At 74.1% G+C, this 114,449-nt stretch carries 99 protein-coding genes and 1 pseudogene (1 of these 100 running past the window's edge); 70 read left to right on the forward strand and 30 right to left on the reverse strand.

What is annotated here, in order from left to right; translation table 11 throughout:
- Both ACWDRR_RS05860 and ACWDRR_RS05865 read right to left on the reverse strand, forming a co-directional pair.
- The coding region (locus ACWDRR_RS05860; RefSeq protein ID WP_449770935.1) for a choice-of-anchor A family protein at positions 1-1,335 on the reverse strand (1,335 nt) is incomplete at its 3' end.
- Between the two features lie 149 nt (positions 1,336-1,484).
- A complete protein-coding gene (locus tag ACWDRR_RS05865; protein WP_449770936.1) occupies positions 1,485-2,276 on the reverse strand; it encodes a TetR/AcrR family transcriptional regulator C-terminal domain-containing protein in 792 nt (263 codons plus the stop codon).
- Positions 2,277-2,368: 92 nt separating this feature from the next.
- Here ACWDRR_RS05865 and ACWDRR_RS05870 point away from each other — a divergent pair, with 92 nt between their 5' ends.
- The 5 genes from ACWDRR_RS05870 to ACWDRR_RS05890 all read left to right on the forward strand — a co-directional run bounded on the left by ACWDRR_RS05870 (position 2,369) and on the right by ACWDRR_RS05890 (position 7,135).
- Entirely contained in the window at positions 2,369-3,223 is an 855-nt protein-coding gene (locus ACWDRR_RS05870; RefSeq protein ID WP_449770937.1) for a siderophore-interacting protein, read from the forward strand.
- A 414-nt stretch (positions 3,224-3,637) separates the two neighbouring features.
- Positions 3,638-3,901: a Clp protease N-terminal domain-containing protein gene (locus tag ACWDRR_RS05875; RefSeq protein ID WP_449770938.1), complete on the forward strand. Its 264-nt coding sequence runs from the start codon at positions 3,638-3,640 to the stop codon at positions 3,899-3,901.
- An 86-nt stretch (positions 3,902-3,987) separates the two neighbouring features.
- On the forward strand, positions 3,988-4,422 hold the full coding sequence (locus ACWDRR_RS05880) for a hypothetical protein (RefSeq protein ID WP_449770939.1): 435 nt from the start codon (positions 3,988-3,990) through the stop codon (positions 4,420-4,422).
- A 164-nt stretch (positions 4,423-4,586) separates the two neighbouring features.
- A complete protein-coding gene (locus ACWDRR_RS05885) occupies positions 4,587-5,909 on the forward strand; it encodes an aminotransferase class V-fold PLP-dependent enzyme (protein ID WP_449770940.1) in 1,323 nt (440 codons plus the stop codon).
- 221 nt (positions 5,910-6,130) lie between these two features.
- On the forward strand, positions 6,131-7,135 hold the full coding sequence (locus tag ACWDRR_RS05890; RefSeq protein ID WP_449770941.1) for an alpha/beta fold hydrolase: 1,005 nt from the start codon (positions 6,131-6,133) through the stop codon (positions 7,133-7,135).
- A gap of 25 nt (positions 7,136-7,160) precedes the next feature.
- Here ACWDRR_RS05890 and ACWDRR_RS05895 read toward each other — a convergent pair whose 3' ends face one another.
- Positions 7,161-8,645: a VWA domain-containing protein gene (locus tag ACWDRR_RS05895; protein WP_449770942.1), complete on the reverse strand. Its 1,485-nt coding sequence runs from the start codon at positions 8,643-8,645 to the stop codon at positions 7,161-7,163.
- Positions 8,646-8,716: 71 nt separating this feature from the next.
- Complete coding sequence (locus ACWDRR_RS05900; protein WP_449770943.1) at positions 8,717-9,589, reverse strand: AAA family ATPase; 873 nt, start codon at positions 9,587-9,589, stop codon at positions 8,717-8,719.
- Between the two features lie 431 nt (positions 9,590-10,020).
- On the opposite strand from ACWDRR_RS05900, the gene ACWDRR_RS05905 reads away from it, so the two are divergent.
- The 4 genes from ACWDRR_RS05905 to ACWDRR_RS05920 all read left to right on the forward strand — a co-directional run bounded on the left by ACWDRR_RS05905 (position 10,021) and on the right by ACWDRR_RS05920 (position 15,812).
- Positions 10,021-13,308: an ALF repeat-containing protein gene (locus ACWDRR_RS05905; protein ID WP_449770944.1), complete on the forward strand. Its 3,288-nt coding sequence runs from the start codon at positions 10,021-10,023 to the stop codon at positions 13,306-13,308.
- Between the two features lie 108 nt (positions 13,309-13,416).
- Complete coding sequence (locus tag ACWDRR_RS05910; RefSeq protein ID WP_449770945.1) at positions 13,417-13,803, forward strand: hypothetical protein; 387 nt, start codon at positions 13,417-13,419, stop codon at positions 13,801-13,803.
- Between the two features lie 253 nt (positions 13,804-14,056).
- Entirely contained in the window at positions 14,057-14,593 is a 537-nt protein-coding gene (locus ACWDRR_RS05915) for a hypothetical protein (protein ID WP_449770946.1), read from the forward strand.
- A gap of 73 nt (positions 14,594-14,666) precedes the next feature.
- Complete coding sequence (locus ACWDRR_RS05920) at positions 14,667-15,812, forward strand: trypsin-like serine protease (RefSeq protein WP_449770947.1); 1,146 nt, start codon at positions 14,667-14,669, stop codon at positions 15,810-15,812.
- A gap of 204 nt (positions 15,813-16,016) precedes the next feature.
- Here ACWDRR_RS05920 and ACWDRR_RS05925 read toward each other — a convergent pair whose 3' ends face one another.
- Positions 16,017-16,688 (reverse strand): Tat pathway signal sequence domain protein, encoded by a 672-nt coding sequence (locus tag ACWDRR_RS05925; RefSeq protein WP_449770948.1) that lies wholly within the window; start codon positions 16,686-16,688, stop codon positions 16,017-16,019.
- A 390-nt stretch (positions 16,689-17,078) separates the two neighbouring features.
- Here ACWDRR_RS05925 and ACWDRR_RS05930 point away from each other — a divergent pair, with 390 nt between their 5' ends.
- From ACWDRR_RS05930 to ACWDRR_RS05940, 3 genes are all read left to right on the forward strand, one after another.
- Positions 17,079-17,870 (forward strand): TetR/AcrR family transcriptional regulator, encoded by a 792-nt coding sequence (locus ACWDRR_RS05930; protein WP_449770949.1) that lies wholly within the window; start codon positions 17,079-17,081, stop codon positions 17,868-17,870.
- Between the two features lie 138 nt (positions 17,871-18,008).
- Positions 18,009-18,656, forward strand: a complete 648-nt coding sequence (locus ACWDRR_RS05935; protein WP_449770950.1) for a DUF6230 family protein — start codon at positions 18,009-18,011, stop codon at positions 18,654-18,656.
- Between the two features lie 182 nt (positions 18,657-18,838).
- On the forward strand, positions 18,839-19,264 hold the full coding sequence (locus ACWDRR_RS05940) for a DUF6114 domain-containing protein (RefSeq protein WP_449771042.1): 426 nt from the start codon (positions 18,839-18,841) through the stop codon (positions 19,262-19,264).
- 167 nt (positions 19,265-19,431) lie between these two features.
- On the opposite strand, the gene ACWDRR_RS05945 is transcribed toward ACWDRR_RS05940, so the two are convergent.
- Entirely contained in the window at positions 19,432-20,592 is a 1,161-nt protein-coding gene (locus ACWDRR_RS05945) for an NAD(P)-dependent alcohol dehydrogenase (RefSeq protein WP_449770951.1), read from the reverse strand.
- A gap of 262 nt (positions 20,593-20,854) precedes the next feature.
- Between ACWDRR_RS05945 and ACWDRR_RS05950 the strand changes: the two genes are divergently transcribed.
- From ACWDRR_RS05950 to ACWDRR_RS05960, 3 genes are all read left to right on the forward strand, one after another.
- Positions 20,855-21,796, forward strand: coding sequence for an RNA-guided endonuclease InsQ/TnpB family protein (locus ACWDRR_RS05950; protein ID WP_449770952.1), 942 nt, complete (start codon positions 20,855-20,857; stop codon positions 21,794-21,796).
- A 27-nt stretch (positions 21,797-21,823) separates the two neighbouring features.
- A complete protein-coding gene (locus tag ACWDRR_RS05955) occupies positions 21,824-22,729 on the forward strand; it encodes a helix-turn-helix domain-containing protein (protein ID WP_449770953.1) in 906 nt (301 codons plus the stop codon).
- Positions 22,730-22,912: 183 nt separating this feature from the next.
- Positions 22,913-24,169: a globin domain-containing protein gene (locus ACWDRR_RS05960; RefSeq protein WP_449770954.1), complete on the forward strand. Its 1,257-nt coding sequence runs from the start codon at positions 22,913-22,915 to the stop codon at positions 24,167-24,169.
- Positions 24,170-24,182: 13 nt separating this feature from the next.
- Here ACWDRR_RS05960 and ACWDRR_RS05965 read toward each other — a convergent pair whose 3' ends face one another.
- The gene (locus ACWDRR_RS05965; RefSeq protein ID WP_449770955.1) at positions 24,183-25,604 is read right to left on the reverse strand and encodes a selenium-binding protein SBP56-related protein; all 1,422 of its coding nucleotides are present in this window, start codon (positions 25,602-25,604) and stop codon (positions 24,183-24,185) included.
- A gap of 266 nt (positions 25,605-25,870) precedes the next feature.
- Between ACWDRR_RS05965 and ACWDRR_RS05970 the strand changes: the two genes are divergently transcribed.
- The 3 genes from ACWDRR_RS05970 to ACWDRR_RS05980 all read left to right on the forward strand — a co-directional run bounded on the left by ACWDRR_RS05970 (position 25,871) and on the right by ACWDRR_RS05980 (position 28,680).
- The gene (locus tag ACWDRR_RS05970) at positions 25,871-26,827 is read left to right on the forward strand and encodes an alpha/beta hydrolase (protein ID WP_449770956.1); all 957 of its coding nucleotides are present in this window, start codon (positions 25,871-25,873) and stop codon (positions 26,825-26,827) included.
- A 71-nt stretch (positions 26,828-26,898) separates the two neighbouring features.
- The gene (locus ACWDRR_RS05975; RefSeq protein ID WP_449770957.1) at positions 26,899-27,693 is read left to right on the forward strand and encodes a spermidine synthase; all 795 of its coding nucleotides are present in this window, start codon (positions 26,899-26,901) and stop codon (positions 27,691-27,693) included.
- A 150-nt stretch (positions 27,694-27,843) separates the two neighbouring features.
- The gene (locus ACWDRR_RS05980; RefSeq protein WP_449770958.1) at positions 27,844-28,680 is read left to right on the forward strand and encodes a class I SAM-dependent methyltransferase; all 837 of its coding nucleotides are present in this window, start codon (positions 27,844-27,846) and stop codon (positions 28,678-28,680) included.
- Here ACWDRR_RS05980 and ACWDRR_RS05985 read toward each other — a convergent pair.
- The 3 genes from ACWDRR_RS05985 to ACWDRR_RS05995 all read right to left on the reverse strand — a co-directional run bounded on the left by ACWDRR_RS05985 (position 28,640) and on the right by ACWDRR_RS05995 (position 33,346).
- Complete coding sequence (locus tag ACWDRR_RS05985; protein WP_449770959.1) at positions 28,640-28,822, reverse strand: hypothetical protein; 183 nt, start codon at positions 28,820-28,822, stop codon at positions 28,640-28,642. The genes ACWDRR_RS05980 and ACWDRR_RS05985 overlap by 41 nt on opposite strands.
- 114 nt (positions 28,823-28,936) lie before the next feature.
- Entirely contained in the window at positions 28,937-31,435 is a 2,499-nt protein-coding gene (locus ACWDRR_RS05990) for an RICIN domain-containing protein (protein WP_449770960.1), read from the reverse strand.
- A 570-nt stretch (positions 31,436-32,005) separates the two neighbouring features.
- Positions 32,006-33,346: an ROK family protein gene (locus ACWDRR_RS05995; RefSeq protein ID WP_449770961.1), complete on the reverse strand. Its 1,341-nt coding sequence runs from the start codon at positions 33,344-33,346 to the stop codon at positions 32,006-32,008.
- A gap of 319 nt (positions 33,347-33,665) precedes the next feature.
- Here ACWDRR_RS05995 and ACWDRR_RS06000 point away from each other — a divergent pair, with 319 nt between their 5' ends.
- The 10 genes from ACWDRR_RS06000 (at position 33,666) to ACWDRR_RS06045 (ending at position 45,368) form a co-directional block, all read left to right on the forward strand.
- The gene (locus tag ACWDRR_RS06000; RefSeq protein WP_449770962.1) at positions 33,666-34,967 is read left to right on the forward strand and encodes an extracellular solute-binding protein; all 1,302 of its coding nucleotides are present in this window, start codon (positions 33,666-33,668) and stop codon (positions 34,965-34,967) included.
- A gap of 2 nt (positions 34,968-34,969) precedes the next feature.
- Complete coding sequence (locus ACWDRR_RS06005) at positions 34,970-35,953, forward strand: carbohydrate ABC transporter permease (RefSeq protein ID WP_449770963.1); 984 nt, start codon at positions 34,970-34,972, stop codon at positions 35,951-35,953.
- Entirely contained in the window at positions 35,950-36,792 is an 843-nt protein-coding gene (locus tag ACWDRR_RS06010) for a carbohydrate ABC transporter permease (protein WP_449770964.1), read from the forward strand. Before ACWDRR_RS06005 ends, ACWDRR_RS06010 begins: the two co-directional genes overlap by 4 nt.
- Positions 36,793-36,826: 34 nt before the next feature.
- A complete protein-coding gene (locus tag ACWDRR_RS06015; protein WP_449770965.1) occupies positions 36,827-38,785 on the forward strand; it encodes a DUF5107 domain-containing protein in 1,959 nt (652 codons plus the stop codon).
- Positions 38,786-39,249: 464 nt separating this feature from the next.
- A complete protein-coding gene (locus tag ACWDRR_RS06020) occupies positions 39,250-40,512 on the forward strand; it encodes an esterase/lipase family protein (protein ID WP_449770966.1) in 1,263 nt (420 codons plus the stop codon).
- A 10-nt stretch (positions 40,513-40,522) separates the two neighbouring features.
- Positions 40,523-41,596 carry an alpha/beta fold hydrolase gene (locus ACWDRR_RS06025; RefSeq protein WP_449770967.1) on the forward strand — a complete coding sequence of 358 codons (1,074 nt, stop codon included), beginning with the start codon at positions 40,523-40,525 and terminating at the stop codon, positions 41,594-41,596.
- Between the two features lie 176 nt (positions 41,597-41,772).
- Positions 41,773-42,612, forward strand: a complete 840-nt coding sequence (locus tag ACWDRR_RS06030) for a hypothetical protein (RefSeq protein ID WP_449770968.1) — start codon at positions 41,773-41,775, stop codon at positions 42,610-42,612.
- A 249-nt stretch (positions 42,613-42,861) separates the two neighbouring features.
- Positions 42,862-43,533 carry a DedA family protein gene (locus tag ACWDRR_RS06035; protein ID WP_449770969.1) on the forward strand — a complete coding sequence of 224 codons (672 nt, stop codon included), beginning with the start codon at positions 42,862-42,864 and terminating at the stop codon, positions 43,531-43,533.
- A 94-nt stretch (positions 43,534-43,627) separates the two neighbouring features.
- Positions 43,628-44,296 (forward strand): O-methyltransferase, encoded by a 669-nt coding sequence (locus ACWDRR_RS06040; RefSeq protein WP_449770970.1) that lies wholly within the window; start codon positions 43,628-43,630, stop codon positions 44,294-44,296.
- A 172-nt stretch (positions 44,297-44,468) separates the two neighbouring features.
- Positions 44,469-45,368 carry a Gfo/Idh/MocA family protein gene (locus tag ACWDRR_RS06045; protein WP_449770971.1) on the forward strand — a complete coding sequence of 300 codons (900 nt, stop codon included), beginning with the start codon at positions 44,469-44,471 and terminating at the stop codon, positions 45,366-45,368.
- A gap of 27 nt (positions 45,369-45,395) precedes the next feature.
- Here the strand turns inward: ACWDRR_RS06045 and ACWDRR_RS06050 are convergent, their stop codons facing one another.
- The 3 genes from ACWDRR_RS06050 to ACWDRR_RS06060 all read right to left on the reverse strand — a co-directional run bounded on the left by ACWDRR_RS06050 (position 45,396) and on the right by ACWDRR_RS06060 (position 46,291).
- Complete coding sequence (locus ACWDRR_RS06050; protein WP_449770972.1) at positions 45,396-45,776, reverse strand: hypothetical protein; 381 nt, start codon at positions 45,774-45,776, stop codon at positions 45,396-45,398.
- Between the two features lie 177 nt (positions 45,777-45,953).
- A complete protein-coding gene (locus tag ACWDRR_RS06055; protein WP_449770973.1) occupies positions 45,954-46,091 on the reverse strand; it encodes a hypothetical protein in 138 nt (45 codons plus the stop codon).
- Entirely contained in the window at positions 46,088-46,291 is a 204-nt protein-coding gene (locus ACWDRR_RS06060) for a hypothetical protein (RefSeq protein ID WP_449770974.1), read from the reverse strand. Before ACWDRR_RS06060 ends, ACWDRR_RS06055 begins: the two co-directional genes overlap by 4 nt.
- A 15-nt stretch (positions 46,292-46,306) precedes the next feature.
- Between ACWDRR_RS06060 and ACWDRR_RS06065 the strand changes: the two genes are divergently transcribed.
- The 3 genes from ACWDRR_RS06065 (at position 46,307) to ACWDRR_RS06075 (ending at position 49,281) form a co-directional block, all read left to right on the forward strand.
- The gene (locus ACWDRR_RS06065; protein ID WP_449770975.1) at positions 46,307-48,019 is read left to right on the forward strand and encodes an RHS repeat-associated core domain-containing protein; all 1,713 of its coding nucleotides are present in this window, start codon (positions 46,307-46,309) and stop codon (positions 48,017-48,019) included.
- A 177-nt stretch (positions 48,020-48,196) separates the two neighbouring features.
- Positions 48,197-48,730 carry a YrhB domain-containing protein gene (locus ACWDRR_RS06070; RefSeq protein ID WP_449770976.1) on the forward strand — a complete coding sequence of 178 codons (534 nt, stop codon included), beginning with the start codon at positions 48,197-48,199 and terminating at the stop codon, positions 48,728-48,730.
- 71 nt (positions 48,731-48,801) lie between these two features.
- Complete coding sequence (locus ACWDRR_RS06075; protein WP_449770977.1) at positions 48,802-49,281, forward strand: GNAT family N-acetyltransferase; 480 nt, start codon at positions 48,802-48,804, stop codon at positions 49,279-49,281.
- 30 nt (positions 49,282-49,311) lie between these two features.
- Here ACWDRR_RS06075 and ACWDRR_RS06080 read toward each other — a convergent pair whose 3' ends face one another.
- Positions 49,312-50,403 (reverse strand): hypothetical protein, encoded by a 1,092-nt coding sequence (locus ACWDRR_RS06080; protein ID WP_449770978.1) that lies wholly within the window; start codon positions 50,401-50,403, stop codon positions 49,312-49,314.
- A gap of 99 nt (positions 50,404-50,502) precedes the next feature.
- Here ACWDRR_RS06080 and ACWDRR_RS06085 point away from each other — a divergent pair, with 99 nt between their 5' ends.
- The 3 genes from ACWDRR_RS06085 (at position 50,503) to ACWDRR_RS06095 (ending at position 54,206) form a co-directional block, all read left to right on the forward strand.
- Positions 50,503-51,531, forward strand: a complete 1,029-nt coding sequence (locus tag ACWDRR_RS06085) for a phosphotransferase family protein (protein ID WP_449770979.1) — start codon at positions 50,503-50,505, stop codon at positions 51,529-51,531.
- A complete protein-coding gene (locus tag ACWDRR_RS06090; protein WP_449770980.1) occupies positions 51,531-52,772 on the forward strand; it encodes an acyl-CoA dehydrogenase family protein in 1,242 nt (413 codons plus the stop codon). Before ACWDRR_RS06085 ends, ACWDRR_RS06090 begins: the two co-directional genes overlap by 1 nt.
- A 144-nt stretch (positions 52,773-52,916) precedes the next feature.
- A complete protein-coding gene (locus ACWDRR_RS06095; RefSeq protein WP_449770981.1) occupies positions 52,917-54,206 on the forward strand; it encodes an alpha/beta hydrolase family protein in 1,290 nt (429 codons plus the stop codon).
- A 19-nt stretch (positions 54,207-54,225) separates the two neighbouring features.
- Here the strand turns inward: ACWDRR_RS06095 and ACWDRR_RS06100 are convergent, their stop codons facing one another.
- Complete coding sequence (locus tag ACWDRR_RS06100) at positions 54,226-54,639, reverse strand: winged helix-turn-helix transcriptional regulator (RefSeq protein ID WP_449770982.1); 414 nt, start codon at positions 54,637-54,639, stop codon at positions 54,226-54,228.
- 95 nt (positions 54,640-54,734) lie between these two features.
- Here ACWDRR_RS06100 and ACWDRR_RS06105 point away from each other — a divergent pair, with 95 nt between their 5' ends.
- The gene (locus ACWDRR_RS06105) at positions 54,735-55,604 is read left to right on the forward strand and encodes an NAD(P)H-binding protein (protein WP_449771043.1); all 870 of its coding nucleotides are present in this window, start codon (positions 54,735-54,737) and stop codon (positions 55,602-55,604) included.
- 19 nt (positions 55,605-55,623) lie between these two features.
- Here ACWDRR_RS06105 and ACWDRR_RS06110 read toward each other — a convergent pair whose 3' ends face one another.
- From ACWDRR_RS06110 to ACWDRR_RS06120, 3 genes are read right to left on the reverse strand one after another with little or no spacing between them, the layout of a single operon-like run.
- Positions 55,624-56,595, reverse strand: a complete 972-nt coding sequence (locus ACWDRR_RS06110; protein ID WP_449770983.1) for an NADPH:quinone oxidoreductase family protein — start codon at positions 56,593-56,595, stop codon at positions 55,624-55,626.
- Positions 56,592-57,398, reverse strand: coding sequence for an SDR family NAD(P)-dependent oxidoreductase (locus ACWDRR_RS06115; RefSeq protein ID WP_449770984.1), 807 nt, complete (start codon positions 57,396-57,398; stop codon positions 56,592-56,594). The genes ACWDRR_RS06110 and ACWDRR_RS06115 overlap by 4 nt, the downstream gene beginning before the upstream one ends.
- Positions 57,399-57,403: 5 nt before the next feature.
- Positions 57,404-58,162, reverse strand: a complete 759-nt coding sequence (locus ACWDRR_RS06120; RefSeq protein ID WP_449770985.1) for an SDR family oxidoreductase — start codon at positions 58,160-58,162, stop codon at positions 57,404-57,406.
- Between the two features lie 195 nt (positions 58,163-58,357).
- On the opposite strand from ACWDRR_RS06120, the gene ACWDRR_RS06125 reads away from it, so the two are divergent.
- Entirely contained in the window at positions 58,358-58,990 is a 633-nt protein-coding gene (locus ACWDRR_RS06125) for a TetR/AcrR family transcriptional regulator (RefSeq protein ID WP_449770986.1), read from the forward strand.
- Positions 58,991-58,999: 9 nt separating this feature from the next.
- Here the strand turns inward: ACWDRR_RS06125 and ACWDRR_RS06130 are convergent, their stop codons facing one another.
- Positions 59,000-59,845: a class I SAM-dependent methyltransferase gene (locus ACWDRR_RS06130; protein ID WP_449770987.1), complete on the reverse strand. Its 846-nt coding sequence runs from the start codon at positions 59,843-59,845 to the stop codon at positions 59,000-59,002.
- A gap of 285 nt (positions 59,846-60,130) precedes the next feature.
- Between ACWDRR_RS06130 and ACWDRR_RS06135 the strand changes: the two genes are divergently transcribed.
- The 5 genes and pseudogenes from ACWDRR_RS06135 (at position 60,131) to ACWDRR_RS06155 (ending at position 65,236) form a co-directional block, all read left to right on the forward strand.
- Positions 60,131-61,519: a hypothetical protein gene (locus tag ACWDRR_RS06135; protein ID WP_449770988.1), complete on the forward strand. Its 1,389-nt coding sequence runs from the start codon at positions 60,131-60,133 to the stop codon at positions 61,517-61,519.
- 149 nt (positions 61,520-61,668) lie between these two features.
- Positions 61,669-62,658, forward strand: a pseudogene (locus ACWDRR_RS06140) (vWA domain-containing protein); the annotation flags it as partial.
- Positions 62,659-62,914: 256 nt separating this feature from the next.
- Positions 62,915-63,328, forward strand: coding sequence for a hypothetical protein (locus ACWDRR_RS06145; RefSeq protein ID WP_449770989.1), 414 nt, complete (start codon positions 62,915-62,917; stop codon positions 63,326-63,328).
- Positions 63,329-63,414: 86 nt separating this feature from the next.
- The gene (locus tag ACWDRR_RS06150) at positions 63,415-63,633 is read left to right on the forward strand and encodes a hypothetical protein (protein ID WP_449770990.1); all 219 of its coding nucleotides are present in this window, start codon (positions 63,415-63,417) and stop codon (positions 63,631-63,633) included.
- Positions 63,634-63,787: 154 nt separating this feature from the next.
- A complete protein-coding gene (locus tag ACWDRR_RS06155; protein ID WP_449770991.1) occupies positions 63,788-65,236 on the forward strand; it encodes a WGR domain-containing protein in 1,449 nt (482 codons plus the stop codon).
- A 36-nt stretch (positions 65,237-65,272) separates the two neighbouring features.
- Here ACWDRR_RS06155 and ACWDRR_RS06160 read toward each other — a convergent pair whose 3' ends face one another.
- From ACWDRR_RS06160 to ACWDRR_RS06170, 3 genes are all read right to left on the reverse strand, one after another.
- Positions 65,273-66,055 carry an anti-sigma factor family protein gene (locus tag ACWDRR_RS06160; RefSeq protein WP_449770992.1) on the reverse strand — a complete coding sequence of 261 codons (783 nt, stop codon included), beginning with the start codon at positions 66,053-66,055 and terminating at the stop codon, positions 65,273-65,275.
- On the reverse strand, positions 66,052-66,633 hold the full coding sequence (locus ACWDRR_RS06165; protein WP_449770993.1) for a sigma-70 family RNA polymerase sigma factor: 582 nt from the start codon (positions 66,631-66,633) through the stop codon (positions 66,052-66,054). The genes ACWDRR_RS06160 and ACWDRR_RS06165 overlap by 4 nt, the downstream gene beginning before the upstream one ends.
- Before the next feature lie 108 nt (positions 66,634-66,741).
- Positions 66,742-67,347 carry a hypothetical protein gene (locus ACWDRR_RS06170; RefSeq protein WP_449770994.1) on the reverse strand — a complete coding sequence of 202 codons (606 nt, stop codon included), beginning with the start codon at positions 67,345-67,347 and terminating at the stop codon, positions 66,742-66,744.
- 262 nt (positions 67,348-67,609) lie between these two features.
- Between ACWDRR_RS06170 and ACWDRR_RS06175 the strand changes: the two genes are divergently transcribed.
- Positions 67,610-67,885, forward strand: a complete 276-nt coding sequence (locus ACWDRR_RS06175; protein WP_449770995.1) for an alpha/beta fold hydrolase — start codon at positions 67,610-67,612, stop codon at positions 67,883-67,885.
- 143 nt (positions 67,886-68,028) lie between these two features.
- Here the strand turns inward: ACWDRR_RS06175 and ACWDRR_RS06180 are convergent, their stop codons facing one another.
- A complete protein-coding gene (locus ACWDRR_RS06180) occupies positions 68,029-68,301 on the reverse strand; it encodes a hypothetical protein (RefSeq protein ID WP_449770996.1) in 273 nt (90 codons plus the stop codon).
- A 183-nt stretch (positions 68,302-68,484) separates the two neighbouring features.
- Complete coding sequence (locus ACWDRR_RS06185; RefSeq protein ID WP_449770997.1) at positions 68,485-68,853, reverse strand: PRC-barrel domain-containing protein; 369 nt, start codon at positions 68,851-68,853, stop codon at positions 68,485-68,487.
- Between the two features lie 240 nt (positions 68,854-69,093).
- Between ACWDRR_RS06185 and ACWDRR_RS06190 the strand changes: the two genes are divergently transcribed.
- From ACWDRR_RS06190 to ACWDRR_RS06270, 17 genes are all read left to right on the forward strand, one after another.
- Positions 69,094-70,755 (forward strand): phage tail sheath family protein, encoded by a 1,662-nt coding sequence (locus tag ACWDRR_RS06190; protein WP_449770998.1) that lies wholly within the window; start codon positions 69,094-69,096, stop codon positions 70,753-70,755.
- Between the two features lie 62 nt (positions 70,756-70,817).
- A complete protein-coding gene (locus tag ACWDRR_RS06195) occupies positions 70,818-71,342 on the forward strand; it encodes a phage tail protein (RefSeq protein ID WP_387894643.1) in 525 nt (174 codons plus the stop codon).
- A gap of 2 nt (positions 71,343-71,344) precedes the next feature.
- Positions 71,345-72,163 carry a hypothetical protein gene (locus ACWDRR_RS06200; RefSeq protein WP_449770999.1) on the forward strand — a complete coding sequence of 273 codons (819 nt, stop codon included), beginning with the start codon at positions 71,345-71,347 and terminating at the stop codon, positions 72,161-72,163.
- A gap of 823 nt (positions 72,164-72,986) precedes the next feature.
- Positions 72,987-74,225 carry a DUF4255 domain-containing protein gene (locus ACWDRR_RS06205; protein ID WP_449771000.1) on the forward strand — a complete coding sequence of 413 codons (1,239 nt, stop codon included), beginning with the start codon at positions 72,987-72,989 and terminating at the stop codon, positions 74,223-74,225.
- Complete coding sequence (locus tag ACWDRR_RS06210; RefSeq protein ID WP_449771001.1) at positions 74,225-76,336, forward strand: ATP-binding protein; 2,112 nt, start codon at positions 74,225-74,227, stop codon at positions 76,334-76,336. The genes ACWDRR_RS06205 and ACWDRR_RS06210 overlap by 1 nt, the downstream gene beginning before the upstream one ends.
- Entirely contained in the window at positions 76,333-76,593 is a 261-nt protein-coding gene (locus ACWDRR_RS06215; protein ID WP_449771002.1) for a hypothetical protein, read from the forward strand. The genes ACWDRR_RS06210 and ACWDRR_RS06215 overlap by 4 nt, the downstream gene beginning before the upstream one ends.
- The gene (locus tag ACWDRR_RS06220; RefSeq protein WP_449771003.1) at positions 76,590-79,739 is read left to right on the forward strand and encodes an eCIS core domain-containing protein; all 3,150 of its coding nucleotides are present in this window, start codon (positions 76,590-76,592) and stop codon (positions 79,737-79,739) included. The genes ACWDRR_RS06215 and ACWDRR_RS06220 overlap by 4 nt, the downstream gene beginning before the upstream one ends.
- 40 nt (positions 79,740-79,779) lie before the next feature.
- Positions 79,780-80,412, forward strand: a complete 633-nt coding sequence (locus tag ACWDRR_RS06225; RefSeq protein WP_449771004.1) for a hypothetical protein — start codon at positions 79,780-79,782, stop codon at positions 80,410-80,412.
- A gap of 191 nt (positions 80,413-80,603) precedes the next feature.
- A complete protein-coding gene (locus ACWDRR_RS06230; RefSeq protein ID WP_449771005.1) occupies positions 80,604-80,939 on the forward strand; it encodes a hypothetical protein in 336 nt (111 codons plus the stop codon).
- A complete protein-coding gene (locus ACWDRR_RS06235) occupies positions 80,932-82,053 on the forward strand; it encodes a hypothetical protein (protein WP_449771006.1) in 1,122 nt (373 codons plus the stop codon). Before ACWDRR_RS06230 ends, ACWDRR_RS06235 begins: the two co-directional genes overlap by 8 nt.
- Complete coding sequence (locus tag ACWDRR_RS06240; RefSeq protein ID WP_449771007.1) at positions 82,050-82,580, forward strand: phage baseplate assembly protein V; 531 nt, start codon at positions 82,050-82,052, stop codon at positions 82,578-82,580. The genes ACWDRR_RS06235 and ACWDRR_RS06240 overlap by 4 nt, the downstream gene beginning before the upstream one ends.
- An 8-nt stretch (positions 82,581-82,588) precedes the next feature.
- On the forward strand, positions 82,589-82,927 hold the full coding sequence (locus tag ACWDRR_RS06245) for a hypothetical protein (RefSeq protein ID WP_449771008.1): 339 nt from the start codon (positions 82,589-82,591) through the stop codon (positions 82,925-82,927).
- A 13-nt stretch (positions 82,928-82,940) separates the two neighbouring features.
- Positions 82,941-83,303, forward strand: a complete 363-nt coding sequence (locus ACWDRR_RS06250) for a GPW/gp25 family protein (RefSeq protein ID WP_380576725.1) — start codon at positions 82,941-82,943, stop codon at positions 83,301-83,303.
- Complete coding sequence (locus ACWDRR_RS06255; RefSeq protein ID WP_449771009.1) at positions 83,300-86,305, forward strand: putative baseplate assembly protein; 3,006 nt, start codon at positions 83,300-83,302, stop codon at positions 86,303-86,305. Before ACWDRR_RS06250 ends, ACWDRR_RS06255 begins: the two co-directional genes overlap by 4 nt.
- Positions 86,302-89,733, forward strand: coding sequence for a putative baseplate assembly protein (locus ACWDRR_RS06260; RefSeq protein WP_449771010.1), 3,432 nt, complete (start codon positions 86,302-86,304; stop codon positions 89,731-89,733). Before ACWDRR_RS06255 ends, ACWDRR_RS06260 begins: the two co-directional genes overlap by 4 nt.
- Positions 89,730-91,946 carry a hypothetical protein gene (locus ACWDRR_RS06265; protein ID WP_449771011.1) on the forward strand — a complete coding sequence of 739 codons (2,217 nt, stop codon included), beginning with the start codon at positions 89,730-89,732 and terminating at the stop codon, positions 91,944-91,946. Before ACWDRR_RS06260 ends, ACWDRR_RS06265 begins: the two co-directional genes overlap by 4 nt.
- 141 nt (positions 91,947-92,087) lie before the next feature.
- Positions 92,088-93,518, forward strand: coding sequence for a DUF6519 domain-containing protein (locus ACWDRR_RS06270; protein WP_449771012.1), 1,431 nt, complete (start codon positions 92,088-92,090; stop codon positions 93,516-93,518).
- On the opposite strand, the gene ACWDRR_RS06275 is transcribed toward ACWDRR_RS06270, so the two are convergent.
- The 3 genes from ACWDRR_RS06275 to ACWDRR_RS06285 all read right to left on the reverse strand — a co-directional run bounded on the left by ACWDRR_RS06275 (position 93,483) and on the right by ACWDRR_RS06285 (position 98,340).
- Positions 93,483-94,280 carry an AfsR/SARP family transcriptional regulator gene (locus tag ACWDRR_RS06275; RefSeq protein ID WP_449771013.1) on the reverse strand — a complete coding sequence of 266 codons (798 nt, stop codon included), beginning with the start codon at positions 94,278-94,280 and terminating at the stop codon, positions 93,483-93,485. The two genes, ACWDRR_RS06270 and ACWDRR_RS06275, sit on opposite strands and share 36 nt — an antisense overlap.
- Before the next feature lie 236 nt (positions 94,281-94,516).
- The gene (locus ACWDRR_RS06280) at positions 94,517-96,985 is read right to left on the reverse strand and encodes a PKD domain-containing protein (RefSeq protein ID WP_449771014.1); all 2,469 of its coding nucleotides are present in this window, start codon (positions 96,983-96,985) and stop codon (positions 94,517-94,519) included.
- A 446-nt stretch (positions 96,986-97,431) separates the two neighbouring features.
- The gene (locus ACWDRR_RS06285; protein WP_449771015.1) at positions 97,432-98,340 is read right to left on the reverse strand and encodes a lysozyme; all 909 of its coding nucleotides are present in this window, start codon (positions 98,338-98,340) and stop codon (positions 97,432-97,434) included.
- A 331-nt stretch (positions 98,341-98,671) separates the two neighbouring features.
- Here ACWDRR_RS06285 and ACWDRR_RS06290 point away from each other — a divergent pair, with 331 nt between their 5' ends.
- The 4 genes from ACWDRR_RS06290 to ACWDRR_RS06305 all read left to right on the forward strand — a co-directional run bounded on the left by ACWDRR_RS06290 (position 98,672) and on the right by ACWDRR_RS06305 (position 105,223).
- Complete coding sequence (locus tag ACWDRR_RS06290) at positions 98,672-100,087, forward strand: phytoene desaturase family protein (RefSeq protein ID WP_449771016.1); 1,416 nt, start codon at positions 98,672-98,674, stop codon at positions 100,085-100,087.
- Positions 100,088-100,291: 204 nt separating this feature from the next.
- Positions 100,292-100,864, forward strand: coding sequence for a GNAT family N-acetyltransferase (locus tag ACWDRR_RS06295; protein WP_449771044.1), 573 nt, complete (start codon positions 100,292-100,294; stop codon positions 100,862-100,864).
- A gap of 179 nt (positions 100,865-101,043) precedes the next feature.
- Positions 101,044-102,840 (forward strand): glycosyltransferase family 2 protein, encoded by a 1,797-nt coding sequence (locus ACWDRR_RS06300; RefSeq protein ID WP_449771017.1) that lies wholly within the window; start codon positions 101,044-101,046, stop codon positions 102,838-102,840.
- Positions 102,841-103,087: 247 nt separating this feature from the next.
- Positions 103,088-105,223, forward strand: a complete 2,136-nt coding sequence (locus ACWDRR_RS06305) for an acyltransferase family protein (protein WP_449771018.1) — start codon at positions 103,088-103,090, stop codon at positions 105,221-105,223.
- Between the two features lie 83 nt (positions 105,224-105,306).
- Here ACWDRR_RS06305 and ACWDRR_RS06310 read toward each other — a convergent pair whose 3' ends face one another.
- The gene (locus ACWDRR_RS06310; RefSeq protein WP_449771019.1) at positions 105,307-105,996 is read right to left on the reverse strand and encodes a hypothetical protein; all 690 of its coding nucleotides are present in this window, start codon (positions 105,994-105,996) and stop codon (positions 105,307-105,309) included.
- A gap of 377 nt (positions 105,997-106,373) precedes the next feature.
- On the opposite strand from ACWDRR_RS06310, the gene ACWDRR_RS06315 reads away from it, so the two are divergent.
- From ACWDRR_RS06315 to ACWDRR_RS06330, 4 genes are all read left to right on the forward strand, one after another.
- Positions 106,374-106,604, forward strand: a complete 231-nt coding sequence (locus ACWDRR_RS06315) for a hypothetical protein (RefSeq protein WP_449771020.1) — start codon at positions 106,374-106,376, stop codon at positions 106,602-106,604.
- Positions 106,605-106,989: 385 nt separating this feature from the next.
- Entirely contained in the window at positions 106,990-107,607 is a 618-nt protein-coding gene (locus ACWDRR_RS06320) for a class I SAM-dependent methyltransferase (RefSeq protein WP_449771021.1), read from the forward strand.
- Complete coding sequence (locus ACWDRR_RS06325) at positions 107,604-108,230, forward strand: hypothetical protein (RefSeq protein ID WP_449771022.1); 627 nt, start codon at positions 107,604-107,606, stop codon at positions 108,228-108,230. The genes ACWDRR_RS06320 and ACWDRR_RS06325 overlap by 4 nt, the downstream gene beginning before the upstream one ends.
- A gap of 15 nt (positions 108,231-108,245) precedes the next feature.
- Positions 108,246-108,629 carry a VOC family protein gene (locus ACWDRR_RS06330; protein WP_449771023.1) on the forward strand — a complete coding sequence of 128 codons (384 nt, stop codon included), beginning with the start codon at positions 108,246-108,248 and terminating at the stop codon, positions 108,627-108,629.
- Between the two features lie 352 nt (positions 108,630-108,981).
- On the opposite strand, the gene ACWDRR_RS06335 is transcribed toward ACWDRR_RS06330, so the two are convergent.
- Positions 108,982-110,169, reverse strand: coding sequence for an SDR family oxidoreductase (locus ACWDRR_RS06335; RefSeq protein ID WP_449771024.1), 1,188 nt, complete (start codon positions 110,167-110,169; stop codon positions 108,982-108,984).
- Between the two features lie 366 nt (positions 110,170-110,535).
- The gene (locus tag ACWDRR_RS06340) at positions 110,536-111,117 is read right to left on the reverse strand and encodes a TetR/AcrR family transcriptional regulator (protein WP_449771025.1); all 582 of its coding nucleotides are present in this window, start codon (positions 111,115-111,117) and stop codon (positions 110,536-110,538) included.
- A 245-nt stretch (positions 111,118-111,362) separates the two neighbouring features.
- Between ACWDRR_RS06340 and ACWDRR_RS06345 the strand changes: the two genes are divergently transcribed.
- From ACWDRR_RS06345 to ACWDRR_RS06355, 3 genes are all read left to right on the forward strand, one after another.
- Complete coding sequence (locus ACWDRR_RS06345) at positions 111,363-111,761, forward strand: hypothetical protein (RefSeq protein ID WP_449771026.1); 399 nt, start codon at positions 111,363-111,365, stop codon at positions 111,759-111,761.
- A gap of 133 nt (positions 111,762-111,894) precedes the next feature.
- Positions 111,895-113,982: a glycerophosphodiester phosphodiesterase gene (locus ACWDRR_RS06350; RefSeq protein ID WP_449771027.1), complete on the forward strand. Its 2,088-nt coding sequence runs from the start codon at positions 111,895-111,897 to the stop codon at positions 113,980-113,982.
- Between the two features lie 160 nt (positions 113,983-114,142).
- Positions 114,143-114,449 carry the beginning of a D-2-hydroxyacid dehydrogenase family protein gene (locus tag ACWDRR_RS06355; RefSeq protein ID WP_449771028.1) on the forward strand. The gene runs 653 nt beyond the window's last position, so the window shows 307 of its 960 coding nt (coding positions 1-307); the start codon lies at positions 114,143-114,145; the stop codon falls past the right edge of the window.

The following is a 114,449-nucleotide window of genomic DNA, read 5'->3' on the forward strand; positions in this document are numbered from 1 at the left end:
GTAGCCGGTGGGTGGGGTGGTTTCGCGCCAGTAGTAGGTGCCGGTTTCGACGGTGCGTCGGCAGATGCCGTCGGCGGGGGTGGTGCAGGTGGTGCCGACCTGGGTGTCGGGGTTGGCGCCGCTGGTCTGGAGGCCGGCGACGTTGTTGGTCTCCTGCCAGAGTTCGAAGACGGCGCCCGCCAGTGCCGTGCCGGTGGTGGCGTCGGTCTTCAGCACCCGGACCTCGCCCGTGACCGGCGGGGTGGTGCAGGCGGGGAGGTCGCCGTTGAACGGGTAGGAGTGGAACTCCTGGCCGCCGCCCCCGACCGGGAGGCTGGTGTGGGTGAGCGAGCCGGTGGTGAAGAACCGGCCGTTGATCCCCGCGAGGGTGACGGTGGTCAGCGAGGCCTGCCGGCCGATCAGGAAGCTGCCCTGGAACTGGCCGGTGCCGGCCAGGGTGACGGTGGTGGCGTCGGGGAAGTTCCACAGCAGGTGGTCGCGGTAGCCGTTGAGCGGGTCGTCGGTGTCGTTGATGCCGCCGCTGAAGGTGTTCAGGGTCCGGGTGGTGCCGAGGACGTTGACCAGGATCGTGGCGCCCGAGGGGATGTTGGCGAAGACGATGCCCTGCTGGCCGCCGGTCGGCCCGGTGAGGTCGAAGTCGGCGTTGAACACCTGGAGGGCCGAGCTGCCGTCACCGGTGAACAGGGTCTGTCCGCCCTGGTTCACCGCGGTGCCGGTCGGGGTGCGGAGGGCGCCGCCGACGCGGGCGTAGCAGTCGGACGCGGCGGTGAGCTGGTCGCGCAGACCGCTGTACGGCTGCACGGCGTTGGGGTCGGTGACCGACGTCCCGGTCACGGTGCCGGTGACCGCACCGGCGTGCCGGACCACGCCGCCCTCGGCGACCAGGCTCTGGCCGGTGGCGATGGTGACGCCGCCGCCGGTGGTGAGGAAGTCCGCGCCGTCCGGCGGGGGGACCCGGGAGCCGACGCCGGCGATGCCGACGTTGTAGATGGAGCTGACCCCGGCCTCCTTGGCCTGGGTGAAGCTGTCGAGGACGACCACGCGGCCCTCGGCCTCGGCCGCGCGACCGGTGACCAGGAACTCGTTGCCGACGAAGACGTTGATGCCGTTGTCCCGGCCGGCGAACGGACCGTTGTTGATCGAGCTCGGGTACGGGTTCGGGCAGCTGCCGGGGACGCACGGCCCGAGGCCGCCGGGCAGCGGCGCGGCCACGGCCGAGACCGCCCCGGGGCCGAGGGCGAGGACCGGGACGAGGGCCGAGATGACGGTACAGGGGAGGGCCAGGGCGCCGGCCCGTCGGCGGACGCGGGTGAGCAGTCGGTTGAAGGAAGCCATAGTCGAAGCGTCCGGCAGCTTGTGCGAATCGGGTCACCGGTGAACTGCTCGCCTACGCTGATCGGTGACCGGGCGTACCCGCTCAGACCAACCGTCACCTGGGCAGCGGACAGTGGCGACCGCGCCCGCCGCCCCGGGCGCCGCGGACCCTACGGCCGCCCCGGCCGGGCGACCGCCGCCTCGACGCCGTCCAGCAGGACGGCGAGGCCGGTGCGGAAGGCCTCCCGGGTCTGCGCCTCCAGGTAGCCGTCCCCGGCCTCGGGGGCGGCGCCGCCGCTCTCCAGGGCGGTCAGCAGCGGGAAGCGCTCGGCGAAGTCGGGTGCGAGTTCGGCGAGTTGGGCGGACCGGGCATACCACCAGTCCTCGTCGGCGACGCCGGTGTCGGCCGCCGCGGCGCGGGCCTCGGCGGCAGTCCGGGCCATCCCGCGGACCAGCTGCCAGAGGGCCGCGACCACGCCGCGGAGCAGCCGTGGCTCCAGCCCCGCGCCGTCCAGGATCCGCAGCACCGCCTCCATCGCGCCCAGCTCGGCCGGGCCCAGGACCGGCCGGGCCTGGGAGATCTGCAGCACCCACGGGTGGCGCAGGTAGCAGGTGAAGGCCTCCTCGGCCCATGCGGTGACGGCGGTCCGCCAGCCCTCGGCGGGGTCGTGGCCGGTGGGCAGCTCGGCGAGCACCCGATCGTGCATCAGGTCGAGCAGCTCGGCCTTGCCCGGCACGTACGTGTACAGCGCCATCGCGGTGCGGCCCAGCCGCTCGCCGACCGCGCGCATCGACAGCGCGGCCATCCCCTCGGCGTCGGCGACCGCGATCCCGGCCGTGACGATTGCGTCCACGCTCAGGGCGGGCTTGGGGCCGCTGCGCCCGGTGCGCGGCTCCTCCGGCCCGCGCCAGAGCAGGGACATCGAGCGGCGGGCATCGCCCTGGCCGGCGAAGACGGTCACGGGAGCAACTCCTTATGGCGTAAAGTATCCTCGAAGAGGTAATTCCTTATGGCGTAAGGTTATCAGTGGAGCCGAAACCGGAGGGTCCGACGGTGGCATTGCCCGTCACATACATCCAGGTCATCGCGGTCGAGCGGGTCACACCGCGGACGGCCCGCATCACCTTCGAGGCCGAGCGGCTCGACGAGAGCGTCGGCCGCACCCCCGACCAGCAGGTCAAACTCTGCTTCCCCCGGCCCGGTCAGGCGGAGCCCGTCCTGCCCGGTGGCGGCGACGACCCGATGGGCTGGTACCAGGCCTACCTGGCCGTCCCGGAGGACGAGCGGCCGTGGATGCGCAGCTTCACCGTCCGCCGCCGGCGGCCCGGCGGCCGGGTGCTGGAGATCGACTTCGTGCTGCACGGCGACCGCGGCCCGGCGAGCACCTGGGCGGACCGCGCCCGGCCGGGGGACCGGCTCGGCATGGTCGGCCCCTCCGAGCTCTACGCCCGGCCGGTCCCGCTCGCCGCCGCCGTCGCCGGGGCCGACTGGGTCCTGCTGGCCGGGGACGAGACGGCGCTGCCCGCGATCGCCACGCTGCTGGAGGCGCTGCCCGCCGGCACCCGGGCGGTCGCCTTCCTGGAGGTGGCCGACGCGGCGGAGCGGCAGTCGCTGGCCACCCGGGCCGACCTCGCCGTGCACTGGCTGTACCGCGACGGCGCCGCCCCCGGCGGTCCGCTGACCGAGGCCGTCCGCGCCGCCGAGCTGCCCGGCGGTACGCCCTTCGCCTGGCTGGCCGGTGAGGCCTCGGCCGTCCGGGCGCTCCGGCGTCACCTGGTGGGGGAGCGCGGGCTGGCCAAGGCGTCGGTCGAGTTCGGCGGGTACTGGCGCCACCGGCTCACCCAGGACGACGCGCCCACCGCCGAGGACCTCGCCGACGCACGGGAGAAGCTCGCCGGGGCGGGGTGAGCGCGGCGGGGCGACGGGGGCCGGGATGCGCCGGAGCAGGGCCGTGTCGGAGCGGCCGGGAATCCCGTGGGCTGCGATCCGTTCGAGTGGCACCGGGGGCTGCCGCGCCGGTGAGCGGGGTGATTCCGCTACGAACAGCGGGAACGCCGTCGCGCCGCCGACCAGCTCGGAAGAATGCGCGTACTTCCTCGACGCACCACTTTGGTCAGCCTTGCTCGATCTGCCCAACAACCCACCTTTACAAGACTCTTGAGTGATCTCATGCCGACTTGGCACGGCCTGCGACTGCGGGTACGGGTATTCGGCCAGCCTGGCGAGAAGAGATCTCTTCCGTGATTTCCGGATTTCTTACTACGATGCGCCGAGTCGGGCCCCACCACCCCGGTGGTCCCACGTACGAGGTATCGAGGCGCCATGGCGGACGACCACGTACCAACGGCTACACCGCGCTATCTCGCGATTCTCGACGAAGCCGGCCGGATCGCATCCGAACTCGGGCACGGATACGTCGGAGTCGAGCACCTCTTCCTGGCGACCCTGAGAGACCCGCAGGCGGTTCCCACTCAGGTCCTGACGGAGTTCGTCCCGCCGGAGCAGGTGACGGCCGCCCTCCATGACCTCCTGTCCTCGCCCGGCTACAACACGCCGACCCGGAACGTGGTGTTCCCGGCCGAGTAGTCGGCGGCGAACTGGCGGGCACGACCACCGGGCCTGCGTGCGGCAACGCCTCACGCACGTCAACCGCTCATCGGGAAAGGACAATCGTGTCAGCATCTCGATCCATCCGCTCCGCTCTGACGGCCGTCGCGCTGGCCGTGGTGGCCCTGTTCGCCGTCCAGGGGGTCGCCGCCGCGGCGACCCCCGGAGCCCCGTCGGCGAAAGCCGCCGCCGCGCAGGCGCCAGTGTCCGGTCCGCAGGCCCAGGAAGGCATCGCGACCCCGCTCGGGACATCCTGGTGCCGGCTGGGCTGGGCGATCTACGAGTGCTCCTCCATGCCGGAGTGCACCCCGGCCAAGGACGGCAAGACCTACCGGGACCGCTACGGCAACCTCTGGCGCTGCGGCCTCTTCGACGGTTACTGGGCCTGGGACGCCCAGCAGGGCTGCATCGCACCCGCCGAGATCGCGTCGGGCTGGGCCCAGCCGGGCCTGACGCCTGCCCGTTCGGCGGCGCCCGCGCGCGAGTTGCTGCTCTGCTGAGCCGGGCGGCACCGTAGCGGACCGCGCCGGTACCGAGCGGGGCGGTCCGCGGTGCAACCGGGTTCCGGTACACACCGCAGTCCGGGGCGCGTCGGCACGGCAGGCCGACGCGCCCCGGACGGACCCGACCACACACCCCGGCCACGCGATCACGTGCAGGAGACATGAAACCGCTCATCGACCGCCGACGGCTCGTCCTCTCCGGGCTCGTGGGCGGAGCCCTGGCCCCGCTCGCCGAGGTCCGCGCGTCCGCCGCGAGTCCGGTACCGCCCGAGGCCTCCGGCCCACCCCGCGGCTTCGTGCCGGGCGACTGGAACTCCGTCCGTGACCAGTTCCGGCTCTCCCGCACCTACGCACAGTTCGCGGCCTTCACGTTCGCCGCCCACCCGGCCGGCGTGCGCGACGCCGTCGCGACGCATCGGACCAAACTGGACGAGGATCCGAGCCGCTACCACCGGGAGAACGCGGACCGCGAGCGGGCCGCGCGCACGGCCGCCGCAGCCTACCTGGGCGTCCGCCCCCTGGAGGTGGCGCTGACCGACAGCACCACCATGGGGCTCGCGATCCTCTATCAGGGGCTGCGACTCGGGCCCGGGGACGAGATCCTCACCACTCGGCACGACTTCCACTCCACCTACGAGGCACTACGCCAGCGCGCCCTGCTGACCGGCACCGCAGTGCGCCGGGTGAGCCTCTACGACGACCCGGCCGGCGTCTCGGCCGACCAGTTGACGGGACGCCTGCTGGCGGCCGTGACCCCGCGCACCAGGGTCCTCGCGCTGACCTGGGTCCACTCCGGCACCGGCGTCATGCTCCCGATCCGGATGATCACCGACGCGGTGGCCGGGATCAACGCCCGTCGGGACGCGGCCGATCGCATCGTCGTATGCGTCGACGGGGTCCACGGCCTCGGCGCGGCCGGCACCGTTGTGGCGGACCTGGGCTGCGACTTCTTCGCCGCCGGCACCCACAAGTGGCTGTACGGGCCGCGCGGCACGGGCGTCCTCTGGGGGCGCGAGGACGCCTGGCCCCTCGTCCAGCCGATCATCCCGAGCTTCGGCTGGATGCGCGAGGACCCGCCGCCGGTCGTCGACCCCGGTTTGATGGCCACCCCGGGCGGCTTCCACGCCTTCGAGCACCGCTGGGCCCTCCCGGAGGCGTTCGCCTTCCACACCGCCATCGGCCGGGACCGGATCGCGGACCGAATCCGCACCCAGGCCCGGCAGCTCAAGGACGGACTGGCCGCGATCCCCGGCGTCCACGTCGCCACACCCCGCGACGACGCACTCTCCTGCGGCATCGTCTGCTTCTCCGTCACGGACCGGGAGCCCTGGCACGTGGTCGCGCGTCTGGAGTCTGACCACCGCATACTCGCCGACGTCACCCCGTACGGCGGCGCCCTGGTTCGCCTCGGCCCCAGCCTGGTGACCAACCCGCAGGAAGTGGACAGGGCTGTCCACGCGGTGGCGGCGATCGCCCGCCACTGAGCCGACCACCCCGCCGTAGCCCCGAGGAGCCGCCCACGCCAACCGCACTGGGTGCTCTGTCGTCATGGCCGGGCGTCCTGAAGGCCGGGCTCCGGCCCGTTGGCCGGGTGGGAATCCCGTGGTTCCCGGGTTGTTCCGCTGGGCAGGGTGGACAGCGACCGGTCGGACGTCATCCGTCCGGTGGTGGACCGGGAACGGCATGAGGAGCAGGGGTGGGCGACGTGACCAGGCAGACCGGCGAGGCGTTCGGCGACATCGGGCACCGCGACATCGAGGTGAACGGGGTCCGGCTCCACCTGGCCGAGCAGGGGGAGGGCCCGCTGGTCCTGCTGCTGCACGGCTTCCCGGAGAGCTGGTACTCCTGGCGGCACCAGTTCGCGCCGCTGGCCGCGGCCGGCTACCGGGTGGTCGCCCCCGACCAGCGCGGCTACGCCCGCAGTGAGCAGCCGTCGGCCGTCGACGCCTACACCCTGCTCCACCTGGTCGGTGACGTCACGGCCCTGATCGGCGCGCTCGGCGGCGGGCCGGCGGTGGTGGTCGGTCACGACTGGGGTGCGCCGGTCGCCTGGTCGACCGCGGCCCTGCGGCCCGACCTGGTGCGCGGTGTCGCCGGGCTGAGCGTCCCGCCGCTGCCGGTCTCCGGGCTGCCGCCGCTGGCGCAGTCCCGGGAGCGGTTCGGCGAGGGCTTCTACCAGAACTACTTCCAGCAGCCCGGGGTCGCCGACGCCGAACTCGCCCGGGATCCGCACTCCACCTTCCGCCGCGTCCTGTTCAGCGGCTCCGGCGACCGCCCCGGCGCGGACTCGCCGAGGGCCTGGGTGGTGCCGGAGGGGCAGACGCTGCTGGACACCGTCCCCGACCCGGAGAAGCTGCCCGACTGGCTCACCGAGGACGACATCGCGGCCTTCGCGGCCGACTACGCCGGGCACGGCGAGCGCGCCTTCACCGGTCCGCTCAACTGGTACCGCAACATCGACCGCAACAACGAGCTGCTCACCGCCTTCGCCGGGCGCGGCATCGAGGTGCCCGCGCTCTATGTGGCGGGGGACCGGGACATGGTGACGGCGCTGGTGGGGCCGGACGCGCTGCGCCTGCTGCTGGAGCAGCTCACGCCCAGGCTGCACCGGCACGTCACCCTCCCCGGCGCGGGCCACTGGACGCAGCAGGAGCGGCCGGCCGAGGTCAACGCCGCCCTGCTGGACTTCCTGCGCCGGCTGGACGACTGATCCCCGCAGGTCATTTGACGGTGCGTCAGATCGGCAGCAGCCGGGTGATCAGCTCGCCCAGCCGGCGGGCGTTGCGGCAGGAGTGCATCTCCACCACCTCCGCGTACGCGGGCGCGGCCGAGTCGCCCTCGCCCCACAGCGAGGGCTGCTCCGGATTGAGCCAGTACACCCGCCGTGCCCGCCCCGCGATCCGGTGCAGGGCGGGCAGGTTGGGGTCGCGGTGGTTGTTCCGGGCGTCCCCGAGGATCAGCACGCTGGTGCGCGGGCCGACCGCGTCCAGATGGTGTTCGGCGAACTCTCCGAGTGCGGAGCCGTAGTCGCTGTTGCCGTGATGGCCCATCACCCTGGCCTCGGTGAGGATGCGCCGGGCCAGCGTGGCCGGGTCGGCGCCGCGGCCGGCCAGTAGCTCGGTGACCTCCGCGGTGCGGTTGACGAAGGCGAACACCCGGACCTTGCTGAACTGCTCGTTCATCGCCCGGACCAGCAGCATGGTGAAGTCGGCGAAGCCGGCCACCGAGCCGGAGATGTCGCAGAGCAGCACGATCTCCGGCCGGACGGGCCGGCGCAGCCGGTGGGCTGGGCGCAGCGGGACGCCCCCGGTGGACAGCGAGCGGCGCAGGGTGCGGCGCAGGTCGATCTGCCCCCGGGCCGCCCGCCGCCGCCGGGCGGCCAGCCGGGTGGCCAGCTTCCGGGCCAACGGGTGGACGGTGCGGCGCAGTTCGGCGAGCTGGTCGCGGCCGGCGGCGAGGAAGTCGATCCGGTCCGCGCTGGGGGCGACGGCACGCTCGGCGATCCGCTCGGTGCCGCGCACCTCGGCCACCCGGCGGCGGGCCTCGGTGCCGACCATGGCGCGGAAGTCCTGGATGCGGCGGCGGATCTCGTCGGCGAGGAGGCGGTCGGAGACGTCGGACGGGGCGTCCGGGGCCGGGCCGGCGCGCAGCGCCGCCAGCACGCGGGCCAGCAGGGTCTCCGGCGCGAGCCGGCCGAGCGTCTGGTGGGCGGACCAGCCGTCCGAGCCGGGCGTCGAGCCGGCGCCGTACCGGCCGAACGCGGCCACCGCCTCGCCGGCCAGCCGGGCCTGGGCGGCCCGGTCGTCGGCGGCCAGGGCGGCGGCGAGGCGTTCGCGCAGGCTCTCGCGGACGGGGTCGGTGAGGTCGCGGAGGGCGTTCCCGGCCGCGGCCCGGGCGTCGTCGGCCTGCTCCGGGCGGTCCGGCGAGGAGCCGCCCCGCGCCGCCTCCGGAGTGCCGACGCCGAGCGGGAAGTACAGGTCGAAGGTGGCGTCGTAGACGGCGCGTTGCCCTTCGGAGCGGAGCAGCGCGGCGGCCAGGCCGGCCCGCAGCTGCTCCCGGTCGGTGAGGCCCAGGAGGTCGAGCACGGCCGCCGCGTCGACGGTCTCGGCCGGCCCGGCCCGCAGTCCGTGGCCGCGCAGCGCCCGGACCAGCCCGGTCAGCCGGGCCGCGAGGTCGGCGGGCGGGGCAGGCGTGGCGGGCGTGGCGGGCAGGGCGGGCATGGCGGGCGGGGCAGGGGCGGCGGATCCACCGGTTCCGGCCGGGCCGGCCGCTGCGGGGGAGCGGCGGTCCGTCATGCCGCGGTGAGCTTCTGAGCGGCCTTCAGGATGTCGTCCTGGTGCTTGAGGATCACGCCGAGGGTGTCGCGGACCACCGCCTCGTCCAGGGTGTCCGCGCCGAGTGCCAGCAGCGTGCGGGCCCAGTCGATGGTCTCGGCCACCGACGGCGCCTTGCGCAGGCCCATCGTCCGCAGCGCGCCGACCACCCGGACCAGCGAATCGGCCAGCGTCGCGTCCAGACCGGGGACCTTGAGCCGGACGATCCGGCGTTCCAGCTCGGCGTCCGGGTAGTCGAGGTGGAGGAAGAGGCAGCGCCGGCGCAGCGCTTCGGAGAGCTCGCGGGTGGCGTTGGAGGTGAGCAGGACGAAGGGCCGCCGGGTCGCGGTGATGGTGCCCAGCTCCGGCACCGTGACCTGGAAGTCGCTGAGCACCTCCAGCAGCAGCGCCTCGACCTCGACGTCGGCCTTGTCCATCTCGTCGATCAGCAGCACGGTCGGCTCGTCCCCGCGGATGGCGGTCAGCAGCGGCCGGGTGAGCAGGAACTCCTCGCCGAAGATGTCGGTGCGGGCCTGGTCCCAGCCTTCGTCCCGGCCGGCGGTGATCCGCAGTAGCTGCTTGGCGTGGTTCCACTCGTAGAGCGCGCGGGCCTCGTCGATGCCCTCGTAGCACTGCAGCCGGACCAGCCGGGCCCGGTTGATCTCGGCCACGGCCTTGGCGAGTTCGGTCTTGCCCACCCCGGCCGGGCCCTCGACGAGCAGCGGTTTGCCCAGCCGGTCGGCCAGGAAGACGGTGGTGGCCACCGCGGTGGAGGCCAGGTAGCCGGTTTCGGCCAGCTGGGCGGCGGCGTCCGCCGCCGACTCGAAGAACCCCGTGCCGTCGCCGCCCATGTGCCCCACTCCCGTCGGTCCGTCCGTGCCGAGCAGCACCCTACCGGCCGGTCACTTCGCTGTCCCGGCCCTGCGGGGGGCGCCCGGCCGGACCCCGGGGAGTGCGGGGCGCGACCCCGGAGTCGACGGCGCGTCATGGAAGGTTTCAACGGTGCTTCGTACGCTCCGTGAATGGTCCGTGACCGAATCAGACGACGGAATCCAGCCAGCCGGTAGGTATTCGGACGAACTGAAGTGGGAGATCAAATTCCGCTTTATTCGAACTAGGATCCTCGCGGTGCCATGACAACTGTTGCGGCACGAAGGGGCCTTGACGGCCCGGGGGAACGTGAGGGGATATGACCTACACGACATCAGGGGCGGGGGCGTCACAGCGACGGCGCCTTCGTGCCAGGGTTTCAGCGCTCACCGCGCTGGCGCTGGCAGCAACCATGGCCGGTACGACGATCGCCCAGGCGCTGCCGGCCGAGGCCGGCCCGGCGCCACTGCCCGCCGACGCGAGGGGCCGGGTCGTCGAGGCCTGGGAGCTCGGCGGCACGGCGACCAAGGACGCGGCCGAGAAGGCCCTGCTCGGTTCCGATGCCGACATCACCAACTTCCTGGCCAGGACGCTGGACCGCGCCTCGGCCGAGGACGAGCGCTTCACCATCCTGAAGATGCTCAGTTCGACCGGCCAGGGCGTGCGCGACGCCGCCTCCAAGGCCCTGAGCGGCACGGACGCGGACGTGCACGCGTTCATGCTGTCCGGCTGGCAGAACCCGATGAACGACGACCGCCGGGTCGCGGTCCTGGGCATCATCAACAACGGCGACGCCGGTGTCCGGTCGGCCGGGACCAAGGCGCTCAACGACGGCTCCGCCAAGGCGCTCGACGACTTCCTGACCACCGGTCGGGCCCGGGCCCAGGCGGAGGACGACCGCGTCACCGTCCTCACCATGCTCGGTCAGAACCCCGGCCCCGAGTTCGTCAAGCAGGCCAACCGCGCACTCAGCGGGACGCCCGACGACCTCAGCGCCTTCCTGGAGACCGGCCAGTACCTGGCCCGCACCCGGGACCAGGAGACGCTGTCGATCTCCCAGCTCGCCCAGGCCGCCGCCGAGGCGGGCAAGCGGGCCAAGGTCGAGACCGACGCCGCCAAGGAGGCGGGCGCCCGCGCCGAGAAGGCCGCCGCGGAGGCCAAGAAGGCCGCCCAGACCGCCGCCTCGGAGGCCGCCGCCGCCAAGGACGACGTCGAGAAGGCGGGCGCCGCGGCCAACCGCGCCGCCCAGGCCGCCGAGGGCGCGGCCGCTGCCGCGCGCACCGCGATCGACGCCTCGAACGCGGCGGTGTCCGCCGCCCGTACGGCCGCCAACGCCGCCCGCTCGGCGGCCTCGGCCGCCGCCGCGGCCGGTCAGGCCGCCGCCCGCGCCTACAACGCCGCGGCCTCCGCCGCCGGCAACGCCGCCGAGGCCGGTGCCGCTCGCGCGGCCGCCCAGACGGCGCGTGACGCCGCCCGCGGCGCCCGGGACGCGGCCTCCGCCGCCTCGCAGGCCGCCGAGGCCAGTGCCCAGGCGGGCCGGTCCGGTTCGGCCGCCGCCCGCGCGGCCCGTGACGCGGCCTCCGCCGCCGAGGCCAGCGCGGCGGCCAGCAGTTCGGCCGGCGCGGCGAGCACCCAGGCCGCCCGGGCCCGGGCCTCCGCGGACGCCGCCCGCAGCGCGGCCAACTCGGCCACCGCCGCCGCCGGCCGGGCGGAGAGCCTGGCCGCCTCGGCGGCCTCGGCCGCCAACGAGGCGAACGTGCGGGCCAACAGCGCCGCCGACCACGCCGAGAAGGCCGCGAAGGCGGCCGAGGACGCGGCCAACGCCGCGGGCCAGGCCCAGGACTGGGCCAACCTGGCGACCGCCCACGCCAACGCCGCGATCGCGGCGGCCAAGACCGCCACCGACGCGGTGACGCAGGCCCAGAGCATCGAGAAGCTGGCCCGCGAGGCCGAGGCGGCGAAGCTGGAGGCCGACAAGCAGCAGGGCATCGAGGAGGCCGCCGCCCTCACCAGGGCGGAGCAGTCCGACCAGGCCCGCGCCTCCAAGGCGCAGACCGAGGCCGGCACGGTGGACGCCGAGACCAAGGACCTGGTCCAGAAGGCCGCCACGGTGACGGACGTCGCGGCCGCGGCCGGCTTCGGCCGCAAGGCCGCGGTCAACCTGCTGAAGGCCTCCGGCTCCTGGACCCGGGACGCCGCGCAGAGCGCGCTGTCGGGCACCGACCAGGCCGTGGTGGCCTGGGCGAAGTCCGACTACCCGCGCAGCCTGCGGCTGGACGACCGTGACAAGATCGTCTACGTGGCCTCGATCGCCGACTCCAAGGTGTCGGCCGCCGCGCAGAAGACCCTGGAGAGCACCGACCCGACGGCGGTGGAGAAGTTCCTCACCGGCGGCGCGCTGGACGTGCAGGCCGAGGACTTCCGGGTCCAGATCCTCACCCTGATGAACGCCGGCGGCACCGCCGTCAAGCGCGAGGGCACGGCCGCGTTGAACGACGGCAGCGTGAAGGCGCTGGCGGGCTTCCTCACCCAGCGCTACGAGAACGCCGTGGCCGAGGACGACCGGGTGGCCGTCCTGACGGCGGTCAACAACGGTGGCCCGAACGTGAAGGCCGCCGGTACGGTCGCGCTGGCCGGCCCGGCCTGGATGCAGCACGACTTCGTGACCACCGTCCAGTACAAGGCGGCCCAGCTGGACCAGGACACCGACACCCACGTGTCCTCCATCCTGACCATGATCGCCAACGCGGCGAAGGAGGCGGCCACCGCGAACCAGAACGCCCAGCTGGCGTTCGAGGTCGCGGCCAACGCCCGCAGCGCCGCGCAGGAGGCACGGGACTGGGCGGACAAGGCCGCGGCCTCGGCCAAGGAGGCCGACGGGTACAAGGCCGACGCCCGGGCCAAGGCCGACGCGGCCAACGCCTCGGCCGCGGCCGCCGCCACCTCGGCGCAGAAGGCCAAGGACGCCGCGGCGACCGCCCAGACGGCCAACCGCCAGGCCAACTACTCGGCCAACCAGGCGAGCGCGTCCGCGAAGCAGGCCCTCGGCTCGGCGGCGAGCGCGCAGTCCTCGGCCGCCCAGGCGGCCGCGAGCGCGAGTGCGGCGGGCAAGGACGCCGCCGCCGCCTCCCAGGCGGCCAGCGAGGCGCACTCCATCGCCGCCCAGAAGCGGGAGCAGGAGCAGGCCGCCGCGGCTGCCGCTGCCGCCGCCCGGGCGAAGGCGAACGAGACCAACCACGTGAACCCGGCCAACACCACGGCCAACGACGCGGTGCCCAACCCGGCGACCCCGGCCGCGAACGGCGCGCCGGGCACCGACCCCAAGCAGGGCGCGCACGACTTCGCCCTGCTGGCCGGGCACGTGAGCACCGTGACGGGCTTCCTCGCGGTCGGGTTCTCGCTCTTCCCGCCCACCGCACCGCTCGGGGCGTTCTTCGGCGGGGTCTCCCTGGTGACCGGTGTGGTCAGCGCGGCCGTCTACGGTTGGGCCGACAACTGGAGCGGCCAGAACTTCAAGAACGCCTGCGCGGGTGTCGCGCTCTCGCTCATCGGCGCGGGCGCCGGCAAGGCGATCAAGGAGCTCGACAAGATCGGTGCCGTGGCCGAGACCGGTGTGAAGGCGGCGCGGTCCGTCGCGTCCAAGGCGGCCGAGGCGGGGCACAACATCGTCTCGCCGATCGTCGGACTCTTCACCTGGTGAGCTGATCCGGTCCGCGGCACCGGCCGCGGACCGGATCGTCCGTGATTTCGAGCAAGGACCGCGGGGCCCGGGTCCGTCCGGGCCCCGCGGTCGGGGCAGGGGATGGGCATGCAACCTTTCGGGCTCGGTGTGGTGGCGTGGTGGCTGATCGCGGTGCTGGTGACGGCGACCTTCCTGGTGTTGCTGGTGCCGTGGATGCCCACCCGGTCGTTGAAGATCCAGGCGTCCGTGACGCCCGTCGCCATGGCGCTCTTCGGCTGGCTGGCCCACCTGGCGAAGCACTACTCGCCCGCGGCCGTACTGGCGATGTACTCGCTCACGGTCCTGGTGTTCCCGGTCGGCATGATGGGGCACCGCAAGGAGACGGCGCGGCGGTTGCTGGACCGGGAGCAGAACGGCGCGACGGCGGAGAACGAGCCGCCGCGCGCGATGACCGTCCAGATGTGCATCGCCGCGACGGTGCTCGGGGGTCTGGCGGTGTGGATCACCTTGTAGTCCCGGCCCCGGGCGGTGGCGTCCGGTCCTGGCGTCCCTTTCCACGCATTAACAAGTCGTATGCGAAGTGTGAATACGGTGTGGCGGTCGAGGGGAATCGGATCTTCCGAAGATCCATCCGCTCGTGATAGCAATGGTGCCGGTCGGAGTGCGCGGGGGGTCGAAAGCATCGCCCGACCTGGGTTCATGCGCACGCCGTGCCCGCATTCCAGAGTGAATTGCAGTAATTGACGGCACATAGGGGGCCACCATCATGAGTTCCATCACCAGGCTGTTCACCGTCGGCGCGGTTGCGGGCGCGGTCGCGCTCTCCGGCGTCGTCGTCGCCGGCGCCGCCACGGCCGCCCCGGCCGGTTCGGCCGTCACGGCTGTCACGGCCGCCGACGACACCCCGCCGCCGCCGGCCGTCGAGGACTTCGCCTACCCGGGCGCCGACCAGATCTTCAAGGACCGCGGCATCAAGCTCACCCGCGGCGACGGCCACATCGTCCTGGTGGCCTGTGGCACCCCCGGTCTGATGGAGGTGAACGCCCGCGGCATGCAGGACATCGACAAGGTCGGCGGCGGCCGCTTCTGCTTCAAGACCACCGGCACCACCGGTTACCTCAGCCTGGAACTGCCCTCGGTCTACGGCGTCAGCACCAACGACTACGCGGCCCACCTGACCATGGCGGCCGGCACCGACAGCAAGACCTACGACCTGCCGAAGAACGCCTGGACCGGTGTCGGTGAGATCGGCGACCCGCAGCACCGCCCGTTCACCCTGCTGGAGATCACCACCACCAAGTGACGGTTCCGCCGCCACCCCAGCTCTGCTGACAGGGAGTCACATCGTGTTTCGCACACGTCCACGAGCCGCGTGGATGACCGGCCTGCTGGCCTCCGCCGCGGTCGTCGGTGGCCTGCTGACCGGAGGAACGGCCAACGCCGTCGTCGGCGACACCGTGCCGAACGGGACCTACGGCTTCACCACCAAGCTCGACATCGGCGACGGCAAGCGCGCCTGCACCGGCGCACTCGTGGACCCGTACTGGGTGCTCACCGCGAGCAGCTGCTTCGCCGACGACCCGGCGCAGCCGCTGGCCCTGGCGGCCGGCGCGCCGAAGCTGAAGACCGTCGCCACGGTCGGGCGCACCGACCTCACCGGCACGGCCGGGCACGTCACCGAGGTCACCGAGCTGGTGCCGCGGGCCGACCGCAACCTGGTGCTGGCCCGGCTGGCCAAGCCCGCCCAGGGCATCGCGACCGTCGGCCTCGGCGGCGCTCCGGTGGTCGGCGAGACCCTGACCGCCACCGGCTACGGCCGGACCAAGGACGAGTGGGTGCCGCTCGCGCTGCACAGCGCCTCGTTCACCGTGCAGTCCGCGACCGCCACCACGGTCGCACTGGCCGGCCGGACGGCGGGCAAGGACGCGATCTGCATGGGCGACAGCGGTGGTCCGGCGCTGCGTCAGGTGGGCGGGTCGGTCGAGCTGGCCGCCGTCCACAGCACCTCCTGGCAGGGCGGCTGCTTCGGCAGCACCGAGACCCGCACCGGCGCGGTGGAGACCCGGGTCGACGACCTGGCCGGCTGGCTGCTGGACACCCGGCTGCACACCGCCTCGGTGAAGAACACCTTCAGCGGCCTCTGCGCCTTCGTGTCGTGGCGGACCCCGGAGTGGGGCGCGCCGGTCACCCAGATCGACTGCGACCGCCAGTTCGTCGACCAGGTCTGGGACTTCCAGCAGGTCGCGGGCGGCGGCTACCAGATCCGCAACGTCAACTCCGGCAAGTGCATGCTGGCCTCCTGGCGGACCGCGGAGAACGGCGGCCCGGTCGTCCAGGCGGACTGCGACCCGCAGTACACCGACCAGGTGTGGAAGCTGGAGAAGGTCGCCACGGGCTACCAGATCCGCAACACCTACAGCAACCGCTGCCTGGTCGCCTGGTCGGGCGACACCTCGCCGGGCTCCAAGCTGACCCAGTTCGACTGCGTCCCGCAGTACGCGGACCAGGTCTGGGCGCTCTGACGGCACCGGTGTGCCGGTGATCCGGTGCGTCGGTGATCCGGGTGCGCCGGGCGCACGGGCCGGCCGGCGGCCCGGGTGCGGAGGCGCCCCGGAGGCGTGACCGTCCGAGGGTGTGACGGTCCGGCACGGTGGAGCGGCGGGTGGCAACCTCGGTTGCCACCCGCCGCTCCTCTTCGTTTCCCGTCTACCGCCCTGCGGTGGGCGTCAGTTGATGTAGACGTGCGGGCTGCCGGCGACGGAGCTGTCGAGCACCGGCCCGTAGGTGGCGGTGAAGTAGCCCGTGGCGAAGCAGGTGCTCGGGCCAGAGACCTTGGCGAACGCCTGGGAGGCGAACCCGATGGTCTGGCCGGTGTTGTCGGTGGTGCCGGAGATGCTGCCGGGCGCGCGGTACACGCAGGTGGTGGTGCCGAGGATGGTGTTCAGCACCACCGTGGTCTGCAGCGGACCGGCCGCCGTCGGGCTGAGCGTCACGGGGTTGCCGGCCGCGTCGCTGACCGAGTTGGTGTACGGCAGGTTGTTGACCGTGATGCTCTTGACGCCGGTGACGCCGATGACGTTGGCGGTGCACGAGCCGAAGGTGTGGCTGTTGAGGCTCTCGGTGGCCACGCCCGGGGCCGCCGGGTTGCTGGTCACGGTGGCGGAGAAGGCGGAGACGGCACACTTGATGCCGGTCGTGCCGGTGGCACTGGAGTAGAAGGTGGCGTAGCTGCCCGAGACCAGGTTGGCGGTCAGGACGTCGCCGACCGCGACGGCGGGGCCGCCGACGGAGGTGTGGGTCAGCACGGTGGAGCCGGCGGCCTGGGCCGGGGTGGTGGCTGCGGTGGCCAGGGCGACGGCGGCCAGGGCCGCGGCGCCGAGGGTGCGGCGGATGCGCATGAGGGTGCCTCTCTCCGTGAGGAGCCGGGTGGGGGAGCCCGCGGGATCGCGCGGAGGTACGCGCGGCGGGGAGCGCCGCGGTTGCACGCGGCGGGGTGGTGCGGGTGGGGTGCTGAGGGGTGCGGACACGCGTCCGCTGCCGTCGGCGGGCCCGGCGCCACGGGCCCGCCGGTACGGCGGGGCGGTGCGAAGGTGCAGGAAGTGCGGGCAGTGCGGTGAGGTGCGGTGGGGGTGCACGTCGACGGCTGCCACCGCCGGGCATGCGTTCGCCATACTGAACAGTCGGAACGCGTGAAGGTTTCCGGAGGCTCAGCGCCGTCCGATTGGAAACCTGCGAGTGTTGTAAACCAGCCCTTGCGTCAATGTCAAGACAGAGCACAGGAGTTGGCGATGGACCTGGATGCCGTTCACGGTGCCGAGGCGCTGCTGCTGCCGGGGGCGCGAACCGGCCGCGACCCGGCGCGATCGATCAAACGCGGCCCGAGCCGGCTGCCGCCCGGCGTGGTCGCCGCCACCCAGCGCGAGCGCCTGCTCGACGGGCTGGTCCACACCGTGGCGGAGCACGGCTACCAGCGCGCCACGGTGAGCGACATCTGCCGGGCGGCCGGGGTGACCAGACCGGTCTTCTACGAGCTGTTCAGCGGCAAGGAGGACGCCTTCCTGGCCACCCACCGGCACGGCACCGGGGTGGTGATCCGGCGGATGGCGGCCGCCTTCGCGGCCGCGCCGGACTGGTACGCCGGCATTCACGACGCCCTGCGCGCGATGCTCGACCTGCTCGCCCGCGTCCCGGCCTTCGCCACCATGGCGGTGATCGAGATCGAGTCGGTCGGCCCGGCCGGCCGCCGTGAGCGCGAGCAACTCCTCACCCGGTTCCGGACGTTCTTCGCCGAGGTGCCCCAACCGCCGTGCGGAGTAGGGGTGGAGCCGCTGGTGGACGCCGTGGTCGGCGGTGTCTACAGCACCCTCTACCGCTGTGTCGATGCCGGTCGGACCAGCGAACTTCCCGATCAGCTGCCGATGTTGAGCCTCTTCTGCCTGGCGCCCTTCCTCGGCCCGGAGGAGGCCGCCCGGCGGCTGGCGCCGGTGACGGCGCTCGTTCCGGGCCCGCTGCGGGGGTCCGCGAACACGGACGATGATCCTTCGTGCACCCGTATTGACCCGCCGTCTACTGGGCAGTAGCTTCCCAGTAATCCACCTGCGGTCCGACCGGAGCCGCCCCGCTGCCGAGGGGCGGTCCACCCGGCCGGGCCGCAGGACGCTGTCCGCGCCAGGGCAACGTGCCAGTGCCTGCACATCCCACCACCCGAGGGAGCACACATGGCCACGTCCGAGGACGCCGCCCCCACGCCCGAAAGCACCGCCGCACCCGTCGAATCGAGAGGGCGGGTCCGACTGAGGCGCAGCGCCCTGATGGCCGTACCGGCCGTCGCCGTCGGCGCCGTTCTGATGACCCTCACCGCCCAGGGCGTCCTCGCCGCCCAGTTCGCCATCTCCGGAATGCCGTTCACCGTCACGGCCGACAGCCTGGAGGGCGTCGGCTTCGAGCAGTTCGGCAGCCTGGACCACATGATCGAGGGCAGCCCGAACGAGGGGGACACCGGCGGGCAGGTCCTGGTCATCGTCTCGGCGATCAAGCAGGCGGAGCTCACCAAGCTCTGCCAGAGCGTCGACCTCGGCGGCATCAACCTGCTGATCAAGGCCGGTGACGACGGCACACCCGTCACCGCCACCGACCTCACCACCGACTCGGACCTGGTCTCCGGCGACGCGTCGTTCAAGAACATCGAGATCGGCGGGGACGCCAGCACCTACACCAAGGCGGGCGTCCAGGGCCTGCCGGGCGTGTTCGGGCAGCAGGCGGACACCGTCACCATCCGCAATCTCCGGCAGCACAACTACGCCACCACCGCTGCGGCGTTCAAGCTGCCGCACCTGCGGCTGAGCTTCAGCTCGGAGGGCTGCTGACGGTGGCCGATCCCGTACCCGACGGCGCCGGCCCGGCCGAGGGGGGCGGCGCCGCCGTCGACCCCTCGGCGGCCGACCGCGCCGTCACCGCAGAGTCCGTCGGGGGCGGCGTTCCCGGTGGGACCGATTCCGCCGCCGATTCCGCCGACGCCGCCGCCTCGCCCGCCTCGCCCGCCGGTGCGGTGCGCGGTGGGGGAGGCTGGCGGGGCTGGCGGGGCCGGCGGCCGTTCTGGGGCGGCCTGCTGGTGCTGCTGGGGGGCGCCGAGATCCTCTTCACCCTGAAGGCGCCGCTGCCGGTCATCCTGCACATCGGCATGCAGGGGCTGGCCGGCTACCTGGTGCCGGTCGTGATGGTGATCTGCGGCCTGCTGATCCTCTTCAACCCGGCCCAGCGGCTGTTCTACTCGGTGCTCGGAGTGCTCGCGTCACTGGCCAGTTGGCTCACCTCCAACCTCGGGGGCTTCCTGATCGGCATGATCATCGGAATGGTCGGCGCCTGCCTGACCTTCGGGTGGCTTCCGGACCAGCCCCCGCGCCGGCGCCGGCTGCGCCGGGTGGCCCGGGGCACGGCGTCCGGGGGCAAGGCGGCCGGTCCGGCCGGAGCCTGAACCCGGCCCGAGCGGGGCCTGAACCCGGGCCGAGCCCGAGCGGGCCCGGCCCGACCGGCCGACGCCCCGGGCCGTGGCGCGGCCCCGCCTGCGGTGAAGGGAGAGCACCGCAGGCGGGGCGCCGTGACCGCGCGCGGTTCCGGGCCGGGACCGGCCCGGGTCGTCGCTCAGATCGTCGAGGCGTCGATCACGAAGCGGTACCGCACGTCGCTGGCCAGCACCCGCGCGTACGCCTCGTTGATCTGGTCGGCGCGGATCAGCTCGATCTCGGCGGTGACCTGGTGCTCGGCGCAGAAGTCCAGCATCTCCTGGGTCTCCGGAAGCCCGCCGATCATCGAGCCCGACAGCGACTTGCCGCCGGTCAGCAGCGCCTGCGCGAGGACCTCGACCGGCTTCTCCGGCGCGCCGACCTGGACCAGCGTGCCCTCGGACTTCAGCAGGCCGAGGTAGGCGCTCAGGTCGAGATCGGCGGACACGGTGTTGACGATCAGGTCGAAGGTGCCGGCCAGTTCGGTGAAGACGGCCGGGTCGGAGGTGGCCCGGTAGTCGTCCGCGCCGAGCCGCAGACCGTCCTCGCGCTTGCGCAGCGACTGGCTGAGCACCGTGACCTCGGCACCCTTGGCGTGCGCGATCTTCACTCCCAGGTGGCCGAGCCCGCCGAGACCGACGATCGCGACCTTCTTGCCCGGGCCCGCGCCCCAGCGGCTGAGCGGTGAGTAGAGCGTGATGCCGGCGCAGAGCAGCGGTGCGGCGGCGTCCAGCGGGAGGGTGTCCGGGATGCGCAGGGCGTACCCCTCGTCCACCACCAGCTGCGCGGAGTACCCGCCGTAGGTGGGCTCGCCGTCGTGGCCGACGCCGTTGTAGGTGAACACCGGGCCCCCGGCGCCGGTGCAGAACTGCTGCAGCCCGGCCAGGCAGTTGTCGCACTCCCGGCAGGAGTCGACGAAGCAGCCGACCCCGACCCGGTCGCCGACCGACCAGCGGGTCACCCCCGGGCCGGCCTCGGCGACCACGCCGGCGATCTCGTGGCCCGGGACCATCGGGAAGATGCCGTCGCCCCAGTCCTCGCACACCTGGTGGATGTCCGAGTGGCAGATGCCCGAGAAGCGGACGTCGATCAGGATGTCGTGCTCGCCCAGCGCCCGGCGGGGGACGGCGGTCTTCTCCAGCGGGGCCTTCGGGGCGGGGGCCGCGTAGGCGGCGACGGTCCGCTGCCCCGTGTTCGTGCTTTCGGTGCCGGTGGCGCTCGTGGTGCCCGTGGTGCTCGTGCTGCTCGTCGTGCTCGTGGTGCCCGCCGTGTTCGTTCCGGCGTTCGTCGTGTTCGTCATGTGCTTCAGCCTGCGGCGACGCGGCCCGGGCAACCAGACCAGAGGTCGTCGTACGCACGCCCAACGTACGACCGGCAGACTCACCCTCATCGGGGACCTCCGTGGATGCCCCCGGCTTTGGCCGGGGGTGGGGGCGCCCCCGCTTGCGGGGGAGAGGCGGACCGTCTGCGGAGCAGGTCGGGGTGCGGTGTTTGGCCGTCGAGGCGGACCGCCGTACGGGTGACGGCATCCGGTTGTCAGTGCCTGCCCGTAGGTTGATCTCGTGCATCTCAGGTACTCCTATCGTGTCTGTCCGACGGTGGGTCAGCGACAGGCGCTGGCCCGTACGTTCGGGTGCGCGCGGGTGGTGTACAACGATGCGCTTGCCCCGCGGAAGGCGGCGTGGAAGGCGGATCGGTCGAGGATCCCGACCGGGGCGCCGGCCAAGTCGGTGATCACCGATGCGAAGAAGACGGACGCCCGGTCGTGGCTGGGGTCCGTGTCGGTCGACGCGTTGCAGTCGTCCATCCGTGACCTGGACACGGCCTACCGGAACTTCTTCGACAGCCTGTCCGGCAAGCGGGCCGGTCGCCCGGTGGGCCTGCCGCGGTTCAAGTCGCGCAAGGACAACAGGCAGTCGCTGCGGTTCTCCCGCAACGGCTTCCGCATCCGGGGCAACGGCAAGCTGAACCTTGCCAAGATCGGTGGCGTGCGGGTCAAGTGGTCCAGGGCGCTGCCCGCCGACCCGTCGTCCGTGACGATCGTGCTGGACCCGTCCGGCCGGTACTTCGCTTCGTTCGTGGTGGACATCGAATCCGACCATCTCGCCGAGCTGGACACCGAGATCGGGATCGACCTCGGGCTGACCACCTACGCGGTGATGAAAGCCGCCCGCTACGGCAGGCACGTCGGCATCATCGGGCGGTACGAGCCCACATCGCAGGTGTGTTCCACCTGCGGAGTCCTGGACGGACCCAAGCCGTTGAACATCCGCACGTGGACCTGCGGCGCGTGCGGCACCTGCCATGACCGTGACCTCAATGCTGCTCGAAACATCCTGGCCGCCGGGCGGGCGGACAGGCTGAACGCCTGCGGAGGGCCGGTAGGACCCAGCGTGGCGATCCCACGCCGGGCACGGCCCGTTGAAACAGGAACCCACCGGAACGCCGGCGGCACCGGGCGCAAACCCCGTGCCGCAGGCGCGGCCGGAACCCCCGTGCCTTAGCGCGGGGAGGATGTCAAACTCGGGGGCATGGACCAGCGCACCGAACTCAGCGAATTCCTCCGGTCACGGCGTGCCCGGCTGCAGCCCGCGGACGTCGGCCTGCCGGATCACGGCACCCGCCGACGCGTTCCCGGGCTGCGCCGGGAGGAGCTGGCGCAGCTGGCGGGCGTGAGCACGGCCTACTACGTCCGGCTCGAACAGGGGCACGGCGAGAGCGTCTCCGCCGCCGTCCTGGACTCCATCGCCCGCGCCCTGCGCCTCACTCCGGCCGAGCGCGAGCACCTCCAGCGGATCACCAAGCCCGCCCGCCGCCGGACCGGGCGCGCCGCCGCTCGGCCGCAGCAGGTCCGCCCCGAACTGCAGCAGCTGCTCGACGCGATGGAGGGCGTCCCGGCCTACGTGCTCGGGCGGCGACTGGACATCATCGCGTGGAACCGGCTCGGCAACGCGCTGCTCGGGGACTTCTCCGCGATGGCACCCGAGCACCGCAACATGGCCTGGCACGCCTTCCTCGACCCGGCGGCGCGCGAGCTCTACGACGACTGGGAGGGCAAGGCCACCGATGTGGTCGGCATCCTGCGGTTGGACGCCGGGCGCGACCCCGACGACCCCCGGCTGGCCTCCCTGATCGGCGAACTCTCGCTCAAGAGCGCCGACTTCCGGCGCCTGTGGGCCGCGCACGACATCCGCGAGAAGGGCCACGGGACGAAGGGGCTGCACCACCCGGTGGTCGGCCGGCTCTCCCTGCGCTTCGAGACGCTGCGCCCGGCCGGGGACCCTGACCTGGTGCTGGTCACCTACCACGCCGACCCCGGGACGCCGTCGGCCGAGTCGCTGCGGCTGCTGGCCAGTTGGGCCGCGCCCGACCCGGTCGGCGCTCCCGGCCCGGCGGGTCTCGCGCCGGACGCGCGCCCGGCGGGCCGGGAGTCCTGATCGCGGGCGCCCGAGAGGGCCGATCGTCCCGGTCCCACCGGGGCGATCGGCCCTTCCGCGCCCTCCTCGCCGGGCCGTCTACTGGACCTGCCGCCGTCCGGGCCCCGGCCTGCCCGGAATCGGCCGCAGGAGGTGAACGGCCGCTTTCTGTCAGGTATCTGACGCATGGTTAGGCTGCCGTGCATGGAGCTCAGCAGCACTACCACCGAGTACGACCGGTTGATCGCGCGCCACCACGCCATGCGCCTGCGCCGGCAGTTGCTGGTGCCGGCGTCGTCCTCCCGGGCCGCGGACCGGGCGTCCGCGACCGCCGCGGCCGAGGACTACGACGGCGCGGCCGACCAGCGGCTGATCCTGGACACCCTCGCGGCCGTCGCCCCGCTGGCCGGGCTGATCGACCGGCTCTACGCGGTGATGTTCCGGCGCCGGCCGTACCTGCGCTCGCTCTTCCCCGCCTCGATGGAGTTCCAGCAGGCCCACCTTGAGCGGATGTTCGAGTACCTGATCGAGCACCTGCACCGGCCCGACCGGCTCGCCGCCACGCTCACCCAGCTCGGCCGCGACCACCGCAAGCTCGGGGTCCGCCCGGTCCACTACGAGGCCTTCGAGGAGGCGCTCCGCGAGGCGATGCGGCAGCGCGCGGGCTCCCGGTGGAACGAGGACGTCGAGGCCGCCTGGGTGCGGATGCTGCGCTTCGCGGTCGGGGCGATGTGCGCGGGCGCCGAGTCCGCGCTCGCCGAACCCCCGTACTGGCACGCCGTGGTGGTCGGTCACGAGCGACGCCGCCCCGACCTCGCCGTGCTGCGGGTGCGCACCGGCGAGCCCTACCCCTACCGGGCCGGCCAGTACGGCACCGTCGAGCACCCGCGGCTGCCGCACACCTGGCGGCAGTACTCGATGGGCTGCGCGCCGCGGGCGGACAACGAGCTGGAGTTCCACGTCCGCCGCACCGGCCCGGGCGGCGTCAGCGAGGCGCTGGTCGAGCACACCGCCGTCGGCGACCCGCTGCGGCTCGGCCCGCCACGCGGCACGCTGCTGCCCGAGGACGGTTCGCGGGACCTGCTGCTGGTGGCCGGTGGCACCGGGCTCGCCCCGATGAAGGCGATCGTCGAGGAGCTGGCCGCGCACCGCCCGCGCGGCCGCACTGTCCACCTGTTCGTCGGCGCCCGGGCCGCGGCCGACCTCTACGACTGGCCGGCCCTGGCCGAACTGGGCAGCCGCAAGCCCTGGTTGGAGCTGGTCCCGGTCGCCGACGGCACCCCCGGAGCGGGCGCGGGCCGCCGGCTCGCCGATGCCGTCCACCGCCATCGCGACTGGTCCGACCACCTCGCCTGCGTCAGCGGCCCGCCCGGCATGGTCGACGACGTCCGGGCCCGGCTGGTCGCCGCCGGCCTGCCACTCGCCCGGGTCCACCACGACCCGCTGCTGGGGCGGGTCTGAGCGCCCGGTCCGCTCAGCGGAAGCAGTACGAGTCCGAGGAGGCGTCGCCGCCCGCCAGGTGCGTCTGGTGCACCCGCAGGCCGCCGAACTCCGCACCGTGCGGGTAGAAGTGCGGGTCGACGGTGAGCCCGCCCGCCTCGGTGTCGGCGTCCAGCTTGATCAGCCAGGGCTCGATGCCGTCCGGGTAGAACTGGTCGTCCCAGGCGCCGTACAGCGAGTTGGTGAGGTAGAGCCGCCGGCCGTCCCGGCTGATCTCGACCATCTGCGGCGCGCCGCTGAGCGGCCGGTCGGGCTCGGCCGGGTGCGGCGTCCGCGCGGCCACCCCGCCGAGCCGCACCGAACCGGCCAGGCGCGGGTGGAACGGGTCCGACACGTCGAACTGGAACAACTCGCCGGTGCCCCACGCGGAGACGTACAGCCAGCGGTCGTCCACCGACAGGTTGATGTCCGTCACCAGCGGCGGGACCGCGCCGAACGGCTGCAGCGCCGGCGGCAGGTCCTCGGGCTTCGCCGGCTCGGCCGGTATCTCGATCACCTTGCGCGCGGTGAAGGCCGCCCCCTCGCGGTACCAGAGCCAGACCGAGGAGGAGAGGTCCTCGACGTTGGCCACCACGCCGACGAAGCCCCACTCGGCCTGGGGATCGTGCGCCGGCCGCAGCTCCAGCACCATCTGGTACTGGTCGCCGAGGTCGATCCGCTGCAGGTGCCGACCCGAGTCCAGCTCCCAGAAGTGCAGCGCGTGCCCGTACTTGCGGCCCAGCAGCAGCTCCGGCACCACGCCGTCCTCGACCATCCACGGCGTGCCCCACTCGCTGGTGACGCCCACGTTGGTCCCCAGGTGCCACCAGACGTCGTAGGCGAAGTGCTGCGGTCCGCGCTCCGTCTCCCAGGCCCGCAGGACGTCGAAGGTGGTGTGGTCGAGCAGTGCCACCCCGCCCGGCCCGTCCGCGCCGTCCCCGCTGCCGAGGCAGGACAGGAAGACGCCGTCCGGCCCGCAGTGCAGCGTGTGCGGGCGCGAGTACCCCGCTCTGGCCGCCAGCTCCTCGGCCCGGACGGTCTTCACCAGCCGCGGCCGCACCGGGTCCGGCCGGGTGTCCATCACGTGCAGCCGGGAGGAGCGCAGCCCGGGCAGCAGCAGGTAGCGCCGCTCCGGGTTCTCGTGGCAGGCGTGCGCGAGCGCGCTGGAGCAGGCGTTCCAGCCGAAGTGGTGCAGCTCGTCACCGAGCCCCGGCAGCTCGGCGAAGTTCAGCACCCGGCCGTAGCTCGGCGAGTCCGGATCGGTGTCGACGGTGAGCAGCGCGTCCGGCCGCCGCGCCGACCGGTCGAACCCGGCGACGTAGGCCAGTTTCTCCGGCGGCGCCGCGATCGCCTCCGCGGGGGTGCGGTAGAGGGAAGGATCGCCGTGCGCGACCTGCGGATCGTCTCCGTGCGGCATGCTTGCTCCTCAACTCGCCTCATTGGCAAGGAAAGTGACAGTGGTCCGGGTAGCGTTCCACAGAACCGCGGGCGCACAGCAGGCGCACGGGGAGCGGAGCGGGCCGCCCCGCCCGCCGCGGCGACCGGCCACCGCCGCGCACCGGCGCGCCCCGCCGCCGACCCGGGTCCGCCGAGCACGGCGGAGCTACCGGCCGGTATCGTCGGTGCTCCGGATCGGCGGCCCTGCCACCACGGCAGGCGGAGCAGAGAATGGGTACGGCGGACATGGAGTTCCGAGAAGACATCCTGGGTGCCCCCTACGAGGCGGTCGAGCTGCCGCTCACCCCCGACGAGGAGGGCGCCGTCAGCGCCACCCTGGTGCGCCGGCTCGTCCCGGGCAGCGAACGCGCGGTGCTCTACGTCCACGGGTACGTGGACTACTTCTTCCAGACCCACCTCGCCGACCACTTCGTCGAGCGCGGCTTCTCCTTCTACGCCCTCGACCTGCGCAAGTACGGCCGCTCGCTGCGCCCGCACCAGTCGCCGAACTTCGTCCGCGACCTCGCCGCCTACGACGAGGAGCTGGACGCCGCGGTGCGGATCATCCGGGAGACCGACGGGCACCGGGAGCTGCTGGTCAACGGCCACTCCACCGGCGGTCTGGTCACCGCGCTCTGGGCCGGGCGCCGGGCCGGGCGGGGCGTGGTCGACGGGCTCTTCCTCAACAGCCCGTTCCTCTCGATGCCCGCCGCCCCGGCCGTCCGCACCCTCGGCGGGCCCGCGGTGGAGGCGCTCGGCCGCTTCGCCGCCACCCGCAAGCTGCCCTCCACGCTCAACCCGCACTACGTGCACAGCCTGCACCGCGACCACCGCGGCGAGTGGGACTTCGACCTGGGCCTCAAGCCGGCCGAGGGCTTCCCGCTCTACGCCGGCTGGCTGGCCGCCATCCACCGCGGCCAGCGCCGCGTCCGGCGCGGGCTCGGCATCGACGTCCCCGTGCTGCTGATGGCCTCCACTGCCTCGATCGCCACCACCACCTGGCACGCTGGGCTGCACCACGCCGACGCCGTGCTGCGCGCCGACGACATCGCCGCCGAGGGCCCGAAGCTGGGCCGGCACGTCACGATCGTCCGGATCGAGGGCGGGATGCACGACCTCGTCCTCTCCGGGAAGGCCGCCCGCGGCGAGCTCTTCACCGAACTCGACCGCTGGCTCGGCGCCTACCTGCCGGCGTCCGCGTGAACCCGCCGGACCCGCACGGCGAGGAACCGCTCCCGGTCGGGCGCCGGACCGACCTCGGGTACGCCAAGCTCATGCCCGACATCGACCACGACGGCGGCTGGCTGCTCACCCTCGACGACACCCCGCAGTCCTACGTCGACCTGGGGGACCCGACCCATCTGGAGTTCGAGTACACCCGGCGGATCGGCCACCTCGTCGACGCCCTCGCCCCCGCCGGGCGGCCGCTCGACGCGCTCCACCTCGGCGGCGGCGCCCTCACCCTGCCCCGCTACCTCGCCGCCACCCGCCCCGGCTCGCGCCAGCGGGTGGCCGAGGTCGACGGCCCGCTGCTCGCACTGGTCGAGGAGCACCTGCCCTGGCAGGGCCCGGGAGCGGACATCACGGCGACGGTCGGCGACGCGCGGGCCGAACTGGCGGCGGTCGCGGCCGGCTCGCTGGACCTCGTCGTCGCCGACGTCTTCCACGGGTCGCGCACCCCGGCGCACCTCACCTCGGTGGAGTTCCTGCGGCTGGCGGCCGCCGCGCTGCGCCCCGGCGGGTGCTACGCCGCCAACCTCGCGGACGGCCCGCCGCTCGCCTTCGCCCGCGCCCAGGCGGCGACGGTGCGCGCCGTCTTCCCGGAGGTCTGCCTGATCGCCGAGGCTCCGGTGCTGCGCGGCCGCCGCTACGGCAACATCCTGCTGGTCGGTTCCGCCGCGCCGCTCCCGGTGGCCGACCTCTCGCGCCGCCTCGCCGGGGACATCTTCCCCGCCCGGCTCACCGAGGGCGCCGACCTGGCCGCGTTCACCGGCCGCACACCGGCGGTCACGGACGCCGGGGCGACGGACTCCCCGCCGCCACCGGACGGCGCGTTCAGCGTCGGCTGAGCGGGCCGGCGGCCTCCCCCGGCGCCGCCCTCGGGCGCGGGCCGGCCGCCGACGGCGCGCCGGGGCGCCGCGCGCCGGGGTTCGCGCCCCGCAGTGTCAGAATCGGCGGGCCGAGCCAGGAGCAGGTCCGAGAGTCCGAGGGAGCGCGTGATGAGCAGCGGGGAGCGGCCGGAGCTGGGGGAGGTGCCGGAGACGGCGCTGTGGACGCTGTGGCACCGGGCGGTGGAGGCGCGGCGGCCGGACACCGTGCTGCGCGATCCCAAGGCCGTCGAGCTGGTCGAGCGGATCGACTTCCCCTTCGCGGAGCGGTTCGGGCAGGCGGCCCTCTCCGCCCAGCTCCAGGCGCTCCGGACGGCCTGCTTCGACCGCGAGGTCGCCGACTTCCTGGCCCGGGAGCCGCGCGGCACCGTGGTCTGTCTGGGCGAGGGGCTGGAGACCCAGTACTGGCGGGTCGACAACGGGCGGGCCCGGTGGCTCACCGTGGACCTGCCCGAGTCGGTGGCGCTGCGCGAGCAGCTGCTGCCGCCCGGGCCGCGGCAGCGCTATCTGGCCGCCGACGCCACCGAGCTGGGCTGGGCCGAGGAGGTGGACCGCAGCCACGGCGTACTGGTCACCGCACAGGGCCTGCTCATGTACCTTCCACCGATGCGGGTGCGGGCCCTGATCGCGGGCTGCGCCGAGCTGTTCCCGGGCGGTTCGCTGGTACTGGACGCCATGCCGCGCTGGTTCGGCCGGCTCACGCTGAGCGGCAGGATGCGCTCCCGCGACTACCAGGCGCCCCCGATGCCGTGGGCGATGGACGCGGACGAGCGGAACAAGCTCCGCACCGCGAGCCCGGCGGTGGCCTCGGTGCGGGACGTCCGGCCGACCGGCGGACGCGGGCCGGTCGGCGCCCTGCTGCCGCTCGCGTTGACCGTCCCGCCGCTGGCGACCCGTCGGCCCTCGGTCACCGTCCTGGACTTCGCGGAGCGGCCCGAGCGGTCGTAGCCGGTGGGGATGGCGGCCCGCCGCGCGCTGCACGATCGACCCGAAGGCGTAGGCGGTGTCGAAGGTGCCGGGCGACGTACGTGCAGCCGGTCCCCGCGGTCGAGCGGAGCTTGATGATCGGGCGCAGTTCGTTGCGGGCCACGGGACCCGCTGATCGAGCGGGTGGTGTGCGGGCAAGGAGCGGGGCCTCCCGGTCGGTTCGGACGGTGTGTCCGTGCCGGCCGGGAGGCCTTGCCCTACCGAGCGGTGGCGGTGGTCAGTTGATGGTCCAGCGCTGGAGCGCGGTGCCGGCGTCGGGCTCCTGGGTGACGGGGGCGCCGTTGGTGGTGGAGGCGGTGGTGAGGAGGAGTCCGCTGTTCTTCGAGGCGATCCTGTAGCCGCCGCCGGCGGCGGGGGTGACGGTCCAGCGCTGGTTGGCGCCGGTGGTGCAGGTCCATTGGATGACGGCGGTGCCGGCGGCGGTGGATCCGCCGTTGACGTCCATGCAGAGGCCGGATTCGACGTTGGCGATGCGGTAGTCGCCGTCGGTCTGCTGGGTGAGGACCCACCGCTGGTTGGCGCCGGTGCCCGGTGTGTAGGTGATGAGCTGAGTGCCGGGAGTGGTGGAGTGCTTGGGGTCGTCGAGGGCCTGGCCGGACGCGGTGAGGGTGTGGGTCCCGTCGAGTGCGGCGGTGACGGTCCAGGTGAAGGTGGTGCTGCCGGTGGTGGTTCCGGCGGTGGCGGTGACGGTGACGGTGGAGGCTCCGGCGGTGGTGGGGGTGCCGGTGATCAGGCCGGTGGCGGTGTTGATCGACAGGCCGGTCGGCAGGCCGCTCGCGCTGTAGGACAGGGTGCCGGCGCCGCCGGCGTTCGCCTGGATCTGCAGGCCGGCGGCAGTGTTGACCTTGGTGGACTGGGCACCGGGGTCGTTGACCGTGACGACGGTCGGCGCCGGACCGGTCTGGGTGAGGGTCAGGGTCTGTTCGGCGGCACCGCGGGTCCCGCCGACCGAGCTGGTCGTCGCATTGGTCCAGGTGCGGGTCGGGGTGGTCTCGGCCGGCCGGGTGGTGTCCGTGGACAGCCCGATCACCAGGCCGCTGTAGCGGTTCACCAGGTGGTAGGTGCCGGAGGCGGACCCGCTGGTCGCGGACGTCCCGGGGATGACGAACCACTGCTGCCCGACGGCGGGGCCGCTCGTGCCGGCGGCGGTGACGATCGGCTTGGCACCCCAGGCCCGGCCCGCCTTCGAGGACGCGTCGACGCCGAGCAGCTTGCCGGTCGAGGCGTTGGTGATCCGGTAGGAGCCGTCGCCGTTGCCGGTGAACACCCAGGACTGCAGGGCGGAGGTGGAGGCCGTGGCGACCGAGGTGGTGGCCGAACTGCCCGGGACCTGGGCGAGGACCTGGCCGTTGCCGCCGGAGATCCGGTAGGCCTTGGTCGGGTCGACCAGGGCCGGGGCGGGGGAGGACGACCCGATGGTCACGTCGACGTACTCACCGGACGCGCCGCCCGAGCAGCCGAAGGCGCAGTAGGTGCGGAAGTTCTTGCCGACGACGGCCGAGCTCGTGCGGTTCGCGCTGTCGAGGAACCAGCGGTACCAGGAGGCGGTGCGGTAGCTGCCGCTGTTCCCGATCGGGTACCACTTCTGGGTGGCGAGGTTGTCGGTGGCGTAGTACTGCTGGGGCGCGTTCCCGCTCTGGTCGACGCCCTGGGGCTCGCCGATGTACAGCCCGAGATAGGCGTTGTAGGTGATGTCCATGACGAACAGCGGTGAGGTGGCCGCCATCTTGCCCGCCGCGATCTGCTGGGCCGACGTGCCGGTGTTCGCGGGGTCGTACTCACCGGAGGTCGGCGTGTAGCCGGTGGTGCTGGAGGTGTCGACCGGCACCATGTTGCTTTCCCTGCCACCCACGCCGGGTTGGGACCACGAGCCGTCGTACCACTTCTGCCAGCTGGCGGGCGCCATCTTGCCGGAGATCGGCGCGCGGGCCACGTGCTCGTTGAAGGCCTTCCAGCCGCCGCTCTTGTCCAGGACCCGCGAGCCGTAGAAGACGTAGAAGTAGCCCGAGGCGGTGTCGACGAACAGGCGCTGGTCGCCGTCCCCGTAGTAGTAGGTCTGGTTGGGGAACTGCGTGGTGTCGCCCCGGACGGTGGTGTAGGGCGAGGTGATCACGTGGTTCCTGATGGTCCACGTGCGGCCCTGGTCGGTCGAGACGGTGTAGTCGATCGCGTCGAAGTGGAGGCCGTCGTCGAAGGGTTGCGGGGTGAACTCGTTGTGCACCAGGCCGTACCAGTCGCCGGTGTCGGGGTCGACCCAGACTCCCGACAGGTCGCAGTAGTTCTTCTGCGCGTAGCTGGTGCTGCCGGTGGCGAAGCTCGCCGCGACGCCGGTCGGGCTGTTGTTGCACCGCCAGGTCGTGTCGTTGTTCCTGTCGTTGGCGTTCGCCGGGTTCACCGCGTCGCTGACGGCGCTCGACCGGGAGGCGGTGTCGAAGTCCGCCCCGGTGAAGAAGTCCCAGTACCTGGGTTCGTCGGTGCCGTACAGGGCGGCCGACTGCTGGAAGTAGAACGTGCCGTCCTTGTCGACGTACGGGACGGCGGGGGTGTCCGTCGGATGTGCGTACGACGTGGGCGACCCGACGGTGATCGTGTAGCCGGCGCTGCCGGGGGCCGCCGCGGCTGCGGGCTGGGTCGGGGCGCCGCCCAGGGCGAGGAGGGCAGTGGTGAGGGCGGTGGCGAGTGCGGCGGCGAGGGTTCTGCGGGGCGGGGACGACACGAGATCTCCTTGGGGGACGACGACGCACGGGTGGGGGAGGGCTGATCCGGGTTGCTGCTGACGGTCCCGGGCCGGCCGGCGGGGGAGGCGGTTCCACCCGGGACTGCCGTTACGCGGGCCGCCGGGGTGGTGGGTCCGCCCGGACCGGCCGGGGGCGGGTCCGGCCCGGCTGTGAGCAGACGGGTGAAGTGGGCCGGGTCGGAGAAGCCCGCGTCGCGGGCGCTCCGGGTGCGACGGCGGGCGGGTGGGGGTCCCGGTCGTGCACGGTGGCGGCCGGGTCATCGGCGTTGGTGTCGGACTGGCCGGGAAAGGGGTCCGATGATCGCTAATGATTGAAGTCAGTCAGCTTTGCGCAAATTCAATCACCCGGTTCTGGAAGGATGATGGGCGACCCGCGCCGCGCTGTCAACCCGCGTCCGCGGCGGGCGAGTCGAACGCCGATGCCGCGGGCCGGTGCGAGCGTCCCGGGCGATTCACCGGGAGCTCGAACGGTCCTTCCTCCGGGCCGTCGCCGACGGCGACCTCGTGCCGCCGCCCGCGGGGTCCGGCGGTGGTGCGCGGGGCGGGGCGTCAGGGCGACCAGGGGTCGTCGTCCTCCGGGGTGGACCGGACCGGAACGGTGGAGGGGTCCTGGAAGATGCCCGCGAGTGCCAGCAGTGCGCCACCCCGCGCGGCGTTGGAGAGTCCGAGCGTCGAGGCGGTCACGATCACCCGTGCCGCGGTGGGGGCGATCCTGCGGTCGTCGAGGACCTGTTGCGCGGCCTCCACGAGGTAGCGGCCGAACACCGCGAAGTACCCGCCGAGGACGATCCTGGGCGGATTGAGGACGTCCACCAGGACGCCGAGTCCGAGTGCGAGGTGCTCGGCGATGCGGGCGAGTGCGGTGAGCGTCTTCGGGTCCCCCGCGTCGGCCCGGTCGAGCAGGTCGCCGAGGCGTTCGGCCAGGTCGACGGAGAGGTCGTGCACCCGGTCCGTCGGGTCCGCGGCCGCGTCCAGGAAGGCCTGGAGTCCGACGGCCACCTCCCAGCAGCCGGTCCGCCCGCACGGGCAGGGCCGGTCGAGCGGGTCGAGCTTCATGTGTCCGATCTCGGAGCCGCGCAGCAGCTTGCCGCCGGAGATGCTCGCGCCACCCACGCCGATCCCGCCGGTGACGTAGACGAGTTCGCGCACGTCGTCGCCGGTGGCGGCGAGGTATTCGGCGAGGGCGCCGGACTCGGCGTCGTTCTCGACCAGGAGGGGCGGGGCGTCCCGGCCGAGCCGCGTACGCAGCTCCTGGGTGGCCCTGACGCCCCGCCAGCCGAAGTTGGTGGCGACGACGACGCTTCCGGAGGCGGCGTCGACCGATCCCTGGGTGACGAGGGTGACCCCGATCGCGCGCATGTCCCGCTCGGCCACCGTGCTCAGGCAGTCCGCGACGAGGTCGGCGACCTCGGCGAGGGCGGCCTGGGCGGTCAGTGCGGGAACGTCGATCGCGCGACGGTCCTCGCGGATGATCGTGCCGCGCAGATCGAGGGCGAGCACGGTGATGTGATCGGCGCCGATCTCGGCGCCGATGCCGCAGATCCGGCGGCCGTCGAGTTCGACCATGCGGTGCGGGCGGCCGATCGAGCCGGCGCGGTCGAGTTCGCCTTCGCGGGCCAGGCCGCGCTCTATCAGGTCGGCGACCAGGACCGAGACCGTCGCCTTGGGCAGGCCGATCGCGGTGGACAGGTGCGTGCGGGACTGCGGGCCGTTGTCGCGCAGGTGCCGTAGCACCACGCCGAGGTTGGTGCGCCGCAGCGAGGCCTTGTCGGCCGCCTCGGGGTGGCCCGCCAGGATGCCGGCCGCCCCGGTGGCCGGGGTCGTGCCCGGGCGGGAGCGGCCCGCCGGGCCGGCGCCCGTACTGGTGGTGCCGCGCTGTCCTGGCCGCACGTCGTCTCCTTGTTCCGTTCCGACCGGTTCCGTTCCGGAGTCTGCGAGCGAGAGGCCGGGGCGATCTTGGTCATGTTAGTTGATGCAGCGTTCGAAGAAACTGGCACCTGCGCAGCGGCGAAGGGTGCGCTTTGTCCATCTTCGACCGCTGTGCGGCCGGGTGGGACCTGTTCGCATAACGTTCCGGCGGAGCCCTTGACACTGCCACTCTTAATTAACACACTAGCCGAACTAACAACCCGCAGCGTCAGGCGGGTCCCCCACCACCGTGCCCCGGGCCGATTGCCCCGCCGCGGTGGGCAGTAGAGAGGGCCTCCCCATGAAGTCACGCCCGTTCAGAGCGGCCACCCTCGCCATGGCGCTCACGTCGCTGGCCTCCTTCGCCGCCGCCTGCGGCTCCGACGGATCGGCCGGCCAGGCGTCGGGGCCGGTCACCGTCGAGTTCTGGGGCTGGGCCCCCGGCTACGAGGCGTCCGTGGAGCTCTTCAACGCCGCGCACCCCGACATCAAGGTCAACTACAGCAAGATCTCGCCCGGTTCCAAGGGCGGCTACACCAAGCTGCTCAACGCGGTGAAGGCGGGCAACGCCCCCTGTCTGGGGTCGGTGGGCTTCGAGACCCTTCCCACCTTCGCCGCCGCCGGCGCCCTCCAGGACGCCACGGCCGCCGCCGCTCCCTACGCGAAGGAGTACGCCTCCTGGGCCTTCGCCCAGTCCGGGGTCTCCGGGCGCACCTTCGGCCTGCCGGTGGACATAGCCCCGATGGCGATGATCTACCGCAAGGACCTGTTCGCCAAGTACGGCATCACGAGTGCCCCCAGGACCTGGGACGAGTACGCCGCCGACGCCGCGATCATCCACGCGGCCGACCCGAACGCGTACATCGGCTACTTCGGCAACGACGCCTACAACTTCGCGGGTCTCGCCTGGCAGGCGGGTGCCAAGTGGTTCGGTACCAGCGGCGACAAGTGGACCGTGAACCTCGATGACCCGGCGACCAGGAAGGTCACCGCGTTCTGGCAGGGCCTGATCGACAAGAAGCTGGTCAAGACCGTGCCGAGCTTCGACACCGCGCTCTACAAGGGCATGGGCGAGGGTGCGATCCTCTCCGACGTCAACGCGGTCTGGGACACCCCGATCCTCGCCGACAGCGTCAAGCAGACCTCCGGCAGCTGGGCCGTCGCCCCGATGCCGGTCTGGGACGCGTCCGCGCCCACCGCGGGCAACGCCGGCGGCACCCCCAATGCGGTGCTGAAGGGCTGCAAGCACGTCAAGGAGGCGGTCGAGTTCGCCCACTGGTTCGGCACCGACCAGGCGAGCGTCAGCAACCTGATCAAGGAGACGGGCATCTACCCGGCGGCCCTCTCCGGCCTGGAGAACCCGGCGCTCCACCGGAGCGACCCGTTCTACGGCGGCCAGACGGTCTTCGACGTGTTCAAGGAGAGCGCCGGCCGGGTCGACCCCGGCTTCCAGTGGGGCCCGGTCATGACCAAGACCTCCGGTGTGCTCGGTGACGGCCTCGGCAAGGCGGGCGCGGGCGGCAGCGGCCTGGACGCCGCGCTCGCCGAGGCCCAGGCGCAGACCGTGGCCGAGATGAAGACCCAGGGCATGGAAATCGGCTGACCATGCACACCTCTCCTGCTGTGACCCCGGTGCGCCCGGCGGAGCGCGCCGGGGCCACCCCGAAGCCGCCCCGGCCGGAGGCCGTCACCGTTCGGCGGCGCCGGACCGACGGCCGCCGCTGGGCCCCGCTGGGGTTCCTGCTGCCGTTCGGCACGCTCTTCGCCGTCACCTTCGTCGCGCCGATCTGCTACGCGCTGTACGAGAGCCTGTTCAAGCTGCACCGCTCCGGGCTCGGGCTGGCGCCCCCCGCCGAGGTCTTCACCGGGCTGTCCAACTACACGGACGCGCTGGCCGACGACGCCTTCACCGGCTCGATCGTCCGGGTGGTGCTGATCGGTGTCGTCCAGGTGCCGCTGATGCTGGGCCTGGCCCTGGTGCTGGCGCTCGCGCTCGACGCCCGCCGCACCCCCGCCAAGCGCTTCTTCCGGCTGGCCTTCTTCCTGCCGTACGCCGTCCCCGGCGTGATCGGCGGACTGATGTGGTCGTTCCTCTACCAGCCGGACGTCAGCCCGATCGCCGACGCGCTCGGCCATCTCGGGCTGGACGTCGACTTCACCTCCGACGGCATGCTGCCGTGGTCGGTCGGCAACATGCTGACCTGGGGCTGGACCGGCTACAACATGATCGTCATCCACTCGGCACTGAAGGCCATCCCGGGGGAGTTCACCGAGGCGGCGGAGTTGGACGGCTGCACGGGCTGGCGGCTCGCCTGGCACATCAAGATCCCGATGGTCCGGCCCGCCCTGGTGATGACCACGGTGTTCTCCATCATCGGCATGGCGCAGCTCTACAACGAGCCCGTGATCATGAAGGCCGTCGCGCCCAACCTCGCCGGCGACTGGACGCCGATCATGGCCGCCCAGAACGAGGTCGCCGCGAACAACTACCACGCGGCGGCCACCCGTTCGGTGATCCTGGCCCTGGTGATCTTCGTGCTGTCCTTCGGGTTCATGCGGTTCGTCAACAAGCGGGGAGGCTCTCAGTGAAGGCCACGAATCCGGCCGGCCGCGCCGGGGTGATCGCCGTTCTGGTGGTGGCCGCGCTCTACTCCCTGCTGCCGGTCTGGTGGCTGGTCGTCTCCGCCACCAAGAGCAGCAGCGACCTCTTCTCCAGCAACGGCTTCTGGTTCGCCGGGCGGATCGAGCTGGTGCACAACGTCTCCACCCTGCTCGGCGTCCAGGACGGCATCTTCGGCCGCTGGCTGCTCAACAGCCTGCTCTACGCGGTGGGCGGCGCCGTCGTGGCGACGCTGCTCTCCAGCATGGCCGGGTACGTCCTCGCGAAGTACGCCTTCCGGGGCCGCGAGGCCGTCTTCAACACCGTCCTCGGCGCCATCCTCATCCCGGCCCCGCTGTTCGCGCTCCCGCTCTACCTGATGTTCTCGGCCACCCATGTGGTCAACACCTTCTGGGCGGTGTTCATCCCCAGCATCGTCAGCCCGTTCGGTGTGTACCTGGCGCGCATCTACGCGGCGGCCGCCGTGCCGGACGAACTCCTGGAAGCGGGACGGCTGGACGGGGCGGGCGAGTTCCGGATCTTCCGGTCCGTCGTGCTGCGGGTGCTCCAGCCGTCGCTGGTCACCATCTTCCTGTTCCAGTTCGTGACCATCTGGACGAACTACCTGCTGCCGTCCCTGATGCTCGCCGACGACCGGCTGCAGCCGGTCACCGTCGGACTGGTCGCCTGGAAGGAACAGCGCGGCCAGACCGTCCCCTACAACCTCATCATCACGGGCTCCCTGCTGTCGGTCGTCCCGATCGTCGTGATGTTCCTCCTGCTCCAGCGCTACTGGAAGGCCGGCCTGACCTCCGGCAGCGTCAAGTAGCCCACCCATCGACCCGATAAGAGGCAGACGACAGATGAGTGAGCTCCGGCTGACCGCACTGGCCCTGCCGACCGCCCAGGTCGGCCCCGTCAACCCCCTCCCGCCCCTCTTCGCCGGGGCCGACCTGCACGAGGTCGCCGACGCGAGCCAGGCCGACGACGAGATGCGGTACAACATCGGCTACGGCCGGGTGCCCTCCGTCATGCCGTACCTGCTCCAGGACGGCTACACCCGCGAGCGGGCACCCGCCGAACACCCCGCCGCGGTCCTGGAGAACGCCACCCTCCGGGCGACGTTCCTGCTCGGCGCCGGCGGCAGGCTCTGGTCGCTGATCCACAAGCCCACCGGACGCGAACTCCTCTTCCGCAACCCGGTGTTCCAGCCCGCCAACCTCGCCCTGCGCAACGCCTGGCTGGCCGGCGGCGTGGAGTGGAACATCGGCACCATCGGCCACGCGCCCACCACCTGCGAACCCCTGCACGCCGCACGCGTCGTCCGCCCGGACGGCACACCCGTGCTGCGGATGTGGGAGTACGAGCGGATCCGCGGCACGGTCTTCCAGATCGACGCCTACCTGCCGGACGACTCGCAGGTCCTGCTGGTGCACGTGCGGATCACCAACCCGCGCGACACCGAGGTGCCGATGTACTGGTGGTCGAACATCGCCGTACCGGAGGCGCCCGACGTCCGCGTGCTCGCCCCGGCCGACGCGGCCTGGCAGTTCTCCTACGACCGCCGGGTCCGCCACGTCGACCTTCCCGCCCCGGACGGGCAGGACCTGACCCGCACCACGCGCTCCCAGGACGCGGCCGACTACTTCTTCGACGTGCCCGCGGGGCGCCGGCGCTGGATCGCCGCCCTCGACGCGGGCGGCCGCGGCCTGGTCCAGACGTCGACCGACCGGCAGCGCGGCCGCAAGCTCTTCCTCTGGGGGCAGGGCGAGGGCGGCCGGCACTGGCAGGACTGGCTGTCCGAGCCCGGGAACGCCTACCTGGAGATCCAGGCGGGCGTCGCCAGGACCCAGCTCGAACACGTCCCGATGCCCGCCGGCGCGCGGTGGACCTGGGTGGAGGCGTACGGACTCCTGGAAGCCGACCCCGCTGCCGTCCACGGCGAGGACTGGGCCGCGGCGCGCGAAGCGGCCCGGGACGGCGTCGACGCACTCGTCCCGGCGGGCGTGCTGGACGCCGAACTCGCCGCCGCCGCCGCGTGGCTGGACCAGGAACCCGTCGACATCCTGGCGACCGGCTCCGGCTGGGGCGCCCTGGAGCGCCGCCGCCGGGTCCGGGCCGGCGAGCCGCCCTTCGAGGTGTCCGGCACCCCGTTCCCGGACGGGACGCTCGGCGTCGAACAGGAGGCCTGGCTGGAACTCCTCGACCACGGGCGGCTCAGCCCGGCCGGGCCCGCGCGGGCTCCGCTCTCCTACCAGGTCGACCCCGCCTGGGAGCAGCCGCTCAGGGACGCCGACGGTTGGCTCGCCCTGCTGCACCTCGGCGTCCTGCGCGCCCACGCCGGCGACTTCGAGGGCGCTCGCAAGAGCTGGCTGCACTCGATCGAGCACCGCCCCACCGCCTGGGCCTGGCGCAGCCTCGCGGTCCTGGCCGACCGGGACGGGGAGCTCACCGAGGCGGCCCGCGCCTACCGCGAGGCCCTCCGCCTGGAGCCCGGGCTGCTGCCGCTGGTCCTGGAGGCGGCCGGGGCGCTGCTGCGCGCCGGGGCGCCGCAGGAGGTGTTGTCGCTGCTCGCCGCCCTGCCCGAGGAGCAGCGCGCGCTGGGCCGGGTGCGCTGGGCCGAGGCGCGCGCCGCCCTCGACTCCGGCGACACGGAACGCTGCGGCCGGATCCTGCGGGAGGGGATCGAACTGGCCGACGTCCGCGAGGGCGAAGGCTCCCTGCACGAACTCTGGTTCGCCCACCAGCGCGCCACCGGCAGTGCCGAGCCCGGCCTCCCGCTGCCGCGGGCGTACGACTTCCGGATGCTCGCCGCGAGCTGAGCCGGGAGTGGTCCGGGTTCAGTCGTCGGTGGATTCGGTGGCTCTCCGCCGGCCGGAGCCGCTGTGGACGCCCGCCTTCCCGACCGGTCCGGCCCGCTCGGTCCCCTCGCCTTCCGGCACGGAACCCCTCACGCGCTCGCACCGCCCTGCCCTGAGCGCCCTGCCCTGAGCGCCCGGCCCTGAGCGCCCGGCTCGGCACAGCCGGCTCCGCGCTCTCCGTACTGCCGGCAGGCGGCGCCGTGACTCCGGGCGCGGCCCGGGGAACGGGGTGACCGGTTCGACGCCGGTACGCCCGGAGGGCACCTGGCGGGGAAGCTCCTCCCGCTCGGTCGACCAGTGGCCAGGGGTGTGATCCACACCGCTGGCCGCTCGCCGTGTGGGCCGCCCCCATGGGCCGGGCCCGCCGGCCCCGCCTACCGTGTCGGTGCGGGGCCGCTCGGGCCTGCCGGGCAGAGGAGTTGACGATGGTGCGGAAGTCGGGTGGCTGGATCCTCGCGGTGCTGCTGGCGCTGGTGACCGGGCTCGTCGGAGCGCCGCCCGCCTCGGCCGCGGTGCCGGGCCACCTCACGCTGGAGGCGAGCTACGGCACGGTGGCCAACGGCTGGGACCACGTCGAGCGCTACCTCGACACCACCGCCGGGTTCCATCAGGAGCAGTACCCGCCGGACGGCCGCAGTGACCAGGACGGTCAGCGGCTCACGTTCTTCGGCGGGGTGAAGCAGCCGAACTCCGGGCGCTTCCTGCTCTACTCCGCGCCCGGCTGGAACAGCGGCGCGCACCAGGTGCCGGTGCTGCTGGTGCACGGCGCCAACGACAACCCGGACCGGGCCTGGGCCAACCCGGGCGAGTCGGGCGACTACGGCTGCGGGGCGGCCTCCTGCCCGAACACCGGGCTGATGCAGTACCTCGCCACGCGGGGGTACCGGGTCTTCGCCGTCGGCTTCGCGCACAAGCAGGGTGACAACCTGATGCAGGCGCAGCAGGTGGGCGACGCGGTCGCGTTGATCCGCGCCAAGCTGGGCGTCGCACAGGTGGACCTGGTCAGCTGGAGCAAGGGCGAGATGTCCGCGCGGGCGTACGTCTCCTCGGTCAAGCCCGCCTGGGGGCGGCCCTACGCCGGCGACGTCCGGCGGCTGATCACCCTGGGCGGCCCCAACGGCGGCTACGACTACCCCTTCGCGCACGGCTGGGCGCACGATTTCAGCGTCTGGCCGGAGTGCGGCGGCAAGGTCAACGCGCCCTCCCCGCACCTGCACATGACCTGCTACGGCAGCTACACGGCCCATCCCCAGTTCGCGTTCACCCCGACCGGCGGCTACGACGACTACCCGGGGCAGCGGCAGATGCTGGCCCGCTGGGACGGCACGTACGGGGTCGACCAGAGTCAACAGGACTGGTACACCACCTACTACGGCGGCCAGGGCTTCTACACCGACGGCACCGGCATCCAGGCCGCCGTCGACGCGGGCTCGTTGATCGCCCCGTTGAAGCAGGCCGGCGTCCCCGCCCAGGTCCGCACCTACCTGCTGGCCGGCGGAACGCCGAACGTCCTCGGCATCTTCAACGAGAACCGCGGACCCAGCGACGGGGTGGTCTTCGTCTCCAGCGCCCTGGACACCACCGGGATCGGCACGGTCGGCGGGACCGCGCTGGTCGCCGGCGCCAACCACCTCGAACTCGGCTGGGACGCCGCGGTCGGGGCCCAGATCGCCAGCTGGCTCAACTGAAGGATCAAGCGTGCTGCTGCCCACCGTCGCCGCCGGTCGGATCGCGACCTCCCGGCTCACCGTCAACTACCTGGAGATCGAGGGGCGCTCCGGCGAGCCGGTGGTCTTCGTGCACGGGAACGTGTCGTCCTCGCTCTTCTGGCAGCGGGCGATGCTCGACCTGCCCGCGCAGTACCGGCCGATCGCGGTCGACCTGCGTGGCTTCGGCGACACCGACCCGCTGCCGGTGGACGCCACCCGCGGACTGCGTGACTACAGCGACGACCTGAGCGCGCTGATCGAGGCGCTCGACCTGGGGCGGGTGCACCTGGTCGGCTGGAGCCTGGGCGGTGGCGTGGTCCTGCACCAACTTCGCGACCACGCCGAGCGGTTGCGGTCGGTGACGCTGGTCAACCCGGTCTCGCCGTACGGCTTCGGCGGCACTCACGGGTCGGACGGCCGGCTGAACAGCCCGGACGGCGCGGGCTCCGGCGGAGGCACCGCCAACCCGGAGTTCGTCCGGCTGCTGGCGGCCGGGGAGACCGGCGCGGAGTCACCGCTCTCACCTCGCGCCGTCTTCGCCGCCTGCTACGTCAACGCGCCCGTGGAGCCGGCCGACGGCTACGTCGCGTCGATGCTCTCCACCCGGATCGGCGACGACCACTACCCCGGGGACTCCCGCACCAGCGAGACCTGGCCGGGCGTCGCCCCGGGCGACCGCGGCGTGCTCAACTGCCTGGCGCCGACGCACTTTCGGATCGACGACCTGGAACTCGCCGGGGCCAGGCCCCCGGTGCTCTGGCTGCGGGGCTCGGCCGACGTGATCGTCTCCGACACCTCGCTCTTCGACCTCGCCCACCTGGGCGCACTGGGCGTCGTTCCCGGTTGGCCCGGCGAGGACCGCTGCCCGGCCCAGCCCATGCTCGCCCAGACCCGCGCCGTGCTGGCCCGCTACGCGGCGGCCGGCGGCCAGGTCCGGGAGGCGGTGGTCGAAGGCGCGGGGCACAGCGTGCACATCGAGCGCCCGGAGGAGTTCACGGCGGAACTGCTGGGGGTGCTGCGCGAGGGTGCGCCCGGGGCTCCGGCCGGGGCTCCGGCCGGGTGAGTGACCCCCTCGTGCGGGCCGATGCGGGGGACGTCGGGTTCGGCGGAGCCCTCGTGGACGGGTACGGCGCCGCAGGCGGCCACGGGGCCGGCGGAACGGGCACCCGGGCAGGACCTCCGCGCCGCGACACGTCGCCGGTCCCGCGCCGGGCGCTACCCCGCCGCTAGGCTGGCGCGATGGTACGCCCCGACGAGCGCGCCGAAGGCGCCGGACCGTTCACGACCCGGCTCACCTGGCGGTTGGCCGAGGGTGGCTCGGCCGTTTGGGAGTCGCGCCCGGCCCGCAAGCGCGGGACGCTCAGGGTCCGTGCCGAGGGCGGGGCGGAGGCCCCGCCGCGCAGTGCGGACGAGGCGGTACTGCGGCGCCTGCGCACCCTCAACACCCTCGCCGCCGTCGCGTTCACCCTCGGTGGCGCCCTCTTCGCGCTGGGCGCCGCCGTCGCCCAGGCCGGGGCGGCCTCCGCGACCGTGATCGCCTCGGTCTACTTCGCGGGAGGCCTCTTCTTCAACACCGGCGGCTACACCTCGCTGCTCCAGGCGATCAACGCCCCGCGCCGTTCCGGTGCGACGGACTCGCTGGTGGCGCGCGGCTGGCGGTGGTGGAGCTACGAGCCCGGGCGGATCGACTGGCTGAGCACCTTCGTGCTCTTCCTCGGGACGCTCGTGTTCGGCGTCAACCTGCTGGACTCCTTCCTCCAGGGGCTCTCGGCCCAGCAGGAGAACCGGCTGATCTGGGCGCCCGACCTCGTCGGGTGCGTGCTCTTCCTGGTCTCGGGGCACCTGGCACTGGTCGAGGTCTGCCACGGCCGCCCGTGCCGGCGCTCGCGCAGCCTCGGCTGGTGGATCGTCGCGGTCAACCAGTTCGGGTCCGTGCTCTTCCTGGTGTCGGCGCTGGCCGCCTTCACCCGCCCGGAGACCGGCAGCCTGGTCAACATCGACATCGCCAACTGGGGAACCCTCGCCGGTGCGGTGTGCTTCTCGGTCGGCGGCGTCCTGCAGTTCTTCGAGCGGCCCTAGTCGAACCGCTGCCCCGGACGAGGCCGGTCCCCGTCCGCTCCCGCTCCCGGCGGATTCGGTTCCGGCCGGAACCGCGGCGGCGCGTCGTACGTCGTAATCGGGGGTGATCGGCCGGGGGGACAGGCCGCCCGGCACGTTAGGCTGCCCTTTCGGGGAGCGGCCTGGTGCCGCCATCGATCGACGCCGGGACCACCGGACCGGGCACCGCCCGTCCGCGATCGGGTCCCGTTCTGCCACGGAGGTACGGCCTTGCACATCGACGCCTGGATCGAGAGCGTCCCACCGGGTGCGGTGTACGCCCTGGTCGCGCTGATCATCGGGCTGGAGTCCCTGGGCATCCCGCTGCCCGGCGAGATCGCGCTGGTGTCGGCGGCGCTGCTGTCCGCCCGTGGCGTGGTCAGCCCGGTCTGGGTCGCGGTCTGCGCGATCCTCGGGGCGATCATCGGCGACTCGATCGGCTACTCGATCGGCCGCAAGGGCGGCAAGCCGCTGTTCGAGAAGCTCGGGCGGAAGTTCCCCCGGCACTTCGGGCCGGACCACCTGGCCAGCGCCGAGCGCTCGTTCCAGAAGTGGGGCATGTGGGCGGTCTTCTTCGGCCGCTTCATCGCGCTGCTGCGCATCTTCGCCGGTCCGCTGGCCGGCGCGCTGAAGATGCCGTACTGGAAGTTCCTGATCGCCAACGTGCTCGGCGGCGTGGTCTGGGCCGGCGGCACCACGCTGCTGGTGTACCAGGTGGGCAAGGTCGCCGAGCAGTGGCTGTCGCGCTTCTCCTGGGTGGGCCTGCTGCTGGCCGCGGTCGGCGGCGCCTTCTCGGCCTGGCTGATGAAGCGCCGGGCCGGCAAGGCCGCCAAGGCCCGCGAGGCCGAGGAGGCGGCGGCCGCCGCCACCGAGCCCGCGGTGGGCGCCCCCGCGGTGGACTGACCTCCACCGGAGCGTTCCAGCAGAGCTGTCGTCCCGCCGGGGTAGCATCGGGCTACCCCGGCGGTGGCATGTAAAACGGCAGGTGGAGGGCGTAGTGACACAGCAGACCTGGGACGCGGTGGACGCGTACTTCGCCGAGCGCCTGATCGGGCACGACCCGGTGCTGGAGGCCGCGGTGGCCGCCGCCGAGGCGGCGGGGCTGCCGCCCATCGCGGTCGCGCCCACCCAGGGCAAGCTGCTGCACCTGTTGGCCCTCACCCGGGGCGCGCGGCGGATCCTGGAGGTCGGCACGCTCGGCGGCTACAGCGCGATCTGGCTGGCCCGGGCCCTGCCGGCCGACGGCACCCTGATCACCCTGGAGATCGACCCGGCACACGCCGCGGTCGCCCGGGCGAACCTCGCGCGGGCCGGCCTGGAGAAGGTCGCCGAAGTCCGGCTCGGGCGCGCCGCCGACTCGCTGGCCGCGCTGGTGGCGGAGGGCGCCGAGCCGTTCGACCTGGTCTTCATCGACGCGGACAAGCCGAGCAACCCCGAGTACTTCGCCCGGGCGCTGGAGCTCACCGCGCCGGGCTCGCTGATCGTGGTCGACAACGTGGTGCGCCGCGGCGCCGTCGCCGACGCGGACAGCACCGACCCGGCGGTCGTCGCCACCCGCCGGCTGCACGACCTGATCGCCGCCGAGCCCCGGGTCTCCGCGACCTCCGTGCAGACGGTCGGCAGCAAGGGCTACGACGGGTTCACCCTGGCCCGCGTGCAGCACTGAGCGCAGCGGCACAGCGCCGCGCGGCACCGAGCAATGCGGCACCGAGCAGTGCGGCACGGCGTCGTGCGGCACCGGGCAGTGCGGCACAGCGTCGTGCGGCACCGAGCAGTGCGGCTCAGCACCGGGCGGAGCACGTCGGGCGGGCCGCCACGAGCAAGGAAGAAGAGAGAACATGCGGATCGGACTGCTGGGCACCGGCCCCTGGGCGGAGCGGGTGCACGCGCCCGTACTGGCGGAGCACCCCGACTTCGAGTTCGCGGGCGTCTGGGGCCGCCGGCCCGAGGCGGCCGCCGCACTCGGCGAGGCGCACGGCGTGCCCGGCCACCAGGACCTCGACCGGCTGCTCGCCGAGGTGGACGCCGTCTCCATCGCGCTGCCGCCGACCGTCCAGGCGGACCTCGCGGTGCGCGCCGCCGAGGCCGGCTGCCACCTGCTGCTCGACAAGCCGGTCGCGCTGACCGTCCCCGACGCCCGGCGCGTCCTCCACGCCACCGCGGCCCACGGCGTCGCCTCGGTGGTCTTCTTCACCGTCCGCTTCGGCGGCGACCAGCTGCCGTGGATCGAGAAGCAGGCCGCCACCGGCGGCTGGTTCACCGGCCGCTCCGACTGGCTGGGCTCGGTCTTCGCCGCCGACAGCACCAGCCCGTACGCCGCCTCGCCCTGGCGCCAGGAGAAGGGCGCGCTCTGGGACGTCGGCCCGCACGCGCTCTCGGTGCTGCTCCCGGTGCTGGGCGACGCCGTCCAGGTGACGGCGGTGGCCGGCCCCCGGGACACCGTCCACCTCGTCCTGCGGCACGTCGGCGGCGCGTCCAGCACCCTCGCGCTGAGCCTGACCACCCCGCTCGCGGGCGGCGGCACGGGGATGGAGCTGCGCGGCGAGGCGGGCGTCGTCCACCTCCCCGAGCGCGGCGAGGGCCCGCTCGCCGCGCTGCACCGCGCCCTGGACGCGCTGCGCGACTCCGCCCGCACCGGCGAGCCCCACCCCTGCGGCGCGGCCTTCGGCCTGCGGGTGGTCGAGATCCTCGCCGCCGCCGAGCGCTCCCTGGCGGCGGGCGGCCCGGTCGAGCTCTGACCCACCGCCCACCGGTGTTCGGCCCGGCTACCGGCTCACGCCAAGCACCCGCAGCACCTCGTCCCGAAGGGTAGCCATCCGGGATTCGGTGGGCGCCTCGACGTTCAGTCGCAGCAGGGGTTCGGTGTGGGAGGCGCGCAGGTTGAACCACCGGCCGTCGGCATGGCGGACGGTGAGGCCGTCGGTGCGGTCGATGACCCCACCGACGGCCGACTCCCGCTCCGCGACACGACGCAGGGTCTGTCGATGGTCTCCCGTGATCGGGAGATTGATCTCCCCGGAGGCGGCGTAGCGCCGGTAGTCGGCGACCAGGTGGGAGATCGGCCGATGCGTCGCGGCGAGCTGGGCGAGGACGTGGAGGGCACCGAGCATGCCGGTGTCGAGCCGGTGCTGTTGGCGACGATGCATCCGGCGGTGAGGTCTGCCTGATTCACGTGATGCTCTCCTTCGGGTTTGGAACGTCCGGGCAGGCCGCCTGCGTTGGGCGGCCCGCCCGGGACGGGGGCGCCAGCTGGCCTGACCGCCCGCAGGGATGAAGCCGCCGACCTGGTCGCCCTTCGGGCAGATCCCCGACCCGGGACCCGATCAGCGTGGCGGGCTGGAGAATGCTCCGGCCAGCAGGGCCACGCCGTCACCGACCACGGACCCGAACTTGGTGCACCCGGTACCGATGCGCCGCCCGTCCAGGCGGACGGCGATCTCGCCGGTGGCGGGTTCCGTCACTGGTCCGGCGTCGACGCGCGGGCCGGTGGTGGAGAGAACGCGCCGATGTTGACGTGGCGTCCGATCACGAAGTCGCCGACGAAGCTGGTGCACTTCGTGAAGATGTGCCCGAGCAGCAGGCTGCGGGTGATCTCCGCGCCGAAGCCGATCGCGCGTTGGAGCACCCACAGGGTGGGCTCTGCGGTCGGTGGGACGATCACTGCAACTCCCAAAGGGTGGTCCCCACACCGTTCCTCACCAACCAGCCCCTGTGGTCCTCCGGCACCACCGGCAACCCCGGGGCCTCGGCCACCATGCAGACCGACGGCAACTTCGCCGTCTACGACACCAACCACAAGACCATCTGGGCCAGCAACACCTCGGCCAACCCCGGCGCCTACGCGAGGATCCAGGACGACGGCAACTTCGTCGTATACAGCAGCGCGGCCAAACCCCTCTGGAGCTCCAACACTTCCAAAGCCACCTACGACGTCGGCAACGTCACCTATCCCTATGACGCCGTCGGCCACCTCGCCACCGCCGTCGCCGACAACATCAGTGACGGCGCCGGCCGCCTCACCAGGGCCGCCGTCCAGGACAGCCTCACCTTCACCTACGACGCCGACGGCAACCGCGTCTCGACCAAGGTCAACAACACCCCCACCCGCACCATCGCCTGGGACATCAACAACCCCCTGCCGCAGATCGCCTCCCAAACCGACGGCGCCGGCCAACTGATCGGCGACTACACCTACGACCCCCTCGGCCTGCCCCAGAGCCAGCACACCAACGCTGGGACCTTCTACAACCACCACGACTGGCTCGGCTCCATAACCGACCTCACCAACGCCAACGGCACACCGCAGAGCCGCACCACCTACGACCCCTACGGACGCGCCGCCACCACCACCCTTGCCACCGGCGCACCCACAACCCCGTTCGGCTTCACCGGGCAGTACAACGAACCCGGCCTCCCCGGCAAGCAATACCTCCGCGCCCGCGAATACGACCCCTCCCTCGGACGCTTCACCGCCCGCGACCCCCTCTCCATCCCCGCGTCTTCGCCATACGCCTCGCCCTACACCTACGCCGCCGGCGCACCCACGCTCTACACCGACCCCACCGGCCTGTCTCCCGAGGACGACAACGACGACGTAACCCTCGGAAACTTCGGCAGCTGGCTCGCCCAAGGTGCAAAAGCCCCCTTCGAGTTCGTCGGCGACCTCTTCAATGCCGTCACCGGCCGCAACGGCGGCGCCAGCGCCTTCATCGACAAGTACATCCCCATCCGCCCCGCCTACGCGACGTATGTCGCCGCAGCCAAACTCCGCGAATTCGGCTGCAACAACGTCGCTGACAAGGTCGAGAAGCAAGCCGACGAGTTGGCCAGCCAGGTCGTCGTGGCAGGCCTAGGTGGCGTCCGAAACTGGGGGCGCAAAACATTTGGCGAAAAGGCCGAGATCGCTGGCGGCGGAGCCGCTATCCGTCGATGGTGGGCCGCCGATATCCGAACAACCATGAATGGCGACACCTACCTGATTCCGTCGACGCCAGGCCTTGAGGAACGAATCAACCCGGGCTGCGGTACGCACAACTGTGGGCCAGTCTCGCTAGCCACCGACCAACTGTTGGCAGGGAAGAATCCGCCTCCAGCATCCGCCGCAGACAACACGCTTCTGCCCGATCAATTCCTGGCGCTCGCGGGTTCTAGTCAGCCGTTTGTCCAAAAGGGCGGCCTCTCCGGAATCGTGAGCGACATGCAGAGCTGGGGAAATGGTGCACGTGGGATCGTTATGGGCCAGCCCTCGGCGGCACAAGCCGCGAGGGGCCAGATCGGTCATTTCTTCAACGTGATCAACGACAACGGCGCCGTCGTTTTCCTTGACGCGCAAACCGGCCGTGCGGCCCCTGAGGGTTGGCGCTACTACTACATCTTGCGAACCAACTAGCACCTGTAATGTCTGGTCGGCTGCTCGGCGAGGACCGAGCAGCCGACCAGAAGCCCCCAGCCCTCCCGTGGCTGGGTGAACGATTAATGCCACGGTCGCTGGTGGCGGGGTAGAATGACGCAAGCGAATAAGTTGGACAAGGTAATCACTCGGGGTGATAACTATGTGGAGTCGACGGTGAAGATCTCCAAGGATCGGGCCATTGAATTAGTCGAGGCCCTGTTGGCGAGGCGACAGGAAGAGAACCCTGTGGGTCCAAGGATGGTCATCATCGGCGTCAACGAGACGGCTGTCGGATGGCTGATAGCCAGGCAATCGGACGAGTATAGGCGGAATCCGATCCCCATGAATATGCTCGTCGGCCACGGGCCATATTTGGTTGATGGCGATGATGGGGCCATCTACGAGATTCCTGGTGAAACACTCCGCACCTCGGACTGGCAAACAATCTTCCTTCAGCAGTTTAGGGGAAGTCGGCGCCCGGATCCGATTCTTAGCTCCGTTCGAGCAATCCTCCAGTCGGAAGGGCATGTCCCGGCAATGCGCTACCTGCGAAGGAATGCTCCCTCGCTAGGGATTTCCGAAGCGAAGACCTATATTTCAGCTATCCAGGACGGCGGAGATCCGCCGCATGAGCTGCTGCAGCTGACGCGAGAGGCTGACAGCTGCCCTCCCCTCCCGATTCGGAGGGTTACTGGTCCGGCAATCTGAGCAAGAGAAACGGAGCGGGTGTACCCATCTCTGCGTTCGCTCCACCCTATCTCGCCGAGGAATCACTGGATGTGCGTGCGCCGCTGTTGCACCTGCCGAATTACGCCGTGCCGACGTTCGCCGAGCGCCTGGACCGGCATGGCACGGAGCCGGGGTTCGAGGCCGTCGTCGGGTACGACGGCACTGAGCCGATCGGGTACGCCTATGGCAACACCATTGAGTCCGGCGACCGCTGGTGGGCCCGGACGGCCAACCCGATGCGGCCGGAGCTGACCGCCGAACCAACTTTCGTACTCAAGGAGTTGGGGGTTCGTTCGCCTTGGCGGGGCACCGGTGCTGCGCGCCGGATCCATGAGGAACTCGCCCGGGGTCGTGGTGAGGAGCGCATCACGTTGATGGTCAATCCGGCGGCCGGGGGCGGCAAGGTGCTCGCCGTGTACGAGGCGTGGGGCTACGAGGCCGTCAGCGAAGTCCGGCCGCATCCCGAGGCGCCGCCGCTGGTGGCGATGGTCCGGGCGTGCCGCCCTCCGGCCGGCACGCCCGGGAACTGACGCTCCCGGCCGCGCCCGCGGAGCGCCGCCCTACCCCGCCGCCTCCGGCCTGCGGTCGGCCGGGCGGGCCGGGGGGATGGGCGGGGCGGGGAAGTCGCGCGGGCCGGTCCACAGGGCGGGGACGGCGTCGCTGCGGCGGGCCAGCTCGTAGCCCAGCGACTCGTAGTTGACCCGCCAGCCGTGGAAGTGGGGCCAGGCGTCGGCGGCGGCGCGTTCGCGGGGGAACCCGGCGGCGGTGATCATCGCGACCGCCGCGTCGAACTCCGTGAAGGTGAGGCGGATCGGGCTCTCCGGCGCCGGGTCCGGGTCGAAGTCGACGCGCAGCGAACGGCCGATGTCGCGCAGCGCGGTGAAGCCGGCGCGCAGCACGAGGCGGGCCTCGGGCGGGGCCGAGCGCGGGTTGATCGCCAGGTGGATGGCGGCCGCGTCCATGACGGCGATCAGGCCCACCACCCAGCTGCGGTTGGGCTGCGGGGAGCGGAAGGAGAGCAGCACGGGGTAGTTGGAGTGGCTCTCGCCGATGTCGGCGGCGAGCCGTTCCCAGTCGCGGTAGAGCTCGGGCAGTGCGGTCTCGGTGTCCACCAGGGACTGCCGGGCCAGCAGTTCCGGTCCCCAGGCGGGCTCGCCGGCCCGGGACTTCAGGAGCGTCACCTCCACCTCGCGGCGGTTGTAGGCGCTGTACAGGGTGGGCAGGTAGGCGATCTGCAGGGCGATCACCAGCGGGCCGCTGGCGGCGGCCATGAAGTCGATCACCGACAGGTGCAGCCGGTCCCCGCTGGCGAAGCCGAGGGTGAACAGGCTGGATCCGGCCTCCCGGAAGGAGACCGCCCAGTCCAGTCGCGAGGTGCCGTGCAGCAGCAGGGTGTACGCGAGCAGCATGCTGCCGAGCCACACCCCGAGCATGCCGACCAGGATCAGCGGCGCCAGCCAGGTCTGCGCCCGGTCCTGCGCGCGGTAGGTGTCGAACGGCGCCGCCGACCAGCGCAGCAGCGTCCGCAGGATCCGCCAGAGGCGGTGGACCAGCGACGAGTACAGGCCGCGCGGGACGACCAGCGTGCGCAGGACGCTGGCGACGGTCAGGAGCAGCAGCAGCACACCGGCCAGGGTGTGGATCAACCTCATGGCGACATTGTGGCGGTACGGCGGCATTGACAGCGCGCAGTCCCCGGTTGAATGCTAAGCAAGCGCTTAGTCAGGATCGCCGACCAGGAGAGTGAGCCCATGCCCGACACCCCCGCCGACCCGCCCGGCCCGGACCTCGACCGGCTCCGCGCCCATCTGGACCGCGAGCTGCCCGGTACCGTCCGGGGCGCGCTGCGGGCCGAGCTGATCGAGGGCGGTCGCTCCAACCTCACCTATCTCCTCACCGACGGCACCTGCCGCTGGGTGCTGCGCCGCCCGCCGCTCGGGCACGTCCTGGCCACCGCCCACGACATGGGCCGCGAGCACCGGGTGATGACCGCCCTGCGGGGCACCGGCGTGCCCGTCCCCGCGACCCTGCTGCTCGACACCGGCACCGACGTCCTCGGCGCGCCCTGGTACCTGATGGAGTACGTCCCCGGCACCGCGCACCGCGACGCCGGCCCGCTCGCCGCCCTCGGCGAGCAGCGCGTCCACGCCCTCGGCGAGCGGCTGGTCGACACCCTCGCCGCCCTGCACCGGATCGACCCGGCCGCCGTCGGCCTCGCCGACTTCGGCCGCCCCGAGGGCTACCTGGAACGCCAGCTGCGCCGCTGGTCCACCCAGCTGGCCGCCTCCCGCAGCCGCGACCTGCCCGGCGTCGACCGGCTGCACGAGCTGCTCGCCGCCCGGCTGCCCGTCTCCCCGGCGCCCGCGCTCGTCCACGGCGACTACCGGCTGGACAACGTGCTGGTCGACGAGCACGACGCCGTCACCGCCGTCCTGGACTGGGAGATGTCCACCCTCGGCGACCCGCTGACCGACGTCGGCCTGCTGGTGATGTACACCGAACTCGCCGGCGTCGGCGGCGGCATCATCCCCTCCGCCGCCACCGCCCCCGGCTTCCCCGCCGCCGGCGAGCTCGTCGCCCGGTACGCCGACCTCACCGGGCGCGAGGCCGCCGACCTCGACTGGTACGTGGCCTTCGCCTCGTTCAAGCTCGCCGTCGTCGCCGAGGGCATCCACTTCCGCTTCCGGCAGGGCCGCACCCTCGGCGCCGGTTTCGAGCGGGCCGGCGAGATCGCCCCCGTCCTCGCCGAACACGGCCTGACCACCCTCAAGGACCACTGATGGACTTCGCCTACGACGCCCGGACCGAAGAGCTGCGCGAGCGGCTGCTGGCCTTCATGGACCAGCACGTGTACCCGGCCGAACCCGTTCTGGAGGCCCAGCTGGCCGACCCCGGCCGCCCCGCCTGGGACGTCCCGCCGATCGTCGCCGAGCTCCAGGCCGAGGCCCGCAAGCAGGGCCTGTGGAACCTCTTCCTGCCGGACCACCAGGACCGGCCGGGCGAGGGCGGCGCCGGCCTGGCCAACCTCCAGTACGCGCCGCTCGCCGAGATCACCGGGCGCAGCCCCCAGCTCGCGCCGCCCGCCCTCAACTGCGCCGCCCCGGACACCGGCAACATGGAGCTGCTCGCCCAGTTCGGCTCCGCCGAGCAGCGCGAGCGATGGCTGCGCCCGCTGTTGAACGCCGAGATCCGGTCCGCCTTCGCGATGACCGAGCCCGACGTCGCCTCCTCGGACGCCACCAACATCGCCACCCGGATCGAGCGCGACGGCGACGAGTACGTCGTCACCGGCCGCAAGTGGTACATCACCGGTGCGATGAACCCGCAGTGCCGGATCTTCATCGTGATGGGCAAGACCGACCCGGACGCCGAGCCGCACCGCCGGCAGAGCATGATCCTCGTCCCGCGCGACACCCCCGGGGTCACCGTCAGGCGCGGAATGAAGGTCTTCGGCTACGACGACGCCGACCACGGCGGCCACGCCGACGTCCACTTCGACGGCGTCCGCGTCCCGGCCGGCCACCTGATCGGCACCGAGGGCTCCGGCTTCGCCATCGCCCAGGCCCGGCTCGGGCCCGGCCGGATCCACCACTGCATGCGGGCCATCGGCATCGCCGAGCGCGCCGTCGAGCTGATGTGCCGCCGGACGCTGGAGCGGGTGGCCTTCGGGCGACCGCTCGCCGAGCAGGGCGTGGTGCAGGACTGGATCGCCGAATCCCGCGTCAGGATCGAGCAGTTGAGGCTGCTGGTGCTCAAGACCGCCTGGCTCATGGACACCGTCGGCAACCGCGGCGCGCACACCGAGATCCAGGCCATCAAGATCGCCACCCCGCGCACCGTCGAATGGATCCTGGACAAGGCCGTCCAGGCCCACGGCGCGGCCGGCGTCAGCCAGGACACCCCGCTCGCCCAGCTCTGGGCCGGCAACCGCACGCTGCGCCTGGCCGACGGACCGGACGAGGTGCACAAGCGCTCGCTGGCCCGGCGCGAGCTCCGGCGCCACCGGCCGGGTGAGCGGTAGCCCCCGCCCCCGGCGTGTCATACCGCAGTAGCACGACCGCGGTTGGCTCCGCGGTATGACGTTCGTGCACCGCTCCGGCCCGTACGGTCACGGTACGGGCCGGCCGGTGGACGGCGGCGACGACGGTGAGGAGCTGGGGGAGCCATGCGCAAGCGGGGACACGGACAGGGCGTGCGGACGGGGATCGCCGCACTGCTGGCGGCCACGGCGGTGCTGGGCACGGCGCTCGCGCCGGCGGCGGTGGCGGCGCCGGCCGTGGCGGAGCGCCGGGCGCAGGCCTGGCTGCCGCAGCCCACCGGGCCCTACCCGGTCGGCACCACCGCGCTGCGCCTCACCGACACCGGGCGGCAGGACCCGTGGCAGCCCGGACGGGCCCGCGAGCTGATGATCAGCCTCTGGTACCCGACCGCCCGCCCCGCGGCCGGCGACGAGCGCGCCCGCTACATGGAGCCCGCCGCCGCCGAGCACTTCGGCGGCGCGGAGGGCGCCGGCGTCTTCAACTACCGTACGGAGAGCGGCCGGACGGACTGGTCGGCGGTCCGCACCCACGCCCGCAGGGACGCGCCCGCGCTGCCGGGCGGCGGCGGCCCGCGCCCGGTGGTGCTCTACTCGGCCGGGCTCGGCGACCCCCGCACCTGGGGCACCGGCCTGGTCGAGGACCTCGCCTCGCGCGGCTACGTGGTGGTCACCGTCGACCACACCTACGACGCGTCCGAGGTGGCCTTCCCGGACGGCGGCCTGGCCACGTCCGTCTTCCCGGGCATGCTCGGCACGCCCGGCCTGGACATCGGCGCCCTGCTGCGCAAGGCCATGCGGACCCGGGTCGACGACACCCGGTTCGTCCTGGACGAACTCGGCGCGCTGCGCACCGACGGCCGGCTCCCGGCCGGCCTCGGGGGCACGCTGGACCTGTCCCGGATCGGCATGGTCGGCCACTCCGCCGGCGGCTTCACCGCCGTCCAGACCATGCACGACGACCCGCGCATCACCGCCGGCGTCAACATGGACGGCCAGCTGCACTTCCCCGGGCCCACCGGCGAGGGCGTCTTCCTCAGCAGCGTCGCCGAGGACGGCCTGGACCGCCCGTTCCTGCTGATGGGCACCGGTAGCGCGGACTCCGGCGACTACCACCACCAGCCCGGCTGGGACGCCCTCTGGCAGCACAGCCGGGGCTGGCGCGCCGACGTCACCCTGACCGGATCCCAGCACGGCTCGTACACCGACGCCCAGTCGCTGTTGCCGCAGCTCGCCCGGCAGGGCGCGGTGGCGGGCGACGTCCTGCGGGCGGACGTCGGCGACGTCCGGCCGGAGCGGGCCGTGCTCGCCACCCGGGCCTACGTCGCCTCGTTCTTCGACCGGTGGCTGCGCGGGCACGACGACCACCTGCTGGACGGGCCCTCGCCGCGCTTCCCGGAGATGGAGTTCGCCCGCTGACGGCCCCCCGCCGGGGGCGCTAGCGGATCTCGGAGTCCGGGTTGGCGGCGTCCCAGTCCCGCCGGGAGTCGAGGATCGCGTCGTGGTGGTCGTAGGACCAGTCCGCCATCGCCCGGATCAGGTGGGTCAGGCTGTGGCCGGTCGCGGTCAGCTCGTAGTCGACCTGCGGCGGGACGGTGGGGTGGACGGTCCGCGACACCAGGCCGTCCCGCTCCAGCCGGCGCACCGTGAGCGTCAGCATCCGCTGCGAGATGCCCGGGACGGCGCGCTGGAGCTCGCGGAACCGCCGGACGCCCTGGGCGAGTTCGACCACCACCAGGACCGACCACTTGTCACCGAGCCGGTCCAGCAGGCCGCGGATCCCGCAGTCCACGCCGTCCTCGCACCAGACCACCGGCCGGGGGGTGGTTACCGCGGTGTGCCCCACTGACATCGAAGTGCCTCCTTACGCCGAACGCCCAGGGTACCGAGGATGGTCACGGGGCGACGCGGAGAGCCGCGGGCCCGGAACCGACCTTGGAGGTAGTGGTGCTTCTCGTCACCGGCGTCAACGGCGGACTCGGCTCTCTGGTGCTGGAGCGGCTGGCCGCCCTGCCCGGCGGGCTCGACGGGGTGCTGATCGGCAGCCGCACCCCGGAGAAGGCCCCGGCGCTCGGCGTCCCCGTCCGGACGGTGGACTTCGACCGGCCGCAGACCCTGCCGGACGCCTTCGCCGGGGTGCGGACCCTGCTGCTGATCTCGGCCGGCTACGGCGAGGACGACGTGGTGATCGCCCGTCACCGGGCCGCGATCGAGGCCGCCGAGCGGGCCGGCGTCGAGCAGGTGATCTACACCAGCCTCTCCGGCGACGGCGACCACCTGGCCTACGCGCTGGCCCACCGCTGGACGGAGCGGCGGCTGCGCGAGTCCACGACGCTGCGCTGGACGATCCTGCGCAACGGCCTCTACGCCGAACTGCTGGGCGCGCTGGCCACGCCGGACGGGGACGGCGTGATCACCGCGCCGCTCGGCGACGGCCGGCTGGCGGCGGTCGCCCGCGCGGACCTCGCCGAGGTCGCGGTGACGGTGGCGCTGGCCCCGGCCGAGCACGCCGGGCGGGTCTACGAGCTGGTCGGGGAGCAGGCGGTGGGCGGCGCCGACGTCGCGGCGGCGCTGTCCCGGGCGGGCGGGAAGACCGTCGAGTACCGGCCCGGCACGCTGGCCGAGGCGCGGGCGGCGGTCGCGGCCTCCGGCGCCCAGGCGTTCCAGGTGCCGATGGTGGCGGGCACCTACTCGGCGATCGCCAACGGCTTCCTGGCCGGGCCCGGCAAGGCGGGGGACCTCGCCGCACTGCTCGGCCGCGCGCCCCGCCCGGCCCTGGACGTGATCGCCCAGGGCGCGGTCGCGGCCGCCCGGTGAGCCGGGCCGGGCGGTGCTGCTACTCCCCGAGGACCACCAGCCGCCCGGTGCTGCGACCGTCCGCGACCCGCTGGACGGCCTCGGCCGCCCCGCTGAGCGGGAGGCGGGCGCTCACCAGCGGGCGGACCACGCCGGCCTCGGCCAGCCGGGTCAGCTCCTCGTGGGCGGCCAGCACGGCGCGCGGGTCGCGGGTGTTGTAGAGCCCCCAGTGCAGCCCGAGGATGCTGTAGTTCTTGACCAGCGCGTGGTTCAGCGCGGGCGCCGGGATCTCGCCGGCGGCGAAGCCGACCACCACGATCCGGCCCTCGAAGGCGACGCAGCGGGTGGAGCCGGTGTAGGCCGCGCCGCCGACCGGGTCGAAGACCACGTCCGCGCCGCGGCCGCCGGTGGCCTCCTTGACGGCCGCGGTGAAGTCCTCGGTGGTCCGGTCCACCACCAGGTCGGCGCCGAGCTCGCGGGCGACGGCCGCCTTCTCGGGCCCGCCGACGACGGCGATCACCCGGGCGCCGGCCGCCCGGCCGAGCTGGACCGCCGCACTGCCGACCCCGCCCGCCGCCGCGTGCACCAGCAGCGTCTCGCCGGCCCGCAGCCCGGCCCGCCGGTGCAGGGCGAACCACGCGGTCTGGTGGCCGATGTGCAGCGCGGCCGCCTCCGCGTCGTCCAGGACCGAAGGGGCCCGGAAGGACGCCGCGGCGTCCAGCAGGGCGTACTCGGCGAAGGCGCCGCCGGGCAGCACCGGGGTGCCGATCACCCGTTCGCCGGTACGCTCCCCGGCCACCACCTCGCCGCAGAGCTCGACACCGGGGGTGAACGGCAGCGGCGGGCGGACCTGGTACTGGCCGCGCACCATCAGCGCGTCCGGGAAGTTGACCGCGGCGGCCCGCACCCGGACGAGCAGCTGGCCCTCCCCGGGGGTCGGTCGCGGGACGTCCTCGGCCAGTCGCAGCACCTCGCGCGGCTCGCCCAACTCGGTGACCTGCCAGGCCCTCACAGCGCCTCGCTCCTTTCGAGCTCCCGCTGGAGCCGGTTCATACCGCCGAGCCAGCGGTCCGGGTCGGTGGCCCGCACCGCGTAGTACTCGGCGACCTCCGGGTGCGGCAGGACGAGGAAGCGGTCCTCGCGCACCCCGGCCAGCAGGGCGGCGGCGACGTCCTCCGGGTCCAGCGCGGTGGGTGCCAGCAGCGCCTCGCCCACCGCGCCGGTCGAGGCCAGCATGTCGGTGCGCACCCCCTGCGGGCAGAGCGCGTGCACCCGCACGCCCCGGTGGCGGTAGGTGGCGGCGAGCCACTCGGCGAAGGCGAGCGCGCCGTGCTTGGTGACGGCGTACGGGGCCGAGCCGAGCATGGTGAGGACGCCGGCGGCCGAGACGGTCGCCACGAACCGGCCGTGGCCGCGCTCCAGCCAGCGGGGGAGCAGCAGGTCGGCGGCGCGGACGTGGGCGAGCACGTTGACCTCCCAGGCGCTCGCCCAGGCGGCGGCCGGTGCGCCGGCCCCGCCGACCGGGGCGACGCCGGCGTTGGCGCACCAGACGTCGATGTCGCCGAGCGCCTCCCGGGCCCGGTCGACGAGTGCGGCGACGCCCTCGGCGGAGGCCGCGTCGCCGGGGACGGCCGTCCCGCCGCACGCGGCGGCCACCGTGGCGGCCGCCGCGGCGTCGAGGTCGTTGACGACCACCCGGGCGCCGGCCGCCGCGAAGGCCCCGGCGAGCGCGGCCCCGATGCCCCGGCCCGCGCCGGTGACCACCACGCCCTGGCCGGCGTACTCGCCGCCCGGGCCCTCCTGCGCGTTCGCCACGGCGCTCACATCCCGCCGCCGAGGGTGATGCCGCCGTCGACGACCAGGGTCTGGCCGGTGATCCAGGAGGCGTCCGAGGAGAGCAGGAAGGCGACCGCGCCCGCGACGTCCTCCGGTACGCCGAGGCGGCCCAGCGGGTACGCGGCGGCGACCTGCTCCTCCCGGCCCTCGTAGAGCGCCGCGGCGAACCTCGTCTTGACCACGGCCGGCGCCACCGCGTTCACCCGGATGCCCTGGCCGCCGAGTTCGGCGGCCAGCTCGGTGGTGAGCCGGATCAGGGCGGCCTTGGAGACCCCGTACATGCCGATGCCCAGGGAGGCGCGGATGCCCGAGATGGAGGCGACGTTGACCACCGAGCCGCCGTGCTCGCCCATCCAGGCGGCGTGCGCGCGGCGGGTCCAGCCGAGCGGGGCGAGCACGTTGACGGCGAGGATCTTGGCGGCGGCCGCCTCGTCGGTCTCCAGCACCGGGCCGAAGACCGGGTTGATGCCGGTGTTGTTGACCAGGTGGTCCAGCCGGCCGAAGGCCTCCATGGTGCGGGCCACCGCCTCGTCCTGGTGGGCCGGGTCGTCGGCCTTGCCCGCGACGCCGATGGCGACCTCCGGGCCGCCCAGGTCGCGGACGGCCTCGGCGAGCGGCTCGGGGGTGCGGGCGGTCAGGCAGACCCGGGCCCCGCGGGCGATCAGTTCGCGCGCGATCCCGAGGCCGATGCCCCGGCTGGATCCGGTGACGACGGCCACCTGGCCCTTGAAGGAGTGCACCACGGAGGGTCCTTTCGCGCGGTTCTGCGGGAGTTGTCCGGTCCTGCGCCGCCGGGGGCCGGGCGGCCGCTCGGCCCGGCTCGTGACTAAGCGCTTGCTTAGCATGCTGTCGGTGCGGGACCCTGTCAACAGTCGGCCGGGCCCTCCCCGGCCCGCGCGGCCGGAATTCCGGTACGACTTATCTGGGAGGATGGCGCCATGACCAGCACGCCCATCGCCGAGCTCTGGCCCACCCTGCCCGGCGTCGCCGACGACCGCCCCGAGGCGGCGTTCCGGCTGCTCCAGGCCGCCGTCGAGTCGTTCGCGGAGCGCGGCTTCCACGCGACCACCACCCGGGACATCGCCACCGGCGCCGGGATGAGCCCGGCCGCGCTGTACATCCACTACCCGTCCAAGGCCGCCCTGCTGGCCGAGATCAGCCGGGCCGGCCACGCGGCCACCCTGACGCTGGTCCGCGACGCGGTGTCCGGCGAGGGCGACCCGGTGGCCCGGATGCGGCGCCTGGTGGAGGAGTTCACGGTCTGGCACGCCCGGGCGCGGACGGTCGGCCGGGTGGTCAACTACGAGTTGCACGCGCTGTCCGAGGACGCCTACACGGTGGTCGCGGCCCTGCGGCTGGACATCGAGCGCGAGGTCAGCGCCCTCATCGAGGCGGGCGTCGCGGCCGGCGCCTTCCAGGTCGCCGAGGTCCGCACGGCGGCCCGCGCCGTCACCTCGCTGGGCATCGACGTCTCCCGCTGGTACACCGACCGCAGCAGCGAGACCCCGGAGGAACTCGGCCGCCGCTACGGCGAGCTGGTGCTGCGGATGCTGGGCGCGCGGGTCGGGTGAGCGGCGGCCCTACGGCTTGACGGCGGTGTGCACGAACCACTTCACGTAGTCCCGCACCTGGTACATCTCCACCACGGACCGCAGGCCGAGCCACTTCTCCGCCGGGCCGAACAGGCGCACCAGCGCGTACGGCAGCCGGAAGTAGGCGTAGAGCGCGTCCGAGGTCGGCCGGTACCGGTCGGTGGCGTCGAGGGCCTCCTCGACCCGGAAGCCCGCCCCGGTGAGCAGCCGGCCCAGGCTCTGCGAGTCGTACCGCTTGGCCCCGGGGAAGACCATCGCGTCGAGGTACGGATCCAGCACCGCCCGGCCCTCCGGGCTGAGCTCCTCCGGCGGCGCGCCCACCGGGCCGAGCACCACCAGGCGCCCGCCCGGCCGCAGCACCCGGTGGAACTCCGCGAGCGCCCGCTCCGGGTCGTAGGCGTGCACCAGGGTCTCCATCGAGTACACGCCGTCGAAGGAGCCGTCGGGGAACTCCAGGTCGTGGTAGTCCCCCCAGGAGAAGCTGGTCCGCTCCTCCAGCGCCGCGCGGGCGCTGAGCCGGCGGGCCTCGCGCACGTGGAAGTCCAGCACGTCGATGCCGGTGATCCGCAGGCCGAACCGGGCGGCCATCTCCCGCGCGACCACCCCCGCGCCGCAGCCGGCGTCCAGCACCCGCGACCCGGCGGGCAGCGCCAGTTTCCGGCCGAGGACGCCTTCGAGCCGGCGCTGCGCCTGCCAGCAGCGCCACTTGGACTGGCCCGGTTCGGTCCAGCCCCAGTGCCGGGCGTTGCGGCAGACGAGCGTGTAGAAGAGCTTGCTCCCCGGCCGGCCGTAGACCCGCCGGAGCCCGGTGAGATCGAGCTCGCCACTGACCATCTGAACCTGCCCGGTCTTCCGCTGCCGCGCGGCCCCGCTGCTCCGTGCCGCGGCTGTCCCGCCCAAGCTACCGACGCGCCGCGGCCCGCGCCGGTCCGGTGCGTCCGCCCGGGTGTTCCCGGCCCGGTCGGGCTCCCGGCCCGGCGCGCGGCCGGCACCGGGCCCGGGCCGGGCGGTACGGACCCTTGTGCCGGGGCCGGGACATGCCAGATGATCACGAGGTCCCGGCCATGATCCATTCACGGGTCGCGGCTCCGACGCAGTTCTCATCGACGGGGGTTGGCGATGTCCACTCATTCCACGCACCACACACAGCCCGGACCGGCGTCCGGGCCCGACGGCGACGGCGACCAGGGGCGCCGCCCGGGCCGGCGCGCCCTGCTCGCCGGGCTGACCGGGGCGGGCGCCGTGGCCGGGAGCCTGGCGCTCGGCGGGCACAGCGCCCTCGCCGCACCCGCCGCGGTGGCGGCCGGCGCGGGCGGGTACGTGGTCGACGTCCTCGCCAAGGGCGCCGACCCGACCGGGGCCACGCCCAGCGACACCGCCTTCCGGGCGGCCGTGGCCGAGATGCTCGGCGGCGCGCCGGAGAGCGGGGTCACCCCGAAGAAGGTCCTGCTGATCCCGCCGGGCACCTACCTGCTCACCCAGCCCGACAGCCTGCTGCCGCCCACCCAGAACACCGACAAGTCGACGCAGAGCGTCATCGACGGCATCTCGATCACCGGGTTCGGCAAGCGCCTCTCCCGGATCCTCTACGCGCCGACGGCCCGCGACACCGTGCTCTGGCGGAACATGGACCGCTACCGGAACATCCGGATCAGCGGCCTGACCTTCGAGAGCCAGGACGCCACCGCGACCTTCAACTACTCGTTCTCCTCCAAGACCTTCGGCGTGCAGGACACCTGGTACACCGACGTCGACTGGCGCGGCGCCTGGAAGGCCGGCATCGTCCTCGACGGCCCCGTGGCCAACTCCAACCTCAACAGCGAGATGGGCTGGGACCACTGCCAGATCAGCGGCTCCTACGCGGACGCCTTCCTGGTGATGGGCGGACTGCCGGCCGAGCAGCAGCAGGACCAGTTCCTCAACTTCTCCTTCCGTGACTGCAAGGTGGAGTTCCAGTCGGGCGTCTTCGTGCGCAACGAGCGCGGCGGCTCGATGAACTTCATCGGCGGGTCGTACATCCTCGTCGACCCCAAGTCGACCGGCACCTTCTTCAAGCTGGGCGCCAACTCGCCGCGCGCCGACTCGGTCATGCGCCTGTACGCCCAGGGCATCCGCTTCGAGATCCGCGGCACCGGCCACAAGGTGATCGACTCCGCCTGGTACAAGGGCACCATCACCTTCGTCTCCTGCGACGACACGGCCCGCGCGTTCGAACCCTGGGCCCTGACCGACGAGGCCGTCCCCCACGTGTACCGCTTCGACGCCTCCAACCCCTCGCGCGGACCGGTCATCCGCTACCAGGACTGCGCCCTGCTGGGGTCGCACCGGGTGACCTCCGCCACCGCGACCACCGCGGGCAAGCTGCTGTACGACGGCAGCCGGTTCGCCAACCAGGACACGGGCACCGGGAGCGCCGGCTTCCTCCGGTGGACGGGCCCCGCGCCCTGGTACGAGTTCCGCGACTGCCTGGTGAAGGCGGTCCGGCTGCCCGACGCCAAGGTGCCGTAGGCCGCCGGGCTCACCGGGGCAGCCCGTTTCACCGGGGCCGCAGGGCCGGGGCCTTCCGCGGGGAAGGCCCCGGCCCGGGGCGCACGGGGGCGCGATGAAAGCGCGGCGGCGCAAAAGCACCTGACAGGTCGCCGGCGCGGGCGCTAGGCCACGGACGCAGCGACCGGGTCGCCCGGGAGCGCGGGCTGACCGGCCCGGGGGAGCGGCTGCGGATGAACATCGCCGCCGACCTCGAGATCAACGACGACGTGTTCGGCGACGGGCTGGTCGCACCCGAGGGCGCCGTCCGGCCGGACTCCCTGGGGCTTCCCGAGGGGAAGTTGATGGAGGACTACCTGCGGCAGTTCAGCCTCGGGCCGCGGACGCAGGACCTGGCCTGGCTGGACTGCGGCAGCGGTGCCGACGGACTGGAGCGCGCCTGGGAGCTCGGACCGGACGGCGCGCACGGCCTCAGCGCGCAGGAGCGGGACGCGGTGCGGTTCCGGGTGGCGCAGGGCATCACCGGCCGCCCGGGAAGCGCCCCGGAGGCGTGGCAGCGGTGGGCCGAGGAGGCGTTCCACCCGCCCCAGGCCTGGCGGGAGTTGCTGGGCGCGGCGGTCCGGACGGCGGCGGCCGGCTCGGGAGCGGGCGAGGACTACACCTACGGCCGGCCGTCGCGGCGCTCGGCCGGGGTGCCCGGCGTCGTGCTGCCGAGCCTGCGGCGCAGGCCGCCCCGGGTCGCCGTGGTGATCGACACCTCCGGGTCGGTCAGCGATGCCGAACTGGGCAGCGCGCTGCTCGAAGTGGCCGCGATCGCCCGGGCCGTGGGCGGGCGCCGCGACCTGGTCACCGTGCTCCCCTGCGACGCGGCGGCCCGGGTCGCGCACCCGCTCTGCCGCGCCGAGGGAATCCCGCTGCTGGGCGGCGGGGGCACGGACCTGCGGACCGGCTTCGCCAGGGCGCTGCGGTCCCGGCCCCGGCCGGACGTCATCGTGGTCCTGACCGACGGACAGACACCCTGGCCGGCCTCCCGACCGCCGTGCCGGACGGTGGTCGGCCTCTTCCCCCGGCAGCGGGCCGTCCGGTGGGAGGACGAGGAGGACCAGGGGTACGAACCGGACACCCCGCCGGACTGGGCCCGGGTGGTCACCATCGGGTAGCCGCGGTCCGGGGCACCCGGGCGGCCCGTCGGTGCCGAGGCCGGTGGCGGGTCCGCGTCGGGTCCGCGTCGGGTCGGTGGCGGGTCCCTGCCGGGTCCGCGTCGGGTCGGTGCCGGGTCGGTGGCGGCCCGCGCCGGGTCCCTGCCGGGTCCGTGTCGACCGGGGGAGTGAAGTCCTTCACTCCATCGGGTGGGGCGGGCGGGTGTCGGGAGGCATCGGCGGTTAGCTGGACGGGGACGTCGTCGGAAGGGTGCGCATGGGGCGTACGGCTCGGCATGGTGACTTCGCGACCCGCTGCGCCCTCGCGGTGCTGCTGGCCGCCGTCCTCGCCCTGCTGACCGGGGCCGGCACCGCCGGCGCGCTGCACCGCCTCGCCCTCGACGGCTGTGTGACGGTCCAGGAGTTCCCCGCCTCTCCCGCCCCGCCGTCCGACACGGACGGCTGCCCGGAGCCCGGCGAACGCCGGCGCGAGCACGGGAGCCCGCCGGGCGCCTCCGCCACCCATCGGGTCGGCCACTCCCGTGCTCCGCTGCCGGGCCTGCTCCCGCCGGCGCCCCGGACGGTGGCCGGCCTCGCGGCCGGTGCCCCGCCCGGCCGCGCCGCGGCCCGGCCCGGCACCGATCCCGCCCGCCCCGACGGGCCCGGGCGGGGCACGGTCCTGCGCTGCTGACAGGCCCCGGCGCCGCGTTCGGGGGTTCCGACCCGAGCGTGGCTCCGCCGTGCCCACCGTCAGGTCCACACCGCAGGAGATCCGCCATGCCCTTCGACGTCTACACCGCCATCGGCGCGCTGGTGCGTGCCGAGGCCAGCCGTACCGTCACGCCCGACGGGACCGCCGCCCGGCCGGCCGCCCACCCGCCCACCGGGGCCCCCGAGTTCGGGGAACAGCCCGCGGCGCACGCCACCGCCCGGGCGCGGGGCCGGTCCGCCGGCCTGCCGTCCGCCCTGCGCCGGCTGGCCGCCCGGCTGGGCTGAGCCACCGGGCGGCCCGGGTGGTGGCGGTGGTCCGGTACGGCCGTCACCCGGGCCGCCCGCCGGGTTGTCGGTGGCAGTGGCTAGTTTGTGCGGTGTCGGCGGGCGCGGCCCGCGCGACGACGCTTCCCGCTGCCGCCCGAAAGGGGCCCTTGCCATGCCAGTCGCCGCCGACGAGCAGGTCACCTACCTGGAACTGTCCGAGGACGCGGGCAGCGCCCACAAGTTCTACGAGGTCCGGACCTCCGGTACGTCCGTGACCGTCAGGTACGGGCGGATCGGCGAGAGCGGCCAGGAGAAGACCACCGCCTACCCGACGGCGGAGAAGGCGGCCGCCGCCGCCGCGAAGAAGCTGGGGGAGAAGGTCCGCAAGGGCTACGCCCCGGCGGTGCGCGGGGTGCGGCAGCGGCGGGCGGTCACCCGGCGGGCCATCGTCAGCAGCGGATCGACGGCCCGTCAGGCACCGGTGCTGTGGCGCTTCCGCTCGGGCGCCGCGGCGTTCGGGATCTTCGTCGGGGAGGAGCACGCCTGGGTGGGCAACGAGCGCGGCGACGTCTACACCCTCACCCACGACGGGCAGGTCACCGGCCGGTACGGGCTGCCCGACGGGGTCAAGTGCATCGTGGCCGACGACTGGTGGATCTACGCCGGGTGCGACGACGGCAAGGTGTACGACCTGGGCGGCAAGGTGCCGCGGGTGGCGTACGAGATAGCCGCGGACGTCGACATCTACTGGCTGGACATCCACGACGGCGTGCTCGGTGTCGCCGACGCCCGCGGCGGCATCACCACCGTCGACCACGAGGACGAGTTCCAGTGGCGGCGCAAGGCCACCGGGACCGACGGCTGGATGGTGCGCTGCGACGACGACGGCGTCTACCACGGCCACTCGCGCGGCGTCGGACGCTACGAGGCCCGCGGGGGCGACCCGGTGTGGCACACCCCGACCGAGGGCGAGGTGCTGTTCGGCTGGCAGGAGCGTGACGAGGTGTTCGCCGGCACCTCGCGCGGCTGGGTCCACCGGCTGCGCAAGGCCGACGGCTCCGAGACCGCCCGCTACCGCTGCGACGCCGCGGTGTTCTCCTGCGCGTCCTCGCCCGACGGCCGGTACGTCTTCGCGGGGGACAACCACTCCTCGGTCTACTGCTTCGCCGCGGACGGCACCCGCCTGTGGAAGCTCGGCACCGGCTGCGGTTCGGCGTACAGCATGCAGTACCGCGACGACCGGCTGTACATCGTGACCACCGACGGGTCGCTGGCCTGCCTGGACGCGAGCGAGCAGGCGGTGACCGCGGCGGAGGGCGGCCTGGTGCCGCAGCCGGCCGAGGTGGACGGCAGCGGGTGGCAGGCGGCGGTGGCGGGCGCCGAGCTGGAGTCGGTGGTGGCCGGCACGGCGGGCGCGGCCACCGGCATCGAGGTGGAGTGCGTCCAGGAGGGCAACCGGGTCCGGGTGCGGGTGGTGTCGGCCGGGTTCGACGCGAACCGCCGGGTGCAGTTCCCCAAGGACATCCGGGTACCGGGGGCCCGCTACCTGGTGGCGGAGGTGCTGGAGTCGGGCAGCGGCGGGTTCTACCGCGCGCGCGGCGACATCAAGCGGCTGCTGTAGCCGGCGGGTGCGGGCGGGGCCGCGGCCCCGCCCGGGTCAGGCCGGTCGGACGGGGATCGCGACGAGCTCCCTGCCGTCGTCGGTCCGCACCTCGAAGTGGTCGATCTCGGTGGCCGGGTAGCCCACCCCGCCATGGGTGACCAGCGGGTCGGCCGCCCCGGGCACGCCGTAGCCGGGCGCCGGGACGGCCCACCCGGTGACGGTCTGCTCGGCGCCGGAGCGGGTGACGGCCACCAGGGAACAGCGCAGCGGGCCCTGGACGTTGCCGAGTCGCAACGCCACGTGGGTGCCCCACTTCTTGTCCTCCAGCGCGACGGTCGCCACCGCGCCCGTCCGTGCGTCGGTGGCACTGTGCTGCTCGCCGGTGTCCATCAGCCACGAGGCGGGGCTGGACGGATGGTGGTCCGCCACCGCGGCGCCGCCACCACTGCTGACGGCCGCACCGAGCAGCGGGCCGCCGATCAGCACCGCCACGGCCGCGGCCACCAGGAACAGCCGTCGGGTGCGGGCCGTCCGCCGGGCGGCCGTCACCTGGCCCACCAGGCGGTCGAGCAGCTCCGGGCCCGGCCGGGGCAGCGGGTCGGGGTCGTGGGTGCCGTCGGCGCCGCCGGTGCCCCCAGCCTCCCGCGGGGCGCCGGCCGGCGCGGTCGCCCCGGCGAAGTCGGCGAGCAGCGGCTCCAGGCCGGCGAGCTCGGCCGCCTCCTCGGCGCACCGGGCACAGCCTTCGAGGTGGGCCTCGAACTCCGCGCGCTCCCGGGGTTCGAGCAGCCCGAGGACGTAGGCGCCCACGTCCAGGTGCGTTTCTTCCGGGACGGTCACTGTGCCACTCCTCGTTCGTCGAGCGCGATCTTGAGCGAGCGCAGCGCGTAGTAGACCCGGGACCGCACGGTGGCGGGCGGGACGCCGAGCACCGAGGCGGCCTCGTTCACCGTCCGGCCCTTCAGGTAGGTCTCGGCGAGTACCTCGCGGTGCGCGTCGCTGAGCGCCTCCATCGCGTCGGACATCGCCATCAGCCGCAGTGCCGTGTCGAGTTCCTCGGCGGTCGGCAGCGGCTCCACGGCGCCGCCGCCGCTTCCGCGCGCCTGCGCGGGGAGCCCGGGCCGCTCGTCGACGGCGATCCGCCGGGCCGTGCTGACCAGCCACGGGCGCAGCGATCCCTCCCGGTGGTCCAGCCGGTGGATGTTCTGCCAGGCCCGCAGGAGGGTCGCGTGCACCACGTCCTCGGCCCGTCGGCGGTCCCCGCCCACCAGGTGGAGGACGAACCGCAGCAGCGGGGCGGCGTGGTCCCGGTGCAGGGCGCGGATCAGTTCCTCGCCCGCGTCGGTGTCGGCGCCGGCACCGGGTGGTCGCCCGGCCGCGGCCGGAGGGTATTCGCTCACGGCCGTATCGTGCCCCATGGCTCTCTCCTCGTCGAGGCCGTGGTGGGCGGCCCCGCCCCCGCCCGGCGGCCGGCGGCCGACCACCGGGCGGGGGTGCGACGGTGGGCGGTGCCGCCCACGGTCCCGTCAGTAGCCCGCGCCGGCGCCGGTGGGCTGGGCGACCGCCTGGGCCTTCTTGCCCTCGGGGGTGCTGATGAACCAGGTGCCCCCGACCCCCTGACCCTTGGTCTCGCCCGGGGCCTTGTCGTCGGCGAACCGGTACAGCGGCCAGCCGTTGAGGGTCAGCTGCTTGGTCCCGTCGGCCCTGGTCACCGAGCCGACCAGCTTGGCGTCCACGCCCTTGACGGTGGCCTGCTGGCTCACCGGCACCGGCGGCCACTTCACGGCGCAGGCGTCGTTGCAGTTGGAGGCGGAGGGCTGGGCGGTGTCCTTGTCGAAGCGGTACAGCGTGTAGTTCAGGCCGTCGACGACGATCGGTCCGAACTGCGGCGAGGTGACGGTGGCCAGTGAGCCCTTCAGCGCGGCCTGGTTCCCGCCCGGCGCGCCCGTCGTGGCCGGGGCGCCGGTCGTGGGCGTCGCGCCCGTCGTGCCGGTCGTGGGCGGTGCGGCCGGCGCGCTCGGGCCGCTCGCGGCCGGGGCGGCGGTGTCGGCGTCGGAGTTGCACGCGGTGGCGAGCAGGACGACGGCCGCGGCGGCGGCGGTGAAGGCGGCGGTACGGCGCAGAGCGTGCATGGGTCTCTCCCCCAAGGGCGTGACGTCAGGTCAAGTCGGACGTCACCGCCGCCGAGGCCGCGGATGCCGTCCGTCGCCCTTCAGTACGGCGGGGGCGGCCGAGGTGCTCAACGCCGCGGAGAAATTCTTCCGCCGATCCTCCGACCCGCCGATTCGCGCCGATTCGTGCAGATTCGTGGAGGGCGGGCGGGCTCGCGGTGGGAGGGGCCGGGCACGGGCCGGGGTTGACCCTGACCCTGCGTCAGGGTTGGAGCCTTCCCGCATGACGAATGACCTCACTTCCTCGGTTCGGCCCGCTCCGCCCGTCGGAGGCTTCCGAGAGATCGACGGCCGCCGTGTCTTCGTGCACCGGTCGGGCAGCGGCGGACCGGCCGTGGTGTTCCTGACGGGCGCCGGCGCGGTCGGCCTGGACTACTGCGGTGTGCAGCAGGGCGTTTCGCAGTTCACCACCGCCGTGGTCTACGACCGCGGCGGCACGGGCTCCAGCGACCCCCTCCCGCTGCCGCGCACCGCCGCCGCGGTCACGTCCGACAGCTGACGCGCGCCCGGTCGGCACGCCGTCGACCACGGCCGATGCTCCCCGGGCCTACTGCCCCGGCGGGTCGATCGTGATCCGCCGGGGGGCGAGCAGGCGGCCCCGGGCACCGTCGCCCCGCGTTCCCCGGGGGCGGCGGTGACCGGTCAGCCGGAGGTTTCCGTGCGGTACAGGCGGTCGATCTCCGCGTGCGGGAGCGAGAGCAGGACGGTGCGCCGCTCCTCGTCGACGGCGGTGACCGCGCTCATCGGGACCATCACCTCCCGGCCGAACACCCAGAACCCGGTGTCGACGACGAGGTGCCGCTCGTCGACGAAGTCCGAGTGCCGGTCCACCCGGCCGATCCGGCCGTCGGGGCCGTCGACCCGGTAGCCCGTCAGGTCGACGGTCCGCCCGTCCGCTCCGAGGATCTCCGCCATGTCCGCCTCCCCTGGTCGGCCCGGGCGGCCGCCCCGCTGTCGGGGGCGGCCGCCCGGGCCCGTCGATTCCGGCCGGGGCTCCGCGGACGCGTGCGTCCCGGACCCCGCGCTCGGGTCCTGCTCGTTCGGGTTCTGCTTGTTCAGGTTCTGCTCGATCGGGCCCTGTTCGTTCGGGCGTGCCGGTCAGATGACCGGTCCGCCGTAGAAGGGACCGTAGTAGCCCGCGTACCGCTCCTGGTAGTCGGTGTCGTCCTCGTGCTCGTGCCGGTCGAACTCCGGCCCGTTCCTGATCTCGTCCTTCGTCCGGTCGACGTAGGCCTTCCGCTCCTCGAAGTCGACCTGGACGACGGTGCCGGCGGGCAGCAGCACGTGCTTGCCGAAGATCCACGGGCCGGTGTCCACCACCAGGTACCGGTCGTCGGCCTGCTCGGACAGCTTGTCGATCCTGCCGATGCGTCCGTCGACCGCCTCCACCCGGAAGTCGACGAGGTCGGACCCGGTGACGTAGCCGGACGTGGAGCGGAACTCCCAGATGTTGACGTCGCTGCTCACAACCGTCTCCTTTCCGCACAGTGTGCCGTGCCGGGGGTGTCCCGGCGGTGCTCGCCCCATCGGCTGCCCCGGGTCGCCGGGTTCATGCGGGGCCGGCGTGCCCGGGTGGCGCCGTCACCGTGGCGTCACCCGACGGGAACGCCGCGGTGCGGTTGCGGTGACGCCGCGGTGACGGCGGAACGGAGAACGTGGGCGGCACACCGTGGACAGACCCGCGGACGGTGCGAAGGGAGCCAGGCCATGCCGATCAGTCCCACCTATCCCGGCGTCTACATCGACGAGTTGCCGAGCGCGGTGCGTACCGTCGTCGGGGTGCCGACGTCGATCGCCGCGTTCGTCGGGACGGCGCCGCGCGGTTCGGTGACGGACCCGGTGCGCATCACCAGCTGGTCCGACTACGAGCGCGAGTTCGGCGGGCTCGACCGGACCAGCGAGATGAGTTACGCGGTCTACCAGTTCTTCCAGAACGGCGGCGCCGAGGCGCAGGTCGTCCGGATCGTCGCGCACCGTCCGGCGGACGCCCCCGCGGGCGGGCCGACCTACCCGGCGTCCGCCACCGTCGTCCTGGCGGCCGCCTCCGGCGCGGCCGCCGACGCGATCACCCTCACCGCCGTCAGCCCCGGTGACTGGGGCAACCGTCTGCGCGCCCGGGTGGACCACCGGACCAGGGACAAGGCGGCCAGCGCCGCCGACCAGAAGAGCTTCAACCTGACCCTGCGCGACACGGCGACCGGGGTGACGGAGACCTACCTCAACATCGGGACGGCACCGGACAGCGGCAGCCGGCTGAGTGCCGCGCTCGCCGGCTCCGCCCTGGTCACCGTGCCCGCCGCGGCGGACGGCAGGCTGCCCGCGGCCGGGGCGGACGTCCCGGCCGGACAGGACCCGTTCCCGGACGGCAAGGGGGCGGGCCACGGCGACTGGTACGTCGACGCCGCGAACGGGCTGGACGGCACCGCGACCCCGGTCAGCGCCGACTACCTGGGCGAGAACTCCCCGGTCCGGGACGGCAAGCAGGGCATCTACCAGCTGTTGAAGACGGACATCTTCAACATCCTCTGCCTGCCCGGGCCGCCCGGCCAGAACGGCGACGGGAACCACCCGGCCGGGGTCCTGGCGCAGGCGGCCAGGCTCTGTCTGGACCGGCGGGCGATGCTGCTGGTGGATCCACCGGACAGCTGGCGCAGCGTCGCCGAGGTCGCGAGGGCCGGTGCGCCGGGCGGCAGCGGGCTGCCGCTGACGGGTGACCTGGCCAAGAACGCGGCGGTGTACTTCCCCCGGGTCATGATCGCCGACACCGCGCAGCAGAACATGGTCCGCGACTTCCCGCCGTGCGGGGCGGTTGCCGGGGTGTGGGCCCGTACCGATGTCGCGCGCGGGGTGTGGAAGGCCCCGGCCGGTACCGATGCCGGGCTGAGCGGGGTGGTCGCGCCGCAGCTCCTGATGACCGACCAGGAGAACGGCGTCCTCAACCCGCTCGGCGTCAACTGCCTGCGCCGGCAGCCGGTGACCGGCACCGTGGTGTGGGGAGCCCGCACGCTCAGGGGCGCCGACATCCTCGCCGACCAGTGGAAGTACGTGCCGGTCCGCCGGCTCGCGCTGTTCATCGAGGAGAGCCTGTTCCGGGGCACCCAGTGGGTGGTCTTCGAGCCGAACGACGAGCCGCTCTGGTCGTCGATCCGGCTCAACGTCGGCGCGTTCATGAACACCCTGTTCCGCCAGCGGGCCTTCCAGGGCCGCACCCCGCAGGAGGCCTACCAGGTGGTCTGCGACGCGACGAACAACCCGCAGAACGACATCGACCGGGGGATCGTCAACATCCAGGTCGGCTTCGCGCCGCTGAAGCCCGCGGAGTTCGTGATCATCCACATCCAGCAGCTGGCCGGCCAGATCCAGGTATGAGCCCGATCGGGTGACGGGTGACGGCGACGGGTGACGGCGACGGGTGACGAGGAAGGGCAGCCATGGCGGACAGCAGGACGAAGCGGCGCGACCCCTACAAGAACTTCCGGTTCCGGGTCAGGTTCGGCGGTGGAACGGACTACATCGCCGGGGTGAGCAAGGTGACCGGCTTCAAGCGCAGCACCGAGGTGATCAAGCACCGCAGCGGCGGCGACCCGGCGACCAGTGCCAAGCTCCCGGGCCGCACCGAGTACGACGCGATCACGCTGGAGCGCGGGGTCACCAACGACAAGGTGTTCGAGCAGTGGGCGAACCGGGTGTGGAGCTATCACAACTCCGGTAGCGGGCTCGAATCCTCGCTCAAGGACTTCCGCCGGGACATCGTCGTCGACGTCTTCAACGAGGCGGGCCAGAAGGTGCTGTCCTACCAGGTGTTCAACTGCTGGGTCTCGGAGTACCAGCCGGTCTCCGACCTGGACGCCAACGCCAACGCGGTCGCCATCCAGCACGTCAAGCTGGAGAACGAGGGCTGGGTCCGCGAGGACCTGCCCGAACCGGTCGAGACCGGCTTCGAAGACCCGGCCTGACCATGAGTGCGCAGACCATGGGCACCTCGACTCCGGACGGCCGGACCACGGGCTCGCGGCCGACGGCCTCGCGGAGCGGCGGCCCACAGGTGGTGGATCCGCCGGCCGTGGGCCCGCTGACCGAGGCCGGCCTGCTCGCGGTCTGGGAGGCCGGCCGGGGGAAGGACGCCGTCCGGCGGGCGCTGGTGCTCGCCGCGGCCGGCGGCGCCGACCCGTCGACGGTGGCGGACCTCGCCGTCGGCACCTGCGGGGAGCTGGTGCTCGCGCTCCGGGAGCGGTGCTTCGGCCCGACCTTCCCGTGCGCGGTCACCTGCCCGTCCTGTCACGAGGAGCTCGAACTGGAACTGAGCGCCGACGACGTCCGGGCCGGTGGGGCGGACGGCGAGCGGCGGTTGCGGGTCGAGGGCTTCGAGATCGAGTTCCGCCTGATCACCGGACGGGATCTGCTGGCCGTCGGCGCGGGCACACCGGACGCCCGGCGGGCCCTGCTCGGCCGGGTCCTGACCTCGGCCGTGGCGCACGGGGAGCGGGTCGGCCCCGAAGGCCTGCCGGACGCGGTGCTGGACGCGCTCGCCGGCGCCCTGTCCGCGCAGGACCCGCAGGCGGACGTCCGGCTGGAGCTGGACTGCGTGGCGTGCGGGCACGCCTGGGCGTCGCCGTTCGACGCCACCGCCCACCTGTGGGCGGAACTGGACGCCTACGCGCGGAGGCTGGTGCACGACGTGCATGTGCTGGCGAGCGCGTACGGCTGGTCGGAGGACGAGGTGCTCGCGATCGGTCCGGCGCGTCGGCAGTGCTATCTGGAACTGGTGACGGGATGACCGACTTCGTGAGCCGCCTACTGGGTGTGGCCGATGCGGGCAGTCCGCCGATCCGGCCGCTGACCGGATCACTGTTCGAGCCCCGGCAGGCCCGGCACCCGGCGCAGGACCAGCTGCCGGTGCCGGGCGGGTCGACCGGGAGCCCGGCCGTGCCGCTGACCGATCCCGTCGGTGCACGGTCCGCCGCCCCGGCCGGCCCGGGGCGCTCTGCCGGGGCACCCGGCCGGGGGCAGGCGGCCGATCCGCCTGGCCAGCGGCGGGCCCCTGCCGGGCGGCCCGGCCCGGAGGAGCGGTCGGCCGCACTGCCGGGGCACCGGCCGCAGGCACCGGGTGAGGTGCCGCCTCCGTCGGTGGGCGGGACCGTCCCGCCCGCCGCCCGGCCGTCCGGAGGGCCGGAGGCCTCCGACCGGGCCCGCCCGGCCGACGGCCGGCACCGGGCCGACGGCCACCGCCCGGCCGGTGCGCTCCGACGGGGCTCGGCAGCAGCGGCCGACCCCGCAGCTGGCCCCACGATTGATCCCACGGCCGACCCCGCGACCGACCCCACGACCGATCCGGTGACCGGCCCCGTGACCGAGCCCGTCCGGGAGCACCCCGTACGGCCGCTCCACACCGCGCAGCGCCCACCGGAGCCCGCCCCGGCGGCGCCGTGGCCGCAGCGGCGGCAGGGGCCCGCCGCCGGGCCGACCGTGCACATCACCATCGGCCGGGTCGAGGTCAGGGCGCCCCGGGAGACCCCCGCGCCGGCTCCTCGGCGGCCCGAACGGCAGCCGGCGACCAGCCTCGACGAGTACCTGCGCACACGGTCGGGAGGTGACCGCCGATGAGTGACGAGGAGGCGATCGCCGCCGTCACCAAGACACTGAGCGGGCTCGTCCTCGGCGCGCTCGCCGACGTCGCCGGAGCGGGCGTGGACACCCGGCCGCCCAACGAGCTGGCCAACGGCACCCGCGACAGGCTGGTGAACATCTACCTGTTCCAGGCCGACGTGTCCGGAGCGCTGCGCAACGCGGACCGGCCGGACCAGAGACCCGGGGAGAGCGGGGGCCGGCCGTTCCCGCTGGTGCTGCACTACCTGATCACCCCGTTCGTCCGGCACGACCCGGGCCTCGACGCGCACCGGCTGCTCGCCCGCGCCGTCCGGGCGCTGCACGACAACCCGGTGCTGCAGCGCGGCGAGCTCGCGGCCTTCGCACCGGACAGCGACGTCGCCGACCAGCTGGACCGGATCAGGATCACCTGGCAGCCGTTCGGCGAGAAGGACATCTACGCGCTCTGGTCGGCCTTCCAGACGCCGTACCGGATGTCGGTGGCCTACGAGGTGAGCGCGGTGCTGATCGACAGCCGCCGCGCGCCCACCGCACCGGTGCCCGTGCTCAAGCGGGGCCGCAACGACGAGGGGCCCGGCGCGGCGGCCGGCCTGCCGCTCGGCCTGCCCGCCCTCACCGCGGCCGTCCCACCGGCCCGCCAGCCGGCCGCCCGGCCGGGCGAGCAGGTGTCGCTGCGCGGCCACGGGCTGTCGGCCCGCTCCGCCGAGGTCCGGCTGAGTCATCCGCTGCTGCCGGCCCAGGTGGTGGTACCGCTGGCCCCGGGTGCGCTCACCGACGGCGAGGCGCGGTTCACCGTGGGAGCCGCCGGCATGCCGGCGGGGCTCTGGTCGGTGGGGCTCGCGCTCACCACGCAGGTCACCGAGGGCGGGGTGCCCCGGTCGGTGGTGACCGTCACCAACGAGGTGCCGCTCGCGGTCGCGCCCCGGATCACCCGGCTGCCGGCGACCGTGCCGCAGGCGGCGGACGGCAGCGCGGTGATCGAGCTGACCTGCGCCCCGGCGCCGCTGCCCGGCCAGCCGGTGCTGCTCGTCTTCGACGGGCGGGCCGTGCCGCCCGACCCGCCCGGCCCCGGCGCGCCACGGCCGGCGGGCAGCGCCCGGTTCACCGTGCCGCACGCGGCGAAGGGGCGGCATCCGGTCCGGCTGCGGGTGGCCGGCGTGGACAGCCTGCTGATCGACCGTTCGGGAGCCCGGCCGGCCTTCGACCCGACCCAATCGGTGGCGGTGATCTGATGACGGACCCGCAGAGCGTCGGGGTGGGCGAGCCGGCCGGGCCGGAGGAGGCCAACAGCAGGTTCCTCGCCGCCTCGCTGGCATGGCTGCGGCTCCTGCTGAGGCGGCGGATCGCCGACGGTCCGGCGTCCGAGGAGTCGGCCGGCCCGGCGTACCGGCAGCCGGCCGGCCCGGTCCCGGACGGGAGCGCGCCGGCCGCCCGGCCCGGCCGGGCCCGCCTCTTCCGCCGCACCGGACCCGGGCCGTCGCCCGTCGCCGCCGGTCGGCGGGTGACGGAGCAGCAGATCGAGGCGGCCGCACGGGCGGTCCGGGACGCCGAGGAGGTCTCGCCCCCGCCCCCGCTGGTCCAGCTCGCCGACCGGCTCGGGCTGTCCCGGTTCGAGCGCGACACCCTCCTGCTGTGCGTGGCCGCCGAACTCGACCCCTCGATCACCCGGCTGTACGCCCGCGCGCAGGGCAACGAGCGGCCGGCCCCCCCGACGTTCGCGCTGGCACTGGCGCTGCTGCCCGACCCGGCCTGGGACGCGCTCTCCCCGCAGGGCGGACTGCGGTACTGGCGGCTCCTGGAGATCACCCGGACCGTCGGCCAGGGCCTGGTCGCCGGTGCGCTGCGGGCCGACGAACGGATCGTCAACCACGTCAAGGGCCTGAACCACCTCGACGACCGGCTCGCGCTGCTGATCGAACGCCTCGACCCGGGGCCGGCGGAGGAGCTGCCGCCCTCCCAACAGGCCGTCGCCGACGAGATCGTCCGCACCTGGCGGCGGCCCGGCGTCCCGCTGGTCCAACTCGTCGGCCCCGACGGCCCGGACGGCGCGGGCAAGCGGGCGGTGGCCGCCAGGGCTGCGGCCGCGAGCGGGCTGGTCGCCTGTCGGCTGCCGACCGGGCTGCTCCCGGCCGCACCGGCGGAGTCGGACGAGCTGGCCCGGCTCTGGCAGCGCGAGTCGGTCCTGCTGCCGCTCGCGCTCTACCTCGACGCCGGGGACGCGGGGCCCGGCGAGCCGGGGCCGGCCCGGTTCCTGGCCCGCACGGGTGGCAGTGCCCGCCTGCTGGCCGGCCGGGAGAGCCGCCCCGACCTCGGCCCGGCCCCGGCGGTGGTCGAGCTCGCGCCGCCGACCCCGGCCGAGCGGGCCGAGGCCTGGCGGGCCGAGTACGGCCCGGGCGGGCAGACGGACGCGCTCGCGGCGCAGTTCGGCCTGGAACTGTCCGCGATCCGGGAGGTGGCGGCCGCGGCCGCCGGTGACCCGGCCGCCGCCTGGCGGGCCTGCCGGCTGCGCACCCGGCCGCGCCTGGACGCCCTCGCCCAGCGGCTGGAGACCAGGGTGACCTGGGAGGACATCGTGCTGCCCGAGGACGCCCGCCGGGCGCTCCGGGAGATCGCCGACCAGCTGGCGCACCGCACCACGGTGTACGAGACCTGGGGGTTCGGCGAGCGCGTCACCCGGGGGCTCGGCCTGGGCGCGCTGTTCGCCGGGCCGAGCGGCGCGGGCAAGACGATGGCCGCCGAGGTGCTCGCCCAGCACCTCCGGCTCGACCTCTACCGGATCGACCTGTCCGCCGTGGTGAGCAAGTACATCGGCGAGACCGAGAAGAACCTGGGCCGGCTGTTCGACGCGGCGGAGGGCGGCGGCTCGATCCTGTTCTTCGACGAGGCGGACGCGCTGTTCGGCAAGCGCAGCGAGGTCAAGGACGCGCACGACCGCTACGCCAACATCGAGGTCAACTACCTGCTGCAGCGGATGGAGAGCCACCGGGGGCTGGCCGTGCTGGCCACCAACCTCCGCTCGGCGCTGGACGGCGCGTTCCTGCGGCGGCTGCGGTTCATCGTGGAGTTCGAGTTCCCCGGCCCCGACCAGCGCCGCGAGATCTGGGAGAAGGCGTTCCCGGCGGCCGCGCCGCGCGACGCGCTCGACTACCGGCGGCTCGCCCGGCTGCCGGCCAGCGGCGGCATGATCCGCAACATCGCGCTCAACGCGGCCTTCCTGGCGGCCGCGGCGCGGAGCCCGATCACCATGCCGACGGTGCTCGCCGCGGCGCGCAGCGAGTTCCTGAAGCTCGAACTCCCGATGACCGAGCGTGACTTCGCGTGGGAAGGAACCCCGGAGCGATGAGGATCGAACTGCACATCGAGCGGCTGGTCCTCGACGGGGTCGGCGCGGATCCCGGCGAGCTCGGGACGGCCCTGCACGCCGAGCTGACCAGGCTGCTCGCCGCGGCGCCGGCCGGGGCCTGGGGCGAGTCGCGCAGCGTACCCGGCCTCGCCGCCCCGCAGGCCCGCGGCGGACACCGGCCGGCCGCGCTCGGAGCGGCCGTCGCCCGATCCGTCCACAGCGCACTGGTGCGCCCGCACCTGGAGGTGGGCGGATGACCGGGAAGGCGGTGGTGCCCGCCGAGGCGGCCCGGCAGCCGGTGAGCCACCGGGAGCGGGGCGCGGCGCAGGCGCCCGCGTACGACGCCGCGCGGTGCGGCGGCGCCTGCGCCGGGCACACCGGCGTGATCCAGCGCTTCGCGACCGGTGCCGGGGCCGTGCCCGGGGCCAGGGCCGCCCGCGGTGTCGTCGAGATCGACGCCGACGCCGACGCCGAGTACGACTACGACGCGCTCGGGCGGGTGCTCGACACCCCGGGCCGGGCGCTTCCCCCCGCCGTCCGCGCGGACATGGAACAGCGGCTGGGCAGCGACTTCAGCGCGGTCCGGGTCCACTCCGGGGACGCCGCCCGCCGCTCCGCCGTCGCGGTTGGCGCGCGGGCGTGGACGGCCGGCTCGCACATCGTGTTCCGCGACGGCCTGCCGGACACCGACACCCGGGCCGGCCGGCTGCTGCTCGCCCACGAACTCGCCCACGTCGTCCAGCAGTCCGCCGGACCGGTGGCCGGCCGCGATCTCGGCGGCGGGCTGCGGGTCAGCGAGCCCGGCGACCGGTTCGAACGCGAGGCGGAGGCCGTCGCCGACCGTGCGGAGCGCACCGGGCCGCTGCCCGCCCCGGTCCGGCCCGCCCCGGCTCCGGCCGGGATCCGGGTGGTGCAGCGGTTCGAGGCGCCCGTGCACGAGGCGGCCGAGCGGGTCGGCCTCACCACCGACACCGCCGGGCGCGAGGACCCGTCGGCCTTCAGCAACGAGGAGGCCGGCGCGGTCTACTTCGGCAACTGGATGCGCGACCTCAACCAGGTCTTCGTCCCGCTCGCCCTGCGCATCCTGCCGGCGGACGTGCTGTTCTCGATGCTGTCCTACATGGCCGCCAAGAAGTTCGGCCGGAGCATGACCCCCGAGCAGTTCGGCTACTACATCCCCGCCGAGCACATCGACAACCCCGGCGGGCTCACCTCCACCGACGACCTGCTGGCCGGCCCGCCCGCCGTCACCGCCGCGCCGCCGGTCGCCGGCGCCCGGGCCCGGCCGCCGGCGGCGGTGACCGCCCAGGAGCCGCCCGAACCGGTCGCCCCCGTGCAGCAGGGCGCGCCGGGCACCGCCGCACCGGTCTTCTCGGTGGACCGGGCAGGCGTGCTCGCCTACATCAGGCGGACCAACCTGCACGTGGAGCGGCGGCTGGAACTGGCGGTGCAACGAGGGCGCACCACCGACGGGCTGCTCCACTTCGGCGCCGCGCTGCACGCCGTCGAGGACCTGTTCGCGCACTCCAACTGGGTCGAGATCGCGGTGAACAAGGTGCTGCGCGAGCACGCCGACCTGCTGCCCGGGCTCAAGGGCGCCGACCGGACGGCCTTCGCCTTCCTGCCGTCGGTCGACGTCGGGCGCGGACCGGCCGCACTGCGCAACCGCCCGGTGCTGTCCACCGGCACGTTCCTCGGCGCCGACACGAAGATCTCGCTGACCAGCGAGTTCGTGAAGTTCCTCCTGACGCCGCTGCCCGATCCCAAGACCATCGCGGAGGCCAAGAGCGAGGAGCGGTTCATCGAGGCCGAACTGCGGGTGACGGGCCACCTGCTCCAGAACAACAAGCAGTTCCGGGACGGCCTGCGGCAGACCCTGCTCGGGGCGCTGGGCTCCTACGGGCGGCCGCCGTACAGCGCGGTGACCGGCCGGGCGGTCGAGACCCTGCTGAGCCTGCCGATGGACCAGATCTACCACCTGGGCACGCTGCTGCCCGCGATCGTCCCGCAGTCGGTGCGCGACGTCACCGTGGTCGCCGTCCAGCGGGCCATCCGGGCGGGCATCCACGAGCACCTCATGGTGCCCGCCGCCAAGCGCTTCCAGGCCGAGGCGCTGGGCGCCCAGGTGGCCGACACCAGCCTGATCGTCGCGCTGCGGGAGGCCCGCGCCCGGCAGGCCCGCACCGCGACCCCCGAGGCCGAACGCCGCGCCATGGAGCTGGAGGGGCGCTTCACCGGCCGCAGCGTGGCCGACCAGGAACGCGAGGGCCGTGCGGCCGCCGCCCGGCGCGAACGCAATCTCCAGGCCACGCCCGAGCCGACGATCGCCGGTCCGTCGCACAGCCAGATCGCCAAGGACCACGCGGACAGCCCGTTCTTCGGTCTGGCGTTCAAGGTCGCGACCGTCGCCGACCGCCGTCTGCGGGAGCGGATCACCGAGGCCTGGGCGGAGGCGGGCGGCGGGCCCACCCGGCGGCTCGGCTTCGACGCCGCCGCCTGGCCGGCCGGCACGGAGGCCGAACGGGAGCAGCGCGACCTCTTCCTGCAGACCCGCGCCCGGCGCGACCGCGAGGAGACCGAGAGCCGGGCGGCCGGGCTGCGCATCGCCGCACGGGGCAACGTCGAGCCGGCCGCGTTCGACCTCGCCGCGATGCGGACCGAGACCGCCGAGCGGATCCGCGCGGTCGCGGCCCTGCTGCGCGCCACGGCCGGCGCCCCGGACCAGGTGGGCGGCCGGCTGCAGCAACTGCGCGGCTGGCTGGGCACCGTCGCCCCGGACGATCCCGAGCTGGCGAAGATCAACCGGGAGCTGCAGGCCGCGGCCGACGCGGCCCGGCAGGCCGGCCAGGGCCGGACGGCCGTGAGCACCGCCGCCCTCGCCGACCAGCTCGACGCCGACGCGGCCGTGGTCGCCGCGGCCGTCACCCAGCCGCAGCGGCAGGCGGCGCACGAGCGGCTCGACCGGTCCCGGGCCGCGGCACTCGGAGTGCTGGCCGCCACCCCCGACCTCCGCTCCGGCACCGCCGGGGTGGTCCTGCTGGTGCTGGACCAGCAGATCGCCGACACGGCGCCGACCTTCTACACCGAGCAGCGCGAGGTGGCCGAAGGCCGCCGCCACCTCGCCGAACACACCGGACCGCGCACCTTCACCCTCCGTGAGGTCACCCTCCCCGACCTGAGCGGCCGGCCGCCCGGCCTGAAGCACCTGCTGGAGGAGTCCAGGCGGCTGCTCGACCACCCGTACGAGAGCACCTGGTGGGAGCAGACCGTGATCGAGCACATCCGCGCGCACGCCGACCAGATCGCCACCGACATCGCGGCCCGCAGCACGGGCGTGCCGGTGCTGCGCCGGACCGGGCAGACCCGGGAGACCCGCCGGCACGAGCAGGGGGAGACACCATGAGCGGGCCCACGGCCGCGCCGTCGCCGACGGAGGTGCGGGAGTGAGTACCTTCCCCGGGGCGCTGAACCCGGTGCGCGGCGGGTTCGTGCTCGTCGACCCGGACCGCGGCACGGTGCTGCGGACCATCCCGTTCCAGTACAACCCGGACACCCTCACCAGGACGCTGACGCCGCAGGGCATCGGCAGCGAGCCGGGTGACCGGTTGGAAGTCCTGCGGCTCAAGGGTCCCGCGCAGGAACAGTTCAGGTTCGACGCCGAGTTCGACGCGACGGCCGAGCCGGAGAAGTACCCGGACGGCCTGTATCCGGTGCTCTCCGCGCTGGAGCTGACGATGTACCCGACGGTGCGGCAGCTGCAGCGCGAGGACGCGCTGGCACGCGAGGGGCAGATCGAGGTCGCGCCGCTGGAGTCCGCGCTGCTGGTCCTGGTGCTGGGGCCGAAGCGGGTGGTGCCCGTGCGGATCACCGAGTTCTCCGTCACCGAGGAGTTCTTCGACCAGGCCCTCAACCCGATCCGGGCGAAGGTGGGCCTCGGTGTGCGGGTGCTCACCGTCGACGACCTCGGGCACCGGCACCACGGCGGCGTGCTCTACCTCACCTACCAGGGGCGCAAGGAGGGCTTCGCGCAGACCGTCCGCCATCCGATCTCCGACCTCGGCACACCCCGCGTCTGACGGGCCGGGACTTCCCCGGGCACCGGGGCGCCCGGACCGATCCCGGCACCGGGCCGGCAGAAGTCGGACCGGCAGGAGTCGGAGCGGCAGAAGTCGGACCAGCAGGTGCTGGAGCAGCAGGAGCCGGAGCAGCAAGCACCGGACCGGCAGGAGCCGGAAGAGCAAGTGCCGGACCAGCGAGAGGAAGCGCCATGTTCGCCATCACCAGCCGCTACCGGGGGCTGCCCACCGCCGACCGCCGCCTGCCGGACGGGCGGACGGTGACGTATCTGCGGCGGCGCTTCGTGCCGCACCCGGAGGAGCTGGCGCAGCTGCGCGAGCACGTCGTCGGGCCGGGCGAGCGGCTGGACACCATCGCCTTCGCGGAGCTCGGCGATGCCGAACTGGCGTGGCAGATCGCCGACGCGAACCGCGCCCTGGACCCCGACGAACTCCTCGTCCCCGGGCGGCGGTTGCGGATCACGCTGCCCGCCGCGGCCGGTCCGGCCGCCGGCTCGCCGCTGCTGCCGGGAGCCGTCCATGGCTAGGAGCCTCCAACTGCTGCTGCGGATCGGCGGTGTGGTCACCGCGCCGGCCCCGCAGGCGCTGATGGACGCGCTGCAGTCGGTGCAGGTGACGTCGAGCGCCGGGTCGCGGAGCGGCTTCCAGCTCACCTTCGCGGTCAGCAAGAGATCCGTGATCACCAGCACCCTGCTGCCGGCCGGGCTGCTCGACCCGCCGACGCGGGTGATCGTCGCGGTGGTGGTGGCCGGGTCGACCGAGGTGCTGATGGACGGCGTGATCACCCGGCACGAGCTGAGCCCGAGCGACACGCCCGGTGCCTCGACGCTCACCGTCACCGGCGAGGACCTGACGCTGCTGATGGACCTGCGGACCGAGCACGCCTGCTACCCGGCCATGCCGCACCACGTCAGGGCCACCCTCGTCCTGCTCAAGTACGCCCTCTACGGGGTGGTCCCGGCCGCCGTCCCGCCGATCGTCCCCACCGTCCCGAACCCGCTCGACCGGATCCCCGTCCAGTCCAGCACCGACCTGGAGTACCTGCGCAGCCTCGGCGAGGACGTGGGGTACACCTGCTACCTCGTCCCGGGGCCGGCGCCGGGCACCAGCATCGGCTACTGGGGGCCGGAGATCCGGGTCGGCGAGCCGCAGCCCGCGCTGACCGTCAACTCCGGGGCCGCGGACAACGTCGAGTCGCTGTCGTTCTCCTTCGACGGCCTGGCCCGCACCCAGTACACGGTGCGGATCACCGAGCCGAACACCAAGCTCGGCATCTCGGTGCCGGTCCCCGCCCTGAGCCTGCTGAAGCCGCCACTCGCCGCCCGACCGGCGGTCGCCCTCAGGGAGGAGCCGATCGTGAAACTGACCGACCGATCGATCACCGACGCGATGCTGCGCGCGGTGAGCGTGACGTCGAAGGCGGCGGACGCCGTCACCGGACAGGGCAAGCTGGACGTCCTGCGCTACGGCCGGGTGCTCGCCGCGCGCGGGCTGGTCGGCGTGCGCGGCGCGGGGCCCGCCTACGACGGCCTCTACTACGTCAAGAGCGTCACCCACGACGTCAGGCGCGGCGCGTACACCCAGAGCTTCGCCCTGGCCAGGGACGGCTTCGGCGCCCTCACCGACCGGGTGGCGCCGTGACCACGTCGAACGCCAACCAGCAGCCCGACTTCCGGGACCTCTACCGGGGCGTCGTCGTCTCGAACTTCGACCCCCTGCAACAGAACCGGATCATGGTCCGGGTCGACGACGTCCTCGGCGCCGACCCGTGCATCTGGGCCACCCCGCACTACGCGACGGCCGGCATGCACGTCGTGCCCTCCGTGCAGTCCGGGGTGTGGGTCACGTTCGAGGACGGGGACGTCAACCGCGCCGTGTGGACCGGGTTCTGGCGCGGCGGAACGCTGGAGCAGCCACCGGTGGCCGCGCTCGTCCCGCCCGAGGTGCCGCAGGTCGTGCTCAGCACGCCCGCCGGGAACTACGTGCTGCTCACCGACGCCACCGAACCCACCGGCGGCATCCGGCTGCAACTGCGCGGGGCGTCCGGGCCGTACATCAAGCTCAGCGAGGCCGGCATCGAACTGTCCTGCGGCCCGGGGCTGGCGAGCATCCGGCTGGCCGGCACCTCGGTGATCATCAACAACGGCACCCTCGTCGTGCCGAAGTAGGGGGAACCATGCCCGGCCTTGCCGTCCACACCGGAATGACCATGACCTGCCCGCACGGTGGCACCGCGACCGTACTGCCGGCCGGTCCGCCCGGAGCCCTGGTCGACGGACTGGCGGTGGCGACCACCGCCGACCGGATCGTGGTCGCCGGCTGCGCCGCTCCCACGCCCTGCGCGACGGTCCGGTGGACCAACGTCTCCGTCGTCCTCGTCAACGGTGCGCCGATGCTCACCCAGGCGCCGCCGCCCACGCCGCCCCCCGTGCCCGGCGGCGGGGTCTGCCTCGGCTCGCCCACACCCGGGCCGCCGCTGGTGATGGCCATGCAGCTGCTGGTCACCGGATCGTGAGCGGAGCGCACCGATGGACATCGCCTTCCCCTTCCGGATCGACGCGCGCGGCCGTACCGCGGACCGCGACCACCCGGACCACGTACGGGACATGATCGAGCAGCTGCTGTTCACCACGCCCGGCGAGCGGGTGAACCGGCCCGACTTCGGCTGCGGGCTGCTCGACCTGGTCTTCGAGCCCGACAGCGTCGAACTCGCGGCCGCGCTCCAGGTGTCCGCCGAGGGCGCGCTGCAACGCTGGCTCGGCGACCTGATCGTGGTCGACTCGCTCCAGGTCACCGCCGAGGAGAGCACGCTCCGCATCGAGCTGCGCTACCTGCTCCTCGCCACCGGCCAGGTGCGCACCGACGTCATCGAGGGGAGCGTGACGCGATGACCCGTACCGACGCACGGCGCCGGGCCAAGGTCCGCGCCGCCGGCCTCAGCGGCATCGACAGCGTCGACGTCCGCGACGGCGGCGACGGCGGCCGGGGCGACCACCTGGTCGTCGCCCTCCTCGGCGAGGCGCCGCACGGGCTGACGCCGGCGAACTTCCGCATCGACGGCGGACAGCGGATCACCGGGATCACCGTCCTGGAGGTGCACCGGCCCGACGACGGCGAGCAGCAGTCGCCGCACCGGCTGCTGCTCCGGATCGACCGGCCGGGCGACCTGTCGGTCTACCGGCTGAGCGTCGTGCGGACCGATCCGCACGGCCGGCCGGGCACCGAACCGCACCCGGGCTTCGACCGCCGCTTCGCGAGCAGGGAGTTCACCTTCCGGCCGGAGAGCGCCGGCCTGGACTGCGCCGACGACCGGTGCGGGGGCGGCTGCGTGGACCCGGCGGACATCGACGCGCCGCCCGACCTCGACGCGGGGCCTGACGTCCACGCTGTGCCTGACGTCCACGCTGTGCCTGACATCGACGCTGTGCCCGACATTGACGCTGTGCCTGACATTGACTACTTGGCCAAGGACTACGACAGCTTCCGCCGCCTGATGCTCGACCGGCTCGCCCTCACCGTGCCCGGGTGGACCGAACGGCACGTGCCCGACCTCGGCATCACCCTGGTGGAGTTGCTCGCCGCCGAGGGCGACCGGCTCAGCTACCGGCAGGACGCGGTGGCCACCGAGGCCTACCTCGACACCGCGCGCCGCCGGGTGTCGGTGCGCCGCCACGCCCGGCTGGTCGACTACGCGATGCACGACGGGTGTGCGGCCCGCGCGTGGGTCTGCCTGGAGACCGACGAGGACCTGACCCTGCCCGCCGGCGACTTCCGCTTCACCACGCGGACCCCCGGCGCACCGCCCGGCGCGAGCGCCGCCGTGCTCGCCGCCGACCTCGAACGCCGCGACCTCCCGCCGTACGAGGTCTTCGAGCCGGTCCACCGCGAGGACGTCCCGCTGTACCGCGACCACAGCCTGATCCACCTGTGGACCTGGGGTGACGCCGAATGCCGCCTGCCCACGGGGGCGACCTCGGCCACCCTCGTCGACAGCGCCCCGCACGGCCCCCGGGGGCGGCGGATCCTGCGGCTGCGGCCCGGCGACGTGCTGGTGTTCGAGGAGATCCTCGGCGCGACCACCGGTACGGCCGCCGATGCCGACCGCACCCACCGCCAGGCCGTCCGGCTCCTCTCCGTCGACGAGGACGTCGACCGGCTGTACGACCAGCCGATCCTGCGGGTCGCCTGGGCCCCGGAGGACGCCCTGGCCTTTCCGCTGCGGGTCGGCGGCAGGGGCGGCCCCGACTGCGCCGACCTCGAAATCGGGGTGGCCCGGGGCAATGCGGTCCTCGTCGAGCACGGCCGGAGCATCGACTGGTGCCACGCGCCGCCCGAGACCATCGACATCCCGGTCGCACCCCCGGCCGAACCCGGCTGCCCGCCCCCCGAACAGTGGGGCTGCCCCGACGACAGCCCGGCCGCCGGGCGGCCGCCGTACCCGCCCCTGCCGGTCCGCTTCGCGCCCGCGCTGCGCCTGACACCGGTGACCCGGAGCGAGCCCTTCCCCTCGCCGGCCGCCGTCGCCGCCGCGCAGGCCCGGCTGCTGCTGGGCCTGCCGGAGCGGGCCCGGCAGCGGCTCACCGCGATCTGGCACCGGCTCCCCCCGGAGCACGGGCACCCCGAACCCGCCGACCGCGGCTACCTGGTCACGCTCTTCGGCGAGGCCACCCTGCTCCGGGTGGGGCTGGAGCACCGGCCCGCGCACGCCCTGCGCGCACTGCTCGGGCGCTTCGACGAACTCCTCGCGGTGAAGCTCGCCCGGTGGGCCGAACTGCTGCGCCGGGCGCGGGCCGGCGCCGTCCTGCATGTCGACGCGGAGGGCTGGGAGATCGGCCAGAGCTGGGGTGAGGAGGAGCGCGACCGGCTGCGCGAGAGCGCCCCGGCCCTGCGGGGGCCCGCGGCCGCCGCGACCACCCAGGACCCGCGCCGCGCGCTGCCGGTCCTGCGGCTCACCGACCAGGACGGCCACGACTGGCGCCCCCGCCGGGACCTGCTCGACAGCGGCCCGGCCGACCGTGACCTGGTCGGCGAGACCGACGACGACGGCGTCCTGCGGCTGCGCTTCGGTGACGGCCGGCACGGCGCCGCGTTCCCGCTCGCCGACGCCCCGGGCCGGCGGTGCGCCGTGCGCTACCGGGTGGGCAACGGCACGGCGGGCAACGTCGGCGCCGAGGTGATCAGCCGGATCGTGTTCTGCTCGACCGGGCAGCACGGCATCCGCGTGGTGCGCAACCCGCTGCCGGCCCGCGGCGGCGTCGATCCCGAACCCGTCGACGACGTCCGCCGGCTCGCCCCGGTCGAGCCGACCGGCCGGCTGCTGCGGGCCGTCACCCCCCAGGACTACGCGACCCTCGCCGCCCGCACCCCCGGGGTGCGGCGGGCGGCCGCGGCGCTGCGCTGGACGGGCAGCTGGTACGAGGCCCAGGTGGCGGTCGAGGCCTTCGGCACCGCGACGGCCCCCGACCACCTGCTGGACGCCGTCCGGGAGGCGCTGTTCCGGTACCGCCGGATCGGGCACGACCTCGCCGTGCTCGGCGCCACCCAGGTGCCGCTCGACATCGCCCTGCACGTCCGGGTCGAGCCCGACGCGGTGGCCGGGCACGTGAGGGCCGGTCTGCTGGCGGCCTTCGCCGCACTGTTCGCGCCGGACGCGCTCTCCTTCGGCGCACCCGTGCGGGCGAGCCGGCTGGTGGCCGCCGCCGTGGCGGTGCCCGGTGTCCGGCACGCCGAAGTCACCCGGCTGGCCCGGCTGTTCGCCGGCCCCGCCGATCCCGGGGACGCCCTGGTCACCGGTCTCCTGCCGATCGGCGCGTTCGAGGCCGCCCGGCTGGACAACGACCCGTCCCGGCCCGAGAACGGCCGGCTCGCACTCGATCTGGAGGGTGGCCGATGAGCTGCCGATGCGGCTGCCGGGCGGGCGTCGAGGCCGTCACCCCGGTACCGGTGTTCAACCGGCCGGGCCTGCCGGCCCTGTCCTACCGGGCCGGCACCTGGCCGACGTTCCGCGCGTCGATGCTGGCCCGGCTGTCGAGCCGCCGGGCGCTCGACCCGCTCACCACCCGCGACCCGGACGACCCGGCCGTCGCCCTGCTCGACTGCTGGGCGACGGTCGGCGACGTGCTGACGTTCTACCAGGAGCGGATCGCCAACGAGGGGTATCTGCGCACCGCGACCGAACCGGAGTCGATCAGCCTGCTCGGCCGGCTCGCCGGGCACCTGCCGAGGCCGCCGCTGGCCGCGAGCACCCACCTCGCCTACACGCTCGACCCGGGGGCGCGGAGCCTCGTCCCGGCCGGGTCCGCGGTGCGCAGCCGGGCCGAGAACGGCGGGCTGCCGCAGACCTTCGAGACCGACGAGGACCTGGTGGCCCGCGAGGAGTGGAACACCCTCGCCGTCCGGCTGACCGACCCGCCGGACATCACCGCCGCCGGGGTCGACACCACGCTGGTGGACTTCGCCGTCGACGGCGTCTCGGCGAACCTCCGCAAGGGGGACCGGCTGCTCTTCGCGTTCGCCCCCGCCGGCCTGCGGCCGGACGTGCACGCCAGGACCGTCGCCGACTCCACCGTGGACTTCACCGCCGGCCGGACCGCCGTGACCCTGGTGTCGTCCGCCACCCCGCTCGATGCCTTCACCACCGCGGTCATCGACCTCGCGACCGCGCTCGACCGCGCGACCGGCGCCCCGGTCGCGTCGCTGGACCCGGTCGCGGCCCGGATCGTCACCGAGGTCCTCGCACCCCTGGCGGCCCTCCTCGCCCCCACCCCGACCCCGGCCGACGTGCTGGACCGGGCCGCCCGGTACCTCCGGCGGCTCACCGAGGCGGCGGCGACGGCGGCGAGGGGCGCGAGCTGCGCACTGGCCGACTGGCTGGGCGTCGAGGTGGCGGCCGTGGTGGGCAGCGGCGGCGAGCTGACCGCACTGGCCGCGCGGATCGCGCGCCGCAGCCCCCCGGAGATGGCCGAACTGCGCGGGCTGGCCCGGACCCTGGTCTGCGGCCACGACCTCCCCCGGGGCCGCGATCACGAACACGGCCCCGATCACGAACACGGCCCCGATCACCGGCCCGGCCGAGGCGACCGGCAGGGCGGGGGTGGCGACGCGGCCCGGGCCACCGAGTGCGAGGAGTGCCCGGACCCCTACCGGGCGACCGGCCTGGTCGCGCTGACGCCCGTCCTCCCGGCCCTGCGCCGGACCCCGTCCCGCCCGCCGCGCACCGCGCGCGCCCTCGCCACCCCGGCGCGGGAGCTGTTCCGGCCGGACGCGGACGTGCACCCCCGGCTGCTCGCGGCCGCCGACCCCCGGCTCGCGCCGGTGTACGAGGCGTGGCGGCGCGAGCGGATCACCGACCCGCCGGCGCTCGCCGGGCTGAGCGTCCTGCGGGTCCGGGCCACCGTCGCGCTGGTTGAGCCGCCGCCCCCGCGGCAGGACACCGCCGCAGCGGCCGATGACGGGTCGGCCGACGGCGGGGTGACCGGCATCCTGCTCGACGCCGTCCACGACGCGATCCTGCCGGGCCGGCCGGTGCTCGTCGGAGCCGGCGACGGCGCCGCCTCGACGGTGCTCTTCCCGGACCGGGTCGTGCAGGCCCGGCTGGACGTCACCGACCCGAACGACGCCGGCCGGAAGATCTCCGAAATCACCGTCACGAAGCTGGAGTTCGACACTCCGCTCGATCGTGACCGGGGGCCGCTGCGGCGCGGCACCCCGCTGTGGGCCCAGGGCGAACCGCTCACCCCGGTCGGCGCCCCCGTGCTCGACGACGTCGGGCAGGCGTCGATCGACCTGGCCGAGTGCTACGACGGGCTCAAGGCCGGCCGATGGATCGTGGTGTCGGGCGAACGCACGGACGTGCCCCACACCAGCGGTGTCCACGCCGCGGAACTGGCCATGGTCGCGGGCGTCACCCATCGCCTCGACCGGACCGTCGACGGCCGGCCGGTGCTCGAACGCGGGCAGGGGCCGCAGACCCGGCTGCTGCTGGCCGACGAACTCGCCCACACCTACCGGCGCTCCACGGTGAAGATCTACGGCAACGTCGTGGGCGCCACCCAGGGGGAGACCCGGGGCGACATCCTCGGCAGTGGCGACGCCGGCCGGCCGGGCCAGGTGTTCCGGCTGCACCTGGTCTCCGACCGGACCCCGCTGACCTGGACGGCGGCCGACAACCCGCTGGGCGCGAGCAGCACCCTGACCACCCGGGTCAACGGCGTGGCCTGGCAGGAGACCGCCGCGCTCGCACTCGCCGGGCCGACCGACCACGTCCGCGAACTGCGCACGGACCTCGCCGCCGGACCGGGCGGTCAGGGCGGATCCGGTGGCGCGTCGGTCGCGTTCGGCGACGGTGTGCACGGCGCCCGGCTGCCGTCGGGGAGCCAGAACGTCACCGCGACCTACCGCACCGGCGCGGGCGCCGTCGGCAATGTCGCGGCGGGCGGCATCGACCAGCTCGCCGCGCGTCCGCTCGGGGTGAGCGGCGTGACCAACCCGCTGCCGGCCACCGGCGGTGCGGACGCGGACGGACCGGCCGACGCGCGCACCGTCATCCCGCTGCGGCTGCGCGCGCTCGACCGGCTGGTCTCCGTCCAGGACTACGAGGACTTCACCCGGGCCCGGGCCGGCATCGGCAAGGCGAGCGCGGTGCGGCTCTTCGACGGGACGCGCGAGGTCGTCCACGTGACGGTGGCAGCGGTCGGCGACGCGCCGCTCGACCCGCTCTCCGGCCCGATCACCGCGCTCGAACGGGCCCTGGTGGACTACGGCGACGCCGGCCTGCCGGTCCGGGTCGCCGCCCGGGAGCTGCGGCTGATCGTGCTCGACGCGGGAGTGAAGGTGCTGCCGGACCACTCCTGGGAGCTCGTCGAACCCGCCGTGCGGGCCGCCCTGGCCGACGCGTTCGGGTTCGCCGCCCGTGAGCTCGGCCGGCCCGCGTACCTCAGTGAGGCCATCGCGGTGGTGCAGGGCGTCGAGGGCGTCGACTACGTCGACCTGGACGTCTTCGACAGCGTGCGATCCGATGTGACGCCGATTCAGCTCGCCGAACTGGCAACGGGGTTGACGTCGGCGAAGCCGTGCGTCGCCTCGCTCCCGGCCCACTTCGAGCGGCTCGACCACCGGGTCGTGGCCGGCGACACGCTCACCCGGGTGTCCCAGCGCCACGGCGTGCCCCTCGACGAACTCGCCGCGCTGAACCCGCTCCTGGCCACCCCGGCCCTCACCCCCGGACAGCTCCTCACCGTGTACCGCGACGTCCGCCCCGCGCAGCTCGCGGTCCTCCCGTCCGACGTCCCGGAAGCCCTGACCCTGCGGAGGATCCCGTGACCACCGACCGGATGTACGAGCTGCTGCCCGCCGTGGTCCGGCGCCGGGACGCGGAGCAGGGCGGGCCGCTGCGCGCGCTGCTCGGCGTGGTGCAGGAGCAGGCGGACGTCATCGAGGCCGACCTCGAACAGCTCTACGAGGACTGGTTCATCGAGACCTGCCGGAGCTGGGTCGCGCCCTACCTCGGCGACCTGGTCGGCTACCGCGTCCTGCCCGGTTCCGCCGAGGCGTTGTCCGGCTCCGCCGAGGCGGCCCGGCTGCTGCCCGCCGTGATCGCCGGGCGGCGGGACGTCGCGCACACCGTCGGCAACCGGCGCCGCAAGGGCACGCTCGCGCTGCTGGAGGAGTTGGCCGCGGACGTCGCGGGGTGGCCCGCGCGGGCGGTGGAGTTCCGCACGCTGCTCGGCGTCACCCAGGCGGTCCGGCTCCACGGCCGCGACCCGCGCGCCGACCGGCGCCGGCTCACCCGGGGCCGCACCGTGGACCTGCACGCCGTGGACGCGCTCGACCGGATCGACGGCCCGTTCGACAGCCTCGCCCACACCGTCGACGTCCGGAGGATCGACTCGGCGCGCGGCCGGGGGCGGTCCGGCATCCCCGAAATCGGCCTGTTCCTGTGGCGGCTGCGGGCCCACCCGGTCACCCGCGCACCGGCCCACTGCGACGACCGCGCCCGCCGGCACTTCACCTTCAGCGTGCTCGGCAACAGCGCGCCGCTGATCACCAAGCCGGTCGCGGAGCCCTCCCCGACGCACCTCGCGGACGAGAGCAACGTCCCCGGGTTCATCCGCCGCGTCGCCTTCGCCGAGCGGACCGCGCAGTTCTACGGACCGGGCAAGAGCCTGTGCGTCTACGTCGGCGGCGAACCGGTGCCGCTGAGCCGCGTGGTGGCGGCGGATCTGACCGGCTGGCGCCACCACCCGGCGGACGACCGGGTCGCGATCGACCCGGTGCTCGGCCGGATCGCCTTCCCCGCCCGGCACGCGCCGGCCGACGGCGTCTGGGTGGACTACCACTACGGCTTCAGCGCGGACCTCGGCGGCGGCGAATACCCCCGGCCGCCGCAACCGCGGCGCCCCCGGGCCTTCTACACGGTCGGCCGGGCCGCCGGGAACGACTTCACCGGGATCGGCGCGGCCCTGCGGCAGTGGCGGACGGACAAGCTCGCCGACCCCGGCAAGCGCGAGGCCGTCATCGAGATCACCGACGCCGGGGACTACCACGAGTCGCTCACCGTCGAGCTGGACCACGGGGACCGGCTGACCCTGCGCGCCGCCCCGGGCAGCCGGCCCGTGCTGCGCGTCCTCGACTGGAACAGCAACCGCCCGGACGCCCTGGAGATCGTCGGCCCGCGTCCGGCCGTCGCCGACGGGCCAGCCGACACCGACGGGCCCGCCGGGCCGACCGCCGAGTCCGACGGGCCCACCGCCGATTCGTCGGGGCCGGTCGGCGGGCTGCCGAGGATCGTGCTCGACGGGCTGTTGGTCGCCGGCCGGGGCCTGCGGATCCGCGGCGGCGTCGGCCAGGTCGTGGTGCGGCACAGCACCCTGGTGCCCGGCTGGTCGCTGGACCAGGAGTGCGGGCCCGAGCACGAGGAGGAGGCGAGCATCGAGCTCGTCGACACCCCCGCCTGCCTGGAGGTCGACCACAGCATCATCGGCTCGATCCTGGTCGATGCCGACGGGGCGACCGCCGAGCCCAACCCCGTTCGGCTGTCCGACAGCATCCTCGACGCCGTCGGCCGCCGCGCGGCCGCGCTGTCCGCACCGGACGGCCGCCCGGCGCACGCGGTGTTCAGCGCCCGCCGCACGACGGTCCTCGGCACGGTGCTGACCCGGGCGGCCGGCCTGGTCGAGAATTCCGTCCTGACCGGCTGCCTGCAGGTCGAACGCCGGCAGGCGGGCTGCGTCCGGTTCTGCTGGCTCGGGCCCGGATCGCGCACGCCCCGCCGGTTCCACTGCCTGCCCGACGCCCCGCCGGCCGGCGAACCGCAGCGGGTGGTCCCGAGGTTCACCAGCACCCGCTACGGCCTGCCGGGGTACGCGCAGCTCGCGCCGGACTGCCCGGAGGAGATCCGGCGCGGCGCGGACGACGGCTCGGAGCTCGGGGCGTTCCACGACCTCTTCCAGCCCCAGCGCGAGGACAACCTGCGGATCCGGCTCGCCGAGTACGTACCGGCCGGCTGCGACGCCGGCCTCGTCATCGTGACCTGACCCGACCTGACCCGACCCGACCCGACCCGACCTGACCCGTCACCTGGGGCCGTGGCCCGCAACCGTGGCCCGCGACCGTGACCCGCGGCCGCAACCGTGACCCGTGCCCCGACCAGAGCCCAGCGAGTACCGGAGGACACCATGCAGGGCGACTTCTCGCGGACCACGTTCGACCCGCGCAAGCACTACTCGGCGGTGCTCGCCCAGCAGGGCCGGGTGCAGCTCGACGCCGACTTCAACGAGCAGGGCGCCGTGCTGCTGCACCAGCTGCGCACCATGGTCGCCGACGTCCTCGGGCCCGCCGTGGCGCCCGCCGCCGGCGGCGGCTTCGCGATCGGGGCGGTCGCCGGCCGGAAGCCGCAGGAGGACCTCACCATCTCCGCCGGGCGCATGTACGTCGACGGCATCCTGGTGGAGAACGACGCCGAGGTCACCTACTGGACCCAGCCGGACCTGCGGCTGCGCATCGGCCACAGCGCCGACGAACTGCCGCAGGACGAGCCGTTCGTGCTCTGCCTGCGGGTCTGGGAGCGGCTGATCACGGCGCTGCAGGACCCGGCGATCCGGGAGGTCGCGCTCGGTGCCCCCGGCCCGGACACGGCGGCCCGGGCGAAGACCGTCTGGCAGGTGGCCGCGGTCGCGGTGACGGCGCGGACCACCGAGGAGGCGCTCGAGGAACTCCCGGCCCGGCTGGCCGACTTCCGGCCGACCGGCCGGATGCGGGCGCGGGCGAGGCAGCCGGTCGCCCCCGCCGACTGCCAGTACCACCTGCCGGTGGACAGCCGCTTCCGGGGGCCGGAGAACCAGCTGTACCGGATCGAGGTGCACACCGGCGGCCCGGCCCGGCCCACGGGCTCCACCGGCTGCCCGGTCCCCACCGGCACGGCCGCCGCCGGTACCGCCGACACCGGCGCGGCCCGCCGCGGTGCGACCTTCAAGTGGTCCCGGGAGAACGCCTCGGTGGTGTTCCCGATCGTGTCGCTCACCGGTGCGACGGCCCGGGTCAGCACGCTCGGCCGGGACGGCAAGCTCGGCCTGGAGGTCGGCGACCGGGTCGAACTCGTGGACGACACGACCGCCGGCCGGGTGGCCGACGACGTCGTGCTGACCGACCCGCCGAGGCGGGCCCCCCGGCTGCGGCGCGTCCTCGCCGTGGACGCGGTGGACCTGCTGGTCACCCTCGACGAGCAGGACGGCGACGAGGCGTGCGGGCTCGGCGCGCACCCGTTCCTGCGCCGCTGGGACCACCGGCCGGCCCCCGGTGCCTCGGCGGACGTCGCGGACGACGGCGCGCTGCCCCTGGTGGAGGGCGGCTGGTTGGACCTGGAGGACGGCGTGCAGGTGTGGTTCGAACCCGGGGGAGAGGCGACGCCGGGCACGTACCGGCGCGGCGACCACTGGCTCGTCCCGGCCCGCACCGCCGTCGGCGACGTCCTGTGGCCGCAGCGCGCGGACGGCCCGGCGCCCGTCGAACCCGACGGCGTGCGGTACCACTACGCCCCGCTCGCCTACGTCTCCGGCCAGAGCGTCGATCCGTCACCGCGCCGGACCTTCCCCCCGCTCACCGGGTGACGGCCCGCCCGCTCCGGACGCCGGTTCGACGGCCGCGTCCAGCAGCCGTCGCATCCGGGGGGACGGCCTCACACCGAGCTCGCGGTGCAGCAGCATCCGGTACGCGTGGTAGGTGTAGATGGCCTCGCTGTAGTTGCCCTCCGCGAGGTGGATCTCCAGCAGCAGCCGGTGCGGGCTCTCCCGCAACGGCTCGGCCCGCAGCGCGACCAGCACCGCCTCCAGCGCGCCCGCGAAGTTGCCGGCCCGCAGCTCCCGGAGCGCCAGCTCCTCCGTCGTGTGCAGGCAGATCTGGCGCAGCCGTTCCCGTTCCAGCAGGACCCAGTCGTCGTACCAGCCCGGCAACAGCTCGCGCAGCCCGGCACCGCGCCGGGCGGGCCGGTCCCCGCCCCCGCCGAGCAGCTCGTCGACGTCCACGCTCACCGAGGCGTGCAGCCGCAGCGTCTCACCGTGCGCGGCGAGCAGCGGCACGCCCAGCCGGTGCAGCCGCCACAGCGCGGTGCGCAGCCGGCTGAACGCCTTGGACTCGTCGGACTCCGGCCACAGCGTGCCCGCCACCAGGGCCCGGGTCGCCTGTCCCCGCAGGGCGACGAACGCGAGCAACCGCTGCAGGGTCTTCGTCACATGAACCGACCGCGGGCCGCAGTCGAGCGCGAACCCGTCGAGCAGCGTCAGCCTGGCCTGGTCACCCCCGGCCGGTCTCCCGTCGGCGCCCCGGCGGACGCCGACCCGGCCATTCGACTCGCGCACCTCGGGTGCGGGCAACGGACGCACGATACGGCCCTCCCTTCGCCCGGGGGAACGCCCGCCACCGCCTGCGCGCCGTCGGCCCCCGCTGATCCGGCATCAGGCTAGGGCGTCCCGCCCGCACCGGTGGCTCCTCGGGGCCAATGTCACTCCATGGTGTACAGAGCGAATCCCCGGTCGACGACGGGGGACGTCACGGGGACGCCGACGGCCCGGGGCGCGGAACTCCGCACCCCGGGCCGTCGGACACCGGATCAGGCGTAGATCGAGAAGGAGACGTCGACCTGGCCCGCGTAGGCGTTGCTCAGGGTGAACAGACCGGTGGTCGGACGGAACACGCCGAAGGTCGTCCGGCCCTTGCCCAGCCAGTCGCCCACCACGGGGAGGTCGCCCTTGACGCCGTAGGTGGCGGTCGAGACGCTGCCGTCGTCGTGACGCAGGATGAACAGGTTCGGGTCGCCGGCGTTGCGACCGGGGCGGAACAGCCCGAACTGGGCGTGGCGCACACCGTCCCAGTCGCCCACCACCGGGATGTCGCCGGCGTCGCCGAAGCGCATCGTGGTCACCGAGCCGTCGTCGTGCCGGACGGCCAGGGTGCCGGTGCTCGGGCGGTAGATGCCCAGCTGGTCGTGCCCGTTGTGGTCCCACGCGCCGACCGCGGGGAGGTCGCCCGGGTCACCGAACTGCACCGCGGAGACGGCGCCGTCGTTGTGCTTCAGGGCGAAGGTTCCGGTGCTCGGGCGGTAGATGCCCAGCCGGCACTGGCAGGCGTTGTCCCAGGCACCGACCACCGGGATGTCACCCGGGTCACCGAACTGCCAGATCGTGCCGGGCTTGGCCGACGCCTTCTGGTTGGACAGCGCCCACTGCCCGTTGTCGAAGAGGCCGAGGTGGCTGGTGGGGCCCGCGAAGTAGCCCGTGAACGGCACGCCCGTCCGGGGGCCGGAGACGAAGCGCTGCACCGTCGCGCTCGCGGAGCGGCCGTGGTCGTCGGTGACGGTCTCGGTCACGGTGTAGGTACCGGCGACACCGTAGTCGTGGGTCAGGCCGTTCGGCGGGGCCGAGCCGTCGGTCACCACCGGGGCGGAACCGTCGCCGAAGTCGACCGTGTAGCGGCTCACCGGCCAGGGGCTGCCGGTCTGGTCCGTGACCTTGATCCGGGCGACGGTCGGGTCGTCCTGGCCGACCGCGGGGTTCACCCGGATGGCGCTGACCGGGGCGATGTTCACCGTGGCGGTCGAGGTGCGGGTGAGGCCGGTCTCGCTGGTCGCGGTGAGCGTCACCGGGTAGGTGCCGGCCGCCGGGTAGTCGTGGTCGAAGGAGGCGGTCCCGAGCGGGGCCCGCACCTGGTAGCTGCCGTCGCCGAAGTCCAGCATGGCGCCGGCCGGCGCCCAGCCCCCGGTGTAGGAGTAGCTGATCCGGGCCTTCAGCGGCTGTCCGGCCGTCGGGTACGGCGCCGTCCAGACCGAGACGGCCATGGTCTCCTGGAGTTCGACCGCGCCGCGGTCGACGTAGCCGTTCCCGGTACCGCTGTTGGCGACCTTGGGGTGGTCGACGCGCGGGCGGCCGTAGGCATCGGTGTCCAGCATGCCGGGGGCCGAGGTGTCGGCCGCGTCCGTCACGCCCGCGGCGGCGAGCGGCGTCAGGTTCGGGACGGCCGCCGACGTCGCGACGGCGGCGCCGGCGCCCAGCTTCGGGTCGAACCCGTAGTCGTGCGCGCCCTGGCCGGTGGCCTTGAACTCGTACGCGTTGGTGTAGGTCGTCCCGCCCCAGGAGTAGCCGGAGCCGCCGATGGCCGGCGCGACGACGTTGTAGTCCGCCTTGGTGCCGGCGGTCGAACCGGCCGAGACCGTCAGGGGGGCGAAGGGCGACTGGAAGCTTCCCGCGCAGGAGAAGGCCGGGAGCTTGGAGATGACGTTGTTCTCGATCGTCGCGCCCGAGGAGTTCCCGGCCAGCGACAGGTCGCTCCCGCAGTTCTTCGCGAAGGTGTTGGCGACCACCACGGTGCCCGGGGCGTCGGTGATCAGCACACCCTCGGCGGGGTTGCCGCTCACCTCGTTGGTGGTGACGACGGCTCCGGTGACGCCGCGGTCGACGGCCACGCCGGCCGTGCCCACGCCGGTGATGATGCTGCGGCTCAGCGTGACCGCCGCGCTGCTGCCGGTGATCCGGATGCCCGGGGTCGCGTCGGGGTACGCGCGGACGCCGTTGTGGACGGGGTTGCCGGCGGTCACGTCGATGCGGTCGAGAACGATCCGCTCGGAGTCCTGGACGAGCACGCCCTCCTGCGGGCCGCCGAGCTGCAGACCCGTCACCGTGACGTCGTGCACGCCCACGAGGACGAAGCCGTGCGGGGCGGGCTGCGCGTTCGCGGTCCAGGACCGCACACCCACGGGGGTGGTCGCGGAGTTGTCGACCAGTTCACCGTTGAAGGTGATCGGCTTGCCGGGGACCCCGGACCGGGTGACCGTGACCTGCTCCGGGTAGCCGCGGCCCGGCGCGATCCGCACGGTCTGACCCGGCTGCGCCGCGTCGGCGGCGGCCTGGACGGTGCAGTACGGCTGCGCGGCCGTACCCGTGCCGGCGTCCGCGCAGTTGGCACCGGCGGCGTTGTTGACGTGGAGCACACCGGAATCGGCGTGGGCGGCCGTCGGCAGTACGGCGCCGGCGATCGCGGAACTCGCGACGGCGACGGCCAGGCCGGCGCGGCGTCGGATGGACACAGTTGGTCTCCTCGGGAGAGTGATGTCTTGTTTCGCGTCGGTTCCGATGGAATGTGTGATCGATTCGTGCCGACGGCGAGGCGATCATTATCCAAGAGGCCCAAGGCCGCCCCGCACCGGGGCCCCGGTGCCGGGGCACCCCGAGCTGCCCGTCCGCGGCCCGGCCGAACCGGCCGCACCGCAGGTCAGAGCGGCTTCGGTGGGGCGTTCCGAGGTCTTCCGCCTCGGTTGTGGCGGCCCTGCGGGCGCGGCTCCGGCGTTGTGGCCCCCTCGCCGCGGGTCTCGTCCCGGGGCAAGGGGAGGCAAAGTGCCGACGGCGCCGGTGGGATCGGCACCGCCCCGAACCGGCCGCGTGCGTGACGGTGTCGCCGACGGCCCCGGGCCCGCCGCGGCGCCGGCCGGCCGAGGGGTCCGGATCCGCCGGCGACACCGTCACGTCGTCCGGATCAGCCGTTGGCGAGGGCCTGGAGGCGGTCGTAGGCGCCGTTGAAGAGGTTCTGGTCGCCGGGGAACGTGCCGGAGTCGGCGTACTGCCAGAAGGTCTGGTAGCCCCAGCCGTTCGGGAGGGTGCCGACGGAGGAGGCGTAACGGGCGATCCAGAGCGGGTTGGTGGTGCCGAACCCGCCGTTGTTGCCGGTGCACTGGGACCACCAGTTGGTGGTGGTGTAGATCGTCGGGTAGCGGCCGGTGCGGGAGTGGACGGTGTCGCTGAAGGAGCGGATCCAGCTGACCATGGCGCTCTGGCCGAGCCCGTAGCAGGTGGCGCCGTAGGGGTTGTACTCGATGTCGAGTGCGGGCGGCAGGGTCTTGCCGTCGCGGGACCAGCCGCCGCCGTGGTTGACGAACCAGGTGGCCTGGGCCGAGCCGGAGGAGCGGTCCGGTAGGGCGAAGTGGTAGGCGCCGCGGATCAGGCCGGCGTTGTAGGAGCCGTTGTACTGCTGGGTGAAGTACGGGTTGGTGTAGGTGGTGCCCTCGGTGGCCTTGACGTAGCCGAAGCGGGCGCCGTTCGCCTTCACCGAGGCCCAGTTGACGTTGCCCTGGTAGCTGGAGACGTCCAGCCCGGGGGTCTGGGTGGAGGCGAGGGCGAAGACGCCCGCGCTGTTCTCTCTTCCTTCGTGGGCGGCGACGGTGGAGCCGGCGAAGTCGAGCTCGGGGTGGATGGCGGGGAGGCCGCGGTCGGCCTGCTCGCCGGTGGTCGGTGCGGGTGCCGGTGCGGGCTCGGCCGCGTAGGCCGGCGCGGTCACGGCGGTGACCAGTGCGACCGCTGCGGCGAGTGCGGCCAGAAGCGGAAGGCGGCGGGTTTTCGAGGGTGCGGCGGTACCGGTGGGGCTGGCGGAGCGGGAAGTGCTGAGCATGAACACTCCTCTGGTCCGGTATGAGGTCCCATGGGGCCTTTGGTGTCCGGGAGTTGACCCGGACGGGAGCAGATTAGCCATGTCCTTGCCAGGGTGGCCAGGTGCCCCGGCCACCTCGTGCGGGCACCGCTCCGGTGGGGGCGGCACCGACGCGCGCCGGCCGGGGCGGCCGGGCCCCAGGACGTGCGCCGGGCCGGGCCGTCCGCCAGGCTGGCATCGTGGGTCCGTGGGTCCGTGGGTCCGTGGGTCCGAGGGTTCACGGGCGGCAGGACCGCAAGGCAGCAGGGCCGCGGACCCGGGGACACGGCGGCGCACCGACGGAAGGACCGGCATGAGCGACGCGATCGTGGTCGGCTCCGGCCCCAACGGCCTCGCCGCCGCCGTCACCCTGGCCGAACGCGGTCTCGCCGTCACCGTCCTGGAGGCCGCACCGGAGATCGGCGGCGGCGCCAGGAGCGGCGAGGCCACCCTCCCCGGCCTGCTGCACGACCACTGCTCCGCCGTGCACCCCTTCGGCGTGGCCTCGCCCTTCCTGCGCTCCGCCGACCTCGCCCGGCACGGCCTGCGCTGGCGCCTGCCCGAGGTCGACCTGGCCCACCCCCTGGCCGGCGGCGACGCCGCCACCGCCGTCCGGTCCGTGCGGGCCACCGCGGGCACCCTGGAACAGGACGAGGAGGCCTGGCTGCGCCTGTTCACCGGCCTGGCCGAGGGCTTCGACGAACTGGCCGAGGACGTCATGCGCCCGCTCGTCCGGCTGCCCGCGCACCCCGTGCGGCTCGCCCGGTTCGGCGCCCGGGCGCTGTGGCCGGCGACCGCGCTCGCCCGCCGCTGGCACACCGAACGGGCCCGCGCCCTGTTCGCCGGGGCCGCCGCGCACAGCTTCCAGCCCCTGGACCGGCCGCTGACCGCCGCCGCCGGCCTGCTGCTGATCGCCGCTGCGCACCACGGCGGCTGGCCGGTCGCCGAGGGCGGCTCGGGGGCGATCACGGCGGCCCTGGCCGGGAGGCTGCGCGAGCTGGGCGGCCGCGTCGAGACCGGGGTGCGGGTGGTCTCGCTGGCCGAGCTGCGCCCGTGCCCGATCGTCCTGCTCGACGTGGCACCCCGGGCGGCCGCGGCGATCTGCGGGCCCGCCCTGCCCGGGCCCGTCCGGCGGGCGTACCTGCGGTACCGGCACGGGCCGGCGGCCTTCAAGATGGACTTCGCCGTGGCGGGCGGCGTCCCCTGGCGCAACGCCGACTGCCGCCGGGCCGGCACCGTCCACGTCGGCGGCACGCTGGAGGAGGTGGCCTTCGCCGAGCGGGAGGTGGCCCGGGGGAGGATGCCGAAGCGGCCGTTCCTGGTGGTGGCCCAGCAGTACCTCGCCGACCCCGGCCGGTCGGCCGGCGACGTCCACCCGGTCCATGCCTACGCGCACGTGCCGCACGGCTGGTCCGGCGACGCGGCGGACCTGCTCGTCGCCCGGATCGAGCAGTTCGCGCCGGGCTTCCGGGAGCGGATCCTCGCCTCCGTCGCCACGAATCCCCGGGAGCTGGAGCGCCGCAACCCCAACTACGTCGGCGGGGACATCAGCACCGGCGCCAACGGCCCGGTCCAGACGGTGCTGCGTCCGAGGGTCGCGCTGCGTCCGTACGACACGGGCGTTCCCGGGGTCTTCCTCTGCTCGGCCGCGACCCCGCCGGGTGCCGGGGTGCACGGCATGTGCGGTGCCAACGCGGCCCGCGCCGCCCTGCGCCGCGCACGGGGGTGACGCGCGGGCACGGCGCCCGCGGCCGGGGCCGCCGCCGGGCGCAGCCGTGTCCGCGGCCGGGGCCGTCGGCGAGGCCGTCGTGGGGGCTGTGGTCGGGGCCGTGGTCGGGGTGGGCGTCGTCACGGAGGGTGTGCGGCGGCGCTGTGGCACGATGCCAGGAGTCGGCACCCGAACGGCCGCCGCCCCACCGTTGAGAAGAGGACCATCGTGCCCGCAGCCACCCCTGACACCGCCCGGCCCGAGTCGGACGCCCTCGTCTTCCGTACCGCGACCGTGGCCGACGTGCCCGCGCTGCTCGCCCTCGTCGAGTCCGCCTACCGCGGTGACGCCAGCCGGGCCGGCTGGACCACCGAGGCCGACCTGCTGGACGGCCAGCGCACCGATGCCGAGGGTGTCACCGCCGCCGTGACCCACCCCGACGGCGTGGTGCTGCTCGTCGAGCGGGCCGGCGAGCTGGTCGCCTGCTGCCAGCTCGAACGCCGGGGCCGGACCGCCTACTTCGGCATGTTCTCGGTGAGCCCCGGCCGGCAGGGCGGTGGCGTCGGGCGGGCCGTGCTGACGGAGGCCGCGCGGATCGCGGGGGAGGAGTGGGGCGCCGTCGAGCTGGAGATGACGGTGATCGAGCAGCGTGCCGACCTGATCGCCTGGTACGAGCGCCGGGGCTTCCACCGCACCGGCATCCACTCGCCGTTCCCCTACGGAGACGAGCGTTTCGGCATCCCGCGCCGCCCCGACCTGCGGTTCGAGAAGCTGGTGAAGGACCTTACCGAACAGTAATGGTGACGCTTCATCAGAGTAGTGACGCAATGTCAAAGTCCTGACCTGCGGCGATGCGGAGATGTCATACCTCGTTCATGATTGGTCTAGGCCAATATGAGAGGCTGACGGACGAACGGCCACGTTCCGTCCGAGCCCAGGGGGGCCATCTCCGCATGCCCGTACTCCATGGCACCGCCATGCCCGCAACCGATGCCGGTCCGCGCCGCACACCCGCGGACGACTCGCTGCGCCTGCCCAGCCCACCCGACGACCAGGAGCTCTACTGGTACTTCGGCCCGCAGCGCCGCTGGGTGCTGCTCTGCGCCACCCTCTCCTACACCGGCGCCACCGTCACGCTCGGCCTCTTCGCACTCAGCCGGCCGCTGCTCTGGCCCTTCCTGGTGCTGACCGTCCTCAACGCCGTCACCTGGGTGCTCTCCCTCGCCGACGGCCAGCGCGCCCGCCGGTTCACCCGTGACTCGCACGACCTGCTGCTGCGCGCCTGGCAGCCGGCCCGCCACCCCGGGGTCGACCTGCTGCTGCCGACCGCCGGCGAACCGCTGGCCGTCCTGGACAACGCCTACCGCCACACCGCCGCCGTCCGCTGGCCGGGCGAGCTGACCGTCCTGGTCCTGGACGACGCCGCCCGCCCCGAGGTGCGCGAACTCGCCGAGTCCTACGGCTTCCAGTACCGGGCCCGGCCCGACCGGGGCCGGTTCAAGAAGGCCGGCAACCTCAACCACGGCCTGGCCGAGGGCAACGGCGACATCATCGCCGTCCTCGACGCCGACTTCTGCCCGCGCCCCGACTTCCTGCGCCACCTGGTGCCCTACCTCGACACCCCCGAGGTCGGCATCGTGCAGAGCCCCCAGTGCTTCGACACCGACCCGGACATGTCGTGGCTGGAGCGGGCCGCCGGAGCGACCCAGGAAATCTTCTACCGCTGGATCCAGCCCTCCCGGGACGCCCAGGACGGCACCGTCTGCTGCGGCACCAACGCGCTCTACCGGCGCGCCGCGCTGGAACGGGTCGGCGGCTTCGCCGAGATCGACCACAGCGAGGACCTCTACACCGGCCTCTCGCTGGCCCGCGCCGGGTGGACCACCCGCTACGTCCCCGCGCTGGTCGCCAAGGGCATGTCGCCCACCGGCCTGCCCGCCTTCATCAGCCAGCAGTACCGCTGGTGCCTCGGCTCGCTGGCCCTGGTCGGGGACCCCGGCTTCCGCAGCGGGCCGCTCAGCCGCTCGGCCCGGCTCTGCTTCTGGAACGGCATCCTCGGCTACCTGACCAGCGCGGTGAACGTCTTCGCCATCCCGCTGCCGGCCCTGATCATGCTGTTCTTCGCACCCGACGAGATCGAGCCCTGGCAGGTCCTGCCGTTCCTGCCGCCGATCTGGGTCGCGCTGGTCCTGCTGCCCGCGATGTCCCGCACCCGCTGGCGCTTCGAAGTCACCCGGGTCCAACTCCTGGGCGGGCTCTGCCACGTGGTCGCCATCGCGCACGCGCTGCGCCGCCGCAGTGCCGACTGGGTGCCCACCGGCGCCGTCTCCGGCGGCAGTTCGCTGGCCCGCACGGTCGCCCGGATCGGGGTCGGCTGGCTCGGCCTCGTCGTCGTCGCGGGTGCCGTGGGCCTCGCCCGGGCCGTCGCGCTGCACGGCTGGCAGCCGTACTGGGCACTGGTCGGGCTGCTCGGACTCACCGCGCACACGATGATCCCGCTCGTCCGCTCCCTCTGGCCCCTGCTGCGCGGCGGCAAGGGCGGCGACGTCGCCGCGCCCACCCGGCGCACCCCCGCCCGGGCTGCCCTGGACGGAACCGTCGCCGACCGGACGGCCAACGACCGGACGGCCAACGACCGGACGGCCGCCGACCGGACGGCTGCCGACCGCTCCGCCGATCTGCGCTTCGGGCAGGCCGAGGCCGTCGCCGTCACCGCGGTGCTGCTGCTCTGCGGCCTGCTGGCCTCCGGCTGGGCCGACCCGCTGCTCTTCTGACACCCGCCCGGCCCGCTCCGCCCTCCTCCCCACCCCTCCCTGCGCGTACCTGCCGCTTCCCTTGCGCGTCGCCCCACCGGCGCGGCCCCACCGCCCGGCCGCCCCATCGGCCAGGCGGTCCCGAACCACCGCTGCCAGCCCTGCAAGGAGCCCCGCCGTGTCAACGGCCGTACCGCCGAGCGCCGAACCGTCGCGCGCCGTACCCGTGCCTGTTCCCGTGCCTGTTCTCGTTCCTACCTCCGTTGCTGTGCCCGGCACCGGACCCGGACCCGGAGCCGCCGCCGTGGTGGCGGCCGCCCACCCCGACCGGGCGACCGACCTCGTGCAGCTGACCGCGCCCGGTACCGCCGTGGCGGCGCAGCCGGCCGAGGAGCCCCGGAAGCGGGCGGGCTTCCGCCCCGACATCGAGGGACTGCGCGGCGTCGCCGTCCTCGCCGTCCTCGCCTTCCACGCCGCCGTGCCGGCCTTCACCGGCGGCTACGTCGGCGTCGACATCTTCTTCGTCATCTCCGGATTCCTGATCACCGGCCTGCTGCTGGCCCGACCGATCGGCCTGCGGGACTTCGCCGCGCGCCGGGCCCGCCGCATCCTGCCCGCCGCCGCCGTCGTGCTGGTCGCCACCGCGCTCGCCGGCGGCGCGCTGCTCGACCCGCTGCGCGGCACCGACCTGGCCCGCGACCTGATCGCGTCCGCCGGTCAGTTCGCCAACTGGCGGTTCGTCGGCCAGCAGACCGACTACCTCGGCGCCGAACGCGACCCGAGCCCGCTCCAGCACTTCTGGTCGCTCGGCGTGGAGAACCAGTTCTACCTGCTCTGGGGCGTGCTGCTGCTCGGCCTCGCCCGCTACCTGACCGGGCGCCGGCGCACCGTCGCGATCGCCGTCGCGACCACCGCGATCGGCGGCGTCTCGCTGCTACTCTGCATCCGCTGGACGGCCGGCTCCGCGCCGCTCGGCTACTTCTCCACCGGCAGCCGGCTCTGGGAGTTCGCCGCCGGGGCCTGCGCCGCCATGCTCGGCTCGGCCCTGGCGCGGTGGCTGCCGCGGGCCGGCCGCTCCGGACGACCGGTCGGCGGGGCGCTGCGGCTGCTCGGCTGGGGCGGTGCGGCGGCGGTCGTCGTGGCGGTCTTCCACTACGACCGCAACACCCCCTTCCCCGGCAGCGCCGCCCTGCTGCCCGTGCTCGGCACCGCCGCGGTGCTGCTCGCCGGCCCGGCGCACCGCGCGCTCGGTGCCACCGACGTGGGCCGGCTGCTCGCCGCCCGCCCGCTGCGCGCCGCCGGCCGGCTCTCCTACGCGTGGTACCTCTGGCACTGGCCGGTCCTGACCATCGCCCAGGCCCGCTACGGCGCCCTGCCGTGGACCACCCTGGTCGCGCTCACCGCCGCGAGCGCCCTCCCGGCCTGGCTGACCATGCGGCTGGTCGAGCAGCCGCTGCGCTTCGGCAGCAGCCCGGCACCGCGTCGCGGCCTGGCGGTCGGGGCCAGCGCGCTGGTGATCCCGCTGATCGCCGGGCTGGTCCTGGGCGGCGGGACCGTCCGGGCCCTCGGCGACACCGACGGACCCGTCGCCGTCCCGGCCGGCGCGGTCGACGGCCCTGCCCTGCTGGCCCCCGGCAGCCGGGTCCTGAACCTGACGCCCTCGCTGGCCAGGGCCCGGGAGGACTTTCCCCCCGGCCGGGGCTGCGAGATCGCGCTCGGCGCCGACAGCAGCCCGCGCTGCCTGTTCGGCACCGAGAACAGCCCCGACCGGATCGTGCTGGTCGGCGACTCGCACGCGGGCCAGTGGATCTCCGGCGCGCTGGCCCTGGCCGAGCAGCGGAACTGGGCACTGGAGGTGCTGGTCAAGCCGGGCTGCCCGCTGGCCACCCTGACCGTGCGCAACAACGTCCTCGGCCGGACCTTCGAGGAGTGCGACCGCTGGCGCGAGAACACCCTCACCCGGCTGGCCACCGGCCCCAAGCCGCGGCTGATCGTGATGGCCGGCCTCAACCGGTACGGCAGCCAGCCGGAACGCGCCGAGGGCTGGAGCCGCACCCTGGACCGCCTCTCGGCCATCGGCGCGCCGCTCGCCTACCTGGCGGACACACCGATGCCCGGCAAGGACATCCCGACCTGCCTGGCCGCCTCGGACGGCCGCTCGGACGCGTGCTTCTTCCCCCGGGAGTCGGCCTTCGAGCCGGACCCGCTGCTCGACGGCGGGCTCGCCGAGCGCTACCGCGTCCGGGTGCTGGACCTCGGGGCGCTGCTCTGCCCCGGGACGGGGCCGGACTGCCCGGCCGTACTGGAGGGCGTGGTGCTCTACCGGGACTCCGGGCACATCACCGACACCCTGGCCAGGGTGCTGGCGCCCCGGCTGGACAAGGGGCTGCTGCCGGCGGGGTGAGCGCGGGCCGCCTCCGGCGGTGGCGGCACGTGGCCGCGGTCGGCCGGGGCCGGCCACGGCGACGCGGCCACCGCCGTCGCCGGTCAGCCGTAGATGCTGTGGCAGAGCCGGGCCTGCTCCGAACCGGCCGGCCAGCGGCCGAAGCGCTCGGCCCGGTCGCAGATCGAGCCCCCGCCGGCCGCGGCCGCCTCGCTCGGGGCCGCGCCCCCGGCCGGCGACGGCGCCTGAGCCGGCGGCGCCGAGGCTCCCGGGGCCTGGGGGCTGCGGGCCGGCGCCGGGCGGGGCGTCCGGCTCGGCTTCGGCCGGGCACCGGCGGACCGGGCCGCCCCCGGCTCGCCGTCCACCCCCGCCCGCTCCGCCCCGGACGACGCGCCGGGGTCCCCTGCCGGACTCCCGGCGGCCGCCGGGGCCGTCTCCGGCGAGGGGGCCGGCGCGGCGGTCGGCAGCGCCGGCACCGGCAGCAGATCGGGGACGGAGGGCACCGACGGCGAGGGCGACGGGGACGGCGATGCCTCGGGGAGCGCCACCACCCCGGACAGCTCGTCGCCCGACCCGGGCCCGCACATCACCAGGACGGCCGCCAGCACGGCGACGACCCCGACGGCCGTCGCCCAGGTCCGGCGGGGCGTCCGCCGGGCCGGAGCCGCCGCAGCGGCCGGTGGTGGTACGAGCACCACCGGCGGCACGGCCGGCGGTGGCGCGACGGGTACCGGTGGCGGCTCCCAAGCCTGCGTCGGCCACTGCCACTGCCCATCGACGGGTTGCCCGCTCATGCCCTCGTCCTCCTGCTGCCGAACCACTGCCGAACCACTGCCGAACCACTGCCCAACCGCTCTCGAACCGCTCTCGAACCATTGCCGCGTCGCCGCTGTCGGCGCTGCGCCGTTGCCCGGGCCGTCGTCGAGCCGTGGCCCGGCCCCGTCGTCGCGCTGTCGGCGAGCCTTCGTACCGGCGGTCCGGCCGTGACGCGGCGGCGGCCCGGTGCCGAGCCTGTCGGCGACCGATCGCCGACCCGTTCGCCGTACTCAACGAGCGGGCCGACGCCGGGACATGACCCGGAAGCGGGTTCTGTGTCGCAGTCCGTTCCCGGCCGTACGCTGCCTGCCGTACCCCGGGTGCGGGCGCCGGAGGTCCGCCACATGCTGGGGGCATGGAAACGAACAGCACGTCAAAGCCCCTGGTCGAGGTCGCCGAGTTCCGCACCGACAGCCGCTACCGCCTGGTCCGCTTCGAGGGCCACGGCTGGGAGCCACTGGCCCCGGAGGAGTTCGAGCCGCGGGTTCACCAGCTCTTCCCCGACCTCGATCCACGGGACGAGACCCGTGTCCACTGGGTCGACCGGCCCTGGGAGTGGCCGGCCTGGCACCCCGGCGAGGCCTGACCGGAGCCGTCCCGCGCCTCCGGGCCGGCCGGTGGGGGTGGGGCGCGGGTGCGGGCGAGGTGGCCGGCGATCTTGGCGAGGCTGCCGCTGCGGTCCATGGAGCGGCAGTGGCAGCGGCTGCGGGCCCCCGAGGAGGAGGGCGGCGTCGCGCGCCACGGCTCGGTTGGCGGCGTGGACGGTGCCGGCGGTGGCGTCGGGGAGTCGGCGCAGGGCGAGCCGGTCGTACCGGGGTCCATCGCGTCCCGGTGGAGTCGGTGTCCCCGCCGGCGGCGGCCGCCGACGCGCACCGGCGGTTGGAGCGCCGGGGCAATCGGGGCAAGATCGCCCTGGGGGGTGGCGGCCGACCAGGCCCGACCGAAGCCACCCGACAGACCAGGGGGAGAACATGAACGGAGCGGCCGGCACCGAGGGTTACGCCGAAGCGGCGGAGGAACTCGCCGTGCAGTACGAGGAGGTGACCTTCGAAGAGGTGCATCGCGAGCTGCTGCACCTCGTCCCCGGGGCGCCGAGCGCCGTCCTCGACATCGGCGCCGGCACCGGCCGGGACGCGGCCGCCCTGGCCGCCCTCGGCCACCGGGTGGTCGCGGCGGAGCCCACGGCCGAGCTGCGCCGGATCGGTCGGCGGATCCACGCCGAGAGCGACATCCGCTGGGTGGACGACGCGCTGCCCGGGGCGGCCGTCCTCGGCGCCTCGGGCGAGCGCTTCGACCTGATCCTGCTGACCGCCGTCTGGATGCATCTGGCCGACCAGGAGCGCCCGTTGGCCATGGGGGCGCTCGCGCGGCTGCTCGCGCCCGCCGGCCGGGTGCTGCTCTCGCTCCGCCACGGACCCGTCCCGCCCGGCCGCCGGATGTTCGACGTCTCGGCCGACGAGACCGTCACGCTCGCCCGGGAGCACGGCCTGGGCCTGCTGACCCGCGCCGGCCGCGCGGACCTGCACGGCCGCCCGGGCGTGAGCTGGAGCCTGCTCGGTTTCGAGCGCGCGGACGCCCGGGTGGGGTGACGCGCCCGCCCCGCGACGGGCGGTGGGGCGGGCGTGGCCACGGGGTTCGTCGGGAAACCGGGCTGCGTCCGGTCGGGCCGACAGCGCACCAGGTCGCTCTGCCGGATGTGTCCGTGGCCGACACCTCGGTCGAGGAGCGGCAGGCCGTGTTCGAGCCGTTCCGGTCGAGCGGACGGGTGTGGGAGTACGCCGACGGCGGCGTTGCCGGGCCGCTGCCCTCGGCGGCGGAGGTGTGGGCGCGACCGGCCGACGCCGAGAGGGTCGAGCTGCGGGTCCGGCCGGTCCCGGAGGTGTCGGTGGTCTTCCGGCCCGGCTCGGCCGACGTGATCGACCTGGATGTCGACCTTCGGGAGTTGCCGGGCCAGGAAGGGGTGGACGTCCTGTGCGGCCTCCTGGGCTCGATCGGTCGCCGGCCGGGCAGGCCCGTGCTGATGACAGGGGAGGGGGACCGGGGGGAAACCCGGTGCTCGGGTGTCGATCCGGCGGCGGACCGTGTGGTGCCGCCGGCGGATCCCGGGATGTTCACCTGCGGGCCGCCGCGGGCCGGGAGCGAGCGGGGTGTCGGGAGCGCTGCCGTGCGCGCGAACGCGAGCGCAGCTCGGTGGCGGTCGGAACAGAAGTGAGGAAGGCTGACGCGCATGGTCTTGGTAGTGCAGAACGTGGCGATCGACTGTGCGGATGCCTATGAGCTGGCCCGCTTCTGGAGCCGGGTGACCGGCCGGCCCTTGAATCCGGAGGACAAGCCGGGTGATCGGGAGACCCAGGTGCTGCTGGCGGAGGGCCCGGTGCTGTACTTCAACCAGGTGCCCGAGCCCAAGACGATCAAGAACCGGATTCATCTGTGTCTGCGCCCCGAGACCTCGCGTGAGTACGAGGTGGAACGGCTGTTGGGGATCGGTGCCACCTTCGTCAGCGATCACCGGAATCCCGACGGCTCCGGCTGGGCAGTCCTTGCCGACCCCGAGGGCAACGAATTCTGCGTGCTCCGCAGCGAGTCCGACCGGGCCGCGACGAATGCCTGACCCTCGCGCCATGACGGCCGGTTCGTCCGACAGCTGGTGATTGCCGGCTGCGTGGTGACCCGCGTTTGCGAGGAGCTGCCCGGCGAGTGGGCGGTCCTGCCAGTGCCTTTGTTCTGCCGGTGCCTCCGGTCCGGCGGCACCGTCCCATGTCGAGGTTCCGAAGCGAGTGGTGGTGGGGCCGGAGCGGCGGGTGGGCGTGCGTAGGGGCCGGTGATACGCGTGGCCGGACTGGGCGGGTGATCGTCGCGGATCGCCGGGCGATGACGGCCGGGGGCCGATTCAGGTGCAGCCGGTGGGGAGCGTGCGGTCCGGGGCGGAGTTGCCCTGAGGCGCTCGGTGACGCGGTCATCCTTCAACGGGGCCGGTTGTCGGTTCGGTCAGCCCGGGCGGTTCGGTCGGCCCGGCCGAACCTGCTGAACCTGCCGGACCGGGGCGCGGTGCTGTCGACCTTGCCCTCGCGGCCTCCTCCCTCGCCGAAGCCGTCGGCGACCAGACGGGTGGCCCACCGTCGCAGGGCCTCGGCGACGGGCGGGTGGTGGAGGCCGGCCGCCTGGGCCAGGCGGCCGGCGGAGGTGGTGTCGTAGCCGTCCTCGGAGAGGAAGCTGAGGGTCTCCGGGTCGGCGCCGGTCAGGGCGCGGGGCAGTCGGCGGACCAGGCCCACCGGGACGAGGGCGCGGGGTGCGGGCACGCCGAGGTGGTCGGCCAGCAGGGCGATCAACTTCGGGAGAGGCGGTGTCGCCGGATCGAGCACGGTGTGGGAGTGCGCCGGTCCGTCGTCGAACTCCGGTACGGCGGCGAGGAATCGGGAAAGATGGTCGACCGTGACCACCGGCAGGAAGGTTCGTGCCGTACCGGGGAGCAACGGCAGCCGGCGGTGGGCGAGTTGGCGGACCAGATCGGCCAGGCCCAGGTACTGTCCGGCCTCCCCGGTGACCGAGTGACCGATCACGCTGCTCGGGTTGACCGTCGTGAGCGGCACACCGAGCCGGGCCGCCGTGACGCGGACGGCGGCGTCGCCCAGCTGCTTGGAGGCCTCGTAGGCGCCGAGGCGGGCGTAGAGCGCGTCGGTCTCGGCTGGTGGCAGGGGGTGACGGGGTGCGGTGTCCCTGCCGACCCGGTAGCCGGAGAGGTGGACGAGCCGCCGGAGTTCCGGCCGGGCGGCGGCCCAGTGCAGCGCATGCAGGGCGCCGTCGACGTTGGCGGCGTGCGCCTCCGCGCGGTCCAGGCCGAAGAGGTAGCGGGCGGCGAGGTTGTGGACGTCGCGGACGCCTGCCAGCCGGGCCTCGTCCGCTGTGGTCAGCCCGAGGCCGGGGCGGGTGAGGTCGGCGGCGACGGTGGTCAGGGCGGAGTCGTCGGTGCCGTGCTCGCGGAGCCAGTGGCGCAGCTGCTCGTCCCGGGCGGTGCCGGGGCCGCCCCGGACGCCGGCGGCTACCGACTCGCCGCGGCCGAGGAGTTCGAGGACCAGCCAGCGACCGAGGAAGCCGGTCGCGCCGAGGACCAGGGTGCGCGGCTGCGGTGGCGGGGTGGGGGTGGTGTTCACGAGTGGGCTCCTTTTCAGTAGACCGGTCTGCATAATCTTCGCCGAATAAGTAGACCGGTCTGCATATTTTTGGTCGATGCCAGGATGGGGCGAGTGGCTGGATGGGGCGAGCGTCAGGGCGAGTGCTGGGTAGGGCGAGTGCCTCGACAGGGCGAGTGCGGTAAGCGGTGAGCCCAGGGGGATTCGGTAGACCGGTCGGTGTATTTCCGTGGCCTCCGATGAACGTAGGCGCGAGCAGAGGCTATTCAGTAGACCGGTCGGTATAATTTCGGGCGGTCAGTGCGGTGCGGCCGAAGCGGGCCCCGGTGCGGGGTGGGGCGGAGCGCGGGTTGCGCCCGTGATGTCAGGACGGGTCGGGGTGGCCGGTCACTTCTTCTTCGCGCCGAGCAGGTGCCGGACGGCGTGCCGGGCGTCCTCCAGCGGGCGTCGGTCGCGCCGTACCCGGGCGAGCAGCACCGCGCCCTCCAGCAGTGCGAGCGCCTGCCCCGAGGCGGTCTCCGCCTCGGCGGGGCCGAAGCCGTCGGCGACCAGCCGTTCGGTCAGGACGAGCTGCCAGCTCCCGTACACCTCGGCGCAGACGCGGCGCAGCGCCTCGTTGCCGCCCGCCACCTCCAGGCCGACGGTCGCGATGGGGCAGCCCTTGGTGTAACCGGACTCCTCCAGGCGGGCGATGAAGACCTCGACGAGCCGGTCGACGAGTGCCGTCGCGTCCGAGGTGCGGCCGGCGGGCGCCCGGAGGAGTTCCTCGACCTCCTGCCCGGCCTGGATGAGGGCGGCGGCGACCAGTTGGTCCTTGCCCTCGGGGAAGTGGAAGTAGAGCGAACCGCGCGGTGCGCCGCTCTCCGCCACGATCTGGTTGAGGCCCGTGCCGAAGTAGCCCTGCGCCTCGATCAGGTTGCGCGTGCCGGCGATCAGCCGGGCGCGGGTCTCTTCACCCTTGACTCCCATGCGGAAACAATAGACCGGTCTGTATATTCCTGTCGACCCTGGCTTCGGGCACCTGACGCGCCTTCGACCGGCCCGAGCAACGTCGGCCCCGGTCCGAGTGCCTGCGGTGTCGGCCCGAGCAACGTCGGCCCCGGTCCGGTGCCTGCGGTGTCGGTCCGAGCAACGTCCGCCCCGGCCTGAGCGCCTGCGGTGTCGGCGTGAAAACCACTCGGCGGCGTCGTCGTCCGGCCCTTACAGTTCCGACGATGGAGATATGGACGGAGCATCCTGCCAGGACCGACGTCGAAGCGGTCATTCGCCGCTACTTCGGCCTCCTTCGGGCCGGGAGGTTCCCTGAGGCCGAGCAGGTCGTCGAGCACTCATCGGTCCGGCACGTGCTCAAGGCTCTGTGGACCGGCTCGGTCGGGGCGAACGCGGATGAGGACGAGGACGAGGCGAGTTCCAGCCGTGCCGCCGACGAGTGGGAGCGGGACCTGTCCTGGCTCGGCGAACTCGATCTCGCGGACTTCGCCTGGGGCCAGACCGGCGGCAATGCCTACGTCAAGGTCACCTACCGCGCGCAGATCATCGAGGTGGCACTGGGTTTCTGGGTCAAGCCCACCGACGCCGGCTGGGTCGTCGCGGGACCGTCCACCCTCTGGTAGTGCGCGAAGGAGCATTGGCATTCCCCAGGCCGGCCCCGCGGCCTGCAACGTCGGGGTGGAGTACGGTCAATGGTCACGGGCGATTGACAGAGCCGTGGCCTCCGGTTCGGGCACCGCCCCTAGCGTGTCGGACATGACACAGAGTCACCACCTACGCGCCGCCCGCCCGGACACCGCCGCCCGCCCGGACGCCCCTCACCCCGCCGCCGCCGCTCGCCGGCGGGGCCGCCGCGTCGCCCGTCGCCGTCCGGCCGTCGGCCGCCCGACGGGGCGCCCCGCCGGCCTGCTCGCGGCCGTGGTCGCCACCGCGCTCGGCCTCACCACCGTCGCGCTGACCGCGCCCGCCGCCGTCTCCGCCCCGACGGCCGCCCGGACAGCCGCGCCCGCTCCCACCGCGCCCGCCCCCGCCGCGGCCGGCACGCCCACCGCGCCCGCGCCCGCGCCGGGCGAGGTCGTCGTCTCCGAGACCTTCACCGGTGCCGGCCTCCCGGCCGGTTGGCACGCCGTCGAAGGCGACTGGAAGGTGGAGAACGGCCGGCTGGTCGGCGTCTCCGCCAACTCCGGCCAGCAGAGCCGGATCACCTTCGGCCGCCACCTCGACGACTTCCGCTTCGAGGCCACGGCCCGCTTCGAGACCGCCCAGGACGCCGCCCGCTGGACGGCGCTCGGCCTGGACGTCCCGGCGAGCGGCTCGACCCCGTGGTCCATCGCCACCATGCGCACCGGCACCACCGCCGCCAACGGCCTGGAGTTCGCCCGGCGCACCACCGGCAACGCGTGGAACGTCACCAACACCGCCGCCGCCCCGGCCGCGGCCGGCACCGGCCGCGACGTGCGGATCGCCGTCGAGGTGCACGGCGCCGGCGCCCGCTGGATCTTCGAGGGCAAGGAGGTGATGCGCACCACCCAGGTCGCCCGCAGCGCGGACGGCGGCCAGGCGCTGGTGGTGAACGGTGCGAAGGTGTCGTTCGACGACGTGAAGGTCACCGCCCTCGCTCCGGGGGCCTGGATCCGCCCGGCCGGTGCGCCGCTGACCGTGTTCGCCCACCGCGGCGCCTCCTCCGCGGCTCCGGAGAACACCCTGGTCTCCGACGAGATCGCCCGCCGCGGCGGTGCCGAGTGGATCGAGAACGACGTCCAGCCGAGCGAGGACGGCGTCCCCTACGTCCTGCACGACGACACCGTCGACCGCACGACCGACGGAACCGGCCGGATCCGTGACCTGACGGCCGCACAGCTCGACGCGTTGGACGCGGGCTCCTGGTTCGGTCCGGCCTACGCGGGCGCGCACGTGCCGACCCTCGCGGCCCAGCTGGACGACCTCCGCACTCGCGGCGGCGGGCTGCTGCTGGAGATCAAGGGCAGGCACAGCCGCGACGAGGTGGCCCGGATCGTCAAGGAGATCCGCGACCACGGCATGGCCGACCGCGTCTTCGTCCAGAGCTTCGAGGTGGACGCCCTGCGCCTCACCCGGGAGCTGGCGCCCGAACTGCCGCTCGGCCTGCTCCGCAGCGAGCTGGACGCCGACCCGGTGGCGATCTCCGGGGAGCTCGGCCTGGCCGCCTACAACCCGGCCGACGCGGCGCTGTCGACCCGGCCCGGCGTGGTCAAGGAGCTGCACGCGGCCGGGGTGGCGGTCAACGTCTGGACGGTGGACGCGGCGGCCCGGTGGAAGGCCCTGGAGGCCGCCGGGGTGGACGGCATCATCACCAACCGCCCGGCGGAGCTGTCCGGTTGGAACTCCGCCTGGCTGCAGGGCGGTGGCAGCGTGGCGCCGCCGGCCGCGCCGCAGGTGGCGATCACCTCCCCGACCGCCGGCAGCGCGCTGGACCGCGCCCAGCGGCAGGCCGTCGCGGTGCAGTCGAGCGGGGCGGAGACGGTGAGGCTGACCCTGGACGGCCGGGAGCTGGCGCCGGGCGCCGCGCTCGACGCCACCGGGCTCGCGCTCGGCGGCCACACCCTGCGCGCCGAGGCGACCGGTCCGGGCGGCCGGGCCGAGGCGGTCACCGACTTCACCGTGACCGCGACGCCCACCGGGCTGGCCTCGCTGATCCTCACCTCCGGCGCGGACCGCAACGCGCTGGCGACCCTGACCGTGATGCTCGGTCAGGGCCAGTACGGGCCGCTCGCAAGCTGGGCCGAGAACCAGGCCGGCCGGTCCGTCCCCGCCGACCGCGCGCAGCTGATCGCCGCCGACGCCACGGCCCTCGGCCAGGGCTGAGCCGCAACCGGCACGGACTACCACCGGGGCAGGCGGTCCCGGCGGGTCACCGCGGTGCGGCGCGGTGTCCCGGAAAGGTGTGGCCGGTCCGGGCGACGGGGGCCGGCCCGCCCGGAACCGGCGGCCCCCGCGGCCCGCGGTGGTCTGCGAGAGTGCGGGTATGAAACTTCGCTGCGCCGTACTCGACGACTACCAGGGTGTCGCGACGAGCATCGTCGACTGGTCACCGGTGACCGACCGGGTGGAGCTGACCGCCTTCCCCGCGCACTTCGACTCGGAGGACGAACTGGTCGACGCCGTCGCCGGCTTCGACATCATCGTGACCCTGCGCGAGCGGGTGGCCTTCCCGGCCGCGCTGTTCGCCCGGCTGCCCCGGCTGCGACTGCTGGTCGCCTCCGGGATGCGCAACACGGTGATCGACTACGCGGCCGCCCGCGCCCACGGGGTGACGGTCTGCGGCACGGCGA

The sequence above is a fragment of the Kitasatospora sp. NPDC003701 genome (assembly GCF_053587085.1).

Coding starts and splice junctions, on each gene's coding strand:
- ACWDRR_RS05875 (WP_449770938.1), top strand. CDS start 3,638: ATGGCGGACGACCACGTACCAACGGCTACACCGCGCTATCTCGCGATT.
- ACWDRR_RS05885 (WP_449770940.1), top strand. CDS start 4,587: ATGAAACCGCTCATCGACCGCCGACGGCTCGTCCTCTCCGGGCTCGTG.
- ACWDRR_RS05895 (WP_449770942.1), bottom strand. CDS start 8,645: ATGCCCGCCCTGCCCGCCACGCCCGCCACGCCTGCCCCGCCCGCCGAC.
- ACWDRR_RS05900 (WP_449770943.1), bottom strand. CDS start 9,589: ATGGGCGGCGACGGCACGGGGTTCTTCGAGTCGGCGGCGGACGCCGCC.
- ACWDRR_RS05905 (WP_449770944.1), top strand. CDS start 10,021: ATGGCCGGTACGACGATCGCCCAGGCGCTGCCGGCCGAGGCCGGCCCG.
- ACWDRR_RS05910 (WP_449770945.1), top strand. CDS start 13,417: ATGCAACCTTTCGGGCTCGGTGTGGTGGCGTGGTGGCTGATCGCGGTG.
- ACWDRR_RS05915 (WP_449770946.1), top strand. CDS start 14,057: ATGAGTTCCATCACCAGGCTGTTCACCGTCGGCGCGGTTGCGGGCGCG.
- ACWDRR_RS05920 (WP_449770947.1), top strand. CDS start 14,667: ATGACCGGCCTGCTGGCCTCCGCCGCGGTCGTCGGTGGCCTGCTGACC.
- ACWDRR_RS05925 (WP_449770948.1), bottom strand. CDS start 16,688: ATGCGCATCCGCCGCACCCTCGGCGCCGCGGCCCTGGCCGCCGTCGCC.
- ACWDRR_RS05930 (WP_449770949.1), top strand. CDS start 17,079: ATGGACCTGGATGCCGTTCACGGTGCCGAGGCGCTGCTGCTGCCGGGG.
- ACWDRR_RS05935 (WP_449770950.1), top strand. CDS start 18,009: ATGGCCACGTCCGAGGACGCCGCCCCCACGCCCGAAAGCACCGCCGCA.
- ACWDRR_RS05945 (WP_449770951.1), bottom strand. CDS start 20,592: ATGACGAACACGACGAACGCCGGAACGAACACGGCGGGCACCACGAGC.
- ACWDRR_RS05955 (WP_449770953.1), top strand. CDS start 21,824: ATGGACCAGCGCACCGAACTCAGCGAATTCCTCCGGTCACGGCGTGCC.
- ACWDRR_RS05960 (WP_449770954.1), top strand. CDS start 22,913: ATGGAGCTCAGCAGCACTACCACCGAGTACGACCGGTTGATCGCGCGC.
- ACWDRR_RS05965 (WP_449770955.1), bottom strand. CDS start 25,604: ATGCCGCACGGAGACGATCCGCAGGTCGCGCACGGCGATCCTTCCCTC.
- ACWDRR_RS05970 (WP_449770956.1), top strand. CDS start 25,871: ATGGAGTTCCGAGAAGACATCCTGGGTGCCCCCTACGAGGCGGTCGAG.
- ACWDRR_RS05975 (WP_449770957.1), top strand. CDS start 26,899: ATGCCCGACATCGACCACGACGGCGGCTGGCTGCTCACCCTCGACGAC.
- ACWDRR_RS05980 (WP_449770958.1), top strand. CDS start 27,844: ATGAGCAGCGGGGAGCGGCCGGAGCTGGGGGAGGTGCCGGAGACGGCG.
- ACWDRR_RS06000 (WP_449770962.1), top strand. CDS start 33,666: ATGAAGTCACGCCCGTTCAGAGCGGCCACCCTCGCCATGGCGCTCACG.
- ACWDRR_RS06005 (WP_449770963.1), top strand. CDS start 34,970: ATGCACACCTCTCCTGCTGTGACCCCGGTGCGCCCGGCGGAGCGCGCC.
- ACWDRR_RS06015 (WP_449770965.1), top strand. CDS start 36,827: ATGAGTGAGCTCCGGCTGACCGCACTGGCCCTGCCGACCGCCCAGGTC.
- ACWDRR_RS06020 (WP_449770966.1), top strand. CDS start 39,250: ATGGTGCGGAAGTCGGGTGGCTGGATCCTCGCGGTGCTGCTGGCGCTG.
- ACWDRR_RS06030 (WP_449770968.1), top strand. CDS start 41,773: ATGGTACGCCCCGACGAGCGCGCCGAAGGCGCCGGACCGTTCACGACC.
- ACWDRR_RS06045 (WP_449770971.1), top strand. CDS start 44,469: ATGCGGATCGGACTGCTGGGCACCGGCCCCTGGGCGGAGCGGGTGCAC.
- ACWDRR_RS06050 (WP_449770972.1), bottom strand. CDS start 45,776: ATGCATCGTCGCCAACAGCACCGGCTCGACACCGGCATGCTCGGTGCC.
- ACWDRR_RS06080 (WP_449770978.1), bottom strand. CDS start 50,403: ATGAGGTTGATCCACACCCTGGCCGGTGTGCTGCTGCTGCTCCTGACC.
- ACWDRR_RS06085 (WP_449770979.1), top strand. CDS start 50,503: ATGCCCGACACCCCCGCCGACCCGCCCGGCCCGGACCTCGACCGGCTC.
- ACWDRR_RS06090 (WP_449770980.1), top strand. CDS start 51,531: ATGGACTTCGCCTACGACGCCCGGACCGAAGAGCTGCGCGAGCGGCTG.
- ACWDRR_RS06095 (WP_449770981.1), top strand. CDS start 52,917: ATGCGCAAGCGGGGACACGGACAGGGCGTGCGGACGGGGATCGCCGCA.
- ACWDRR_RS06100 (WP_449770982.1), bottom strand. CDS start 54,639: ATGTCAGTGGGGCACACCGCGGTAACCACCCCCCGGCCGGTGGTCTGG.
- ACWDRR_RS06125 (WP_449770986.1), top strand. CDS start 58,358: ATGACCAGCACGCCCATCGCCGAGCTCTGGCCCACCCTGCCCGGCGTC.
- ACWDRR_RS06130 (WP_449770987.1), bottom strand. CDS start 59,845: ATGGTCAGTGGCGAGCTCGATCTCACCGGGCTCCGGCGGGTCTACGGC.
- ACWDRR_RS06135 (WP_449770988.1), top strand. CDS start 60,131: ATGTCCACTCATTCCACGCACCACACACAGCCCGGACCGGCGTCCGGG.
- ACWDRR_RS06145 (WP_449770989.1), top strand. CDS start 62,915: ATGGGGCGTACGGCTCGGCATGGTGACTTCGCGACCCGCTGCGCCCTC.
- ACWDRR_RS06150 (WP_449770990.1), top strand. CDS start 63,415: ATGCCCTTCGACGTCTACACCGCCATCGGCGCGCTGGTGCGTGCCGAG.
- ACWDRR_RS06155 (WP_449770991.1), top strand. CDS start 63,788: ATGCCAGTCGCCGCCGACGAGCAGGTCACCTACCTGGAACTGTCCGAG.
- ACWDRR_RS06165 (WP_449770993.1), bottom strand. CDS start 66,633: ATGGGGCACGATACGGCCGTGAGCGAATACCCTCCGGCCGCGGCCGGG.
- ACWDRR_RS06170 (WP_449770994.1), bottom strand. CDS start 67,347: ATGCACGCTCTGCGCCGTACCGCCGCCTTCACCGCCGCCGCCGCGGCC.
- ACWDRR_RS06175 (WP_449770995.1), top strand. CDS start 67,610: ATGACGAATGACCTCACTTCCTCGGTTCGGCCCGCTCCGCCCGTCGGA.
- ACWDRR_RS06180 (WP_449770996.1), bottom strand. CDS start 68,301: ATGGCGGAGATCCTCGGAGCGGACGGGCGGACCGTCGACCTGACGGGC.
- ACWDRR_RS06190 (WP_449770998.1), top strand. CDS start 69,094: ATGCCGATCAGTCCCACCTATCCCGGCGTCTACATCGACGAGTTGCCG.
- ACWDRR_RS06195 (WP_387894643.1), top strand. CDS start 70,818: ATGGCGGACAGCAGGACGAAGCGGCGCGACCCCTACAAGAACTTCCGG.
- ACWDRR_RS06200 (WP_449770999.1), top strand. CDS start 71,345: ATGAGTGCGCAGACCATGGGCACCTCGACTCCGGACGGCCGGACCACG.
- ACWDRR_RS06205 (WP_449771000.1), top strand. CDS start 72,987: ATGAGTGACGAGGAGGCGATCGCCGCCGTCACCAAGACACTGAGCGGG.
- ACWDRR_RS06210 (WP_449771001.1), top strand. CDS start 74,225: ATGACGGACCCGCAGAGCGTCGGGGTGGGCGAGCCGGCCGGGCCGGAG.
- ACWDRR_RS06215 (WP_449771002.1), top strand. CDS start 76,333: ATGAGGATCGAACTGCACATCGAGCGGCTGGTCCTCGACGGGGTCGGC.
- ACWDRR_RS06220 (WP_449771003.1), top strand. CDS start 76,590: ATGACCGGGAAGGCGGTGGTGCCCGCCGAGGCGGCCCGGCAGCCGGTG.
- ACWDRR_RS06230 (WP_449771005.1), top strand. CDS start 80,604: ATGTTCGCCATCACCAGCCGCTACCGGGGGCTGCCCACCGCCGACCGC.
- ACWDRR_RS06235 (WP_449771006.1), top strand. CDS start 80,932: ATGGCTAGGAGCCTCCAACTGCTGCTGCGGATCGGCGGTGTGGTCACC.
- ACWDRR_RS06245 (WP_449771008.1), top strand. CDS start 82,589: ATGCCCGGCCTTGCCGTCCACACCGGAATGACCATGACCTGCCCGCAC.
- ACWDRR_RS06250 (WP_380576725.1), top strand. CDS start 82,941: ATGGACATCGCCTTCCCCTTCCGGATCGACGCGCGCGGCCGTACCGCG.
- ACWDRR_RS06255 (WP_449771009.1), top strand. CDS start 83,300: ATGACCCGTACCGACGCACGGCGCCGGGCCAAGGTCCGCGCCGCCGGC.
- ACWDRR_RS06260 (WP_449771010.1), top strand. CDS start 86,302: ATGAGCTGCCGATGCGGCTGCCGGGCGGGCGTCGAGGCCGTCACCCCG.
- ACWDRR_RS06270 (WP_449771012.1), top strand. CDS start 92,088: ATGCAGGGCGACTTCTCGCGGACCACGTTCGACCCGCGCAAGCACTAC.
- ACWDRR_RS06285 (WP_449771015.1), bottom strand. CDS start 98,340: ATGCTCAGCACTTCCCGCTCCGCCAGCCCCACCGGTACCGCCGCACCC.
- ACWDRR_RS06290 (WP_449771016.1), top strand. CDS start 98,672: ATGAGCGACGCGATCGTGGTCGGCTCCGGCCCCAACGGCCTCGCCGCC.
- ACWDRR_RS06300 (WP_449771017.1), top strand. CDS start 101,044: ATGCCCGCAACCGATGCCGGTCCGCGCCGCACACCCGCGGACGACTCG.
- ACWDRR_RS06310 (WP_449771019.1), bottom strand. CDS start 105,996: ATGAGCGGGCAACCCGTCGATGGGCAGTGGCAGTGGCCGACGCAGGCT.
- ACWDRR_RS06315 (WP_449771020.1), top strand. CDS start 106,374: ATGGAAACGAACAGCACGTCAAAGCCCCTGGTCGAGGTCGCCGAGTTC.
- ACWDRR_RS06320 (WP_449771021.1), top strand. CDS start 106,990: ATGAACGGAGCGGCCGGCACCGAGGGTTACGCCGAAGCGGCGGAGGAA.
- ACWDRR_RS06330 (WP_449771023.1), top strand. CDS start 108,246: ATGGTCTTGGTAGTGCAGAACGTGGCGATCGACTGTGCGGATGCCTAT.
- ACWDRR_RS06340 (WP_449771025.1), bottom strand. CDS start 111,117: ATGGGAGTCAAGGGTGAAGAGACCCGCGCCCGGCTGATCGCCGGCACG.
- ACWDRR_RS06345 (WP_449771026.1), top strand. CDS start 111,363: ATGGAGATATGGACGGAGCATCCTGCCAGGACCGACGTCGAAGCGGTC.
- ACWDRR_RS06350 (WP_449771027.1), top strand. CDS start 111,895: ATGACACAGAGTCACCACCTACGCGCCGCCCGCCCGGACACCGCCGCC.